Source organism: Chryseobacterium sp. ERMR1:04 (assembly GCF_001297705.1).
GTDB lineage: Bacteria > Bacteroidota > Bacteroidia > Flavobacteriales > Weeksellaceae > Chryseobacterium.
Genome location: NZ_LIRF01000003.1, coordinates 1 through 115,343 on the forward strand (window position 1 = coordinate 1; position 115,343 = coordinate 115,343).

The following is a 115,343-nucleotide window of genomic DNA, read 5'->3' on the forward strand; positions in this document are numbered from 1 at the left end:
AAAATATATTCTAGTTATTTAAACCCCTTCGTGACACCCCTATCACAAGTTTATATCCATTACTTATGTACTGAAACACTTCGTATTTGCATACTGTATGTATTCATCATTAATAAATATATAGTACGAAAAAATTATATTTTCATTAATTTTAAATGTATTCGTGTTTTTATTCATATATTTACAATGTAAACGTTGTAGGTATGTCTAGAAAAGAAGTTTTGACACAAGTAATCGAACATTTATTTGAATTCGATAATCAATATCAAGGTGATAAAGATTATAATATGGCTGACTTTCTGGGGTATTTAAATTCAAGTCAGGATCATCCGCCTCCCAGCGCTAGGGAACTAGCAGGAGGGGAAGAAGAATGGGTTCGAGATAATCAGGATCAGAACACTGAAATAGCAAGAATGCTAGTTTTTAATTATCGGTATGCGGTAATGTATTTTAAAAAAGCATTAAAGGAAAGTAATATCAATACATTAGATGAATTCTCATTTTTAATTGTCTTGATGACCTATCCATTTCTCACCAAAACTGAACTCATCAATAAACTGATTATGGAAAAAACATCTGGTGTTGAAGTGATCAAGCGTTTACTAAAGCAGGAGTTGATTTATGAATTCGATAATCCAAACGACAAACGAAGTATAATGGTCGCAATTACGCCAAAAGGTAAGACAGAATTGTCCGAATTATTACCTAAAATGGGATTGGTGGGCAGTATGGTTGTGGGTAATTTAAAACCAACAGAGATTAGTTCACTATCCTTCCTCTTACATAAACTGGATTATTACCACAATGAAATATTCATAAACTATAAAAGCCTGAGTTTAGAGGATCTTTTCAAAAAATCTGAAATTATAAAAAAAAGTATTTAAGAGCGTTATAAAAATCACTGAGAGAATCTTTAACAAGCGAAAATTTTATGATAAAAAACGAGATTAATCTTAAAAAGAAAGTATTAATATCCGGTGCAAGCATTGCAGGCCCAACCTTAGGGTTTTGGTTGGCAAAGTATGGCTTTGAAGTTACGATTGTTGAGCGTTCTAAAGCCTTGAGATTAGGGGGTCAGAATCTCGATGTAAGAGGAGCTGGTCGTGCTATAGTAAAAATGATGGGTATTGAGAAAGAAATACTAGCTGCCAATACGGGAGAGAAAGGTTTACAATTCGTTAACCGAAATAATGAGGTTGAAGCTGAATTTCCAGTAGAAGGTGGGGACAGTTTTACGAGTGAAGCAGAAATACTCAGAGGAGATTTAGTGAATATCTTATATAATTGCACTAAAAATGATGTAGAATATGTTTTTGGTAAATATATTACCGCCATAAATCAAGGACCTGATAAAATTGAGGTTACATTTAGTGATAACGAAATTGAAGTATTCGACTTATTAATTGCTGCCGATGGAGTTCGGTCTACCACAAGAAAATTAATTTTTGGAGATGAACCAGAAGTGAAATTTATGGGACTTTATAACGCTTGGTATACAATCCCTAAGATGGAAAGAGATACGCAGTGGGCACGATGGTATACAGCACCAGAATCACGAGTGATGGTTCTCCGTCCTGATAATCATGGTACCGTAAGAGCTTCTTTCAGCTTTTTATCGGATGATAAAACTTATTTACAAGGATCTAATAATGAGCAAAAAAAAGTATTGAAAGACAAACTCTCAGGTGCCGGATGGGAAGAGGAACGCTTAATGAAAGAAATAGATGATAATAACGATGTTTATTTCGATGGCATCAGCCAGGTTCATGCTCCACGATGGTTTGATGGCCGGGCAGGTATGATTGGTGATGCTGCGTATTGTCCGACACCTTTAACCGGAATGGGAACTACTTTAGCCATGGTAGGCGCCTATTTATTGGCGGGTGAACTTTCCCGTCATGAGAAACATGAAGATGCATTTTCAGCGTATGAAAAAAGGATGCGCCCATTTGTAGAAAAAATTCAAAAGTTACCTCCCGGAGTTCCTTGGCTTGCTCATCCTAAATCAAAATTTGGCGTTAGCGCAGTGAATACGGTAGCATCAATGATAGCAAGTCGTCCTTTTAAGATGATTGGTAGATTGTTTAGTAGTGGAAAAAAAGAGAGTACTAAAGATGAGATTGAAATTCCTATATTTGAATAGAATTCATAATATATTTCACAAAGATATTGTTTCAAAATTTAGATGATTAAATACATCCATATTCTATGATGATTGAAAATAAAACTCTCCAAGGCGGAAGGCTTTGGAGAGTAGGGAATATCGAGTTTTTTAATTTAAGTATTACTCAGTAGCTTAATCGTAAGCGACTTACTTTTTTTGTTTCAAAGAAAGATTATCCACATATACTGCTTGATGTATTCCGTTCAGTAAAACTTTCAGCCCCAAATTTGAATCTTTTTTTAAAGTAATATCAAATTCTTTTTTACCTCCTGTTATTTTAGAGGATTTAGCGATTGAAACATGCGATTTTGGATCGGATATATTGTTTATTGAGAAAAGTTCTAGTGTAGTTTCTCCACCATTGTCTGAAATATCAAGGGTAAGTGTATATTTTCCAGCCTTAATTTTTGGCGTCACTAAATACATATTTTCTCCGGGACTGCTCATTGAGTAAAATACGATTCTTTTTTCGCTGGCATAAAGCATTGCTTTTCCTTGCTGAGCAGTCCAGCATTTGTTGATCTCTTTCCAGGTATCAAAATTTTCAGTAAGGGTAGATACAGTTTTACACTGTGCATTTGCTGTTAGAAATCCTCCTAAAGCAACTATTCCTGCAAATACGAATTTTCTCATATTTCATTTATATATTATGAGGTAAAAATAGTTAAAAAAGGTTGTATCGGAAAGTCATTAATTAATAATATAGGGTGAAACTGGATGATATTGAGCAGCTTTTTTATGATGCCATTTTGCAATGAATATTTTTATAATTGAGCGTATTGAAACGGACCTCTCATTATTTATATTTTAAACCCTTATCTATCTTAGGACATTTTTGGTTGTTAAGCATGATGATAAAATTTTTAACTGAAGAAATAAAACAAAAAGAAGAGAATAAAATACGGATAGATTCTATTAGAGAAAGAGTTTTTAAAGAAATATTTAGCAAATCTCATAGTTCTGATTTAGCAGCTTATATATCAGATGATTTTGCCTTATTAATGGATGCTGTAAATTCTGATTATCAAAGCAAATGGTTAAATTCTCTTTTGGATCACTATAGTAAAGGGAATATTCCTAAAGGAGATATTGGAGAAAAAGAAGGTGATTTCTTGTCAATAATTAATTCTGCATTTTGATAGTAACGATCTTTAGTAATAATAGTTCTAACAAGATCTATTAGAGCAATAAACATCCTGATTCCACTTGTTTATAACCAAAGATATTCTTTAAGTATCTTATTGGAAATTCTAAAAAAAATTACAGATTCTGCTGGTAATACGATTTCGTTAAACAAGGAAAGCTCAATCGTTACAAGTTATTTTTCTTGCTCATTTTCACTACTTTATAATGTTTACAATAGTTATAGATTAATACAATATTCTAATATATCAGAAGAATATAAAACTTTACTCCTTGTTGATCTCTCAAACAAGAATTTTCTGATGATCCTATAGTTTTTACAAAACTTCAAAAATGTTGCGATTCGTATACAGAATGAAAAAGTTTCTAAAGGTAAGACCTGGAATTTAATAAAAGGTTTGAATTGAACAAGTCTTAGTTTGGATATTACAATTTCTTCTTCTTCAACCTTTATAATTTTGCCTTATCAATAAAAGGAAATTATTATGGTAACAGTATTTACACAGTTTATAGCTAAACATGCCACAGCGGCAGCGGAGTTAGAAAGTATCTTTCAAAAATTAATCCGTGAAACACCTCTTGAAAAAGGAAACCTAGCATACGAAGTACTTGTGGTACAAAGAATTCCTAATTCCTATTACGTTATTGAAAAATGGATGTCCGAAGCCGATCTGCAAAATCATATAACTAGCGTGATAGAAAAGGGGTATGCGGCTGATGCCGAAGTTTTATTAGAAAACGAATTAGTAAATATCATTGGTCAAACATTAAATTAAGCAAAAAAATGAAAACAGTATTAATAACAGGTACCTCATCCGGAATCGGTAGAGCCGCGGTTTTAAAATTTCAAAAAGAAGGATGGAATGTCATTGCCACGATGCGTAGTCCTGAAAAAGAAACAGCATTCAATGTATTGGACAATGTGCTCATAGTAGCCTTGGATGTACAGAAAATTCAAACAATTGAGAATGCGATTCAAACAGGAATTGAAAGATTTGGACAAATAGATGCTATCGTGAATAATGCGGGACATGCTGTATTCGGAGCATTTGAATTGACAAGCGAGGAACAGGTGAGTAAGATTTTTGATATCAATGTATATGGTCCGATGCGCGTGTTAAGAGTGATTTTACCCTATTTTAGGGCTCAAAGATCAGGAGTGATTATCAATATTTCGTCGCAAGGCGGTAGAGTTACCTTTCCGACTTGTAGTATTTACCATGCAACAAAGTTTGCTTTGGAAGGCTTAACTGAAGCTTTGGCCTACGAACTCATTCCGTTTGGTATCCAAACAAAAATTGTAGAACCAGGATCTACGGCAACGGGATTTGTAGGTGCTGCAGAAATCACAACAGGTCAGATTCCAGCATATGAAGAGTTTATTAAAATAGGGTTGGGCAATTGGGCAAAGTATGACACAATGACTTCTCTACCAGAAGAAATTGCTGATGTAATTTTTCTGGCTTCAACTGATAAAAGCGAAAAATTGAGGTACCAAGCGGGTAAAGACACCGAATTGTATGTGGGAAAAATGCAAGAAGGGGATGACCAAGCCTATGTAAGGTATATGCGTGAAAGATTTATTCCGGAATATTTAGCAAAATAATTTAAAATGAATTTAAGAAATAATACAATTCTCATCACTGGCGCCGGTACTGGAATGGGCTTGGCTGCCGCAAAATGGTTTTCGAAGCAAGGTAACAACGTGATTTTGGTGGCTCGTAATGAAGAACGTTTGAAAGCCGCAGCATCAGAATTAGACAATGCCTCGTATATCGTCTGTGATTTATCTCAATTAGATCAAATGGAATCTTTGGTGAAAAAAATTAAAAATGAATATCCAGATTTAAATATGGTCTTTTTAAATGCAGGTATTGCTACCAATTATCAGTTGTTGAATAATGATGAGGCTTATCAAACGAGCATTTCAGAAATGGTAACGAACTATCATTCGGCCGTTTATTTAACCCATCAATTCGAGCCGATTTTGGCTAATAAAAAAGAGGCAGCATTTATCATTACGACTTCTGGTGTTGCATTTGCACCTGATTTATTGCATCCAACGTATAGCGCAACCAAAGCAGCTTTGCATAATTATAGTAAAGGTTTAAGGTTGGCTCTACAGCGTAAAAAATCACCAATTGAGGTGTACGAATTAATGGCTCCTTTGGTAGATTCTCCTTTTTCCCAAGCGGTGCAATCAGACCTAAAGATCTCTCCAGAAGCAGTCATTGAGAACTTGGTAGAAAGCATCAAAAAGAAAGAGTTTGAAATTCGACCAGGCTTAACAGAAGATATTTATAGAACTTATCTTCGTTCACCCGATGAAGCCTTATTAATGGTTAATGCATTTACTGGTGCATAATTTTATGTACATTTAAAGTCTACTTCAAACTGTACGCATAATGAGTACAGTTTGATTTATTTGGATAAAAAATGAAGGATATAGAAAAAATTCCTAAGAATGAGCGCTTCGAAGAATTTGAAAAACAAAAGTTGCAATTACAAAAAAATGTTACGGCACAAAATAGTTTTCGCTTTTTCAGTTCGAGTGATTGTTTAGCGGGCAAAACCATTTTGTATAGAAGAAGAGATTTTTACAAAGTGAGTTTGCTGGAAGGTGAATATATAGTACATTATGGTGATGAAAGTCTAAAGATTTCGGGTGTTTCGCTATCTTTTTTCAGCCCTTTAATTCCCTATACAATTGAGGAAATTCGGGAAGAGGAAAATGCAGGTTATTTTATTTTTACAGATATCTATTATGATACTTTTTTTAAACAAAGCATCAAAAATTTTCCGTTATTCAACCAAAAAGATAAGCCTATTTTTTTATTGAATCAAGAACAGAAAGGAATAGTGAAAAAAATGTTTGCAAAAATCGAACAACAAAATTTTTCGGACTATACTTTAAAAGACGATCTTATTCGAAATTACCTCAACGAATTAATGCATTATGCTAACAGTTTACGTTCTGCATCGGAACGCAGTTATAAATTTTCAGCTAAAGAGCGTCTGTGTACTATTTTCAATGAGCTGCTAGATCGTCAATTTCCGGTAGATATCTCTCATCCACAACAGTTACGAACGGCAAGTGATTTTGCTGATGCGCTACACGTACATGTGAATTATCTCAACCGTGTTTTAAAGGAACTTACGGGGAAATCAACACGTAGTTTGCTTTATGAACGCTTTGTAAAAGAATCTATAATTTTACTGAAACATACAAATTGGAGCATCTCTGAAATAGCTTACAGCCTAGGTTTTAAAGACAGTTCTCATTTTAATCATTTCTTTCGTAACCAAACCAATGATACTCCATCGTTTTATCGAAATGAGTTATAGCAGCATTCTTAATGCAGGTCTGTTTCAAAAAAAGATTTATATTCTTAAATTCAATGATGATGAATACAAATGAATTAATACAATTAGCAAAAGATATAATGAATGCTATTGGAAAAACCGAAGGAGAGAATGATAGGATGCTGCAGAGGTTCTTAGAGAATGTACCAGATCCGAACGCCAGTAATTTATTTTTTTCAGTTGAATATGAAGATCTTGAAGCCGAAGAAATAGTTGAAAAGGCACTCTCTTATCAACCTATTCAGCTATAACCAATTATTAAAGTGAATTTGTGGCTTCGTTTTGCTATAGACCAAATCTAAGAATCATCAGACTTCAATTTCCGTTTTAAATACTACGGTAGCCTCACCTTTTATTTTAATTAGGATAGGAAGGCCATTTTCAATGGTAACACTTACGTTTACCACTCCAAGTCTGCCCATTTTTTCTCCCTGCTTGCCTTTGAATTCGTATATGTTATCTTTAGAATCAATGATTTTATTCTGTATTAAATATCCGCCTAAAGGTCCGTTTGCATTCCCTGTAACCGGATCTTCATTGATTCCGATTACCGGGGCAAACATCCTTCCATAGGTCAATACGTCATTATCGTCCGAATCAAATGTGAAAACAAAATATCCGTTGCAGTTGATCTGTTTACTTAGATGGATCAAACTATTATAATCGGGATTCAGGCTGTTGAGTTTTTCCTTACTTTTTATACCAATCATCACTTTTGAGTGTCCTGTAGAAGCAATTTGTATCGGGCATCTTTCATCAGTATCAGAATGCTCAAGTCCCAAAGCTGCTAATAGTTGTTGCGCTACAATAGGATCAAATGTAGGACTGAGTTCAAATGTACCTTGAGTCATGATGACTTGGTAATCTTCTTTTTCTTTAATGATTTCGAAGGGAAGAATGCCAACCTGAGTTTTATATCTTAAAATACAAGAACCCAAATTATCTTCAATCGCTTTCGCATACATTGCAGAAATTGTAGCATGCCCACAAATCGGGACTTCTGATTGTGGTGTAAAATATCTTATTAAACCGTCAGAATTACTATCGTCGGGAGAAAAAAGGAAAGCCGTTTCAGAATTGTTTAGTTCTTTTGCAATTTGCTGCATTTGTACAGCATTTAATCCATCTGCATTTACGACAACTCCTGCTGGGTTTCCACTAAATTTCTCTTTTGTGAAAGCATCTATTTGATAAATTTTAAAAGTTTTCATAATCTTTTTAATTTTGTTAGGAGCATAGATAGAGCCCGTTTACAAGGAAAGATAAATAAGATTTCAAATATAGCCTATTTTATAGCACGCATCATGCTTTACCGTAATAACAATCAAGGGAATTATTCCAAATAATTTTTATAAGGGAATACTTTGAGGTTTGTCTCGGAGTTAAAGGAGGAAAAGTTGAAAACAGATAGTTTTTCATAAGATTAAAAATAGTATATCTTCCATTGAATATCTGATATACTAACTCTTGTATGCTTAACTCAATGATTTTAATCTTAAATATTAGTATATAAACTTTTACTTTCGTTTCATAAATAAGAGCCTGTTTAAATTTTATTCTAAAAGAATACCTCGAGGCTTGCCTCGGGGTCAAAGCGTAAAAGTTTGAAAAACGGAGGGTTTTTCATAACACTTTGAAAAAGTGTAGATTTGATTTGTGGATGAACATATTTACAAAAGGCACAATAAAAGTTTGCTTTTATATCATTTGGTTTTTCCAATGAAATATAGGAGAGAAGTTTTAACGAAAGAAATAGGAGATAGCCTTAGGCTAATATGCGTTGGCATTTCAGAACGCTATGAGATTCAATTTGTAGAAATTGGTTATGAGTGTGACCATGTTCATTTTTTAGTTCAAAGTGTTCCAAGTATCTCGGTTTCAAAATTAGTAACACTTATAAAAAGTTTGAGCGCGCGAGAATTATTTAAAGCACATCCAGAGATAAAAAGGATTTTATGGGGAGGTAATTTGTGGACAAGCGGTTACTATGCTAATACAGTTGGTCAATATGGAAATAAAGATGTTATTCGAAAATATATTGAAAACCAAGGGAAAGAAGTAGAATATAAAAAAATCCACGGCGAACAACTCAAGCTATGGGATTAACCAATACCTCGAGGCTTGCCTCGGGGTAGTTTATTAAATAATAATTTTTTAGCAGATAATTTGACCATGTTTTCAGAATTTTCCATTAGCAATTCATAATTTCGGCAAAGTCTTCTGTCATTATCAAACCAAGAAAACGTTCTTTCAACAATCCATCTTTAAAGAGTTTTTCTTTATTGTCAGAGCGTAAAACAACCTGAATGATGTAACCAAACTTATCTTTTATTTCTTCAATAACATTTCCTCTATAGCCACCGTCTGCTAAAATCACTTTAACCGAAACCAAAAGATAATGGAGTGTTCTCATCAATAATAAAGCAGCTTTACTATCGTTAAAATTGGCTACACTTACCATTACAGCTAACAAACCCCCATTCTTATCTACTACAACATACCTTTTAATTCCTTTTACCTTTTTATTACCATCAAAACCATTAAGAGAACGATTGTTTCCCCAACGAACGCTCTGACTGTCTATAATACCTAAACTTGCTTCTGCATTTTGTCCTCTCTTAACTTGTACCTCTTCTCTTAAATTCGTCAGAAGTAAATCGAATAATTCTAAATTACTCCATTTAGAGTAATAATAGTAAACCAATTGCCATTTGGGATAATTTGAAGGGAGCATTCGCCACTGACAGCCTGTTTTTACGATATAATAAATAGTATTCCAGATAATACATAAATCATGTTTTCGCTTTCTATCATCAAAATCAAGCGTTTTTTTATAAATTGCCACTGAGTAAGGGTTAAGTCTGTTGGATAAATCATTTTTTTGTTTTGCAGCTCTAGATTGATATTTTTGATCCAATTAACATCCCTTACGCTTTTTTATTTACATTTTTAAACAGGCTCTTAGATTTTTAATTTTGTCTCTAGCTGGATGTTAAATTGATTTATAATAATTTCATAGAGCTATTTAACATAATAAAATTTATTAATTAATCCTACTATGGAGAGTTATATTTATTATATATTTGTAATAAGCGGATTCCGAAAAGCTAAAAGAGTAGGAAGAAAAACAAAATATTAACTATGAAAAATTTAGAAAAATTAAAAGGAAAAAAACTAGGTAATTTAAAAGATGTTATTGGTGGAAAAATTGATATGAACAATGCTATTGGCCCTTGCGGTGGAACAGGTTCATACGACGATCCTCATGTATTAGAAACACTTACATTGATTAAAGGCGGAGGAGGTAAAAATGACGGATGTGACTAGTCATTTTATTTTTAGAAAAAAATTAAAGACTCTTTATATAATAAAGAGTCTTCCTTTATCTATTAATTTGTAAAAAACATGATTTTAATTTTATCAACTCCAAATGATGACGATACAAATATTGTAATGGAGCATTTGGCTATTCTAGAAGAAAAATATATAAGAATAAATGATCTGGACTTATTTAATGGAAATACAAAAATGTATTATGAACTTTCACCAGTACCTAGCCTTTTTGTAGAGAATATTTTTTTTGGAAAGATAAACTTATCAGATATTAAATGTGTATGGTACAGGAAATTTGGCTTCTTCGATAAATTTAAACAAAATTTTGAGAGTGAAATCAACATTGAGATGTTAGATTATTTAAAATCAGAATATACTACTATATTAGATATCTTTTTTGAGTTTCTCAAAGATAAAAAATGGCTTAATCATTATTCAAAAGTAAAAAAATTAAATAAAATAAGTACTCTTATAACTTCCCAAAAAATAGGATTAAGTATTCCCAAAACAGAAATAACAAATAATAAAGATTTATTAGATCTGAACGAATCATATATTACTAAATCAATAAAAGATGGCACAGTTATTAATGTCAAGGAAAAAATATTCTTTTTTTTGACAAAGGAAATTAACCTTCAAACAATGGGTCATTATAAAAATTTCTTTCCAAGTTTATTTCAGGAGAAAGTAAATAAAGAGTACGAGCTTAGAATTTTTCATTTAAACGGGAAAAACTATCCTATGGCTATTTTTTCTCAAAGAGATACACAAACAGGAGTAGATTATAGGCATTATAATTATAGTAGACCAAATAGAATGATTTCCTATTCTTTACCTCAGGAAATTGATGAAAAAATTTGCCACCTTATGAAAAAACTTGAACTTGATACAGGGTCATTGGATATCATAAAAGGTAAAGATGGAAAATATTATTTTTTGGAAGTAAATCCTTCCGGTCAGTTTAGGATGACATCAATGCCATGTAATTATAATCTTCATTATGAGGTTGCATGCTGTTTAAAAAAAATGAATACATGAAAAAAACATTATTAAAAGAAATGGGATATGAAAAAAAGAAAGAGTTACTTCCTATTATTTTCTCCCATACAATGCCAATGGATATTAAAAAAATAAAAAGAGAGCGCCCATTTAGAATGGTTGAAACTTCCATTCATCAGTCAGAAATCTATTGTTTAAGAATATATAAAGATGGAATTAACATATCTACAGAATAATAAAGATAAATATATTCATGTATTTTCATGCTGTATACCTGTTAAAGGACATGAAAGAGGTGCTATATATGATCTTCAGAGAGAAGAAATTGAATTGGTACCTAATACAATGATAGAGTTTTTAGACTATATCAAAAACAAAAAAGTTAGTTCTATCCTGAAAGAATTTGAATCAGATATAATGGCTAAAACATATCTTGATTTTTTAGAAAAGAATGAATTTATCTTTTATTCAAATACAGATTTTTTTCCTGAATTAGCAGCCAAAAGTATAAATGAAGATACATCTACTATACAGTTTATGACCATAATACTGTCAGAGTTTATTAAAAATAATTTAGATATTGTTATAAAAAGAATTAATGAACTGGGAGTAAAAAGATTACATTTTCATATTGATAGCAATAATTGTATGGAAGAAATAAATTATCTTTTGCATTTATTAGAATATTCCAGAGTTACTAATGTTTCATTTTCAATACCTTATCAAAAAATTGATAAAAAATTATACAATAATAATCGGTTAAAAAAATATATCTATTTAGTTCTCCCAAAGAAAAAGTGGAAAAAAATAATGAAGTAACTAATATTTTTATAACTGTAAGCGATGCTAAGATATTCTTGCCAAAATTTAATATCAATACTGTAGAAGTTAATACTGCTGCCTATAATATTGCAAGAAATTATAATTTATCAATATATAAAACAATAATTGTAAATCATGAAGGGAAAATTAAGTATAATATTTCAGAAAGGAATAGTTATGGTAATATCACAGATTCGTATAAAGAAATATCAACTAAGACAATTAAAAGACTATCTATCCTTTGGAATATCAGGAAAGATAGTATAGCTCCATGTAATATCTGTGAGTTTAGATTATGTTGTACAGTAGCCCATATTCCTTTAAAAAAAGAGAATGGGTATGCAGTGAATTGTAATTATGATCCATACAAGGCAGAACTAAATTAAGATGATCAAAAAACTGAAAACACTATTGACTGTTCTTTGTTTAATCTTTATAATGCAAAGTTGTAAAAATTATTATTATTTGAAACATAGGCCTGTAGCTTATAATGAAGATGGAAATAGCATACATGATTTAAAAATTTCTAATGAGAATATCCAATTTATTACTTTTTCAGATTATCAAATCAATAAATTAAATAAAAAATATATTTTCTTTACGACTAAAGATATAAATCGTCTCCTCCAAGAAAATATTAAAAAACCTTTCAGTCAACAATTCTTATTTATGTATACCAATATGAGTATTTATAATAATTTGTTAGGATTTTATTATGAAGACACATCATTGGAGGATGTGATGAAAGACTATAATAAAACGCCAGATGTTAGCTTGGAAAATGGAGTTTTATATATATATAATTTTGAAAAATGGAATATAATAGATATTTATAGAAAATATTATGGTGGAGTAGTGAGATTTATTAATCTGAACAATCCTAATGAAAATGATCCTCAATATAAAAAATTCCACCGTGAGGTTAATAATCTTTTTTTCGACCTTAATAAGAATCTGTGGAAAAAAAATGCAATAGATTTTCAATAATTTTTAAAGACTTAATATGGTTGAAAGTATTGGCAATATTTTAAAATATCTTGAAAAAAAAAAAATTACCTTAGATCGAAATAAATTTTCTTCCCAAGTTAATTCCCATCCAACATTTCCAAGTTTATTATCGATAGTTAGTGCTTTGAATATTAACCAGATCTGTAATTATGTGATAGAAATAGATGATTCCGAAATAGGTGAGCTTCCTATTGATTTTATGGCTTTTATGACAGTTTCAAGCCATAAACAGGAACTTAATTATATTGAGAAGATAAGTGAAGGGTACGTAATTAATGGCAAATACAATATTAGTGAACAAGTGCTACTTTCAAAATGGACTAATATAGTTGTTTTAATTGATGAAACCCAGACTGTACATCCAAAAAAGATAAGTAGCAGAAAATATCATTTATTATTTGTCGCAATTTGCTTCCTATTTTTGTTAATATTTTTGTACAGTTTTATGAATTTATATTTCTTTATTTATCTGGTTTTATCTTTATCTGGTTTTTTTATATCAGTACTTTCATTAAGAAACGTATTTGGAATAGAAAGTTCTATTGTTAGTAAAATGTGTTTTGGTAACTATACAGACTGTTCATTTTCAGATGTCAAAAGTACAAACTTTCTCTCAAATTTTGGAGATTACAGCCTTGTGTACTTTTTTACTAATATAATCTTTATTTTATTTCTCATCAATAGCCAGATTAATGATGTTTTTTTTAATATACAAAGATTATTATTGGTAATTATTCTACCTATAATAGCCTATTCTTTTTTTTATCAGTTGCTCAAAATTAAAAAAGTATGTCCTTTGTGTATAGGAATTATAATTATTCTACTCTTACAAACCTATATTTTGATGATTTGATATGAATTTGAAATCTTTTATTCCTCTAGTTTTATATGCTCTTATCTATTTAATCATCTTTGTTTTATGGTATTATATCAAGATGTTTTTAAAACAGAATGAGCAAAACAGAAATCAGCTTATAAGAAAAAATAGAGTCATCAGAAATCATAATGTTTTTATTAATACCTTGGAGAAGCAAGAAAGATTAGAACTACCAGTATCTATGTTTGTTTTGGGAAATAAAAATTGTGATTTAGAATTAACGATATTTACCAGTCTACACTGTGAAATGTGTGGAGATATATGTGAAATTATTGACAAAATAATTTTTGCATATGAAGATCAAATAAAAATAAATTTTTTTTTTAAAACTCAAATTTCTCGTGAGAAGAACGTTTTTTTGTATTTACTTCATGGTATTTTTTTATTTAAGGGAGAAAAGGAATTTTTAAAAGCGTTGCGCTTTTGGTTTAAAAATAAAAGTTTGACACCATGGAAGATTGATGAATATAATACTGAAGAAAATAAAGACTCCTTTAAATATTTAAATGACTGGTTTTCCCAAAATGGAATTATCTCCACACCCTCAATTTTTATAAATGGATATATTTACCCATACGAATTTGAAAAAGAAGATTTATATTATTATATAGAAGGAATTATAGAGAACAAATAATAAAAAAGGAATACTCAATTATAAAGGTAGGAATTGTGAGATATCATCTTAGTTCTCTTAGAGGTTACTTGGTTCAAGTATTTATATTACAGGTGAAGATGTTAAGATGAATTTTCTTTTCAAGAATCAAGAAAAATAATATTTAGATGCCCATTCTTCGTATTTTCTATTGCGGTCTATGCAGATAATGGATACAAACTACTTTCAAATACTCAGTTTTTCAGAATCTTTGTTATGTAAGGCAAAACCCTACAGCCTGTTTTGAAAAACGGTTTTTGCTAACTATTTTCATCATAAGGTAGGGTTGGTAGAATAAAATCTTACGATATTTTACTTGGCTACCGTTGCTTAATGTTCTACCGTTAAGGTCGCAAAAAGCCCTTTTACTTCAAGCAAAGTCCTAGCTTGTTGAATGCTATGTTTCATTATAAATGGTACATAAATATGCAGGCAATGGATGAAAAACTCATGAGTGTCTATTGTGTACACATTGAGTCTGACAATATTTTTGCATTCATAGCCTGACTCGTTGATTAGTTGCTCTAGATTGGTAATGGTTTATTTTAAGATTCTATTATCATAAAGCAGATTATCGTCTTCATCAAAACTTATAATCAAAACTTTGTATTGTTTGGCGCTGTCGTTATTATAGAATTTAATTCTCGGCGGAACATAATCGCTATCAAATAAATTAGGATTCCAGTATAGGGTTTCTCGAGTGTCATTTTCGATTTTTTTTGAAGCATCATCGTCTAACATTTCAATAGGGAATTCTGAAGGCATATCATAACCTTTTACTATAGAGAGGTTATTTTTTTTCGTGTCTTTTTCAACATTCTTAGATTTCAGATCACCTCTCATGGTATAGATTGCAACCGCATCGCCTATTAATCCTGATGCTTTTATAATTTTCACCATAGCAATATTGCTTATAGGAAGACTTGTAATCATAGAGGGCTCAGCAGGCATTTCATCTAAATATAGCTTAGCTTGTTGACCACGAATATAAGGGACATTCTCCCCTGAATTATTTCTCTGAAAGGTTAAACCGGCAGCTCTTCCTTGTAGCCAATCTAAAATATTAGTTGATAAAGCCGCATTTTGGTTTTCGTTTACAAAATCAAATATCGTAGAATTCATAGAGTTAAACATTCCGCTGGACAGTTGTTTGTTTAATTCTTCTTTTGGATCTTGTTTTTTTCCTACTATTTTTACTTCTTCAATTTGCACATCAATATTTTCAGCTTTTTTGTTGTTTTTCTGACTTGTGATGGCTCTGGAAATAGATGGAGGAAGTTTTCTATTCTCGGTAGCTTTCACCAATTTGTATTTTGTACTGGGGAAATTACCTTTAAATTGTGTGGGATTTACCAAGGGTTCTACTGTGACGAATAAATTATCAGTACTTGATTCTTTACTTTTCTCTGAATTCACAAATAATGAAATTCCCAAAGGTTCATTGAAATTAAGGTTATCTAAATAAACATATCCGTTTTGATCAGTTTTAAATAGATTAATAATGGGTTCCTTTTCCCCTAATTTTAAAGCTAATGTTACACTGGTATCTTTTAGTAAAGCATTGTCTTTAATCGGTTTTACTTTATAAGATAGAAATTTTTGAGAACTGGTTGTAATGGTAGGTTGAGATCCGCTAAGTACAGAATTCCAATCAAATCTTTTCCAATTTTCAGAAATAAGTAATGCGTCTAACGCTTCGGCATTGGCATTTTTAGTAAAATATTGTGCGGGTGCATCTACTTTTGACGTAAAATCTCCTGTTAGCCAAAGACCACTGAGTAGATTTTCTTCTTCCACCGGGTTGCTACCATCATCATCGCTTACCAAAACGGTGTAATTTTTAAAATAGGACTCTGGGGAAAGGTCAATACTGTTGAATGATCTTGGCGTATGCTTTAAATTCTGACTGATAATGTCTGCTTTCTCAATCTTTAAATTATTAGGCTTTATAAAACAAAGTCTTTTAGCAACAAGATTATCCTGTTCATCAAAAATAGCTAATTGTAAAATAGCATTAGCTCCAGTGCTTATTTTTGTAGGAATAAGACTTGAAGCATCATTCGTTAGCTGAGTAATATTGGCTCTGTAAGCAAGATGATTATTGATGGTTCCAACAATCTTATAATTTTGAAGCTGTTGTTTTAAATTAACTCCTTTTAAGCTGTATTTAATACCATCGTTAGAACTGTGAACTTCTAAATTAAGACCACTGCTTGCCACTTGTGGTAAATCTATTGTTTGTTTTTTTCCTGTATTGTCCTGAATAAGGGCTTGATATTTTTTTCCTAAAGCCGGAGTTAAGGTAAAAGAAGCAACATTTTTATCAAACGATGTAAACGTGGTGATCGATACATTTGGATTTTGTGCATCTATAATTTTCCCGGTCCATTTTTCCGGTAAAGAACTATCGCTTGATAATCTTACTGCAAATTTTGTAGGCATCCCATTGATGAAAGTTCCTCCTTCTGGAAAAGCTTTAGCAGACCAATTAGGATTCTTAGCAATCTCTAATGTTTCGGTGGATTTTGGATTATAAATCGGAATCGTTTTAGCGATCTGAAAATCTTCACTAAAATTCGTCATGTAGGGAGTATAAGCTCTTACGAAGTAAACCTGCTCCGGAAGATCTTCTTTCAGTTTAAAATCTCCGCTCCCTTCACCATTGGTTAGAAGGATGGTTTTCCAGTCTATTAATTTTTTATCAGCACTGTACAATTCAACAAATAGAGTGGTAGACAGTGTCGTTCGGTTATAGCCATCAAATACAAAGCTTTTGAACCAGATTTGGTCACCCGCAACATACTGTGATTTGTCGGTAAGTAAATATACTTTTTCTTGGTCGTAATTATTCTCAAGATTGGTAATTGCTTTGTCTAGTTTAGTTTGTGATAATACGGGTTGTACACTTGAAATAAGCAATAAAAAGAATATATTTTTCATAGAGATCTTCGCGCATCCTTAATGCGGTGCTAAATTACTCATTTAAAGATTTCAAAATTGATATTTGCCTTGTAATTTAACAAATTAAAGCGATTTTTTTAAATAATAAGCTTAATTCATAATATTTTACACCCTATATAAGACGTGAAGCATTTCATTAAGAATTAAAATCAGATTTTTTTCGGGTAAGAGAACAGTGTTACATTAATTATATAAAATGAGTGGTAGGAAGATCTTTCGGGCCACCATTATCTACTTTGTTTATAATTTTAAGGAGTTCAGATGCTGCCATAATTCCCATTTTATATCCATCATTAATTTGAAATTGGTAAGATTCGTCAAGATATTTGGGAAGCGTGCCTTCACTTATGGCAATCACTTTTATGTTGCTGTTGTTGAGATTTCTTTTAATCAGGGAACTATGGAGCCCAATTAACGTTTCGTCACTCATCGCAAAAAAGCCATCAAAATTATTTTCACTCAAAAGAATAGTAAGTTTTTCTTTTACGACATCTGCAGATTCACAAAATATGGTTTTGCATTGAATTTCCGGAAACTCCTTCATTTTTTTTAAGAAAGAATTCATTCTTGTTTGGGTGATATCAAGACTCTCATCACCAAAAATCGCCAATATATTCTTACAGCCATCCTTTATTAGGCTTTCTGCACATAATTCTGAGTTTTTTGCATTATCAAAAATCACTGAATCAAAGCTGTGTTGAGGGATTATTTTATCAAAAATAACAACGGGTATTTCCATTTCCTTTACTTTTTGAAAATGTTGAAAGTCTTTTGTTTCCTTTGTGAGAGATACAAGAATACCATCTACCCTGGAATTAATACATATTTGTATGTTTTGTTCTTCCGTTGCAGAAGTGTCGTCAGATGAAAGAATAAAAAAATGATATCCTTCTTTATTAAGTACAGAAGAGATTCCTCTAATAATGGAGGGGATAAAGAACATCGATATTTCCGGAACAATAAGCCCGATAACTTTAGAAGAATTTTTTCTGAAATTAATGGCAAAATCATTGGGGATATAATTAAATGTTTCTGCTGCCTCTCTCACTTTTGACTTCACAGCGCTGCTAATATCTGGATGATCTTTCAATGCTCTTGATACAGTAGATGTACTAATATTAAGCATTCCTGCAAGGTCTTTTAGGGTGGTTCTTTTCATTTCGTTAAAGTGAGATCAATTATTGGGAGAAATTACCAATATTTTCACATATCTATTTTGTTAATATTTGTTAAATTTAAAGCGGTTAATTCTTAATAATATGTTAAATTAAAAATAACTTACTAACCGCAACCGTTTGCGCAACCGTTTGAAATTCATATTGGGTTAACCTTCCCTTTAAAATCATTTATTGATAGGGTAAAAAAATACTTTTAGAACATAATAAACTCGGAATTATGGAATCTAAAATCATGAAGCGACTGCTAATTTTAGGAACGTTAAACACAGCGGCAATTATGTTTTCTCAGAAAACAGTTGCGGACACCACAAATATAAGGGGCAAAGTAATAGATGAAGTTGTCATTACAGGAAACTCTAATGCAAAGGCGTCAATAAAAACAAGTACTTCTATTTCTACCTTGAAACAGGCAGATATTATAAATGCAGCACCAAGAACTACAGCTGAAATTTTTAGAACAATTCCGGGGATCCGTTCCGAGTCTTCCGGAGGGGAAGGGAACTCTAATATTACCGTTAGAGGACTTCCGGTTTCTGCAGGAGGATCAAGATATCTTTTGATTCAGGAAGATGGTCTTCCGGTAATGCAGTTTGGAGATATTGCCTTCGGTACACAAGATCAGTTTATACGATTTGACTCTTTTGTGTCAAGGATAGAAGCCCTGAGAGGAGGTTCCGCATCTGTTTTTGCATCCAATTCACCAGCGGGTATTATCAACTTTATTACAAAAACGGGAGAAAAGGAAGGAGGAAGTATTACGCAGCAGGTTGGCCTTAATTATAAAAATTTTAGAACCGATATAGATTACGGAACACCTTTAGGCAACAATTATTTCGTTGGCGTTGGCGGTTTCTACAGAGGAGGCGACGGCCCGAGAAAAACAGGGTATACATCTAATAACGGAGGTCAATTCAGATTATCTCTATTAAAAAAGTTTGAAAAAGGAAGTATTAGAATATATGGTAAATATCTAGATGACCGTACAGCAGCTTATATGCCTATGCCGGTGGCTGTTTCAGGGTCGGACTCAAATCCTAATTACAGCTCCCTGCCTTCTTATAATATATTAACTGGAGCTTTGCAATCTTCTAATTTTATAAATGACCTGACTGTAGGTGGAAATGGACAGATATTGAAGAGCGATATCAGAGACGGAATGCATTCGGTATCTAAAGCAGTAGGGCTAGAATTTAATTATGATTTAGGTTCAGGCTGGAAACTGGAAGAGAAAGCCAGATATACCGCAAATAGCGGACAGTTTTTAGCGCCATTTCCTGCATTAGTTGGGAGTAAAGCAGATATTTTGGAGTCTATAGCAGGATATGGGAGTGCGTTGTATGCCGGAACAAACACCTTGGTAGATAATAATGCCATGTATATGAAAACCGTACTGTTCAATACAAAAATAAATAATCTGAATAATTTTTTCAGTGACTTAAATATTACCAAAAAATGGGATAAAATAAAGTTGAATACAGGCCTGTATAACAGTACACAAAATATCAACCTTTCATGGAATTGGAATACCTATCTTATGGAAGTTTCAGACCACAATGCAAGATTGGTGGATGTTGTTACCCCAACAGGAACTAAAATCACAGACAACGGTTTACTTCATTATGGTGTTCCGGATTGGGGAGGGGTCAATAGAAATTACGACACAAAATATTCAGTGATTGCGCCTCACGTTCAAGTAGAAATTAATCCGGTTGAAAATCTTACGTTAGATTTAGGAGCAAGATATGATTTCGGAAAAGTATCAGGAAGTTTTGCAGGAACAAAAAATACAATGCGTACAATTGATGTCAACCAAAACGGTAGTATTGAAACACCCGAAAATTCTGTTGCTGTGGTAGATGGTATCGTTCCGGTAGATTATACGTACGGGATTTTTGGGTACTCTTTTGGGGCAAATTATGCCCTCAATTCCCGAAATGCAATTTTTGCGAGAGTAAGCCAAGGGGGAAGTGCTTCTGCAGACAGAATTCTTTTTGCAGGATATGATTATACCAATAATGATGATCCCGCTTTAGACGCTGTAAAAGTAAATAAGGTTAATCAGATAGAAGCGGGGTATAAAATGAGAGGAGCCAATTATTTTCTGAATACCACTTTTTTCTATGCAAAAACCATAGAAGCTAATTATGAAGCAACAACCCAAAGAAGAACAGAAAACAGATACGAATCTTTAGGAGTTGAATTGGATGGATATTACAAAATCAATAAAAACTTTGATATTAAAGCGGGACTAACATATACTCATGCAGAAATTAAGGACGCAATTGATCCAATAATCATTGGAAATATGCCGAGAAGAACACCAAAAGTAATGTATTCTGTAAACCCGAATGTAAATATTGAAAAGTTGAGTCTCGGATTCTTTGTTGTTGGATCTACAAAAGCTTTTACTCAGGATAGCAATAAGTTGATTATGCCGGGATATGCAATCGTTAATCCGTATATTTCTTACAGACTTTTGAAAAATCTAACGTTGAATGTTAATGCTAATAATATCTTCAATGCACTTGCAATAACGGAAGCAGAAGAAGGCTCTTTGGTTGGTACCAATGGAATTATCAGAGCAAGAGCATTGCCAGGAAGAACTTTTGGAGCAAGTGTGAAATTAGACTTCTAAGGTAGTTTCTACACAGTAAATAATAGCATGATTTGGGGTGTAAGATTGATTATTAATATGATTTATCATCGTTCCCTTGATGCTATTCAAAGCTTATTTTACAAGGATGAATTCTTTAAGATAAGTGTCAACTATCAAATTTTTTAAATATATGTTTAAACAAAAAGCTATCGAAACAATATACCGTTCAATTTCGGAACAGGGTATTTTGGCGTCATCAGAGAATCGTGATAATTATGGGAGAGTTTGGTCTAGAGATTCTATAATGACTGGCATTACGGGGATATTCCTGGAAGACCAAATAATAGTAAATGGTCTTGAAAAATCGATCATAACCCTCGCAAATCATCAGGCAGAAAACGGGCAAATTCCTTCAAATGTTTATGACAATAAAGCAAGTTATGGTACACTCGTTGGGCGAACCGATGCTACCATATGGTGGATTATTGGGGCTTGTGAGTACATGAGCTATTCGAAAAATACACCATTAAAAGAGATTTTAAAAGATAAAATATACAAAGCACTTTCATGTTTAAGGACTTGGGAATTTAACCAGAGAGGGCTTCTGTATAGTCCACTGGGAGGAAACTGGGCTGATGAATATGTCACATCAGGGTATGTTCTGTATGATAATGTTCTTCGGTTTTGGGCACTGAAAATTACAGCAGAGGTATATGAAGATAAAGAACTGAAGCTTCTTGCTGAAAAGACAAAAGAATTAATAGAAAATAATTTTAGAAAAAATAGTTCCGATAAGGTAAAATATCATCCTACAGCATTTCAAAAAGCAACAGGAAAGCCTTATTTATGGGCATCTCTTAATGCAAATGGATATGACGAAAGGTTTGATCTTGCAGGAAACTCATTGGCCATTCTTTTAGGTTTTGATCTGGATTTGGAGGCATTTAATACGTTTTTGGAACAGCTGAGTGAAGAATTTGGTCACTGGATGCTTCCTGTTTTTTATCCTGTTATTTTACCTAACGATGCAGACTGGAATTTACTGGAAAACAATTACAGCTACAATTTTAAAAATAAGCCTTATCATTTCCATAATGGGGGCTCATGGCCCATCTATTTGGGTTGGCTGTGCAGGGGATTGAAGAAGAGGGGATATCAGAAAACTTCCCTTAAAATATTGGAACAGTATGAAGATTTATTGGAGAAAAAAGGGGCGAGTTTTAAAGAATATTATTCCACAGATCACTTAATGCCGTCAGGGACAGACCAACTTTGCTTTTCGGCTTCTGGTTATCTGCTGATGACCATTTAACATATAAATATTACAATAAAATAAGAAATTATTTACTTAAAATAAAATAGAGGATGATTGGAGATGTAATCAATTTACGGGAGGAACATTTAAATACAGGAGAAGCCATTTTTAATATCATAAAGCAGAAATTAAAGGATAATAAAAAGTTTGCTATTGGTATTTGTGGAGAAAGCGGAAGTGGGAAATCTGTAACTGCTTTTTCTTTGCAGAAGGTGATGGAAATGCATGGAATACAAAGTAGAGTATTGCAGATGGATGATTATTTTAAACTGCCTCCAAAAAGCAATCATGACAACCGAAAAAAGAGTTTAGAGCATGTAGGAACACATGAAGTTCAGCTGAATTTGATTCATGAAAACGTATTAGAATTTAAAGCGGGAAAATCATTTCTCAGAAAGCCACTTGTTAATTATCAGGAGAACTCCATTTCTGAAGAAATAATAAACGTAGATGAGGTACAGGTATTGATTATTGAAGGGACCTACATCCTTGAGATGGATGATTTTGATATCAGTATTTTTATAGATAAAAATTATAGAGATACTTATGAAAGCAGAATGAATAGAAATCGTGATGAACAGACCGATTTTATAGAAGAAGTTCTGAAAATTGAACATGAAATCATCAGAAATTTTAAGGAAAAGGCAAGTGTAATACTTGACAAAGATTATCAAATTGTAATGCCTTAATTATGACAAAAAAATAATACCCAAGCTTAGTTTTTGGCAAATCTGGAATATGAATGTTGGATTTTTTGGTATTCAATACAGTTTTGGGCTTCAACAGACTGCGGTTAATCCGCTATATTCTTTTTTGGGTGCTCATGCAGATCAGCTTCCTATTCTTAATCTCGCGGGCCCTGTTACCGGATTACTTATTCAACCCTTGATAGGAGCAATAAGTGACAAAACATGGAGCGTAAAATGGGGTCGCAGAAAACCATTCTTTCTATTGGGTGCTATATTTTGCAGTCTGGCATTATTTGTTTTTCCATTTAGTTCTTCAATTTGGATGGCGGTTGGGCTTCTTTGGATTTTGGATGCAGCGAATAATACTGCAATGGAGCCTTACAGAGCTTTTATTGGAGATAAACTACCGGAAAGTCAGCAAACCTATGGCTTTCAGATGCAGAGTCTTTTTGTAGGGGCAGGAATCACGTTGGCCAATTTATCCCTTTTCGTTTTCCAGAAGTATCTTGGGGGAAGTTCAGAATCAGGAGGGATTCCAAAATGGGTGTATTACTCATTCTTTTTAGGTTCTTTTTGTTCTATCGCTTCTGTGGTATGGTCGGTTTATAAAACTCCCGAAATTCCGCCCACTGAGGAAGAGTTTAAGCAATTAAAAGCTGAAAAAGAAGGAGACACTTTTTTAACCCCATTTATAGATATTTTCACGGCTATTATAAAAATGCCGAAAATACTTTGGCAGTTGGCTTTGGTTTATTTATTTCAATGGTATGCTTTATTCTGCTATTGGCAGTTTGTAACCCCTATGATTAAGCAGACGTTGTACAACGTCTCTGAAAATGACGAAGAAAAGGCCAATCATCTTATCGAACTTTCAAAACAAGGATCTGCAGTTGCCAACAGCGATTTGTCTTGGGCAAAAAATATCCTGCATTTGGTAGAAACAGCTGTTGGACAAACAGGGTTGATGAATGGTTTTTATAATTTAATAACAATGATTTCGGCATTGATTCTGATTCCTTTTGCGGTTAAATTTTCATCTAAAAATGTCTATGCTTTTTGTCTTTCGGGAACAGGAATATCATTATTAATCTTACCTTTCATAACCAACGAATATATAATCTTACTTCCTATGGTACTCTTTGGAATAGGATGGGCAGCAATGATGGGATTACCGTATTCAATGGTTTCTCCTTCAATTCCGCCGAATAAAAGAGGCGTATATATGGGCGTAATTAATATGATGATCGTAATTCCGATGTTGATTCAGACGGTTTCCTTTGGCTTCATCTATAAAAAAATATTAGGAAGTGATCCTTCAAATGCTATTCTTTTAGCGGGGGTACTCTTTATTTTATCATCAGTGTCGGTTGCTTTTATAAGGAATGAGAACAAAGTAATCACCATCAATACATAATGTCTGGATGGTGATTACTGATAAAAACACAGAAGAGAAAATGGGGTAATATTTTATTGTTAAAGGATTTATTTGATTTTTGTAAAGATGATATTGTTTACGTTTTGTCCGGATAACGAAAATCGAATGACTTTCCCTTGTTTATTTTTTAAAAAACTCACTTTTCCAAAAAAACCTTCATCTGAATAAAAACTATTCTTCGTAAGTGGATGGAGAAGAATATCATCATTAAAACTATGGTGGGCAACCAATTCATTATTTTTAATAACTAATTCATATTCGGTGTTGAATTCTTCATTTCTATAAATGCCTACAAATTCAGATAGATTCAGTTCATTGGTTTTTGGAGGGCTTACGTTTACCTTTTTACTTGAATAGGTAAAATCTGCGATATGAAAATGACAGCCATTTTTATCAAATGAAAAATAACTGATGGGTAAATTAGGATTAGCAAAAACGCCATCTCCGATAATCGGTAACAGCACCTTGTTTTCTGTTCCAAAAGCTTGATAATAAAGCGAATTATTTTCGGCGATGATGGTGAATAAGGATCCGGGAAACATCTCATAAGTACCTTCAAACGGTTTCAGTTCCTGGGTGGTGTAGGTCGTTTTTTGTGGTAATGGATTTTCTTTTTCGTGTTCTTTTAAAAATAGATCTACAATTTCGTACACCAACTGAAAGGGTTTGAAATCATTATTATTTCCGAGTATAACCACCGAAAATTTATACTTTGGAACAGTCAGAATATAAGAACGATACCCAGCGTCACCGCCTCCGTGAAAAACAAGTTCCAGCCCTTTGTATGTTTTGGATTCTAGGCCTAATCCGTATCGGATGGTTTCACCGGAATTGAGAACAGTAGGCTGTAGCATTTCATCTAAAATTTCTTTATTTTCTGCGGAAGAATATTGCATGGTAATGGCCCATTTGCTTAAATCATTAATCGTTGTACTGATTCCCGAAGAACCGTTGGCCATCATATTAAAGGCATAGTTTTCATACTTTCCATTCTTTAATCGATAAGAATAGGCTTTGTTTTTAATTAGTAATGATGAGGTATTTACCGCTAAACTATTGGTCATCTGCAACGGAGCAAAAATTTTATCTTTTAGGAGTTCCTGAAATGGTTTACCGGATATCCGTTCAATAATTTCGGCGAGCAAGACAAATCCTGTATTATTATATTCATATTTTTCACCAGGTTTAAAGTTGATTTCTTTGATGTGAAGCAACATGTGTACAATCTCTTTGTGCGTCATTTTATCGCCGGGTTCTATACCTTTTAATTGAGCCAATTCATATAAATTCGGCAAGCCATGCGTGTGATTTGCCAATTGCCGAAGTGTTATTTTGTAGGGTAAACCTTTTAATTCCGGCAAATATTTTCTTATATCATCATCTAACGAAAGTTTGCCTTCTTTCTCTAATAATACCGCAAGATAGGCCGTAAACTGTTTGGATACAGAAGCAATATGAAAGGCTGTAGAATCTGTAATTGCGATGCCATATTCCATATTTGAAAGACCGCTGTGACCACTATAAATCGTTTTTCCCTGTTCAATAATCGCTAAAGCAACGCCCGGATTATTCTTTTGGTAATAGTGATGTAATAACGAATCTATTGTGTTGATTTGATTCGTTCTGTCTTGTTTTTGAGCATGAAATAGATGATAAAACAACACAAATCCGAGGATAAAGGTAACTTGAAATAGATGTTTCATTTGATTCAAAATTTAATTTGAAACAAAGTTGAAGTTTTGATTAATCATAAAAGTCCGAGTATCGATAATCGGACTGATTAGGGTTGATTAATGAGTCCGATTAAAAGTCGGACCCTGTTTAAGTGTTTGATTTTCTGTAATCTGATGGGGTGAGCTCAGTTTCTTTTTTAAAGGCTGTATAAAAAGATGATTTAGAATTAAAACCAACCTGATACAGAATTTCCAAGACGGTTAACTGAGGTTGATTTCTCAAAAGCATCTTGGCATCTTCAATTCTATATTCATTGATAAAATCGAAGAAATGTTTTCCTATGGTTTGATTGATCAATACAGACAATTCCTTTTCCGGCATTTCTACTTTGGTAGCCAATTTTTGAAGGGTTAAATCAAAATCCAGATAAGGTTTTTCATTTTCCATATAGGAAGTAAGCGCTAGCGCAGATTCATGGTGTACTACTTTTTTGTCAGCTTTTATTTTTGCTTTTTCATGTGCAGATTCAATAGGTTCCAGTGCGATGGTAACGCCTGTAAAGAGTTGTGGATTATATAACGCTTTTAATACGAACCAGCATATGGTGAAGAGAGCGATAGTGCTAATCACCAAATAGATATTTTGCAGAAGATTTTGATCTTTTCCAACATATAAAAGCCCCAATTTTATCAAGACAAAAAGATGGGCAAAACAAAAGAATAAAGTGATCTGAAACAACCATTTATAAGTTCTATTGTCAGTATTGGAATAGTTTTCTAAATAGACCGTTTTGTATTTTTGTAAACTCAGAAATATGAGGATAATATAAGCGTAATACTGGATTTCTCCCACAATTGTAAAAGATAAAAAACTACGGTCGGAGGGAGCATCTATTTTGAAAATAAGAAAATAGAAAACAAATAGGAGCGTGTGTAAAAGATGTTTTGGTTTAAGCTTAAAATCAGAATAACAGGTAGCCAACACATATAAATAAAAAGCGGGCATTTGCAATAGAGAAGAAGATATTTTCAAGGCTTTGAGTGTAGGATAATCTTCCCATATATTGCTCATAAAAAAACCGGTAAAGTCAAATGCGGTCAGCAATAGAAATAGAGCAAATAGTTGATTGGCGAGTCTTTTATTACTTTTTACCGTAAAAAGAAAAACAGAAAACAGCAACATCAGAAAAACAATCAGTTTTCCTAAGCTGTTAATCAAATCAATATTTTTTTCCAATTCATTATTTTTTATGATCTAACAAATGTAAGGAAAGGATTTTTTTATTAAAGCCAATATTCAGCAATTCATTCATTGTATAGGATATTTAGCTTAAGTAAATTAAGTCTTTCCCATAAAATATTACTCATTACTTTTTATGGATTTGAAAATGAATAATCCTTTTTTAGTAGCTGAAATCATCCACATAAAAACTACATTTGCAAACTAATTATATGCTTTATCAAAGATGGAGTTTGAAATTATCTACACAAAGTCTATCGACAATCTTTTTAAGAAAAGTCCACGAAAAAATGATTTTTACAGTGTTTTACTTTGTTTGAAAGGGAATTTATCTGTGAAAATTGGCTATCATAGTTTTGAACTCTGCCCAAACATGATATCTATTCTGGCTCCGAATATGATCTTTTCAACAGATCAACCTTCAGATGATTTTGAGGTAATACAGTTGTTTTTTCATACATCTTTTTTGCAGAAAATATTCATTAAAGATGAGATCATCAATGAACTGTTAGAACTCAATATTAGCTATCCTCCCGTATTTACATTAGAAGATTCTTTTCATCCCGTGTTAGAAAAATTTAATCAAATTGGTAGGGAATTGGAAACGAAATCTGCTTATCATTTAGATGTTGCCCGATTAATTACCATAGAAATTCTGTACGAGTATAACCGCGCTTGTGAGTATTGTTTACTCGGTTTTCAGAAAAATATGAATCGCAATTATCAATTGACCTATCAGTTCAAAAAATTGGTAGATGAGCACTTCTTAGCATGGAGGTCTATAGGTCATTATGCAGATCATTTGGGAATTACCGCAAAACATTTAACCGAAGTGGTTAAAATAGAAACCGGACATACCGCATTGCAAATTCTGCATGAGCGACTCCTGTTAGAAAGTCAGTATCTATTAAAGCATACTTCAGGCTCTATAAAAGAATGTGCTTATTTATTGGGGTTTGATACCCCTTCTTATTTCACCCGATTTTTTAAAACGCAGATGGGAATTTCTCCTCATACGTATAGAGAACAATAATGTGTTTTCAGATTTACATTGATTTTTGTTTAATGAATCAGGTAACTTGTTATTCTTATAATCCGAAAAAAATGAAATAGATTCCGAAGAATTGAGCTGGTATCTATGCGGTTTCATTTCGAAATTTGTCAATATAAATTCAAATCGAAATGAGCCCAACCCATCAGAAGAAATCTTTTCCAGAAACGGCGACTTGGAAAGCATTATTTACAGGCAGTAACGGGATAAAAGCCATTGCTTTAGCATTGGGGGTTATGCTGCATGCTACCAATATATATTTGGCAACAACCGTGATGCCTTCTATTATAAAAGAAATAGGCGGACTGGAATATTACGCCTGGAATACCACTTTATTTGTGGTGGCATCCATCATAGGATCTGTTATTTCTGCTAACAGGCTTGCCTTATTAGGACCTAGAAAGGCTTACCAATTGGCGATTATCTTATTTTTCTTAGGATCATTGGTCTGTGCTTATGCGCCTAGCATGTATGCATTGCTGATTGGTAGATTTATACAAGGTTTAGGTGGAGGATTGCTCTTTGCTTTATCATACGCCATGGTTCGTATTGTTTTTGATAAAATACTATGGTCAAGAGCGATGGCTTTGATTTCAGGAATGTGGGGGATAGCCGCTTTCTCCGGACCTTTTATCGGAGGTCTCTTTGCAGAAAATAACCAGTGGCGTTGGGCATTTGGGACGCTGTTATTAATATCCATCGCTATATTTATTATAAGCTCTATCATTCTTCCTGCCGATAGAAGTAAAAACAACATACCATTAATACCTTATTTAAAATTGATATTGCTTGTACTGGCTGCCTTATCGGTTTCTGTAGGAAGTATTTTTGAAAATATTTTGGCTAATCTGTTGGGAGTTATTTTTGCTTTGATTCTTTTATATATCTTAATTATAACAGAGACAAAAAGTACGGTGCGTCTTTTACCAACAGGCGCATACAATCTTTCGTCTCCCTTGGGAGCTACGTATGCAGTGATGACATTATTGACGATTGCCACCTCCATAGAAATTTTTGTGCCCTATTTTGCACAGGTCATTAATGGTTTTTCCCCTTTAGAATCGGGTTATCTCACAGTTTTAATTGCTTTAGGGTGGACTTTTTCTTCTCTTCTGTTTTCAGGGGTAAAAGGCAAATCTGTGGCTAAAATCATACGTTTAGGTACTCTATTGATGGTGATTGGCTTAATAGGATTAACTTGGATTACCGGAACCAAAAATCATGCAGCAACATTCTCTTTATTCCTGAATTGCCTGTTTTTATTTTTAATAGGAGTCGGAATCGGAATGGGATGGCCTCATTTATTAACGAGTGTATTTACAAGGGCACCCGCCGGAGAAGAAGAATTGGCATCGGCTTCTGTTACAACTGTACAATTAATGGCAACGGCTTTCGGAGCTTCTATTGCAGGATTGGTTTCTAATATGGGAGGCATCACTGAGCCCGGTGGAGTAATAGGAGCGCAAAATGCATCTTTACTATTGTATGGTATTTTTTCCGTTGCCCCGTTATTAGCAATGGTAATATTATTAAAAAAAACAACTAAATAAATTTAATATAATGATAAAAGGACTTTATGAAACGCATCTTCAGGTGAGTGATTTAGAAAAATCAGTTGAATTTTACACCGAGGTTTTAGGATTAACATTGGCCCATTATGATGAAAACAGACCGATTGCTTTTTTATGGATCGGAGATGATAAGAAAGCCATGTTGGGTCTGTGGGAACAAAAAGAGAATCTGCAAAAACGTCATTTTGCATTTACTTGTGATAAAGAATTTATCCTGAATTCGGCGGAAAGCTTTTTAAATGATCGTCGTTTAAAACCCTATAATTTCTTGAAAAATAAATCTGAAAAACCAATGGTTTTTAGCTGGATGCCGGCGCTTGCTATTTATTTTGATGACAGAGATGGCAATCAATTAGAATTTATTTCTATTTTGGAAGGTGACAGTCAGCCAGAATTAGGGGTCATTAGCTATGAAGAATGGCTTGATCTGAAAAAGTAATTAAAGATGATAAACAGTATCAAATGTAATCAATCGAATTCACGAAACGGTAAAGGTAAAAATCAAGAACTCATCTTATTTGCGCTTTTAAAGGTATCCCTGTAGGCACGCAGACTTAAACCTTTATGTCTTTTGAAAAACTTATTGATGTGGCTTTCATCTGCAAATCCAAATTCATCGGCTATTTCGTGAACTCTTTTATCGCTGAAACGTAGCCGATGTTCTATCAGTCGAATCCGGTAGGAAGAGATATATTGTTGTATTGATTCATTACATTGCTTTCGGAAATAACTGCCTAAATACGTATCAGACAACCCGAATTTATCAGCAATCATGCTTATTTTTAATCGTTCAGGTTGACGTATGTGCTCTTGGATGTAATCAATTATTTGTAATATTCGGGCGTCTGCATTGGGTGAGATAGATTGAGGCTTGATAAGCGATATGTTTCGTGCAGCAATTACAATAATGGCATTAACCAAATGACGCATGAGATCCTCATAGTAGATAGACTTTAGTTCGGCAGTATGCTGTAAATTCTGCATTAAATTGCCCACCATAAGCTTATCGGCTTCATTTATTAAAATGGAACCCGAAAAATGGGAGGCATAATACAACAGACACTCAATATGGTCTATACTTTCCCAACGATAACTTTTTACATAAGACGGAGCAAAACGTACGATCATAAACTCACAGACCTCCTCCAAATCAAATGAATGATAATCATTAGGCGTAATTAAAAATAGATCTCCTGTCTTATAAGGAAGGAGGTTCCCATTAATTCCATGCATTCCTTTTCCGGACAATACATAAACAAATTCAAAGAAATTGAATTGACGATCCCGTAGCGGACAACAATCTACCTTTTCGTAATACACCTCCAATGAATGATGGATATTTTCTCTTGCCATAGCGCAAAGATACCCAAATAGGCTTTAAATGTACCTGTATTTTGGTGGTAATTCAGTCTATTTTTGTTGGATTAATAGTTGAATATATGAAAGCAATAGTATTGAAAACCTTTGGAGGAGTCGAAAATCTCGTTCATCAAGATATTGAAAAACCTGAAATAAACGAAAATCAAGTCCTAATCCAGGTAAGAGCAATCAGTATTAATCCTGTAGATGTTAAAGTTCGCAATAGAAAAGCGCCATTGGCAGAGGATTTGGCTCATTGTAATCCTTTGATTTTAGGTTGGGACATCTCAGGAGAAGTGGTTGAGGTGGGAAATAACGTCACCCGATTTCGTCTGGGAGACGAAGTGTTTGGGATGATCAACTTTGTAGGACACGGCATGGCGTATGCAGAATATGTGGTTGCATCTGCCGAACATCTGGCTCTGAAACCCCAAAACATCAGCCATATTGAAGCGGCTGCAAGTGCGATGGCTGCTTTAACTGCCTGGCAGGCTTTTGACCGTTATGGAAAATTGAGGTCTACGGATAAAGTGCTTATCCATGCAGCATCGGGTGGGGTAGGTCATTTTGCAGTGCAGATTGCCAAGCATGTCGGAGCTTATGTGATTGCCACCTCATCGGCATCCAATCGAGATTTTGTTTTAAAATTGGGAGTAGATGAACATGTTGATTATCAGGATGTTAATTTTGAGCAAGCTCTTAAAAACATTGATTTTGTTTTGGAATCGGTTGGCGGAGAAAATTTCCAAAAATCAGTTCGTGTTCTAAAGCCTTTCGGGACCATTGTTGGTTTGAATTCCGGTCATACGAATGACGATGAGATCAGCGCAAAAGCTAAGCATCTGCATGCCTGCTATTTTATGGCAGTTTATTCCAATTCTTCTGATATACAATATATTGCTTCCCTGTTAGAATCCGGGGTATTAAAACCTCATATTTCCCATGTATTCAGCTTTGATGAAATGGCAAAAGCACATTTGCAAATTGAAACGGGGCGTACGGTAGGAAAAGTTGTGGTAACACTGTAAGAGGTTTAAGGTATGAAAACTACAATGGAAAACATGGATTCAGTTCTTTTGTAAATCATGTTCAAATTCAAAGCTTATGAATTTGAATTAACGATTTTATACAGTCTGTTTTACCTTATTTCTGTGCTGCTCACCCCAGCTGCTTAACTCTGCCAGAACATTTTTTAACGTACGCGTATACGCTGTAGCTTCGTAGATAATAGTAATTGGGGTAGTAGAAAACACTTTACGTTCTATAAAAAAATTAAGCTCTAGATCTTTGAGTTCATTAGATAATACTTTGGGAGAAATACCCGCCATTTCTTTCTGAATTTCATTGAAGCGCTTGGGTGACTGTACCAAACAAAGGATCAGAGCCAGCTTCCATCTTCCGTTGAGAACATACATGGCATCGATAACGTTTTTAAGAGAACCATCACATTCTGCCTTGGTGAGAAGTGTTTTGTTTTCAGTTGTTTCCATGGTAACAAAGATAAACACTTTCCTAAAAGTAAGCGCTATCCTTTGGGTAACTGCTTACTTATGTATACTGAAGGGACATAACTTTGCCTTGTTAAAATTATTAAACAAATTAAATTTTATGAAACGTATCCTTCATTTGAAATCAAGCCTATTGGGCAAAGAATCGTACAGCGTTAAACTAGGTAATGCCATCATTGAAAAAATACAGGAAAAATATCCTAATAATGAATTGGAAGAATTAGATCTGGTAGAAATGAAAATGCCACATCTTACTCCTGAAGTGCTGCATACTTTTTTTATCCCTGCAGAAAAATTGAATGAAAATGAAAAAGAATCTATCTGTCTTTCTGATCAATTGGTTACCCAATTAATGTTATCAGATATCATCGTGATTGGTGCACCGTTGATCAATTTTACAATCCACACCTCATTAAAAGCTTGGATTGATCACATCACCAGACCTGGGATTACTTTTGGGTATGGTGAAAATGGACTTCCCGTAGGAAAAGTGACAGGCAAAAAAGTATATATTGCAATGTCTTCCGGAGGTGTTTATTCAGAAGCTCCAGGGAATACCAATGATTTTGTCGCTCCTTATCTAAAGGCTTTCCTGGGCTTTTTAGGAATGACTGACGTAACAGTAATTCGCGCAGAAGGATTAAAAGTTCCGGGATTAAAAGAATTGGCAATGGAGAAAGCAATTGAAAGTATTAAGATTGATTAGTGCTATTTCGCTAGAATTCGATAAAGTAAGACCTCTCAAGTTGTGAGAGGTTTTTTAGTTTTTCGCCTTTTCTGCTTTGTTGGATTTTTTTTATTAATTAGGGCGATTTTTTATGACTTTAGAAATGAAAAACGACACTTTAAGAGGTCTATTTCTTTTGTCAAAATAATTTAATCTGATTCCTGATAATATAATCAATGCGGTAATTTCTCTCTAAAATATCCATACACCCAAGTTCCCAAAACAGCACTTATCAAAGTGAATATAACAACTAAAGAACCAGTTCCTATTTGAGCGAATAACGGACCTGGACAAGCGCCGGTGAGGGCCCATCCAAACCCAAAAATCAAACCTCCATATATTTGACCTTTGCTGAATTTTTTTGGAGATATTGTGATGGGCTCTCCATTAATGGTTTTTATATTGAATTTTTTAATGAGCCAAACAGAAATAATACCTGTTACCACAGCGCTTCCAATCACGCCATACATATGAAAAGACTGTAAACGGAACATCTCCTGAATTCTGAACCAACTGATAATTTCTGCTTTTACAAATACAATTCCGAATAAAATTCCTACCAAAAGATATTTTAAATAATGATACCACGCGGGCTTAGAATTATTTTCATGAGCGGGGTGTGAGTTCTGAATAGTTGTTTCTGTATTGATCATGAGGGAAATATTAAAGTGAAAGAATAAGAGGTAAAATGAAATTGGCCATTAAAAAACCGCCTATCATAAAGCAAATTGTTGCGACTAAAGAAGACCATTGCAAATTAGAAAGTCCCATAATGGAATGTCCGCTGGTGCAACCTCCTGCATAACGAGTTCCGAAGCCCACTAAAAATCCGCCAACAATCATGATAATGAAACCTTTGATACTGAAAAGGTTTTCAAAATTCATCAACTGAGCAGGAACAAGATGTCTATAATCTGTAATTCCATAACCTGCTAACTCTGCTTTAAGCGTTGGGTTTACGATGATTTCCTGAGTATTCATAAGAAATTGAGCCGCAATCATTCCACCGAAGAATATGCCTAAAACAAAAAATAAATTCCATGATTCTTTTTTCCAGTCATACTTGAAGAAGCTGATGTTGGAGGGAATACATGCGGCACAAATCTGTCTTAATGAGGAGCTTATTCCAAACGATTTATTCCCTAATATAAGTAAGGTGGGCACGGTGAGACCTATGAGAGGGCCAGCAATATACCAGGGCCATGGTTCTTTGATGATATCTAGCATGTAATTAATTTCTTAAAGCAAAGATGGAGATTATTATGAAACGCTACAGCTACTTTTGTTACATAAGAAACTTTCAAGATCAATCGGGGAGGGTGATTTTATTTCTTCCCAACTGTACTTTTCCCATATCTTCGAGTTGTTTTAGCAGTCTTGATACCACAACTCTTGCGGTTCCAAGCTCATTGGCAAGTTGTTCGTGGGTAACGATAATGGTTTTGGATTGTGATAGTTCAGATTTTTTAAGGAGAAGATTCAGTAATCGCTCGTCGACTTTTTTGAAAGCAATAGCATTGATAATATCCAGCAACTCTTCAAATCGTTTATGATAAAGTCTGAAAATATAATCCAGCCATTCGGGATGTTGCTGTATAAAAAGAGAAACTTTGTCTACCGGAAGAAAGAGAATTTCAGAAGTTTCTTCTATTTCAGCTCTCACAATACTTTTCTCATTGTGCATTCCTCCAAGAAAAGACATAATACAGCTTTCACCCGCTTGGATATAATAGAGTAAAATTTCACGGCCGTCTTCCTCTGTCCGAATTACTTTCATCATTCCTTTCATTACAATAGGAATAGACTGAACGGATGCTTTTTCATCTAAAATAATTTCCCCATGTTTGTACTCCTTTATCGTTCCGTATTGGTAAAGTTGTGCTATTAATTTAGGAGAGTTGGCAAATTCTTTAAAGAGGATTGGAGATTCTTTCATTTTTATTATCCATTAATAAAGCTAATGTACATCAATTTTAAATAGGTAAAATAGCAAAGGATGTGTGACAAAAGCCAACTTAGACACAATAATATAGTGAGTTTTTCTCACATTTTGTATGCAATAAATAGCTATATTCTTTCGTTTTGCATGATATTTACCCCTATAAAAATTCAAAAATTACTTTAACTTTGCTATACTTGAATATTATACTCCAACTGATTGATTTTTAGGAATATTATCATATCTTTTAAGTACGGATGTCATAAACACGTAAGTAGTTGGATATAATTAATTTAGCGGATAAATAAACATGAAATATAAATTCTTGAATTTTAAATTGAGGAAAATTGTTCATTACTCTTTAATTATGTGTATTTTATTAATACAGGTAATTATTGCTGTGTTTTTTTATAATGAGTTTGTGAATGAGAAGAAATTGACCTTTATAAAAAATCAATTGAAAGAAAGCAGAGAATTGGAAGGGGTAACCGATAATTCGAAGAAAGATTTCATGGAGGCTCAAAACTATCTTCAGAAATACATGATCAGTCAGGATGATAAAGATCTTAAACTCTATTTTGATGCACTGGGAAAGCTTAAGGGAAATTTCGACAAAATAAGTGAATTTGAAGATAAAACACCAAGGTTAAAAAGTAAATTAGCGCTGCACAAAAAAGATACGTTGCAAATCATAAAGCTAAAAACATTAATAGATTCTGTATACCATTATTCTCTAAATCCGCCAGCGAAAATTAAGGATAAAGAATATACTCCCGAAAAATATAAAAATAATTTTGAAGATCTGGATATACAAACCCAGACCTATTCTGATACGATTAAAAAGAAAGGCTTTGTAGGACGCTTAAGAGATGCCATTTCCGGTAAAGTAGATGTACAAAAACAAAATACGGTTATCACCTTAAAAAATAAAAAAACAGCAGATCTTTCTACCGTAAAATCAGAAATGAATAATACCATAAAGTCTATGGATAAACATTATTCTACTGAAATTAAGAAAATCCAATTATCTGCCGCTCAAAATCAGCAGGATAATAGGGTGTTTTATAGCAATTTCAATAGGTTATTGGTGTACAGCAACGGGCTTATCAATATGTATGAAAGTGCTATTAAAGGTTTTAAATCAGAATTGGAAAAAGAATACAATAAACAAAGCTTGATTAATAATGAGATCAGAACCTATTTGGTCTTGGGATTAATGGTTTTAATGTTCATTGTATCAATTCTAATCATGTATTTCACAAGGGTTGCCTTTATTTACGAACTAAAGCTGAATGCGGCGAATAAAGAGATTAAGAACAATCTTAATTTCAAAAACAGAATCTTAGGAATGCTGAGCCACGAATTAAGATCTCCGCTCAAAATCATTAATATTTTTATTGATAAAATCAACAGAACGACAAAAGACGAGACGATAAAAGAGTATCTTAAATCTATTAAGTTTACCAATAGTACTTTGTTGATACAGTCTAACCAAATCTTAGAATACACAAAAAATCAGGAAGCAGAGACCAAGCTTATACCGAAGGTTTTTACGCTTAAAGAAGAAATTAATTCTATTGTAACGGCCATTACTCCTTATCTGGAAACCAGAAATAATAAGTTTATGGTAACAGACGAAATCCCTGCAGATCTGGTTGTAAATTCAGATAACATAAAGATCAATCAGATTTTTATGAATATTTTGGGGAATGCCAATAAGTTTACAGAAAACGGGCAAATCAATCTTACATTAACCACAAAATTAATTGATAAAAATAGAATTTCCTTAACGGCAATCGTTGCGGATACAGGTGCAGGGATATCAGAAGCTGATCTTGGGAAAATCTTTGAACCGTATTATCAAGGGATGGTATCTAATGAGATTGATAATCTTGGGGCAGGGTTGGGGCTCAACTTATGCAAGGAAATTATAGAACTTTTTAATGGCGAAATTTCAGTCTCAAGTCAGTTGAATAAAGGAACAAAAGTAACATTCAGGATCAATTTAAATAGTAACAATGATGGAATTACCAATGGAAAATAAAGAAATCACCTTCCTTTTAGCAGATGATCATAGTATTGTAAGACACGGAATGGCAATTATGATCGATGAAATTGCTCCCAATGCGATAGTGCATCATACTTCTTCTTTACAAGAGGTGGTAGAGCAGGTGAAGTCTAAAGGAATAGAGATTCTTATCATTGATGCCCATTTTCCGAACGGAAACAGTTTACATATTTTACCAGACATAAAAGCTGCAAACCCAGATGTTAAAATCCTGATCTTCTCTGGCCTTGAAGAACATTTATATGCTCTTAAATTCATTAATGCAGGAGCAAATGGCTATCTGAGTAAGCTAAGTGAAGAGGAAGAAGTAAAACATGCGGTTATCAGCATGATAGAGAAAGGGGAATATATTTCTACCGTTTCTCAGAACTTATTATTACAGTTTGCAAATAATCCGAACTCAATAAATCCTCTTCATCATTTAACGAAAAGGGAATTGCAAATTGCTGAAATGTATGCCGAAGGACTCGGAAATCTGGAAATTGCAAATCAGCTGGATGTCAAACAGAATACCGTTAGTACGATCAAGAAAAATATATTTGATAAATTAAAAATAGAAAACCTTGTTGAGCTTATTGATCTCATTAAGACCCATCATACCTTATAGGATTTTCTAGAACCTAATCTTCATTTTTCCTCCATTTAATAGGCTTCCTGTAGATAAATATCTGCGGGCTAATCGATATATATCTACCTGTTTTATAATCTGATGTTGTTACTTTGTAATAGAAAGTTTGCTGAAAGAATAAAATGAAAGCAATTGAAACTAAAGTTTTTAGCTCTTACTTTTATTTGAATAATTAAAATGAGTAAATTTTTTCAACTATAAAATAATAAAATACGATTATAGTAAAACGCAAGTGGTGAAAATAAAATAGGGGGTGATGACCCTAAACACAGATGATGAAATTTCGATACACAAATGATGAAACTAAAAACACAGATGATGAAAGCCCGTAGATAAATGATCTTTAACCGACTTTTTAAAAGCTATTTATTAAAAAAAACACAAATTTCGATAGGTAAATTAGCAGAGATGAGTTGCGTAGGAGATTGTTTGATACAGAAAAAAGGAGGCAGAGGTCTCCTTTTTTTCTTTGCTGCAATTGATGATTTGAAAATGCTTTATATGGAGTTCAAAAATCCAGGTTAGCAAAATACCATACACTTGAATCTGTATTTAATTTTGTCATAGTTCGCTTCATTAAACCCATCATACCAGATACGATTTTCTAAGCTCCAATCTTCGTTTCTTAGCTGTTAAAGCCCTTTGTCGATAAATATCTACAAGCTTATCGATATATATCGACGGAGTTTGTAGATAATTTTATAAACGGATGTTGTTACTTTGTAGTAGAAAATTTACTGAAAGAATAAAACGAATACGTATTAAAATGTTTTAGCTTTTTAATCCAATAATTCAAAACGGTAGATTTTTTAACTATAAAATAATAAACAATCATTATAGTGAAACGCAAGTGATGAAATAAAAATACACAAGTGATGAGGTTCTAACACAAAGTGATGAAAAAAAATATTGGTTTTGACGCAAGGTATGTAAATGATCTTTAACCGACTTTTTAAAAGCTATTTATTAAAAAAAACACAAATTTCAATAGGTAAATTGGCAGAGATTAGTTTTGTAAAAGATTGTTTGATACAGAAAAAAGGAGGCAGAGGTCTCCTTTTTTTCTTTGCTATAATTGATGACTTTCAGAATGCTTTATATTAAATTCAAAAATAAGGTTAGCAAAATGTCATGCATTTGGATCTGTATTGAATTTTGTCATAGTTTGTCTCACTAAAACACATTTACTGGATAGGATTTTCTAAGCTCCAATCTTCATTTCTTAGCTGTTAAAGCCCTTTGTCGATAAATATCTAGACTCTTATCGATATATATCGACGGGTTTTGTAGATAATTTTATACACGGATGTTGTTACTTTGTAGTAGAAAATTTACTGAAAGAATAAAAAGGGTGAGTATTAAAAATGTTTTAGCTTTTTAATCCAATTATTCGAAGTAGTAAATCTTAATTATAAAATAATAAACGATTGCTATAGTAAAACGCAAGTGATGAAATCAAAATACACAAATGGTGAAACTAAACGCAAATGATGAAATAGGTATATAAATAATCTTTTAATCTTTAACGGACTTCTTGGAAGCTATTTATTAAAAAAACACAAAATTATATATAGACAAGCCAAAAGTAGTCTTTTAGAAGATTGTTTAATACAGAAAAAAGGAGACAATGGTCTCCTTTTTTTCTTTTCCGAAATGTAATGATTTAAGAATATCTGAAGCTTCCCCAGCAAGAAAACCTTAATCTAAAACATAGATTTTATTATTTTTAAGACTAATTCCCAATCGATTTCCCAGCCAATTGATACTGGTTTTTCCTTCATAAATTAATCCGTCCACAAAAACAACATTGGGATCTTTCAGGTGTGCATATTCATTTGAAATTGAATTGATCGTTCCCGAATAATATTTAGTCATTATCTTTTCATTAAACTCACTTTTTCGCTCAGTTAACTTTAATTTTTCCTTATCTATTTTCAATAATGGAATCAGTTTGTCACTCAGCCAAAACGAATTATTTCCTGCACCGGAATCCAACATCACCTGTATTTTGTATTGGTCATTTAATTTTATGTAGGTAAATATGTCTATAGAATGATCTGCGTGGGTAGAGAGCTGAATATCAAAAGATTTTTTATTCTTCAACGGATCAATGGGTACAAGTTCAATTTCTTTTTTATTAAAATCAATGATAAAATCTTTGTCTTTCAACATGGGTAAAGAAATCAAACCGTTAAGTCCGTCCAGCTTCATATCAAAAGTTGAATATGGGGTGTTTTTAAATTTTGTTCCTGCAAAAGTTATTTCCTCACTTTGAAAGAGAGGGACATCAATTCTCTCACCGGTTGCTCTGAAGGCGGTGAAAAAATTGTAGCTTGTTTTCTGTTTTAAATCTTTAGCAAAATCGGTGAAAAATAAATTGATCCCTCCGCCTGTATCAAAGATAAAATTGCCTTCTTTTCCTTCGATAGTGGCCTTTACCACAATATGACCGGATGGTAATAACTGAAAAGGTATTTTTTGAGAAAATAATTGATTGGAAAGTAGAATGATAAAAGCTACAATGGTTCTTTTCATGGATTGTTTTAGGTTAGTGTTTATTATTGTAAATGTTTGAGCTTCCTTAAAGAGTTCTCTCGTGGAAAAACGCTGATAAAACTAAACAAAAAAAATGAGTTTGAATAAAGTAAAAATCCTTTAGAGCTTATCCATACGCTTCGACGAATCAACGAAGTTGATTATCTCCTTTGCTCCCTGAAAACAGACATTAAACAGGCTCTTATAATGATGACTACATTTCTGGGATTAAATCAAACTTAGTTTAGCTTTATATCATTATACAAGTTATCAACTACTTTTTGCAAAATTTTTCCTGCTTCATTAAAACTGGTGTTTGTCAATATGGATATTCCTATATTTTGTTTTGGGTAAATCACAAACCAATTCTGCATTCCGTATATGCCTCCGTGATGTCTATACATTAATTGATGATCATTTTCTATGATGTACCAATGATAACCTTCCCAAAAATCAGAACCTTCTTTATATAATTTTTTATGAGATTCGTTTACAATATGGTTTGATTTGTCAAGTTGCAATTTAATATATTTCACTAAATCCGTAGTCGTAGAATGTAATCCTGAAATTCCACCCCATAAAATTCTATTGAAGTTGGGCATTAACTCATTTTTATCGTTATAGCCTTTTACCAATCTTTTTTTATCATTTTCATTGAGTGTAAACTTCGTTTGATTCATTGTATTGGGTTTCAAAATAAATTCAATGACCAATTCCTCAAAAGATTTTTGGTACACTTTTTCAAGTATATAGGCTATCAACTCTGGAGCAGTGTTTGAATACGAATATGTTTCTCCAGGGATCGTTTCAATTTTGATGAGTTTTAATCCTTCGAAAAAAGCCTTTTTATTTTCGCTTTTCAGAGGCATATTAGGAAATCCACTGGTATGGGTGATGAGGTGTTTGATTCTTATAGGTTCCCCTTTAAATTCTAAATTGTGATAAGGCTCATCAAGATAAATTCTAATATCATCATCTAAATTGAGTTTTTTATCAAGTACAGCTTTAGCGGCTACATAGCCTGTAAAGGTTTTCGTTACGGAAGCTAATTCATAAAGTGTAGAATCATTTGGTTTGTTGCCTTTTCCAATCGTTAATTCTCCAAAATGTTTTATGGTAGATTTTCCATCTTTCAGCACCGCAATGGAAACAGAATGAAATCTTTTGTCCTCTAATAACTGAAGCGCATTTTTTGTAATCGCATTTTCAACATTTTGTGTATTGATTTGCTGAAGACTTTTACATCCAAGTAAGACAAAAAATAAAATAAGGGTTAAATATTTCATTGTAGTAATTTATAATTTAATAGGAAGTGTATTAGTTTAATGTTTTAAGGATCGTATTTTGAAATTTCTCTGCTTCATCTTTATGAATTTGATGTCCTGAGTTTTCAAATAAAAATAGATCTTTCTTTGGGGCTTTCAATTGCTCATAATATCCTTTTGTAATGGATGTTAACGTTTGAATATCGTTTTTACCAACAAAGAAATAAATGGGACAGTCTACTTTCTTTAACGTTTTTGGTAAATCAATTTTCATGACTTCGTTCCATGCAGGTGACCATGTTTTTGACCATTGAAGAAAGCCCTTTTTGAAATCATCACTTGTTACATATTCTTTACCGTCTTTGTAAAAAAGCCACTTTCTTAAATAAAACATGTCATCATCATTGGTAAAAGGAAAATGTACTTTTGATAATTCTTCCGTGGCAACAGAGTTGTCTTTAAAATGAATTTTCAGTGTTTTCAGCAATTCTTTCTCACTCGCTAACTGGCTGATTACAGGATTTACAGCAAAATAAGCATGTAATAATTCGGGGTGATGTCTAACAATATAAAAGCCTAAAGCATTTCCCCAAGAGCTTCCTAATAAATAAAGTTTTTTCTGATTCAGTTTTTTAAGTAGGAAATTAATGACTTCATAGGTGTCCTTTCCCATTAGTTCAACAGAGGGTTGTACGGGTGAAGGATTTAAGGCTAATGTTTTTCCCGCATCTCTTTGATCCCATTGAACTAGGGTAAATTTATTTTTTAAAATGTTGGTGAAAGAATCCGCATTTTTCATCATTGAGCTTCCCGGGCCGCCCGATAAAAAAAGAAGGATCGGTTTATTGGCATCATCGGTTTTAATTTCTATTACCTGCTTTATTCCACCAATTTCGGTGGTTAAAAGAGTGTCAATTTTTACCGGTTGTAATTGTGCTAAACAAAATATTGATAATAATGTTAGGATAAAAAGACTTACTTTTTTCATGATTTCTAAGTTTTAATTTGACTTTAAATAGATTGATACAAATATGCTGTAGAAAGTTTTGAGATAAGTCCATGTAAAAAAAGTCGGACTCATTTTATTGATTAAAATGAGTCCGACTTTCTACAAACCGGAGTTTGAGTATATGCAATTGTTTTATTATCAGTTATTTCGGAAAGCGGTTGGCGTTTGGTTTGTGTATTTTTTAAACGAGGTATGAAAAGAAGATTTTGAATTGAAACCCACTTCATATAAAATTTCCAACACCGTATATTCTTTTTTTGTGGGATCTTTTAGAAGGGTCATTGCTTTTTTAACGCGGTATTCATTCACGAAATCAAAAAAGTGCTGATTGATGTGATGGTTAATTAAAACAGACAAATCACGAACCGGAATTTTCACCTGATCTGCCAATTCCTGAATCGTTAATGAAGGTTCTAAGAAGGGCTCTTTTTCAAGCATGAAATTTTTAAGCTGTTCGATCTGAAAACTTTTTGTTTCGTCAGTTTTATTTTCAGTTTCCAGCGTTTCAGCAAAATCTTTTGTGGGTTGTAAGGTAGAATCAATTCTGCGAAAAAGCTCAGGATAATTTAATGCCTTTAATATAAACCAACAGGCAACCAATAAAAATACGGTTCCCGCAACAATATTCAGCCAGATAAATAGATCTTTATGTTGTGTATATCTTACGATGTTTTTTAAAATAATACATACGTGAATGACTAAAAAAATAATGGTTAGCTGAGACAGCCATTTGTATAGCAGAGTATTGGGGTTAGTATAGTTTTCGGAATAAATTTTCTTGTATTTTTTAAGAATTAGGAATACGCCAATGATATAAAAGAAATACTGCAGTTCCCCAATGAGTTGATACAAAAACATTTCGGGGGAGTTCCACATGTGTTTAAAGAAATATTCTTTAGCAGGGCCTTCTGCCAGGTAAAGTCTTGGAACTAAAATTAAATTGGCAACAATGAAAGGGATAAGATGCAGTAAATGTTTTCTTTTTAAGGCGAAATCAGAATAACAAACGGCATTAACGTACAGATAGAAAAGAGGCATCACTAATAGGTAAGCAGATATTTTGAACGTTTTCAGATTATAACTATCCACAAAAAGATGCATAAAAAGTCCGCTGATATCAATGGCATTAATGATAAGGAACGCGGCAAATAATCTGTTTTCCAGTTTTCTTTCTGTTTTTACCGTTAATAAAAATACAGCAAGCAACAGCGATATAAAAACTGCAATCGCTGCAATAACTTCCAGAAAATTCAATTTGTCCATTAGTTTTTTTGCAAAAATAGGATATAAGTTGTGAAGAAAATAGACTGATAAAGAACAAATTTTTCAAATATCTTATTTTTGATCAATAAATCGTTTTTAGCTACAGCTTCCAGTCTTGACTTTTTGGTCCGTTTGCGTCAAGGCAAAAGGACATGAAAATTTAATTAGAAAACATGTTTCAACTTATTTTTTGATCAAAGGTTCATGAACTTTAAAGGGTATGGAAATTATAGATTAATATTAACCCAAAAAGGCAAAGAGTGAATGTGAAAAGAGTTGGTATTATCGACCTAGGAAGCTGTAGCGTTAAAAAAATGAGTTCTGAGAACGTTAAAAAAATTCTTATGTTTGAAGCGCGAGAATACTATTGAATCGAAGGACGTACGGTAAATTCGCGCAAGTTTTAGAATTTTTAGTGAACAGAAATCATTTTTAGCGAAAGCTTCCAGTCTTGACTTTTTGGTCCGTTTGCGTCAAGGCAAAAGGACATGAAAATTTAATTAAGAAACATCTTCCAACTTATTTTTTAATCAACATTCCGCCAATCTTATTAATCATTTCTTTTGCGTTCGTACTTTCAGGATTCAATTCAAGAGATTTTTGATACATCTTCATCGCCTCTTCTTTTTTTCCGGATTGGAGCAATGCTTCGCCATAACTATCATATATATTCGCGCTTTTCGGAAAAATCAATGTTGCCGAATAGAAGGTCTGCAAGGAAATATCATTTTTTTGAAGTCTTAGAAATTGATAGCCTAATCGGTTAAAATCTCTTTCGTTTGCTTCATAACCACTTGGGTCTTTTAGATATTCTTGAATCAACTGATCTGCTTTTTCTTTATTTCCGCTTTCAAGTAGGCTCCCATAGATCCTCGACAGACTTTGTGCAGGAATTGTATAAGGTTTGTTATCCGTTATTTGTAAAACGGCATTGGATATTGGAAAAACAGGGCTGTTTCCGATGCTGGATAATAATACTAAGGATTCGTTTTTAGTGATGTTATGCAATAAAATACTGGTAAGTCCGGTAATCAAGCCATCATGAAAAACAATTTTCCCGTTACTTTCATCAGTGTACATGGCCCAGCCTAAACCGTAGCTTCCTTCTTTTCCTTCGAATTGATAACTTACTTTTTTTCCATCATTCAAGATGGTTGCTGTAAGAGCTTCCTCTAATTCTTTCTTCCCTAAAATCTGATAAGTAAACAACGCCTTTAGATATTTTTGTAAGTCTAGGGCAGTACTTACGATACCTCCGTTTCCGTAAAAGTTACTTTTTTCAGAAATTACAAAAGGATCTTTTAGGGTAGTGGTATTCACAAGTTGGGTGGAATAGGAGTTAGGATAGGTATATAATTCTACCTGATTGGCTTTCTTGATTTTCCTGTTAAGCGGAACAAATGAATCTTTCATTTTTGCAGGGTCAAAAATATATTGGGCCATATAATTGGCATACGTCATTCCTGACACTTTTTCGATGATCATGGCGGCAAGGCAAAAATTTAGGTTGTTATAGTCCCATTGGCTTCCCGGTACAAATGAAAGCGGAGTTTTAAAACGAATAAAGGTTGGGATAATATCCTGATTAGAAATTATTTTTTCCGGTTGTTCTTTGATGACCGTATCAAATAAATTATAATATTGCGCCAATCCTGAAGTGTTATTCAGTAATTGTTTAATCGTGATATTGGGATAAGGAAAATCCTGAAGATATTTCTGAACCGAATCATCAATATTGAGTTTTCCTTTCTGCTTAAGTTGAAGTATGCCCGTTGCAGTAAACGTTTTGGTTACGGAAGCAATCGGAAATTGAGATTGATTAGTTATTTTTTCTTTCTTTTCAATATTGGCATATCCATACGAATTGGAAAAAACAGTTTTGTCTGATTGGGAAATGAGTACACTTCCATTAAACAGATTATTTTTTGAAAGGGTTGAAAACAAGGTGTTGAATTCCTGTCCCGAAAGAGTCGTGCTGAAGAAAGCAGTCAGTATGATTAAAAAAAATATTCTTCTCATTTTATTTCAATGGTTTAATTAATTTGTCAGTTTAGTAATAGAACAATTCTGAAAAAGGTTTCATTACACTTCAAAAAAATAAACACAAATCTTTAGGATTGGAATGTAGCCTAAACTATTTCTGTATGGCATAATAATCCAGCCAGTTTTTTATTCTTCCCACAAACATTTTAAGATAGTTTTCGGTAAAAAATATATTAGACCAATCAAATCTTTGCGCTTGTACCCCAAGATAAAAAACGAATATAGATGCTCCTGCTTCCGGAATTAATGCAATTTCTTTATCGGATAAACTTCTTACTTTTTGGTAACCGTTTAGAAAACTCTGAACTTTAGTTTCATATTCTTTTTTATCAGATTCAATGAAAAACAGTTGTTTGCAAAAATAAGCTACATCTAAAATGAGCGCTCCATTTCCACAATTATCAAAATCGAAGATCGTAATTTGATCCGTGTTGTTTACACTCAGGTTATCATACCAAATATCAAGATGAACGATACCGTTTTGGTTTTCCGATAAATTACTTTCTTTAAACCTGCTTGATAGGGTATCATTAATTTCTTTGATATATTTCATTTCATCTAAATCTTTGTCGAAATATAAGTTCAGATAACGATAAGCCTGATGTAAAAGAACCTCCGAATTATAATGTATTCTATCAATTTTTTTATCTGCTGTTAGGGTATGAATTTTTGCCATCAATGATCCAATGGCAGAGCAGGTTTCATGAGTCATGAATCGTATTTTTTCACCTTCTGCAAATGAAAAAACTACGGCATAGCGAATTCCTTCGGGCGCATTAATTTCCTGAATAAAGTTTCCGTTTTTATCAGGAATTGGATAGGATACTGAAAGATGACCAGCCTTGAGTAAAAGTAAAAGTTCGAGTTCCTGTTTAATTTCAGTCTTTGTCCTCCAATGATAACAGTACACACGAATCACAAATTTGGCTTCATTATCTGAAATAATATACGTGTGATTAACTCCGGTTCTAAACAACTTACAACTAATATCTTCTTTTAACTGATATTTTTCTTTTATAAACTTACCTAATTCTATTTCTGATAACGTGGAAGTTGTTACGGGAAAAACGGTCATTTTTTATTTGTTTTTTTAATGATTTATTATTTTTGCGGAAATGTAAATTTCTCATTTTTTAAAATGGCAAGGATTGCCTCTGAAATATCAGAAAGCTTTCCATTATTATAGTTATTGCATAATAAAATGATGGTTATTTTACTTTTAAGATCTGAGAATAGGAGCGCTTCAAAATTTCCGGCTCTTCCATCGTGAGAATGTTCTGTTAATTCTTTATTTTCAAACTTGGCATTTCCCAATGCAGATTGACTGTCTGCTACGTTAAAACTTTGACCTAATTTATATAAAGAATTTTTGTTGACTACTTTTTTAGAATGCAGACTGTTTGCCCATTTCAAAAGATCAGCGGCTGTCGTGTAAGTTCCACCTGTTATAGGTAATTCTACAGGATCTTGTACCCATTGATTATTAAATCCTTTGGCAATGTTTTTTTCATTTTCAAAAGGAGTCATTAAGGTTGTATTCATTTTCAAGGGTTGGAATATGAACTTTTGAACATACGTTTTATAAGGCATTCCCGTGATACGCTGAATAATAAATTGTCTCAGGAAAAGATTGTTGTTATTATAATCATATTCAGTACCTGGTTTAAAAGATAGCTTATTAATCAATAATAAGTCGTTAAAAATATCGGTGTCATTTTTAATTTTCTTCCAGTTGACATTAGGAATTCCGCTTGTATATTGTAATAAATCTTTAATGGTAACTTTCTTGGCCCATTGAGGAAGTTCAGGAATGAAAGTGGAAACAGGGTCAGATAATTTTAGTTTTCCCTGCTCTTCTAACTGAAGTAAGGCAACACCGCTAAACTCTTTCGTAATGGACCCTAAATGAAACCGATAGTCATCTGTTAATGGAGTGGTTTTTGTTGCATCTGAAAATCCTAACGAAGCATCATAAATGACATTGTTATTTTGTGAAACAAGCACATTTCCATTAAAGATTCCGTTTTCATGAACGGTTTTCATGAGCTTATCTAAATTATTGATTTGTTCCTGTAGATTGTTTTTTTGATGTTTAGCTTTTTGACTAAAACAAAAAATACTGAAGAATGATAAGCTTACAATTAAAAGTGATTTTCTCATTTTATTACTATGATTTCTAATGAAGTCTTATAAATAATGTGTTTGGGAGTTCATTGGATTAGTTTTTTCAAATATAATGTTTATTTAAATGGATTTAGAACCTTGGTTTCGGATTGGAAAATTAAGAAGCTGTTTAAATTTTAAACCATTAAGGATAATTTTAGTTGTTAAGGAAATTAAGAAAAACTCTATATATTTCCTTAAGCGTGCCGTCTTAAAGCGAAGCTCATACTTAATATTCTAAAAATCTTAAGTACTCTTAATGTTCGAAATCAAGAATGAATACAATAAATTGTTCATAAAATATGAAATTATTAAAATCTAATTAAGCTCTAAAAAACAACGTAATTTATAAAGAGTGATGAAAGTAACCTTTATCGTCTTTGGTCTCATAATTGTTAGAGTTAGAGGACGAATTCTACAAATACTCACTAAATTATAATCCTATGAAAACTAAAACACCAGCTAAGAAAGCGACGGTTAAAAAAGCGGCACCTTCAAAAACTCAAACAAAAACTCAAGCGAAAACTCCGGCTAAGAAAAATGCAGCCAAAGAATTAAAAGATTTGTTTGAAGATTCTTTGAAAGATATTTACTGGGCTGAAAAGGCGTTGGTGAAAGCGCTTCCAAAAATGTATAAAAACGCGACGGATAAAAAGCTACAATCTGCAATTGAACTTCACCTTGCCGAAACCCATGTGCATGTAAAAAGATTAGAAGAATGTTTTGCCTCACTCGGTAAAAAAGCACAGGCTAAAAAATGTGATGCGATGCAAGGATTATTAGACGAAGGGAAAGGCATCATGGAGGAAACAGAACCTGGAGCGGTAAGAGACGCAGGAATCATAGCAGCAGCACAAAAAGTAGAACACTACGAAATTGCTACTTACGGTACACTTGCTGCGTATGCCAAAGTTCTTAAAGAAGAAACGTGTCTTAAAAATCTCTTAGCCACGTTAAATGAAGAGAAAATATGCGATAGATTATTGTCAAAAGTCGCTGATATTACACTCAACAGCAAAGCAATTAAGAAATAGATAGCCTCTTCTTTACAGAGATATTTTTAGATAAAAAAACAAAAAACCTTGTGAGTAATAGTACCAACAAGGTTTTTTATTATAATGTACTTAAGGTTTAAGCGCTTGTATTTTTGCCTTCATTATCACGATCATTTCGTTTGGCGATTTTATCTGCTTTCTTTTCCTTTGCCGTTTTTAGGGGCGCCGTTTTATCAGATTTCTTTTTGACGTCTTTTTCTTTTGACATAATACTATTTTACTTTAGGGTAAAGTTCGCCTTAAAAGAAACGAAAGATTTATACATAGATTGTTATTTGTTGCATAAATCATAGATATTATTTTGAGAAATAAAGAAATCATTAGCCACTTTGTAAAGTGATAGGTGATTAAAGACGTAACTTTGAGTGTATTATACATGATGAATTAAGCGATTTCATTAATAATAAGTTTACTAAATTATTCAATACTTCCATGAAATTATATATAAAATATATGGTAAGCCTTCGATGCAAAATGGTTGTACACGAAGAACTTAATAACCTCGGCATCAAGCATGCGGTGGTTGATCTTGGTATTGTTGAAATATTGAATGATATAACGAAACAACAACGAGAAATTTTAAAGGAAAACCTGTTGAAATATGGTCTCGAATTGCTGGATAATAAAAAAAGCATACTCATTGAGAAAATAAAGAATGTGATTACAGAAATGATTCATTATTCTGACGAATTACCAAAAGAGAATTTTTCTGATTATATAAGTGAAAAACTAGGGTATGATTATACCTATTTGGCCAATACATTTTCTGAAGTAAAAGGTATTACCATACAGCATTTTATCATCGTGAATAAAATTGAAAAGGTGAAGGAACTTCTTCTATATGATGAACTTAATCTTACCGAGATATCCTATAAACTCAATTACAGCAGCGTTGCCCATCTTTCTAACCAATTTAAAAAGATAACAGGGCTTTCTCCTTCTTTTTATAAACAGCTGAAACAAAAGCGTACCAAAAATCTAGAAGATATTTAATTGTGTGAAATGTGTAAGTTTTTTTAATTGATTTACAATATTTTATACTCCAAAGTGTCGATATTTGTATAATTATTATACAAATAGTTCTTATCATGGAAGTAAATCGAAATATAACGAATAATAATTTTAAAATTATAGGAGATCGAACCATCAATTCAAGACTATTGAAAAATAAATTTTCACAGTTAACAGATTTTGACCTCAGGTTTGATGAGGGCAAAGACATTGATTTTCTTGACAGAGTGGGAAACAGATTAAGAAAAAACCGTGAAGAAGTTATGGATATTATCAAAGAATTAAATATTTCATAAACTATTTTCAAATACTCATTAAAACTAAGAGAAAATAGTACATATGTTTTCAACGAGTTTTAATAAGAGGATAGAAGCTTATTAGTCTCTATCCTTTTTTTTGACACATAGGGAAAAATTAAAGCGTTTAACAGCATAATAAATTATCAACATTATTAATAATGAAAACAATACAGCTCTTTCAGTGTAAAGATTCTATCAGTCGTGAAATGCCGTTTTTTGAGGAGGAAAACCAACTTAATTCTTTGAATGATTTAATGACATTCGATTTAATAAATACCGAAAAAGTAACCGAATTTATCGTAGAAATTCCAGATGACTTTGTTTTTGAAAACACCAACAAAGACGAACTATTGCTTATGTGCAAAGAGGCTAAAGAAACGATTGATCATTATTTCAATACCGTTTCAGATGGTTATAGTAAGATAAATGCCGTAACAAGCCACAGCATTTGGGAGTTTGAAAAAGAGAGCAACAATCCTGCTTAATCAGGAGCCAACCTGAAAGAACAATACATTTTCACTTTTAAATTGAGCATCATGCATTTACAACAGAATTTATTAGAATATATCAGCCGATCTTTAATGACAACGAATGAGACTGTTTCCGTCGCAGAAAGTGTAACGTCCGGGCTTTTACAGTTTTCTTTTTCTCAAATGAAAAATGCTTCCCTATTTTATAAAGGAGGATTGACCGCTTATTCCTTGAATGAAAAAGTGAAAATTTTAAATGTTGATAGAAAAGAAGCAGAAGAATGCAATTGCGTATCTCAAAATATTGCAGATACCATGGCAATGAATGTGGCTAAATTATTTAATACCGATTGGTCTATTGCTATCACAGGCTATGTTGCTTCTATTCGTAATTCTACCAATAATATATTTTCTTACTTCTCTATACATTATAAAAATGAAATTATTCTTTCGAAGAAAATAGAATTGCATCACAAAACGCAGGCTATTAATGTACAGTTGTATTATACCGAGTTTGTATTGGGATGCTTTAAAAGTGAAATTAATCAACAGTTAATTTTAAGATAATCACCATGAGAATTTAATGAACAGAGGAGGTAAATACACTATTTATCATGATAGAACAAAGCCATTGATTAACTTTTGTAGGCGTGCATTGGTGAAAAGTGGTTTTGTTTTTTATTTTAAGCTTACCTTTAATTAGATTTTATAGTCAACTTTTTTAAAGTATTTTAAAGAATGAAACCTAAACAGATTCCCGGAGTTCCGGTACAGAAAAAAGGAGGCTTTCATGATACAGAAAGTTATAAACAGTTTGATGATACCGAAAAAACGATTGAGCAATATGCTGTTTTAAAGCAGAGATTTCTATCCGTTAATGAATGGAAGAGTTATTGTGGCGAAAATTTTGCCGATTTCAGACTTCATGATTCCCTAGGAGAATATGTGGAGAGAATTCCGAAAGTGGGAGATTACATAAGAATTGATATTCCGGGGCCGGGAGGTTTTGAAGCAAAAGGGTATGATTGGGTAGAAATAGTAGAGATCAATAATCATCACATTAATAAAGATGAACTGGAAAATTTAATGATCATTTGCAGACCATCATCAATTCCCGGAGATGAAAAAAATCGTCATATCAATCATTTTTATTCTGCGGAAGCCACCTCAACTTTTATGATTTCAAGAACAAAGAATTCTGTCAAAGCAGCCATCTATGGAAGAAATGAAAGTCCTAATTGGAACGCTAATTTTTCAGATAAAATAAGAAATTTCTCCGTAGCCGTGGGTGGAATGATCGGAATTTCAAAAATACAATGGAAGAAACTATCAGATCAATTTTTAGATTTTTAATTTCTATTTAAAGTTAGCATTTCTAGAGCTGATTATCTTTTTAATCAAAAAAAATCTTAAAGAATGTGATTTAGATAAAGATGTGAATGATATACAAAAAATCAAATTTAGAAATTTAAATAGGCTCTTAAAACACAATCAATTTTATCAAAGATAAAATCCTTGCGCCTTAGATTATAGAGCTATAAAAAATTTCTTTGCGCCCTTGCGATTTACCAACAAAAATATTAATTTTCAGACAGCACTTTTCTATTTTTTCTTAAGATCTTTATTGATTTGTTGTTCCGCGTTTTTCGCTTTCTGTTCCTGAGCTTCTTTATCTTTACGTTGCTCTTTTCTTGTTTTTTTATCGGCACGTCGTTCTTCACGAATCAGTTTGTGTGATTTTTTATTATACAAAGCATCGATGATTCCCTGACCCTTTTTACTGAAAACCTTTATTTTAGGATTATCCTGAGTTCCTGTTACCACCACCGGAAAGCCAATCCATCCGCCTGGAGGAAGTCCAACTCTTACTTGAATATCAAGTAATCCGTTAAGACTTGCAGTTCCACTGATCGTAGGTCGGAGAACAGAAACTTTAAACGTAAATTTCTCAATATGAATAAGGTTGTTTTTGATATGAGTTTCGATATCTACGCCTTTCATATCCGGGTTATCGAATGCTTTAGCTCCAATATTATCACCTACAGCCGAAAGCATTTTAAGATTTTTCACTTCTACATCACGAAGATTCACCATACCACCGCCTTCCAGCGAGGCATAAATCGGGCTCATATTTTTATCTAAATCACCTTTCAGTTTATAATCCAGCGATACAATTCCTTTAACATCTTTTGCGGCAGTGGCCATTTGGCGCACCATGTCAATTTCTTTATAGGCTCTTTGAACATTAAAATCCTGAACTTTTAAAGCCATGTCATAATTGGCGGCTAATGGAGATAGGTCTTTATAGCGGGCATCCATATTCATTCGGCTTCCAATAATATCAAAAGCGGTATTTTTAAGATAGATCTGGCCATTAGTGATAGAGGCATTCCCTTTAAGATGGTTAAGAACTAGGCCTTTAAAGTCAACTTTTTTAGCATTGGCATCCAAAGAAACATCCAGATTTTTTGGGACAATAACAACGCCGCTGCTTTTTGGGTTTTCTTCTTTGGCATATTCTAGTTCGATAGATTTATTGGGATTGTCACCACTTTTCAGCGCCATAAATTCATCAACGAGAATGTAATTAGAGTTCATGGTAAACTTTCCGTGGAGCGTACCTTTTCTTTCAAGGAAATAATTAATGGTATTTAAAAGATATCCATTTAACGCAAAATCTGATTTTCCATAGGTGGCATTAAACTTTCTAAACCACATTTTTTCATTTTCAAACTGGAAATTCCCTTCTTTAATATAGAATGATTTTGGAAGGTATTCTGTGGTGGCTTTTATATTTTTTAAAATTAAAGTTCCTTTGTTATCAAGCTTGCTGTATTGGCCAGTTGTTGCATAGCTTTGTCGGCCGTTAAGCGAGAGATCAGCCATGATCAATCCGCTGATATCTAAGCCTTTTTTTGCAAATACTTTGTAAATTCTTCCTACATTTAAAACGCCTTTGGCTTTTATTTTATACAATAGATCTTCCGTATTTTGCAGATCTGCATTCACAGAAACCGGATTTCCTTCAAAATCAAATCGTAAAGGATCCAGCTTCAAGCCAAGGCTCTTAAAAGTACCATCGGTATTGATGACGTTCGCCATCATATTGATATTCTGAATAGGGTTGGGGTAATATTTAGTTTTTACAAAACCATCTTTAAGATTGATGTATCCATTGGTTTTTGGAAACAGTTTTTTATCCATGCTGAACATTCCGTTGGCTTTGATATTGGTATCAATAAGCCCTCGTACTTCAATACCTTTTAATCCTAATGCCTGTTGCATGGTCTGAAGATTTACAGCCCCTTTTATATTGGCATTTACATTCATTTCATTCAGCCCTTTTGTATTGACGTAGGCAAGGAAACTATTATTCGGGCCAAGATCAAAACTTAGTTTTTTTAGATTAATAGCCAATTGGTTGGGGTCCAAAGAGGGAAGGTCAACATTCAGATCCATATTCAGATTGTTCATAGGAACCGGAGCTTTTCCGTTGGAGATAAATCCGTTTTTCACTAAAAGTCTAACTTTTACTCTGGGTTTAAGGTTTTGTGGTTCACTGAATCTTCCTTTTACATTAAAATACAGATCACTGTTACCTTCTATCTTAGTATCTTTTGCCCAATCCAAATATTGTGGAGGCAATACCGAGATCATTTCTCTGATGGTTGTTTTCTCGGAAGCCGCTTTAATATCAAGGTTATATCCATCTTTAAGAATGCTGGCAAAACCGGTAAACTTTAAAGGAAGATCATTGATTCTTAATTCGTTTTTTCTTAATACGAAAGTCAATGCATTGGTATTAATCCTTGTAATAAGATCAGCATGTAATTTCTTTTGCTTGGCGTAATATATTCTGTCTAAGCTAAAATCTACTTTGTCGATATCCAGATTGGTTTCCAGATCAAAAATATCTTCACTTAATCCACCTTTTCCGGTATAATTCAGTCCTTTTGCATCTATTAATATTTTAGCAGCGTGGTCAACATATTTGATATGACTGTTTTTGAATTTAATAAGATCAAGTTTTATAGAAGTGCCCGTTTCGGTACTGTCTTTAGGAGTTGCAGAAGGTTCTGAGATATAGACGTTATAATTGGCTTCTCCTTTCGTATTCACAAAAACATTGGCATACGCATCGGTAACATATATTTCATCGATCTTTACTTCACGGTTAAGAATCAGATTTTTCAAGTTGATTCCTACCGCTACTTCTTTTGCCGTCAGCAAAGTATCCTGCTGAAAAGGTTTAGATCCGTACAAGATAAGATCATCTACAGAAAGGGTAAGAGAAGGGAAGTGTCTGAAAAAGGTAAGGTGTGTTTTTTTATAATCTAGTTTTCCTGCCAGATGTTTATTCGCAAATATTTTCACCTGGTCAGAAATCGTTCCTGGAAATAGAATAGGAATAATAAACATCAAAAATAGAATTGATGCTAAAGAAATTCCCGTCCATTTAAAAAATTTCAAAATTATTTTTTTAAATTTTTCCATAAACTGATAATTTTGATTTTTGTAGTGTTTTTTGTGTATAGCTGATGATAATAAGTTAATGTCTATCTAAAATTACGCCATTTATCATTAAAAGATTAAAAATACTTTCAAGGAGATGGGGTTGGTTTGGGCGTAAAAATAGCAAATTTTAGAGAAAATTCTAAGAATAATAAAGATAAGTCATCACCTTTCAAAGACTTAGTCTGTTTTTATGCTTTGTCACGATTTTGAACATTTTAAATGACCTTTTTGATAGTGATGTGTTTTTCATTGTCGTAATTTTATACTCGTAATGATAAAAAGAAAAAATAGAATCTTACTCCTTCCTATCGTGTTCTTATTAACGATAGTATTAGTAGGATTGAACCTTTTCAAAAGTAAAAATCAGTCACCTTCTAGTGTTACTAAATCAACTACATCCCTACAGAAAGCGGATGTTCAAAATCAGGTTGATATTTACAATTTATCAGATATTCCGGACGAGCTTATTATAGAAGATGTAAATAAGACCCAATTTGCTGTTGAGGTACTCATAGAAAAATGGATTGCTGATTTATTTAACATTCAACATTTTTCGTCTTCACCAATTATTGCTCACAATTTTTCGTTTATTACTTTACCCAGGTATATTCTTTACCATTCTTTGCAGATATCTGGTTGCTAATTTTAATTTAATTCACTTTTTTAAGTTTATAATTTGTCCGTATTCGATTACTGGACAATGATTTATATTTCCTATATTTATTTTTCAGATACTTTTATTTGCTTTTTTTAACAAGGCAAAAATAAACTATATGTTCAATTTTAAATAAAAATATTTATGCATTTAACCCCCAGAGAAACAGAAAAACTGATGCTGCACATGGCAGGAGAACTTGCCCTCAAAAGAAAGGCGAGAGGTGTTAAGTTAAATTATCCCGAGTCGGTTGCTTTGATCAGTCATTTTCTAATGGAAGGCGCCCGAGATGGAAAAAGAGTCGCTGATCTGATGCAGGAAGGCGCTCAGATTCTTACGATTGATGATGTGATGCCGGGAGTGGCAGATATGATCCACGATGTTCAGATTGAAGCTACTTTTCCGGATGGAACCAAATTAGTAACCGTACACAACCCAATTCGTTAAACCTACTTATTATGATACCAGGAGAAATTTTTGTAAAAGAAGGCATTATTATTTGTAATGAAGGCCGTGCAACAGTGACTATAAAAGTGATTAATACAGGAGACCGTCCTATTCAGGTGGGATCTCACTTTCATTTCTTTGAAGTGAATAAAGCCATGAGCTTCGATCGTGAGAAAGCTTTCGGAAAGAGATTGAACATTGTGGCGAGCACAGCGGTACGTTTTGAACCGGGAGAAGAGAAAGAAGTAGAACTTGTGGAAATAGGAGGAAATAAAAAAGCAGTGGGCTTCAATAATCTTGTAGATGGGTCTGTAGATTCAGATACTCAAAAAGAAGAAAGTGTAGCCAAAGCCAATCAATTAAATTATAAAAATCTGTAATATGAGTTTAAACGTAGACAGAAAACAATACGCGAATATATTAGGCCCAACGACAGGAGACCGAATCCGACTGGGTGATACAGAAATGATCATTGAGATCGAAAAAGATTTTACCCACTATGGGGATGAAGCTGTTTTCGGAGGAGGTAAAACGGTACGTGACGGGATGGGACAAAACGGGACCGCCAAAAGAGATGAAGGAGTCTTAGATCTTTGTATTACAGGCGCAACGATTATTGACCACTGGGGAATTGTAAAAGCAGATATCGGAATTAAAGACGGTAAGATTGTTGGTATTGGTAAAGCAGGAAACCCTGATACAATGGATGGAGTAACTCCCAATATGATTATTGGTGCTTCTACAGAAGTTCATGGCGCAAAAGGACATATTGTAACGGCTGGAGGAATTGATACACACATTCATTACATCTGTCCGCAACAGATTGAAACGTCTCTTTATAGCGGTATTACGACGATGATCGGAGGGGGAACCGGACCTAATGACGGGACGAATGCAACCACCGTTACTCCAGGGAAATTCAACCTTCAAAAAATGTTGGAAGCTGCGGAAGAATACCCTATGAATTTAGGATTTTTTGGTAAAGGAAACTGTTCTACCGAAGGACCAATTGAAGAGCAGGTAGAAGCAGGAGCGTTGGGTGTGAAGATTCATGAAGATTGGGGCGCTACGCCTGCAGTAATTGATGCTTCGTTAAAAGTGGCTGATAAATATGATGTTCAGGTGGCGATCCACACAGATACGTTGAATGAAAGTGGCTTTTTGGAAGATACAATGAGAGCGATTAATGGAAGGGTAATTCATACATTCCACACAGAAGGTGCAGGCGGTGGGCATGCTCCGGATATTATTAAAGCTGCCATGTATCCGAATGTACTTCCGGCTTCTACAAATCCTACACGTCCTTATACCATTAATACGATAGATGAACACTTAGATATGTTGATGGTATGTCACCATTTAAGTAAAAACATTCCTGAAGATGTAGCATTTGCAGATTCACGTATCCGTCCGGAAACGATTGCAGCAGAAGATATTCTACATGATATAGGCGTGTTCAGTATTATGAGTTCAGATTCTCAGGCGATGGGAAGACCGGGCGAAGTCATCATCAGAACATGGCAGACGGCTAGTAAAATGAAAGAACAGCGCGGTCACTTAGAAGAAGATGAAAATACAGAGCATGATAATTTCCGTGCAAAACGATATATCGCAAAGTATACTATTAATCCTGCTATTGCGCATGGAATTTCAGAATATGTAGGCTCAATTGAAGCTGGGAAAATGGCTGATCTAGTAATCTGGAAACCTGCATTATTTGGAGCAAAACCTGAAATGATTGTTAAAGGAGGTTTTGTAATTGCCAGCAAAATGGGAGATCCGAATGCGTCTATTCCAACGCCACAACCTGTTATCTATAGAAATATGTTTGGTGCTCATGGCCGTGCGAAATACGGAACGTGTGCTACGTTTGTTTCTCAGATCTCTATTGATAATGGAGCGATTGCAAGTTATAAACTAGAGAAGATGATTCTTCCGGTAAAAAATTGCAGAAATATTTCTAAAAAAGATCTTATTCATAATGATAAAACACCTGTAATTGAGGTGAATCCTGAAAACTACAAAGTAACAGTAGATGGGGTGCATATCACTTGTGAACCGGCGGAGAAACTTCCGTTAACTCAATTGTATTTTTTATTCTAATAATTGATCAGGGCTCTGTGAAAAATCGGAGCCTTTATAAAATTAGCATAGAATAAATCATAGTATAACTTTAAAAAACACTTAGATGAAAAAAAATTATAAAGACATTTTTATGCTCGTAATAGTAGGAGTTAGCCTGTTTTCAGGTTCATTACATGCACAGTTTTTAGGAGGGTCAAGAGTAAAAGATGATGAAAGTGGGCCTAAAGGACGATTTTTATTATACGGTTCTTTCAATTATTCTAAAACGAATACACCTTCTAGCAGTAGCAGTTCATTAGGAACTAATGGTAATGCAGGAATTCCTATTGGGTTAGGGTATTTTATAAATAATAATGATTTAATAGGAATCAACTATGCATTTGCAAGAAATGCAATAGATGAACAAACCACATATAAACAAAATGAAACCGGAATTTGGTATAGCCCGTCTGTTAATCTGGGTAAGCACTTTGTTTTAGCAGGCCAGATAGAAGCGCATTATGTATGGGGGCAAAAATTATCTAGTGTCTCTGCCAATGAAGATCATTTTAATGGGTATCGCTTACGGGCATATCCTTTAATTATTGTGCTGTTAGGAGGAGGATGGGCATTGTCATTTAAGTTTGCAGAACTATCTATGTTGCAAACTAAACTTAGAAATGAAGGCTGGACGAAAAATTATGTAGGAGGTATGGGAGGTGCTACTTTTGGAGGCGGAGTTTCTAAAAGTTTTGATTTCAGAAAAAAAAATAAAAATAATGATCATTAATGAAACGTTAGGTAATATTTTAGACAAGGCTGATATTGAAAAATCAATAGATTATCTTGATCTTGAATGGTATGAATCTACTAAAAGGATTCAGCGTAAAAAGACACGTCAGGGAGAAGATATTGCGATTAAATTTCTTAGAGAAGGGCAACGCCTCAGAGAAGGAGATATTCTTTTCGAAAATGAAGAGAAACTGATTGTTGTTAATATTTTAGAAACGGAGGCGATTGTTATTTCTCCGGCTTCAATGTTGGAAATGGGCACGGTGTGTTATGAAATAGGGAATAAGCATATTCCTCTTTTTATACAGGAAGATAAAGTGCTGTTGCCTTTTGAAACACCAATGTACAGGTGGTTGGAAGTAAGTGGCTATAAACCCGAAAAACAGTTTGTAAAGCTGTTGAATCTTCTTAAATCAAACGTAGAACCTCACGGACATGGCAGTTTAGGTTCATCAATTTTTACTAAAATTTTAAAAATGGCAGCTCCAAAAGATGAATAACATGAAATTTTTAGCCAGCTTATTACATATTTCAGATCCTACCTTACCGATCGGAGGTTACACTCATTCTAACGGGTTGGAAACATATGTGCAGAAAAGGATCGTAAACAATAGAGCGACCGCAAAGGAATTTGTTGAAAATATGCTCAAATATAACCTGAAATACAATGATGGTGCTTTTGTAAAACTGGCGTATGAAGCAACAGAATCTAAAGATTTGAAAGCCATCTTAAAGTTGGATGAAGAATGTAATGCGTTGAAATGTCCGAAAGAAATTCGTCAGGCAAGTCAGAAATTAGGATTGCGTTTAATCAAAATTTTCAAAAGAAATGAAAATTTCGAGTTTATGGAAGCGTACGAAAAGGCCATTAAAAACCGTGAAGCAAGCTCTCATTATGGCGTTGTCTTCGGAATCTACACGTGCTTGTTGGGTATTCCTTTATACGAAGCACTTTTCGGATTCTATTATACTTCCTTGGCGGGAATGATTACCAATGCAGTAAAGTTGGTTCCATTGGGGCAGCTTGACGGGCAGGATATTTTGTTCGAATTATATCCCATCATGGAAAGGACAGCGCAGGAAACCATAGACCTTGACAGAGATTTGGTAGGGCTTTGTAATACCTCTTTTGATATTCGTTGCATGCAGCATGAAAGACTGTATTCCAGACTGTATATGTCTTAATCAAAGGCTGGATAATTAAAAAATATAGAATCATCCGTAATATCATATCATTAAAAAACTTGGTGAGCTTGGCTGAGTGAAATGCCCTTGCGAACTTAAAAATATTCATAACTAAAATCAAAAAAATCCTTGCGGACTTTGTGATAAAAATAAAAAACAGAAGTAATTTAAAATGGAAAATAGAAAGTATATAAAAGTAGGAGTGGCAGGACCTGTAGGTTCAGGAAAAACTGCTTTATTAGAAAGATTAAGCAGAAAATTATACGGTACCTATGATCTTGGCGTAATCACCAATGATATTTATACCAAAGAAGATGCTGAGTTTATGGCGAAAAACAGCCTTCTTCCCCATGATCGTATTATCGGAGTAGAAACAGGAGGTTGCCCACACACCGCGATTCGTGAAGATGCAAGTATGAATTTGGAAGCGGTGGATGAATTGGCAGAACGTTTTCCGGAGATCGAACTTATTTTTATCGAAAGTGGAGGAGATAACCTGTCGGCAACTTTCAGTCCGGATCTTGCGGATGTTACTATTTTCATTATTGATGTGGCAGAAGGGGAGAAAATTCCTAGAAAAGGAGGTCCTGGAATTACGAGATCAGATTTATTAATCATTAATAAAATAGATTTGGCTCCGCATGTAGGTGCCAGCCTTGAGGTAATGGAAAATGATGCCAGAAGAATGAGAAACGGAACTCCTTTCGTATTTACAAACCTTAAAACGGATGAAGGACTGGATAAAGTGATCGGTTGGGTAAAGAAATATGCTTTATTGGAAGAATGTGAAGAACCGAATCTTGTAAGATAAATGGATAGTCGCTTACATATCATCGCCGGCTATAAAGAAGGGAAATCCTATGTGAAAGATCTTTATGTATCACCGCCTTTTCGGGTGGTTTCTGTAGGACAACGGAAAAAAGATCATAAACTTTATCAGATTGTGATGAGTTCTTCGCCCGGAATTCTGGATGGTGACCGCTATCAGCTGGATATTGCCTTAGAAAAAGGAGCTGCATTACAGCTTCAGTCACAGTCTTATCAGAGATTATTCAACATGAAAGATCGCGCGGTTCAGCAGCTGAATATTTCCATGCAAGACAATACCTCTTTTGCTTACGTTCCGCATCCTGTGGTTCCGCATGAAGACTCTAATTTTAAGAGCAAAGCGGAGATTAATATCGGAGAAAACAGCCAGATCATCATCAGTGAAATTATTACCTGTGGGCGAAAGCATTACGGTGAACTTTTTAAACTGAAAAGCTTTCAGAATCTAACGGAGATTTACCATAAAGATAAGCTGGTTGTTAAGGATAATATTCTTATTCAGCCGGATCTTATTCCTATTAAAAGCATCGGTAATCTGGAAGAATATACCCATCAGGGAACGTTAATTTTCTACACCACCAAAAAGCATGTAGATAAAAATGCGCTCATTGAAACCATCTATGCCCACATCGAACTACAAAGTGAAATGGAAATTGGTATTTCAGCCATGGAAGATAACGGATTTATCATAAGAACTTTGGGGCACGGCGGGGAAGTAATGTATAATTTTTTCCTCACCGTTCAGGAGATTCTTTGGGAGTTAGAATAAATAAAATAAAAAAATGAATACGACTATTTGGGCATTAATGCTGAGTGCCATCTCTATAAGTTTTATCCATACCGCAACGGGACCGGATCATTATCTGCCATTCATTGTATTGTCAAAATCAAAAAAATGGAGCAGGAGCAGAACGATTTTTTTGACTATCGCGTGTGGTTTTGGCCATGTTTTAAGTTCTTTGGTGATTGGTGCTATCGGCGTTTTTCTGGGCTGGCAGCTTAATCAGTTTGCGTGGTTTCAGGATATAAGAGGGAATATTTCAGGATGGGCATTGTTGATATTTGGAGTTGCCTATCTTATCTATGGCTTAGTGCAGGCAGCAAGAAATAAACCTCACAAGCATTTTGATGTCATGGGCGAGGATGTTTACGTGTATGAGCACAATCATAATGAAATGGTTATGCCACAAAGCAGAATAAAAGTAACGCCTTTCGTCCTTTTTATGATCTTTGTAATGGGACCGAGTGAACCGCTTACACCCCTTCTTTTTTACTCAGGATTAAACCGTTCTATAACAGAAATTCTGGCATTGGTAGTGCCGTTTACCATTACTACGGTAGCCACCATGCTTGGAATGGTTTTATTGGGAAGATATGGGTATTCAACCTTATTCAACACAGAAAAACTAGAGCGTTATATGGGAGTGATAAGTGGAGCGGTAGTAACCGTTTGTGGTATCGGAATGGTCTTTTTAGGATGGTAATTTTAATGTCAATGGTGAATTTTGCGTTGCAGGTCAATAATGAATTTTACCACAACTAAAAAAATTAATGAGCGAAGTAAATTGATGATTCACAATTGATAATTTAATAGTAAACAAATTAAAATGATGAACAAATTTTTTGAAAAAGTACCTTTTGTTGATACGGTATTAAAAGGAATTGGGCAGATCATGCTTCAGGAAAACAGATGGACAGGGCTTTTATTCCTTATTGGGATTTTTATAGGAAGCTGGGAAAGTGGAATTGCTGTTTTGGCGTCTACCAGTATAGGAACGCTTACAGCAATGAAGTTGAAGTTTGATAAATCTGAAATAAATGCAGGATTGTATGGCTTTAGTGCAGCTTTGGTAGGAGTGGCGTTGTCATTTATTTTTCAGTGTACCATAATGATCTGGATTTTGGTTGTTGTTGGCGGAGCATTGGCAGCAATCATTCAGCATTTTTTTATCAGTAAAAAAATCCCTGTATTCACTTTTCCTTTTATTATTGTCATCTGGATCAGTGTTTTCATGTTGCATCATTTTACCGAAATCCCACCATCTGAGCTCATCAATGCAAAGGCCGAAAATCTGGATTATGATGATATAATAACGCCCATCAATGCTTTTGGAGAAGTAATTTTTCAGGGAGGAATGTTGTCTGCAGCTATTTTCTTTATAGCAGTTTTCATCAGCTCACCGGCAGCCGCTTTATATGGGTTTATGGGTTCTGTAATAGGAGCTTATCTTTCTCATATGAACGGAGAGCCTATTGAGCAAATCCACATGGGACTGTTTGGTTTTAATGCCGTGTTGTCTGCTATTGTCTTCTCCGGCTTCAAAAGAATAGACGGTTTATGGGTGTTATTGGCGGTATTGATTACCGTTGGAATCGATGTTTTTTTAATCGATAATAACATTCTCACCAAAGTGGGTGGAGTCCTTACGTTTCCTTTTGTGGCAGGAACATGGATCACCTTATTGATTCAAAAATTAATCATCCCTAAACAACAAAACTAAAATATTTAACAGTAAAAAATCAATAAAAAGAATATCTAATGAAGAGAACTCAAGTATTGGTTGCTTTTCTCGCCTTAATGATTAACGGACTTGCGTTGGCACAGGAAAAAGGCACAGAAAAACAATTATTTATTAAAGATGCAGACGACAAATTTCCGATTAGTGAGGCTTTGATAAAGTATAATCATGGGAGTGAACATGCCCATTCAGGATCCGACGGATCTTTTAAATTTTCGGTTCAGTCTTTACCGGATACATTGGTGATCAATCGTGCCGGATATGATGAGGTGAAATGGATCATTACAAGTGAAGAAGATAAAAATAAAGTTATTTTCCTACAGCATAAACCGTTTCAGATCTCTGAGGTGGAAATTAATCACAGTTCGTTTTTATCGGCAATCACCAAAGTAGATTTAAATAAATTTCCGGTAAATTCTGCTCAGGATTTATTGAGAAAAGTCCCAGGATTATTTATTGCCCAACACGCAGGAGGAGGAAAAGCAGAACAGCTTTTTTTAAGAGGTTTTGATGCCGATCACGGAACTGATGTGAGTGTAAATGTAGACGGAATGCCCGTGAATGTTGTTTCTCATGCGCACGGACAAGGATATTCGGATCTGCATTTTATCATTCCGGAAACTGTTAATAATATCGATTTTGGAAAAGGAGCATATTATATGGATCGCGGAGATTTTGATACCGCGGGGTATGTAGATTTTCAGACCTATGATAAGTTGAAAAACAGCATGGTGAAGCTGGAAGGAGGTTCTTTCAATTCAAAAAGGATATTGGGAATGTTTAATATCATCAATGATCCGAACAAAAGAAAGAATGCTTACGTTGCCGCAGAATACAATTATACAGATGGTCCGTTTGATGTAAAACAAAATTTCAACAGAGTAAATGTATTCGGAAAATATAATGAGTGGATTACGGATAAAGACTATTTTAATATTCAGTTTTCTACGTTTAATTCTTCATGGAATGCTTCAGGACAGATCCCTGAACGTGCCGTAAATGAAGGGATTATTGGCAGATGGGGAAGTATAGATCCTACAGAAGGAGGAAGCACGTCACGTACGAATCTTCAGATGAATTATAAGCGTATTATTTCTCCATCCGAACAGATTGATGCCATGCTTTGGTATTCTAAATACAATTTCAATCTGTATTCTGATTTTACATTTTACCTTAAAGATAAAGACCATGGCGACGAAATTGAGCAGAAAGACGGCAGAAATATATACGGTGCAGAAATAAAATATACCAAAAGTTTTTCTCTGCCCAACAGTTCATTAAATTGGATCTCAGGAATAGGATTCCGAAATGATGATATTAATACATTACAGCTGAACCACGTATACCACAGAGATTTGTTGTTGGATAAAATGGCAGATGTAAATGGAACAGAAACCAATCTTCATGCCTATTCAGGATTGATTTGGAAAACGGGAAAATGGACCATTAATCCAGCATTCAGAGTAGATCATTTCATTTTTAATATGCATAATTTATTGGATCCTGAGCAGTTGCCTTCCGGACAATCCTCTGAAGGAACAAGGTTAAGCCCTAAACTTAATTTTTCTTATGCAGCTAATGATAAGATGATGTGGTTCCTAAAAACAGGAATGGGATTCCATTCGAATGATATGAGAGTGGTCGTTCAGGAGAAAAACGCGAAGACTTTGCCGTATTCTTTAGGTGGAGATCTTGGAGTAAGGTTACATCCTTTTAAATCGTTAATTATAACCCCAACCATTTGGTATCTTTATTTGCAACAGGAGTTTGTATACGTGGGAGATGATGCGGTAGTAGAACCGTCAGGAAAATCAAGACGGTATGGTGCAGATTTGGGAATTCGTTTCCAACCCTTGGAAAATCTGTATCTGAATGCAGATATCAACTATGCGCATGCCCGATTTATTGAAGAAAAGAAAGGCGAAGATTATGTTCCTCTGGCTCCGGTAATAACGAGTACGGGATCTGTAAACTGGGATTTCCTGAACGGATTTTCTTTGGGATTACAATACCGTTATTTGGGTGACCGACCAGCGGTTGAAGATAATACGCTTCGTACAAAATCTTATTTTGTGAATGATGTGATTCTTTCTTACAACAGAGCAAAATGGGGGGCAAATCTACAAATCAATAATTTATTCAACGTAAAATGGAACGAAGCGCAGTTTGCTACAGAAACACAACTGAAAAATGAAGCCGAGCCTATAACAGATATTACCTACACTCCCGGAATTCCTCTGGGAATAAAAATGGGGGTATTTTATAAGTTTTAAGGGAATTTTAGGCGCTGTAAACAGTGTTTATTTTCAGTACTAAATTTGTGTATATTTATTAATCATAACTCAAAATATGGAAGTACTTTCCAATTTTCAATATAAAAAGCTTTTTCTCCCGAATATTACAGAGAAAATTCTTTCTAATAACGCAGATATACAGCTTTACAGGCTTGAGGATTACCTTAAAGGGATTCTCATGCCTGTAATTCCTTACCGAACGACGTTTAATTTTATCATCTTTATTACCAAAGGACATATTAAACAGTACTTGGAGAATCAGGAGTTTCAAGCGGAAAAAGGAGGGGTTATTTTTATCAAGCAAGGGACGATTACCGCAACTATCGAATTATCTGATGATGTTGAAGGTTTTTTCTTAGCCTATGAAAACAATATTTTATCTGAACAGGAGTTGCCTAAGCATAAAACCAGTATTTTCTTTTTGCCTCCTTTGCTGAATTTAGATACCCTTACGTATGGAACAATTACCCAACTTTTAACCATTATGGAACAGGAATTATGGCTTAATGGCTTAAATTTAAATGAAGTAATTATTACGATGCTTCATCTTATTTTGGTTAAAATAGTAAGTACAGATTCCAACAGTCATCATAGATCGTCTACGCGTCCGATGGAATTATCGCTTCAGTTTCGGGATATTTTATTTAAATACCATGTGGTTGAAAAAAGAGTGGCTTTCTATGCGGCTAAACTATCTGTTACCGAAAATTATCTTACCAAATGCATTAAGAATGTAACCCAAAAAGCGCCCAAACAATGGATCAACGAGATGGATATCAATTACAGCAAAGCGTTATTGCATTCAAGTAAAGACATCGCCGAGATTGCGTATGAACTTAATTTTCATACTGCTTCCCATTTCACCCAACTTTTTAAAAAAATCACCGGAATTACTCCTAAAGAATATAGAGTACAGTTTTTGAAAGATAAAATGGTTGCCTCTTAAGTATTTTAAAATACACGGAATAATGAGTTAGATTAAAGATGAAAAATTCAGGTATCTTCTTTGACGAAAGGAGTTTACCTTATTACCCTTGATGAAAAAGAAAAAGAAACATTCAGATCCAAATTTATCAAGAAGTAATAGAATCATTACTATATGTTGTTGTGAATAATCCTCAGGTCTTCCTGGGGATTATTTTATTTTAAAACTTTAAGGTGTCATAAACATTTTATAAATTTACAATCAACAATGCTAACAGATATCATCACCAACAACCTGACCGTTATTTTTTGCGGAATTAATCCCGGATTAAAATCATCAGAAGACGGGCATCACTTTTCGGGAAGAAGCAACCGTTTCTGGAAAGTTTTGCATGAAGCAGGTTTTACTCCTCATCAGATTGAAGCTGTAAATGATCGGAGTCTTTTAGATTTTGGATATGGCTTAACTACAGCTGTCGAAAGGCCAACATCCCGCGCCGATGAGCTTTCAAAAGAAGAATTTACTCAAGCTTTTGAAAGTTTTTCATTAAAAATGACCAAGTTTCAGCCAAAATATATTGCTTTTCTAGGTAAAGCGGCCTACAAGGTATTCTCTGGAAAAAAACAGATGGAGTGGGGCTTGCAACCTGAAGATTTTTGCGGTGCTAACGTTTGGGTTCTCCCCAATACAAGCGGCTTGAATCGTGGTTTTTCCCTTGATGATCTTGTGATTGCTTATGGCAAGTTTTACCTTGAAATTCAGGATAATACATTTACATGATATTTATAAATGAATATTTTTTTATATAAAATTAAAGTTAAATTTCGATAAATAGTTGCGCAAATAGGGATTCGTTGTTACCTTAGTGTCAATATTTAAACACTTTTATGATGAAAAAACTATTTACTATTGTTGTATTGCTATGGGGTATGACAACAATACATTCTCAATGGAACCCTAATACTGCACAAAATTTACTTGTTACCGATCCGGGAGAAAGCGGGTTTGCATTCTCAGAAAGAATGAGCGATGGAAAAACCTACATAGCTTTCTGGAAAGAGGTGGGTGCTCCTACCAATTTCGAATTATGGCTACAGATCTTAGATCAGAATGGCAACAAGCAATTGGGAAATAACGGGATTCTCATTAGCAATCAAATCCCAATGGGAACTTACATTGCTTCGGAAAGAACAGCAGTAGATTCTTCAGACAATCTGTATATTGGACTGAGCGGGACAGAGAATAACAGTGCCTATATTTTTAAAATTACCCCACAAGGAACTTCAGTATGGCCTAATGGAATTAATATAGGACAAGGTTATACTCCTGAAATTCTTCCTTTATCTAATGGAGATATTATAGCCAGCTATCAGCCATTAAATCAAGAGTATGCAAAAGTTCAGAGATTCAGTGCCGGCGGACAACCGGTGTGGGCATCTCCGATAGAAATTATGACTGATGATCTTACAAAAAATACGGCTCCGGCTGATCTTTTTGAATTGCCAAACAATGAATTTGAGATTATTTTCCATCAAGTAGATACAGGAATATACAGCCATCTCTTTGCTCAAAAACTGAATTTTGATGGAACAATTCTTTGGAATACGCCCAAACAAATATTAACGAAGGGAACCAATATTGTGAATCGATATAGCGGAGTTGTTGATGGAAACGCGGTGTATTACGGGCTTAGCGTTTCGGAGAATTTTAGATTTGACGCCTATTTACAGAGAATAAATTCAGATGGCAGTTTACCATGGGGAGCTGATGGAGTTGATTTTGATGTAAATGAAACGAATTATGAGATGGGACTGAAAGTGTCTCATACACCCAACTCTCCATATATCTGGGCAATCTCACAGTATAGCAATCCTTCGCAAACTCAAAATGGCGAATATGTTCAAAAATTTGATAAGCAGACAGGAGCCAGACTATTGACAGATAATGCAAAACAGGTATTTCCAATAGATAGCACAAACATGTATCATATTGGGGATTTGCATTTAATCAATGATAACCCGTTTTTTGTAGTTCAGAAAAAAAATGACTTTAATGACGAGTCTTTAAATGCGGTTTTGTTAGATAATAATGGAGATTTTGCGTGGCAACAGCAATACATCCCTATGGCAACATATCCAGCAGAAAAATCTTTTGTATCCTCTTTAAAACCAATCAACGGACAAAATGTAATTGTTTTTCATGAAGAGAAATCTACAGATGCAAATCCTGTAGTATATGCTCAAAGTCTTGTTTTACCTACCCTTGGTACAGATGAGGTGCATGCGAATCATTCATCGGTGAGTATATATCCAAATCCTGTTGCAGATATTATTCATGTGAAAGGGGTGAAAGATCAAAAGTTCAATATTTACAATACCGTAAGCCAATCTGTAAAAAGAGGAGAGATTAAGCAGGGTAAAATAAATGTACAGGATCTTTCAAAAGGGATTTATATTTTGAAGATCGGTGATCAGAAGGAGGGGTATAAATTTATTAAAGAATAGTCCATCGAAATATTCAATAAATAAATCTAATCAAAGTATAAATTTTATCAGTTTTTAAAAATCATATTGAATCCTTCAAGTCTTAGATTTGAAGGTTTTTTGGGTAATAGAGAATCAGTTTAAAATACAAAATCTAAATTCGCATTAAGTTTTATAACAATTTTTTAGATTCCAAATAGGCGGTCAATTCTTTTTTTAATTGATTGATATAGGCCTCTTTTCCGCTTTCAATTTTCGGAGATATGTTTAAAGTATCTTCGGTACTGTCGAAATGAGATCCCCAAAGTGCCAGTTCAATAACAACAGGAATCAGGCTTATTCCTTTTTCGGTAAGGCAATATCCTGTACGGGCTTTTCCTGCCAATGGATATTTTATGATGAAGCCGTATTTCTCCAGCATTTTTAGTCTGTCGGTTAATATATTCGTGGCGATACCTTCATCAGATTGTTGAAAATCTCCGAAAGTAGTATACCCTTTTAAGATCATATCTCTTACAATAAGCAAGGTCCATTTGTCACCAAAAAAATCCAGTGAAAAGCTTACAGGGCAGGTTGAGCGTTGTGATATATCTTTCATTTAAGAAATCAATTAAAAATTACTTGCAAAATGAAAGTAATTGTATTTATATTTGCACTTGCAATTTGCAACTACAAAATTATGCTTTTGGAAGCATTCATGCAAATGGTATCTCATATAGAATTAAATGATTAACAATTAAATGGTAAAAACATGGCAAAAGTATTTTTAATAACAGGCGCGTCAAGAGGATTTGGAAAGATCTGGGCAGAAACATTTTTAAAAAGAGGTGATAAAGTAATTGCAACCGCAAGAAATACAGATGATCTTAAAGATTTGGTAGATCAGTATGGTGAAAATGTATTTCCGTTGCAGCTGGACGTAACAGATCGTGAAGCTTGCTTTACAACAGTAGAGAAGGGGAATGTACATTTTGGAAGAATTGATGTCTTGATCAATAACGCAGGGTACGGACTTTTTGGAGCAGTAGAAGAAACTACAGAAGAACAGGCAAGAGGCCAGATGGAAACCAATTTCTTTGGAACATTATGGATGACACAGGCAGTTCTTCCTATTATGAGAGCTCAGAAATCGGGTCATATTATTCAGGTTTCAAGTTATTTAGGCTTAATTACATTGCCGGTCTTAGGATTGTATAATGCCTCTAAATTCGCTGTAGAAGGATTTAGTGAAACATTGGCAACAGAGGTGGCCGGATTTGGAATTAAAGTATCTTTAGTGGAACCGAATGGATTTACCACCGATTGGTCAGGAGCTTCAGCAGCTCAAACTGAAGCCATTGATGTGTATAATCCAATTAAAGAAGCGTTCAAGGCAAGTGCAACACCCGATATTTTCGGAGATCCTGAAGCAACTGCAGCAGCAATTGTAAAATTGGTAGATGCTGAAAATCCTCCATTGAGATTATTACTCGGTAAAATTGCGTATTCAGGAATTAAAAAAGTATATGAAGAACGTTTGGCTGGCTTTGAAGAATGGAAAGATGTTTCCGCAGCTGCTCATGGAAAATAAGCGAAATTAATTTTATTTGATAGGTAATATAAATCCCTTTAGATCTTAGATTTAAAGGGATTTATAGATTGTTTGTCTTTATTGTTAAAATGACAGCAAATAACAAAATCTACTTTATTATTTGGATAAAAATAGAATATTTCTTTAAAATAAATCTCAACATGGAGAATTTTACTATATTTGGAAACTAACAAATTAAAATTTTATCCATGAAAAATTTAAAAAAAAATTTCTAGAGAGCAATTAAGACAAGTACAAGGAGGATTTGTAATTCCTGTATGTCCAGCTAAATATCGTTTAGTATGTACTTCAGTAGAGCAATGTGATGAAGGCCAACCTAATTGTTCTTGCTCTTGTATTCTTAGAACAGGAGGGGGTGCATAATAAAATAAATCCTACTAAAAAAGTTTTTATATATCCTGAGAACTTACATTAAAATTTGTCTCTTATTATATATAACTAATTGATAAAAATAAAGAAGAACTATCTTTACATAGCTTCTTTTAATATAAAACCTCTTTAAGTCCTAGATTTAAAGAGGTTTTAATTTATTCGTCTTTATGCGAGAATCATAATTAACAAAAAATCAGATGTGAATTGTGTAGTCATTAGGAGTTATTATTCAATTTAAAAATTCAGTAATAATTTATTTTTAAAAAATTCACTACTATTTGAGTTTTTTATTTTATTTTTATATCCGAAAAGAGTAATCTTTTAATTGTACCGTCTATCCAGAGTTTATTGAGGTGAATCGTATTCACTTTTTACTATTTGTTATTGAGAAATAAATGAACAATGTTTCGTTTTTCAATTGAATAGGATCGAAGACTCTCTTTCGTGTAATCCATCGTATAATTTAATAAGCCCATCACGGTCTGTTAAACTTTTTCAGGATAACGGAAGAATAATCACTCTTTATACAACCCATATCTCTTTAGATTTCTGAAGAGATCAATAGAATTCAATAAGTTAAGTTTATTAGTTAGTGCAGTCTTTGAATCGATGATTTAAAGACTGTTTTTTTTAGAATTCAATTAAAATTAATATATCATCATGAAAAAACTTTTTAAGTATGCCTTTTTTGTATCAGTCACTTTACTATCAGCTTCTTGTAGCTCAGATAGAGAAGAGATTATTGAACAAACCACGGGAATCACAACGGTATTCTATAAGGATGCTAACGAATTTGCACTAACCTATGATACCGCAGGAACGGTAAGTCAGGCAATTAGAAATCAAGCATTTGATTTATACAAACAAGGTAAATGGAGTGATCTTGAATTGCTTTTCAAAAGCAATAATCTGAATGGCGGATGGCCTCCTGCCAACGGTGGATACAATATCGTGGATGAAGTTCCTCTTACTACCGGACAAAAATTTGACAGATACAGTGGCGCTATCGGAAGCTATAATGGAACCGGAATTCCTAATTTAGGAGGAAGTTTTACAAGCCCGATCGTAAACGGATATGTCTATACTTTTAGCCAGAGAGCTTTAAATCAAACAGAAGACAAGTATGATTTTTACTATGAAATAGATGTTTTGAATAATTTATTATCTTTCAAATCTCAAACGGCTGATGTAATTCCTTGGTTCGGGCAAGTTGGAGGAGGGAAACAAACGATGTGGAAGATCTCTATTGATCCTGCAACAGGATTTCAGAAAACATGGAATAAGTTAGCACAGGAAGGATATATAAAAGTGACCATCAAAAAGAGTCCAAGCGGAAAATACAATAACTTAGCAGGAACAGTTATTCAGTAAAAATAAATTCAGATGTATTCAATATCAAAAAAAATAAACATTCTTGAGCAGGCGCTTGTGGTAAAGAATCATTTTATCAATGATGAAATTATTCCTTCTGCGGTAACAAAATTCACGTGTTGTAAATGCAGTTCTGAAAATACAATCGAGATAAAACCCTACGAATCGGGATTTCCGATCCTTCAAATTTACAATGAAGAAAAAGTTTTATCTAAGAATGAATTATTAAAAAATAAAATGGTTACTGAAACATCAAATAGAATGTTCCATTTTGGAGAGTTGACATTCCATGATTTGCCCACTCTTTATTTTGGAACAGATTGCACATCTTGCCATTCAAAGTACATCTGTATATTTAATTATGGAGAAAAACAACCGGGCCTAACTTTATTAGAAATTTCAGGGGTTTGGAAGTATGAAGAAGTGGAGTAATGAATTAAAATTTTGATTTTAATAATACCATTTGCATAAATAGTCGGGCTTAAATCTATGATTTAAACCCGACTATTTTAGTTTAAAATTACGGGTAACCATAAAAAAGGTGAAATTATTAGTAGTATTATTGCAGTGCTAATCGTTAAAAACTAATTTATAATTAAACCATGGAAATTATATTAATCATTATTCTGATTTGCTTTATGGTCTTTGCTTTTGTAAGATCAGGGAAAATAAAGAAAGAAGGAGATAAAAAAGATGCAAAAATTGCTAGTTTGAATGGAGAAATCAGTCACTTGAAAATTGAGATATCCAATCACCAAACTGATAAGCGATCATTAAATGACAAAATTCAAAGATTAAGAACAGAATTCTCTAATCTTCAAATTGATAAACGATCTGTTGAGAATAAAAATATTCAGCTTAAAAATAATAATGATGCTTTAAGTAAATATCAGGATATCATCAATATTCAGGTAGAATGCGATTATCTTTTAAAGAAAGCTGAAAAGGAGAGTGTAAAATTAAGAGAAAAAGCACAGTTGGAGTTAGATAATGCTCAACAACAGTCAAAAGAATCCCGCAGAATTGGCAGAGAATATACAGAAAAAAGGACGAGAGAAGTTGAATTATTGTACGAAAATGCAGTAAGAGAATCTCAGAGAATTATTGAAAATGCAGAAAATAAAGCTGAATCTATAGGAGGTGATGCTTATCGTAGTTTGAGGGAAGCGGACCAGATTGCAGACCGAATCAAAGCCATGAAGAATGTAATTAAAGGTTATGGTAATGAGTATATCATTCCAACCTATACTTTATTGGATGAGTTAGCAGACGATTTCAATCATAAAGAAGCGGGAGAAAATCTTAAAAAACTTCGCTTGAATAACAAATTGATGATCACAAACAGACAGGCCGGACTTTGTGAATATGTTGATGAGTACAGACGAAACATTGCTATAGATTTTGTAATTGATGCCTATAACGGAAAGGTAGAAAGCATTCTGTCTACTGTGAAAAAAGACAACTATGGTATTCTTAAACAGAAAATTGAGGATGCTTTTCAGCTAGTTAATTTTAACGGTGAAGCATTCAGAAAAGCAAGGATTTATACTGTTTATCATCAAGCACGACTTGAAGAGTTAAAGTGGGCAGTAGTAGCACAGGAATTGAGATCACAAGAGCAAGAGGAACAAAGGCAAATCCGTGAGCAGATAAGAGAAGAGGAAAAAGCCCGTAAAGAATTTGAGAAAGCAATAAAAGATGCTGAAAAAGAAGAACAAACGTTAAAAAGACTGATAGAGAAAGCTGAATCTCAAGTTTCCCGAGCAAATGAAGAAGAAAAAATGCTTTTCCAACAAAAACTGGAGGAATTACAAAATAAGTTGGAGCAAGCTGAAGAAAAAAATCAGAGAGCAATTTCTATGGCACAACAAACAAGATCGGGGAATGTGTATGTTATTTCAAATATAGGATCATTTGGTGAAGATGTTTATAAAATAGGAATGACAAGACGTTTGGAACCGTTGGATAGAGTAAAAGAATTGGGTGATGCAAGCGTTCCTTTTGAGTTTGATGTGCATGCAATGATGTATTCTGACGATGCACCTACGTTAGAAAAGCAGCTTCATAGGAAATTTATGAAAAGTCAGCTTAATAAAATTAATCCCAGAAAAGAATTCTTTAAATTAGGAATTAATGATATTAAAAATTATGTTGACACTATTGGAATTACTTGTAAATGGACCCTTGCTGCAGAAGCAAAACAATACAGAGAAACTTTGAAACTGGAAGAAGAAATGAAAACTAACAAACAGCTTGAAGCAGAATGGGAGCAGTATCAGGAAGTAGTTGATCCTGTAAGTTATGAAGAAGCTTTGGTTGAAGACTAATATTCAATAAAAAAATCCACAACTCCTAGAGTTGTGGATTTTGTGTAATAATATACTATAACTAAGATTCGGTCTTTAATAGGCCATAGTTCATTAAATTCGGTTCTTTTCCGAACAAACACGAAAATATGTTTTGGAACTCATGGATGTATTTGCATTTTATAGAATTTCCGTAGATTTTTAAACCTTCTACGATCTTTCTAGAACTCAAATCAATATCATACTTGATAAAAGTTTCGGGTCTTTCATATCTGATGCGTTGCTCAGAAGTATATGTTTTTAAAAAACCCAATTTTTCAAGCCATTCTTCAGTGATATCAATAGGTTTAATAGAATCCGCTGGAACTGAAACACTGCGAATGTCATTTTCTATTTTTACAAAATAATCTTTTTCATCATCTTGGAAGATCTCCGTAATCGTAAATATCTGATTTCGGTATTCCACTAAATTTTTAATTTTAAGATCTACAACGTTCATAATATTTTGTTTAAGGTTAAACTCTACTATAAGTGAGTAATTGGTAATGTTAGAGTTGCAAATATTATGCCTCGCACGGTAAATAAATTTAAAGTTTTGTTAATTAAGTATTAATATTTTTCTTAAATAATTGATTTATTGTTGATAACAGTAATGAGTGTGTGTTTTATGAAGTATAAAACGTGGTACAAGTGTGGTATGTAAATGTTTTATCGGGTAGATGTTTTGGTGATGGTAAGGGAAAAAGCGAGACCAATAGCAAGAACGAGGAAAATAATGAAAAAACTCCATGAGGTAGCATGTAGAATATAGCCTGTACCACTTCCTAAGATGCTGGAACCAAAATAATAAAAGAGCCAATACATAGAGGTGGCAGAAGATTTTCCTTCTTTGGCATGTAAAGCCGTCATTTGGCTGGCCATTGTATGCGCAGCGAAAAAGGAAAGCGTAAGCAATCCGAGCCCGAAAATAACAATATAAATATGAGAAGACAGGAGAAGACAAATTCCGGCAATCATAAAAACAATAGAACCTTTTAAAATATATTTTTGATCCATTCTCTTTGAGAGTCTGCTTGTAATCATGGTTCCGAAAACGCCGAAAGTATACATCAGAAATATAAAGGCAATCAGAAAATGATTTAATGAAAAAGGAGCCGATTCTAAACGGAACGTAAGATAATTATAAACACTTACGAAGCTTCCCATGAGCAGTGAAGCAATACCAAATAAACGAAGCATATAAGGATCAGTTAAGAACTTTTTCATTTGCTTCATTTTCAGGGAATAATCTGTTTTTAGAGGATGAAAAAATTTTGAATCTGGGAAAAACCTCCAAAAGAGTAACCCTAATACCAGGCTTTCTATCCCGATGATGAGTACTGCATTTCTCCAACCCAATTCTCCGGCAATAATGGTTGCTGAGATTCTTCCGCTCATCCCGCCAATCGTATTTCCGCTGAGATACATGCTGATGGCTAAAGCGACTACCGAAAGCTCAACTTCCTCCGTAAGATAGGCGAGCGCAACGGCTGACACGCCTGAAATAACAAACCCTTTAATTACTCCAATGGCGATTAATAAAGATAGACTTTGAATCCAACAGGAAATAATAGTCAATACCGCAGAGGAAAGCAGTGAAAATATCATCAGTTTCTTTCTGGAATAGCTGTCTGCTTTGAAAGCGAAAAAAAACAACCCAATGGCCATTCCTATGGTGGAAGAAGAAACGAGTAATGAACTGTCGCCAACCGTAGTATGAAACTGCTCTGCCACCATGGGAAGCAAAGGCTGAAAAAGATAAAGCTGGGCAAAGACAGAAAGCCCTGAAAGAAAAATACAGAATTTTATATATCGGAAACGGGTACTTTTTTTATCTGCTTTTTCAGGAATATTCATTATTTATTATCAAGTCTGTTTAAACTAATTTTAAATTTAACCACAAAAGAGGCAAAAGCTGTTTTTACAATTGTTAATAGATGACTACAAGTTCTCAAAAGAATAAAAATCAAAGATTTTTAAAGGCTAATGTTTTCTTCTTTTCAGTTTAATAATAAGCTTTATATTATATCATCTGATCTTTTGTACCTTTTGTGGTTAAATAAAAATTTTATCATTAAAACTCTTCTGGAATACCTCCTTTTGCTGAGTTTTTATACTCAATAAAGTTCCTGATTTTTTTTTAATTGGTAAAACGCTTTATTTCGATAATATTCATCGTTTAAACCGATTTAGAATCATGACTTTATTCTGAAGTTTTAATGGACTGAATCGTTTGAAGATATTCAGAGGGGGTAATTTTTTCAATGTGTTTAAAAACACGATTGAAAGTAGATTGATTAGAAAATCCTGCTTCGGTATAAATATACATAAGGGTTACTTTTTCAAGATCGTTTTCAGCCAACAGATTTTTAACACAATTGATTCGGTGAATATTAAGGTAATTATTAAAATTCGGAAAACCGTGCTGCCGTATGGCTTTTGAAATATAAGTACTGTTGACTTCCAGCTCTGTAGAGAGTTTTGAGATGTTGAAATTAACATCTTTATAGGCTTGTTTCTCTTTCATGATCTGTTCTATTTTCTCAAACAGTTCGTCTGCAGACGCTGAATCTTTTTCTATAGACACCGTTATTCTCGGCTCTGATTGCTGTTTTTCCTCAATTTCATGATAGATTTCTTCTCTTCTTATTTTGTCTTTAAAATAGATGATAAGCGAGATTACGGCAACATTGGAGATCACGAGAAAAGTGTCCGTCATTTTTACATCCTCTCTGCTGTGTTCCTGAAAATTAAAATCGAAATTTTTAGAAATAAGATACCCTACAATGATCGTAAGAAGGATAAATACACTGTAAAGAATAACATATTTTCTTGAAAAAAATACATAGGCAGCCAAAGGAATAGGCATAAGCCATACAAAACTTGCCACAGAGTTATTCCAAAAAGCAAGCATAATATAAAAGTTGTAAAACGACGCGAGAATCATGTAGGAATGAATCAGGATATTGATGTTATAGTTCTTACGAATAATGAAATAAGAATACACCATAAAAAACAAGCCACCATACAGATACCAGGCAATCGCTTTATCCGGAATAAGAAATGTGAAAATGAGCGCATAAATAGAAAGAATAACAGACATTAAAATGACATAATAATGAATGAGATCTCTTTTATGTTTCTCTATTTTTTGAAGTTTTATTGAATCTGTAATGATCATGTGTTGTTTAAAATATTATTTCACCGCCAGCAATTACTTTTATACCAATCAAATTTAGAAATTCATTGATGTAAAGTGTTGAATTATAATTTGATATTAATGATAAGCTGTTTTTGGGTTTTCATTGATGTGTTTAAAAATTGATTTAATGGAGCGGATAACTTTGCATTAAATCCTAATCGAAAAATTTTATTAACACAAAGATAAAAAAGACTTAATAAAATAATGTAATAGATCTGAAATTGTAATCATTATAAATAAAAACAGAATAAAAAAAACATGAGTAAAATTAAATTATCGGTGTGCAGTTTGGTGTTGAGTTTTTTTTCAGTAGGAGCGTATTCGCAAGTAGGCATCAATACAGCTTCTCCTAAAGCAACCTTGGATGTAGTGGGAAAACCAGATATAACAACCTCAGCAGACGGCGTAATAGCTCCCCGAATGACCGGAGATCAGTTGAAAGCAAAGGATTTGGTATATCTTACCGCGCAGACCGGAGCTTTAGTCTATGTTACTCAGGCAGTAAGCTTGCCTTCTGTAAAAACAGCAAAAGTTGATAAAGCCGGATATTACATGTACAACGGAGAAACCTGGAAATTTGCTTTTGGAGGCGCCAATGATGATATTGTGATTGGGGAATTGGTATATTATCACGGAAGCATTCCGGCAAGCACCTCGGGAGCCAATATTTTAGCGAGCACCTATCTTAATGATATTCCGGTGCTGGGAGGTATGGTAAGGCTTGATGCTCAGTTTGATGGCAATTCTTCAGGAAACGGAGCGGTCACTACTTTCAATCCGCGTCTTTATAACGTCAGTAATTCAGATATTAAAATTTGGGTTTCGGAAATGTCTACACATACAGGAGATTCAGATAATGGAAATATCAAATTGTCACCAGGCGCGTACAGACAGTTTGATGATGGGGTCTATTTATCACAAACTCATAATGAAACCGTAACTTTTGACATCACCATGCAAGAACCGGAACCGAGGTGGTATAGAGTATATTATGCATTCAGAGTGGATAATAAATCTACGACTGGAAGCAGCAATGCAACAACCTCAGACTCAAATACAGGAGATAATACAAGAGAACTCTTTTTATCGGTACAAAGACTGTATTAATAGGTGATCGGGTTCATGAAATCTAGAGAGTAAGAAGGTTCTACGCTTCCTGTGATATCTTACTCAATCGTTAATAATAGATAAAAGCCTTTCCAAATATTCATTTTCTTTGAAAACCTTATTGTAAGACTGTCTTACATAGGCAGGGGAGAGCTGGTAATTTTCTGGTTTTGAGTGAAGGTCTTCATTTTCAATATATTGATTAAGGTGAAGCGTATAATCTTTAATGTATTTACTAATCACCTTTCTCTTTATTTTACATATCGTATTGTTCTTTATTTTTTGTAAAGAGTTTAAAATAAATGATTTGTCTCCGTGGAAATTGATGACGTTGGCTGCAAACGAAAGATTATGCGTATCCTGCAATACAGAATGTTGTTCATTTTCAAAAATCATAATCGGTAAAAGTTTTTTAATAAGTAAGAAATTTTTTAAAACACAGGGACTGCAATATCAGATGATCATCAGACGGGTATTGAAAATTGCTTTTCAATGATCAGCATACGTTTTTTTCGTAATGAAATAAAGCTTGATGATTTCATGATATTAATATTTATTTAATGCTAAAAAATAAAGGATGAATTTACTTTTTGTATAAAATATTTCACTTCAAAAACCTAACCAAAATATCTTCCTTTTCTCAAATGTATCGAATTATTGTAATAAAAACCCTTATTAATGTAGTATTTCTTTTAAAACCTAGTTATTATTGATGTTTTGTGGTACCTGATAGATTATTTTTGATAAAACGGTTTATCCTTAATCATATATGGAGTCTAATTGTAAGAAACAAAAAAATAGCACTTATATTTCTAGGCTAATGCACAATGATTTTAACCAAAATATTATACTTTCTGCTATAATTAAAGACACACACGTTGTGATTGACTTCATCGAATCTTCGATTTCTGTAAGAATCTCAGCAAAGATTTACAAAATAATTTCTACAAAATGAACGTAGATTCCACGCCGCTCTGAAAGACAGATAGAATGGATATGGTAAACGAATAATCTTCGCTGAGTGAAAATAGAAGGTTTGACGTAATCAAACGCCCTTGCGAACTTAAAAATCAACGGAATTAGGGTTGAAAAACTTTGCGGTCTTCGCGTTAAAAAAAGAATATCAAAACCAGAAAACCGTAACCTATTGTTCAATTAAATCTTACAAAAAAAAACACTTAATAGATTGCTAGTGATGATGTTGATAAGAAAGATGATTTCATTATTGGTATCCATTTTGATACGTAGAGCTAAACACACACAAATGAAAAAAGAAAATTTCTCCCATTTATTGGGTAAAACACGTAATGAAATCAAGAAAGAAATGGGGGATAGGTTTAATTATTTTAATAATAGAACCTGGACCTATGAAGTAGGAACAGCTTGGTTGAGAAGAAAAATAGTGTTGTCGCTTATTTTTGAAGACGAAAATGTTGCAGAAATAAAATTAGACAAAATTTTTGGCAGGTGCTAAGGTTTCTAAATTTGTAAAATAGTATCTTTCGGGGTAATTCATCGTTTAAACCGATTGACAAAAATGGAACTCAGACAAATTCGATATTTCCTTAAAGCCAAAGAACTTCTTAATTTTACAGAAGCTGCTGGTCATTTATACATAAGTCAAAGTACGCTTTCACAGCAAATCAAACAGCTTGAAGATGAATTGGGTATTCCTTTATTTAATAGGATAGGAAAGCGCATTGTGCTCACAGAAGCCGGTGCGGTTTTTTCAGAATATGCAGAAAAAAGCCTCCTTAAATCACAGGAAGGCTTTTTGGCTTTACGGGATTTGAAAGAATTAAAAAAAGGGGAGCTTACAATAGGAGTGACATACGGAATGCGTTCTACTTTAATAGAAGCGCTCATTCGGTTTTCTAAACAATATCCGGGAGTGAGGGTAAATATCGTTTTCGGAACTACTTCTGAGCTGATTGAAAAGCTGAGCCATCTGGAAATTGATTTTGCACTGACTTTTGCTACAGGAGCCCAGCAAAAGATTTTTAATTACATCCCTCTCTTTACTTCTCCAATGACATTGGTAGCTTCAAAAAAATCTGATTTTAAGGATAAAGAAAGCATTACGTTAAAAGAAATCACAGAATTACCCTTAGCGTTGCCTACAAAAGGGTATAGCACCACTAAATTTGTTACTGAAGCTTTTGAAAGCAATAATTTATCGCCTCAAATTCTCATAGAAATAAATGATATTCCCACTTTGCTTGAGCTTACCAAAAGTGGAAATTGGTTTACCATTTTAGCACAAACAACAGTCACCGAAAAAGATGATTTGCTTACCATCCCGATCAAAGGGAAGAATATGATCCGCACCGCGATGTTGATTTCTTTAAAAGATGCGTATGAAAAAAAAGCAATGACTGTTTTTTATTCCTATTTAAATGTAAAATAGAACCATCACACCGAAATTATCTTATTTCTTACTATTTTTTTTGTTTCTATAACTCTACTTATTCATGGTACAAAAGTTTTCATGTAAATGTTAAAATTTTCATAAATGATTTTGTCTATAATAATTAATGTTTTTATCATTATAATAAGTGGTTAGCGTACTATAAATAGGAATCATGATAGTGGAGTTATTTTTAGTTAATTATTGTATTTTCGCTAAATTTAAGTCATTATAAATAAATAATTAACTAATTTTAATAATAATTTGACGCTTTTTTGTTGATTTTATAATTTATATGTTGTAGATTCACACAATAAATACTAATAATCAATTAGAAATATGAAAAAATTATATTATCTATTGTAATGGCTATTTCGGCTTTTGCAATAAATGCTAACGCGCAAGTTGGGATTCAAACATCCAATCCGCAAGGCGTTTTTAATATAGATGCTGCCAGAGATAACCCGGCAACAGGAGTTCCTACAGGAGCTCAACAAGCCAATGATATTGCGGTAACAGCTACAGGAAGCATGGGAGTTGGGACGACTGCCCCTGCTGCGAAAGTTGATATTGTGGGAACTACTTTTGGGATTAAAAATTCCTCAGCAAGTGGAAGTTGGGATAATTTATGGTTTAATGTTACTCCAAGTATCCCATCTATCAATGCTTCCGGAGCGGAATCGGGATTGCAATTTAATGTAGGATCAAATTCTGTAGGTACCTATGGTGATGGTCAAACGTTAACAACAGTGGCTACCATGCTATCTACCGGAAATATGGGAGTGGGAACTACAAACCCACTTACAAAGTTTCATGTAGAAGGAGCAGAAGTTAGGCTTACTAATGCTGCTTCCAGATGGGGACTTGACCCTGAAGGAACATCACCTACTTCCCAATTCAGTATTATTGACCGTACCAATAGTGTTCGTCGTTTAGTATTGCTTGAAAACGGAAATGCCTTTATGGGGGGAGCACTTGGTACTAATGGAGGAAATGCAACCATAAGCAGTGTTGGAGGAAGTGTAGGAATTGGTAATAATGGATCTCCAACCAATACGTTGGACGTAAACGGTACAACAAGAGTGAGAACAATGACTCAGGTTGCCGGATCTAATGCAGTAACACCTGTATATTCTGATGCTAATGGTGTGTTGTCAAAGGCTTCTGTTTCATTGACTTATGGTTCTGTTATTTCAAATACGGTTTCAGTAGCAAGTGGTGCTACCAATACATTTATTACGGCCGGTATGGTTGATAATGCTATATATAAAGCAGTTGTTACATCGGGTGATGCTTGCGGCTATGCTATTGTAGCAGAATATTATGTTTTTAATATTGCTGCTAATAGTAATTTTTCCATTAGAGGAATAAGTGGGCTTATAAGCAATAGCACTAATAATACTAAGGGACCTACTTTTAATGAAATCGACAAGAATACAACAGCTACGTCATGGACTGGTAAACCTACTTGTGCAGACACAGGAAATTCAACGGCTTTAAATTTCACCTTGATAATGCCTTCTGGTAGTCAAATAAATGTTAAAAATGATGGTAATATTACCAGATCATATACAATAGTTCTTACAAGGCTTACTTAAAAATAAAATTTTATTATTACCCCTCATAATAATGAACTTCAAAAATTGACAATTTTAATATTCTTGTCATCAATTATAAACACACCTATTAAAAAAATAGAATTACTTATTATCCCTCATAATAAGTAAGGACAATATTTTTACTCTTAGATTCTAAACACACAAATCAAGCCGGATCGTCGATATCCGGCTTTTTCATGAAAAATATAAAACAAAAAACCTCCCAAAAAATGAGAGGTTAAATAAAAATTGACTGTATATTGAATTTAATTCAATCGTTATTTGTGGTTTTCAAGCCATTGTAGGCGTCGCTCATCGGGAAGGTGTTTCACTTTGAAATTTTCAAAAGTGGCATTGAAGCCATTTCCGTCCGGGCAAGCAGCCATTAAACCAACCATAACAGGAACATTATCCTGTAAATGTGCATTGCGCATCATGATATAGTTTTTATCATCAAATGAATAAAAGATTTCTACTGCATCAAGCCTTCTTACCGCTTTTATCCATACAGAAGGAGGGGTTTTGTCTAAAGTGATTACGCTCCAGTCACTTGTTGTATGGGTAACAACCGTGCTTAGGTTATATTTACCATCCACAAATTCAACACCTGCTTTGATATAGTGATCTTTATCTATTCTCAACATCAGTCCCATTTGGTCAAATCTCGCTTTGTAGTTTCCTGTGATTTTTACTTTCGCTTCAAATTCTCCACCATAAGTCGTATAATAAAAAGGAGCGTCGTCTACAGTGAAGCCATAGTGTGAAATTCTCCAGTAATCACTTTGTGGCGTGACAACCATTGATAAAGTATTGTTTTTAATTTCCCATTTTTCAGGTTCATTGAACCAGGTCATCTTTTCTAAAGTCTGCGCAAAACTCTTCTGAACCAGCAGTAGCACGCAAAAACTTAAAATTATTCTCTTCATGATCTTTCTTTGTCAGTGTAACTGGATGTAAATTTTTAACTTAGCAAAAGTAAAAGTTTACCGTCTTATCATCAATGATTATAAATAACCATTTATGGAAATTTTAGATACACTTAATAAAACACTGTTGAATAAAAATGGGAGTGATTGTCTGTTGGATATTGCTGTTTATATACAGCAGGCTTCAATGTATGCTCAGATTGAAAACATCGTTTCGGTGTTGAGTGATATGCAGGGCAATAAAAGTTATGTCTTTACTTCCAAATCGGCATTAGAGCTAGGATTAAATTTCAAGGAAAATCCTACGGTGATAGATTCAATTTGGGAAGAAGAGATTTTGAAGAAAATACATCCTGACGATAAACTGAAAAAATACATCCATGAGTTGCGTTTTTTTAAACTAATGGACTCTTTTACACCTGAAGAACGCATCAATCACAATGTGGTATCCAGAATTCGGATGAAGGATAAAAATGATGAGTACAGGTTTGTGCAGCATCGTATGTTTTACACCTATTCACCCTACAATAACAAGCTGAGATTTGCACTGTGCTTATACAGCATTGCGCTGGATCAATCGGTCCTTTTACCATCAGATTTTTTAATTATAGATTCTTCCAAAGGAGAAGTGGTGGTGGAAGACAAATTAAACTATAAAAATATCTTATCTCAAAGAGAATTGGAGGTGCTGAAATTTGTAGGCGAAGGTTTTACAAGTAAAGAAATTGCTGATTTTCTTTTCATCAGTGTGAACACCGTAAGCCGTCACCGTCAGAATATTTTAGAGAAATTAAATGTGAAGAATTCTATAAAAGCATTTAATGGTGGTTTTTCTGGATTATGATGATTAATTTAATGTGAATTTTGTAATACGTTGATTTATTTTTGTTAAATAATTATATATTGTTAAAAATAACAGAATATTTCATGAGAAAGTGAGATGATTACGGAGGTAGTCGTCTTTTTTTATCCTGTTTTGTTGAATTATTTTTACATTTTCTATTAATTTAAAGTGAAATACACCCTCTTTTCAGGGGTTAAAATTGATGTTAAAACGTTGTGGTAGAAGTGAAATGCACTGATTTTCAAATTGTATGATTAAAATATTGTATGCATAGCAAAATTTAATAGGAAATTAAAAGTCTTCAAGGTGAAATAATCCTATATTTGTTATTTAAACAGCTAACGAAATTAAGGATGAAAATTAACTTTACAACAGCCACTTTTAGGGATTTTGAAAATATCCCAGATTACAACATCTCTCAAAGAGCAGAAATCTTTTACGAATTTCTAGAGTACATGAAATCGAACGGGCACATGAACTACAGATTGAAAAATACAACAGGAACCAATTCTCTGGTTCATGTAAATATTGCCAATAAAGATAGGGAATATGTCAGTTTTGTTTCTAGTGATTATTTAGGGTTTACACAGCATCCCAAAGTAAAGCAGGCAGCGATTGAAGGGATAGAAAAATACGGAACCGGAACCGGGGCTACACCGCTTATTGGTGGGTATTTTGACTATCATAATGACCTTGAGAAAAAAATATCTTCTTTTTTTGGAAGAAATGAAGAAGAAGCTGTCGTTTTTACGACCGGATATACCGCTAATAGTGCTACATTGCAATGTCTGATGCAGAAAGAGGATATTGCTATTTTAGACATGGCCGTACATGCAAGTGTGCATGAAGGATGTGCTTTCACCAATAAAAAAACGTTCCCTCACAACAATTTAGAGGCTTTGGAACACATTTTGAAGACTTCTGAAAACCTTTATCGCACAAAACTCGTAGTTATAGATGGAGTATATTCACAGGACGGAGATGCTTCTCATGTAAAAGAGATTTATGCATTGGTAAAAAAGTATAACGCTTTCCTGATGGTGGATGACGTACATGGAGTAGGGATTCTTGGAGAAACAGGAAGAGGAACTTTAGAAGAAGCGAATTTATTAGACAAAGTAGATATTATTACCGGAACTTTTAGCAAGACCTTTGGTAATTTAGGAGGGTATGTTATTGCAGATAAAAAAATAGCTGCAATTTTAAGATTCCAATCTCGCCAACAAATTTTTTCTGCAACGGCACCGCCTTCTTCAGCAGGAATTCTTAAGGCGATTGATTTAATTGATGAAGAACCTATCTGGAGACAGAAACTTTGGGAGAATATCAATTACTTTAAAAAAGGATTGGATGATTTGGGACTGGATACAGGAATTACACGTTCTGCTATCGTTCCCGTAAAAATTGGAGACCCTTTTGTAACAGGAGACGTTGGAAGACTACTCATTGAACAGGGAATTTATACAAACCCTATTTTATACCCTGCTGTTGCCAGAAAAGATGCCCGCATCAGAATGAGTGTAATGGCAAGACATGAAAAAGAACATCTTGATAAAACGCTGAATGCGTTTGAAGATATCAACAAAAAATTGCATATTGCAAAAAAATAAAATAATACGAGTATTATGCCCAGAAAAGTAGTGCAAGGCCCTATCAGGGACAAAGAAAAAACTAAACAAAAATTACTTGCCGCAGTTGGTAAAATTTTAAGAGTAAAAGGTTACTCAGGTTTAAAAGTAAGTAAGATTGCAGCTGTTGCTGGCTTCGACAAAAAACTTATTTATGAATATTTTGGAAGTACTGATAAATTAATTGACGAATATATCAAGTCTCAGGATTATTGGACGAAGTTTAATCAGACGGAGGAAGTAGATCTTTCCGACGGTGGTAAAGAGCTTTCTAAAACTGCAGTACTTAACCAGTTTGAAAACCTGAAGAAGAACAAAGAACTTCAAAAGATTATTCTTTGGGAACTTTCAGAAAGTAAACCTATTCTTAGAAAATTAGTAGAACAGCGTGAAGAAGTAGGAGATGTGTTGTTTCAACATATTACCGATCCTCATTTTGGTGAGAATGCTACTAGATACCGAGCAATTATGGCTTTAATTATTTCTGGAGCTTACTACTTAAATCTTTATACAGGGTACAATGCCAACAAGTTTTGCGGTATTGATATGAAAACTGATGAAGGAAGAGCAGAGATCGAAAAAGCAATTGTTGAATTGATCGATTTTGCATACGAGGAAAAAAAATAACTTATTAAAAATTTTCCATTTGTTAAAAACTAAGGTTGAGCAGAAATTTTGAAAATTTAAATTTTCAGATTAGAACTATATTTCTTATTTTTGACCAATGGAAAATTTTATCGTATCTGCAAGAAAATATCGTCCTCAAGAGTTTGACACTGTTGTTGGGCAATCTCATATTACAGATACGCTAGAACATGCTATTGAAGAAAATCAGTTGGCCCAGGCTTTACTGTTTTGTGGACCTCGAGGCGTTGGTAAGACTACATGTGCCAGAATTTTGGCAAGAAAGATCAACGAAAAAGATGGTTCCGTTTCAGAAGATGGTTTTGCGTATAATATCTATGAATTGGATGCTGCATCCAATAACTCGGTTGATGATATCAGAGAGTTGATAGATCAGGTACGTTTTGCACCTCAGGTTGGTAAATACAAAGTATATATCATAGATGAGGTACATATGTTATCTTCTGCTGCCTTCAATGCTTTTCTTAAGACGCTGGAAGAACCTCCTGCGCATGCAATTTTTATTCTGGCAACTACAGAAAAGCATAAAATAATTCCGACCATTTTATCGCGTTGTCAGATCTATGATTTCAAAAGAATTGTGATTGAAGATATTCAGTCGCATCTAAAGAATATTGCTCATAAAGAGAATATTCAATATGAAGACGATGCTTTATATCTTATCGCTCAGAAGGCTGATGGTGCTTTGAGGGATGCCCTTTCTATATTCGACAGACTTTCTACATTTTCTCAAAAAAATATTACACTGGCAAAAGCTGCCGAAGTGCTTAATATTTTAGATTATGATCAATATCTTACAATTGTAGATTTTGCCAAAGAAAATAAAATTCCTGAAGCTCTTTTTGCTTTTAACGAAATTGTAAAAAAAGGTTTTGATGCCCATATCTTTATTGCAGGACTAGGAAGCCACTTTAGAGATCTCATGATGGCTCAGAATACTTCCACAATCGATTTGATTGAAGTAGGGGAAAAAACAAAAGCCAAATTTGTTGAACAGGCCCGGAAATGGAACGCCCAACAATTAATAGATGCTATTGAGATTTGTAATCATGCGGATATTAATTATAAAAATTCTAAAAATCCAAGACTTACAGTAGAAATTGCTTTAATGCAATTGGCTTCTTTAACGGCTAATATAGACGTTACAAAAAAAAAAAGTTCTTAATACTGGCGCCATTCCTTCATGAAAAAATTGAAGTAGTAATTCCGCAACAATCACAAGAAAAGAAAGAAGAAACAGTTGTAAAACCACCTGTTGTAGATAACTCTGAGGAAGTGGTTGTTAAAAAAACTTCCAAACCATTATCAAGACAAAGTACCTCTTCCGGCTTCAGCATCAATTCTTTTATGAACAAAGAAGAGAAGGTAGAAAAAAAGGAAGATGAAAATCTTGCGATAAAAACGGACGATCTCCCAAAAAATCATTTTACCGAAACCGATTTACAAATGGAATGGAATTTGCTACTAAAACAAATGCAATCCAAGAATACATTTGTTTTTAATGCTATTAAGGCTTTTAAATTAGTTAAGATAGATGAACATAATATTCAGGTTTCCTATCCTTCAGATTCTGCAAAAGTAGAATTTGATAAGATAAGCGGAGAATTTTTTAATCATTTCAAAAGAAAAGTACATAATTATTCTATTGAAATTGAATACAAAAGAGACTTCGAAAGCCTTAAGGTTGAGGTTGTTACCAAGAAAAGTATATTTGAAAAGTTCATTGAGAAAAATCCTTTGTTGAAAGATCTTGATGATTTAATGAAGTTTGATTTGTCATAATTTTATATATTTGCAAAGTCAATTTGTTTAAAATAACTTTTTAACAAGTACAAATTATTATTATTTAATAGCTAGAATAGAAGATTCACACCATAAAAGTGGAACAAATTATATTACATAAACCTAACTCTAAAAACCTTTTTGGTTTTGCAACTGCTGATTTTTTTAGCAGTTATTTTGGTTTATCGTTTAGCTATCTTAGAAATTTTAGAGAGTATTATCGATTTTATTGGTATAGCTAACTAAATTTCTTTCTCAAAAAATAATACAAGGAATAATTTGATTTTCTATCATCATTCCTTCTCCCACTAAATTTTTTTAACGGCATTTTTTTGAAAGAAATTATAAAGAAAACTTTATAAGGAATTTCCTGTTTGTATATAATATCAAAATAATTAAAAATAAAATAAATTAACAAGATGAATTTAAGAGATTTAAAAAACGATTGGATCAATGAGTTTTCACAACCAATGATTATCGCAGGACCATGTAGTGCGGAAAGTGAAGCGCAAATGTTGGAAACAGCAAAGAGGATTAAAGAAACAAATGCGCAGGTTCCTATTTTCCGTGCAGGAATTTGGAAGCCGCGTACAAAACCAAACGGATTTGAAGGAGTAGGAGTAATTGGTCTTAACTGGCTAAAGAAAGTAAAGGAAGAATACGGGTTTAAAACGGCTACAGAAGTGGCAAATGCACACCACGTTTTTGCAGCATTGGAAGCAGATGTGGATATTCTTTGGATTGGGGCACGTTCTACAGTAAACCCATTTACGGTTCAGGAAATTGCAATGGCGCTAAGAGGAACAGAAAAAACCGTATTGGTTAAAAACCCGGTAAATCCAGATTTAGCATTGTGGATCGGAGCATTAGAAAGATTGTTAGGACAAGGTATTGAGAACCTTGGAGCGATACACAGAGGTTTTTCTACCTACCAAAAAACAAAATACAGAAACAACCCGAACTGGCAGATTGCATTAGATTTCAAGAGTCAGTTCCCGAATATTCCGATGTTGATTGACCCTTCTCACATCTGTGGAAACAGAACAGGATTGGCAGATATCACACAGGAAGCAATGAACGTTGGTTACCAAGGTGCTATCATTGAGTCTCACTGTAATCCTGATGAAGCTTGGAGTGATGCATCACAGCAAATTACGCCTGAAGTATTAGCTGAATTAATCGGAAATCTAAAAGTTAGAAATTCTGGATTGGCAGGATTTGACGGTGAAATGGGAAGACACAGAACATTGATTTCTGATCTGGATTTCCAATTGATCGAACTTCTTTCTCAAAGAATGAAAATTTCTGAAAAAATCGGGAAGTTGAAGAAAGAAAACGATATCGCTATTTTCCAGCCGGAACGTTGGAAAGTAATTACAGAATACGCTACACAAAAAGCAAAAGAAACAGGAATGTCTCAGGACTTTATTGAGAAAGTTTTCAAAGCAATTCATGAAGAATCTATTGAAGTGCAGAACAGCATTATGATAGACAGACAATAATTAGATTTGGGGCTTAGGAGTCAGGGTTTACGGTTGAGTTTAATTTTATCAAATTTTTCTAACATCTGGAGCCTTAAATCCTAAGCCCTAATTCCTAATTCCTTATATTTGCACCATCTTAATATATGAAAGGGAAAATCATTAAATCTACAGGAAGTTGGTATCAGGTTTTAGAAATGGAAACCGGTACAATTTTCGAGGCCAGAATTCGAGGCAAATTCAAATTAATCAAAACGAGATTAACCAATCCGCTTGCTGTAGGAGATTTTGTGGAATTTCAACTGGAACAGGATGATGTCGCTTGGATCACTAAAATTGAACCGAGAAGAAATTATCTGATCAGAAAATCAGTGAACCTTTCAAAAGAAGCACACATTATTGCCTCTAATATTGATGTAGCGTGCTTTATTTTTACCCTGAAGCATCCTGAAACATCCCTTGGATTCTTAGATCGATTTTTGTCGTGCTGTGAAGCATACAATATCGAACCTTTGATTTTGTTCAATAAAATTGATGTTTTAAATGAGGATGAAATAGAACTGGTAAAAGATATTGAGTTTCTTTATCAGGAAATAGGATACAATTCATTAGAAATTTCATCGTATTCTCAACTGAATCTAGATGATCTTCAATTGCTTTTAAAAGACAAGACTTCCGTATTCTTCGGGCATTCCGGATGTGGAAAATCTACGCTGGTAAATGCATTACAGCCAGGTTTGAATATCAGAACATCTGAAATATCAGACACTCATCTTAAAGGAAAGCATACCACGACTTTTGCACAAATGCATTTCTGGAACTTTGGAGGAAATGTGATTGATACTCCAGGAGTTCGTGAATTTGCAATGATTGATATTGAAAAAGAAGAGGTGCAACATTATTTCCCTGAAATATTTAGAAAGAGAAAAGAATGTAAATTTCACAACTGCATGCACATTAATGAACCAAAATGTGCTGTTCTTGCAGCATTGGAAACTGGAGAAATTCAACATTCAAGATATTCTACCTATATCAAATTAATGGACGAGGCGGATGAATTAGCCCAAAAATAATTCTTTAATGAACTCAGGAAAAAATATTCCTATCCATAATCTAACATTTGAAAAATTTCAAGTGATGAAGCTGGAGAATGGTCATCCTGAAAATTTTCATGACATTCATCGGCATAATTTTTTCGAAATTATCTGGTTTCAGGAAACTCATGAAAACAGTCGGTTAGAATTAGATTTCAAAGAATATTCCATCAAGAATAATCATATTTGCATTATTGCGCCAGGGCAGGTTTTCAATATGAAACTGCGTGGCGAGAAAGGTTTTGTTTTTGCCATAAGTAGAGAGATTTTTCAGGAAGTTTCTGAAATAGAAGTGATCCTTGAAAGTGGAACGCACCCTTTTATCTTAGATTCCGAAAGTTATACAACCTGTCAGGTTATTGCTGAATTAATCCGCGAGGAATATCAACTCCCGGATCAATCTTATAAAAGCCTACTTAAGAGCTTTTTGTATCATTATTACCGAGCAGCTTACGACTTCGGATAATATTATAAAAGCCTACTTAAGAGCTTTTTGTATCATTATTACCGAGCAGCTTACGACTTCGGATAATATGGGTAATGACAATGTAAGAATTCAACAGCTCGTTGCGCTTATTGAAGAACATTACACGACGCAAAAAGATACCACATTTTATGCTGAAAGATTAAGCGTAAGCAATCATCACCTTAATGATATCGTTCGTATTTTAAGAGGAACAACTGTAAAAAAGATGATTGGTCTGCGTCTTTTGCTTGAGGCTAAAAGAGAATTAAGCTTTGGAGCTTTAACAGTAAAAGAAGTGGCCTTTAAATTAGGGTTTAATGATGCTTCTTATTTTTCCCGTTTCTTTAAAAAACATACAGGATATAACCCTGAACAGTTTAAAAATTCTAACATTTAAGACTTAAAATTAATCCTCAGTTTGTGCTTTACTTCCCTCAGTTCTTGTATGGGAAGCTATTCTTTTTTAAAGGAATTTTGCCAGCTGTAAAGCCTTCATGGAGTTGGTTAATGATTTATAAAAATTCTTTATGAGAAACTTAAGTATTATTGTTTTTATTCTCGCCCTTTTAAACACGCTCGAATCGTTGAGCATCGATCTGTATTTGCCTGCCTTTCCGATGATGGCACAAATTTTCCAGACCGATATTGGGCATATTCAAATTTCCATTTCTATATTTTTCGCAGGTTTTGCAATAGGACAGTTGTTATGGGGACCTTTATCTGATAAAAAAGGAAGAAAACCGGTATTGTATATTGGTTTGGGTCTTTTTATTATAGGGGCGTTAGCGATTTATTTCACCACGAATATATTTGTATTGTGGGCTATGCGTTTTTTACAGGCTTTTGGTGGAAGTGCCGGAATTGTAATCGGAAGGGCTATTGTTATCGATCTTTATGACAAAGAAAAAGCGGTGACTATTTTCTCTAAACAATCCCAAATAAGCGGAATTGCTCCCATTGTAGCTCCTTTGCTGGGAAGTGTGTTCCTAAGGTTTTGGGGATGGAATAGTGCCTTTAGTTTTTTAAGTATTTTAGGCGCTTTAACGCTAATTCTGGTCATTAAATATATTCCGGAAACCAATTCAAGAATTACCTCTCCTGATACTGCAGCAGATGAAGCAAAATTAAAAGACCAGCTAAAAGTAATAATTTCCAATAAAGATTTTATTGCCAATACAGTGATTGGAAGTAGTGCTTTTGCTTCTTTGATTATTTATATTTCAAATGCTCCGTTATTATTTATGGAGATCCATGGTTTTTCTAGTGAAGTTTTCAGTTTTATATTTGCGTTTAATTCATTGGCCTTAATATTTGCAGCTTTCATAACTCCAAAATTAATACGGAGAATAAAAGATACAAAAATATTATTGGCAGCCACGGTGCTTTTGTTTTCTACGAATGTGTTGCATTTCTTTATTTCTGCTTATAATCTGCCAGTAAGTTTAGAAATCGCCATGTTGTTTTCATCTTTAATCGCAATAGGACTTTTATTTCCCATTACAACAGGTCATGCTTTGTCACCTTTTAAGGAAGGGCGAGGTACGGCAGCAGCATTAATGGGGTTTACACAATTAATGGTTACGTTCATAATGTCTGCATTGGTGGGGTTTTTAGAGTCAAAATCAATTATGCCAATGATTATTACACGAATCTTACTTGGACTAATAGCAATGGGCTTGGCGTATAAAATTTATGATCGAAAGAAACTTATGGCATAAAACCTGACAATTGGTTATGATTTGTGACAGAATGTGCCATAACTGTCATTAAAAGCGGGATGAAGGGAGAATATTCTGTTGCTTTTTCTTGAAAATAAAATTAAAAAGATTTTGATTTTTGTTTCATTGCTTTAAAAAGAAGCTGAATGATAAAGATTTTTGAATCGATCGTTTTCTTTGTAATAAATATGATAAGTCTTATCTGAATTTAGAGGAAATAAAAAACCCAGCCGAAGCTGGGTAAAAACTAATAACCATGAAAACTCAAATTAAACATGAGAATCGGAATAGAATAAACAATTACTGTGCCAACTTTTATTTCCGTTTCTTAATAAAAGTTATTTTTATGTTAAAAAAAAATTAAAATTAAAATCAAAAATATTTTTTGTAGTTTTGCGGCATTAAAAAAATATACATTTATGTCTAACATTACATTCACTATGATTAAGCCTGATGCTGTTGCAGACGGACATATCGGTGCTATATTAGGTAAAATTTCTGAAGGAGGTTTTAAGATCAAAGCGTTGAAATTAACTCAACTTACTGTTGCTGACGCAAAAAAATTCTATGAAGTACACGCAGAAAGACCTTTCTACGGAGAATTAGTAGAATTCATGAGTTCAGGACCAATCGTTGCTGCTGTTTTAGAAAAAGACAACGCAGTTGATGATTTCAGAACTTTAATCGGAGCTACTAATCCAGCTGAAGCTGCAGAAGGTACCATCAGAAAGATGTTTGCTAGAAGCATCGGAGAGAATGCGGTTCACGGTTCAGATTCTAACGAGAACGCTCTTATCGAAGCTCAATTCCATTTTTCTGGAAGAGAGATTTTCTAAGTAAGAATTTTCTTTTACAATAAAAAAATCCAGAAGTAATTCTGGATTTTTTGTTTTTTTTTATGCCATGTTGTCCTGTTTTTTGGCAGATTTATACGCTGTTTTCAATAATACCTACTTTTTTCCAGATACAATTCTATAGTTTTTTCTATCAGTATCACAATGGTAATCATGTCCTTATCAAATCTTTCTTTGGGAATATCAATGTAAATAATTCCGAGCCGGTCGCTCCCACATCATTTACTGTAAATTTTATGATGATCATAGAAGCTTCTTTAATGATTCACAATCTGGTAATCCCATTTTTTATTTCTATTAATACAATAAGCCTAAAGTTAAGGTAAATGGTGTGTTTCTTTTTTGAAAGTACGCTACAGGCTCTTGGTTTTGGGCTAAGATTGATTTTAGACAATACTTATTGGCAATCATAAAATAACCATTGAAAATAGAATAAAATCGTATTCTGTGGTGGCAATTATGAATGCTTAAAGAAAATAATAAATGTTTGATATATTGATTATGAATTTGAAGGATCGTTTTGTTAAATGTAAAAATGGAATAATAATTGTAATTTCCCAATGAAATTTAAAGTATGAAAATTCCATCATTATTAATGGCAAGTTTATTTGCAGTAGGAGCGTCTGCACAGACTACAAAGCCAACGCCAAAAAAGGCGAAGAAACCAGTAAGTAAAATAAAAAAAGATACGGTGCCAAAGCCTATTGTGAAAAAAGATACCATTGTAAAATATTCTGGACACGGCTGTCCTGCATGTGGAATGGGATAATTAATGAGAAAGGCACTTTTAGGATTATCAATGATGGCAGAACCAGATTTTGTTACTGCCATTTTACCTCTTTTGGAGAATAGTGAAATTGAGGTGTTAGAATGGTCATTTGATACTTTCTATGGGGTAGAAGAGCCGCAATGGCTCAGTAATCTCCTCAATTTTTATGCTGAAAATAATCGGCTTATTGGTCACGGAGTGTATTACTCGCTGTTAAATGCAGTATGGACTGATCGTCACCACGAATGGCTGGAAAATCTAAAAACGGAAACTCAAAAACGTAGGTATACTCATATTACGGAACATTTTGGGTTTATGAATACTGAGAATTTCCATCAGGGAATTCCTCTTCCTTTACCATTGAATGCTGTCACATTACAGACGGGAAAAGACAGGTTACAACGTCTTCAAAATGTATTAGATGTTCCTGTAGGAATAGAGAATCTTGCTTTTTCATTTTCAAAACAAGATGTAGAAGAGCAAGGTGAGTTTTTGAGCAGGTTAATTGAAGATGTTGATGGATTCCTAATTTTAGATCTGCATAATATATATTGTCAGGCTCATAATTTTGAGATTGATATGAAGGAGCTTATTCGTTTATATCCTCTTGATCAAGTAAAAGAAATTCATTTGTCCGGAGGAAGCTGGCAGGAAAGTATTTACAGCAAAGATAAATATGTGAGAAGGGATACCCATGACGACTGTATTCCTGAAGACATCTTTCAGATTCTTCCTTATGTTTTGAAGCAATGTAAGAATCTTGAATATGTTATCATTGAAAGGCTTGGAAATACAATTGGGGCGGAAAAAGATAAAGCTTCTTTTATCAAAGATTTTAGAAGAGCAAAAAAAATCATTGATGCGATAAAGCTTCCTTTGCTTACGAACCATTGGATTAAAAAAGAAAAGAAGATTGTTGAACCTTTTGAAGATCATCTTCTTTTTGAGGATCAGAAAAAACTAACCAAACTTCTTTGCGAATCAAATACGCCGGAAGATATTATGACTGAAAAACTTCATTATTTCAAGTCAGAAGATTGGAATAAAGAGATGATTAATACTGCTAAAAATATCATTAAAAAATGGAATTCTTATTGATCAATTGAATCTGTTGATGTTGCTATTTTACGATTGAAAAAATGAAGCCAGAGGAAGATCGATTTTGAAAATTGTTTATTTTTTGAATATCACCGATTTTAGGAAATGTAATTTGTTTGTTTTTAATGATTTACAATTTATGGTGTGGTAGGTAATAGTGAAAATATTTTTCGCTAAAAACTTTCAATAAGTAAAAATACGTAATGAAAATTCAGTGTTTTTACGGATTTTTTATTTGAAAATATTGTTGATCTTTACATCAGCATTAGAACATAAGGATTTAAACACTAAGGCTTAAAAAACGAAACTAATAACCATCATAAGCTCAGATTATGAGAAAGAAGAAAGGCAGCCCCCCAAGAGCTGCCTTTTTCTATTTTTAGCGATTAAAAGACTTAGATTTTTAAAAGCTCAATGGTTCTTTCAGGATTTTCTGTTGAGAAAACTGCATTTCCGGCCACTAAAACATCGGCTCCAGCGTCGAAAAGTTTAGAAGCATTGTCTAAATTTACGCCTCCGTCTATTTGAATAAGAGCGGTGGAGTTGTTACTTAAGATCATATCTTTCGTTTCAGCGATCTTCTTGTAAGTGTTTTCAATGAATTTCTGTCCTCCAAATCCTGGATTTACACTCATTAATAATACAAGATCTACATCAGCAATGATATCTTCCAGCATCAAAACAGGTGTTGATGGGTTTAAAACAATCCCTGCTTTTGCTCCCAAACTTTGGATATGGTGAATCGTTCTGTGAAGATGAGTACATGCTTCATAATGAATAGAAACAAGATCAGCACCGTGGTTGATGAATTCTTCCACATACTTTTCAGGCTCTACAATCATTAAATGTACGTCTACAAATTTCTTAGCATACTGCTGAATTGTTTTCATCACAGGAAAACCAAATGAAATGTTGGGTACAAATCTGCCGTCCATTACATCCACGTGCAACCAGTCGGCTTGAGAATTGTTTAGCATTTCAATGTCTCTTTGCAGATTCCCAAAGTCTGCAGATAAAAGGGAAGGAGCAATAAGCTTTGTTTTCATTTTTACTTTTTATACTTTTATTTAGATTTTAGATTCAAAACACTCAATATCAGATTTAAAAAATTACCTAATAATTTAATCTGATATTGAGTGTCTGGTATCTAATGTCTTATCCTAATGATATTTCAACTTCATTTCAGGCTTTATTTCCAGAATCGTTTCGTAGATCAACTTAATCACATTGGCTACGTCTTCTTTGGATACCATTTCTACCGTTGTATGCATATAGCGTAACGGTAAAGAAATTAATGCGCTAGGAACTCCACCATTAGAGTGTGCGAAAGCATCTGTATCAGTACCTGTAGCTCTGCTTGCTGCTGCTCTCTGGAAAGGAATCTTATTGGTTTTTGCAGTGTCAATAATCAACTCTCTGATTACATGATGTACGCTTGGAGCAAAGAAAACAACAGGCCCGTCACCACACTTCTGGTCGCCTTCTTTTTTCTTTTCGATCATTGGAGTCGTTGTATCGTGGGTAACATCGGTTACGATAGCAATATTGGGTTTTATGGTATCTGCGATCATATCAGCTCCATATAAACCTACTTCTTCCTGAACAGAATTGGTGATGTACAACCCAAAAGGAATCGTTTTTTTGTTTTCTTTTAAAAGTCTTGCCACTTCAGCGATCATAAAACCTCCGATTCTGTTGTCTAACGCTCTGCAGACAAAGTAGCGGTCATTCATTTCGAAGAACTCGTCAGGGTAAGTAATCATGCATCCAACGTAAACTCCCATTTCTTCAACTTCTTTTTTGGTGACCGCACCGCAGTCGATAAAAATGTTGTCAATTTTAGGAATGGGTTCGTTCTGATTGGCTCCTCTTGTGTGAATTGCCGGCCATCCGAAAACTCCTTTTACGATTCCGTTTTCTCCGTGAATATGTACCACTTTTGAAGGCGCAATGGTCTGATCTGAGCCTCCATTTCGGATTACATAGATCAATCCGTCATCGGTGATGTAATTTACGTACCAAGAGATTTCATCAGCATGTGCTTCAATTACTACTTTAAATTCGGCATCGGGATTGATTATCCCATAGCACGTTCCGTAATGATCTACTTCAATTTTATCAACATAAGGTTTAATATAGTCCATCCAGACTTCTTGACCTTTGTGTTCATAACCGGTTGGTGATGAAGTGTTTAAGTATTTTTCTAAAAATTTCAAAGATTTCTTCTCAAATTTCATAAAAAGGAATGATTTTTGCGTTTAATTTTCGTTATAATACTTGTAAAAATAATGAATTTTAGTAAGATTGTTTGTCTTTTTCTTTTCTTTTTTGGCGTCTTTGTTTTCGGACAAAAGGATTCCGTGATTGCAAAGCCTTTGAGTCAGTATCCACAAGAGCTATTAAAAGTAGATGAATTTGGAAACAAATACTATTACGATGAAAGCCAAAAAGCCAGGATCTATGAGATCAACGGTGAAACGGTAGTAGCGATGGATGAGTTGGTATTAGTGAACAAACCTAAATTCAATAATCAGCTAGATAAAAATTATTACTATTTTCTTAATAAAAAATTATACAGAGTCTATCCTTTATTTGTAACCGCACTTCAGCAGTACAGAGATATTCAAAAGGAAATGACAGATTTGGATAGTAAAGCAAAAAGAAAGTATGTAAGAGACAGACAGAATATGCTGGCTGATCAATATGAAAAGCAACTGCGAGATCTTACCACCACGGAAGGTCAGGTTTTTGCAAAATTAATGAACAGAGCAACGGACCAAAGTGTATTTGAAATTATTAAGGAGCTTAGAGGAGGGTTTAACGCATTTTGGTGGAATCTAAAAGGTAAAATGGCAGATATCGATTTGAAAGACCGATACAATCCGCATAAAAACAGAACAGACGAATTTTTAGAATCTCTTTTACAATCCAATTGGAATTCCGGCTACCTTCAGCCGTATCCCGGAGCAAGCACATTTAAAGTGACCAAATAAATAAAATACCTGTAAGCAATTACAGGTATTTTTCTTTTAGTTTATCGAATACTATTTTATCTATTGGTAACGAAAACGGATTATCCGGTCTGTCGATGGAAATCCATTCTGTTTTTTCGATGCATGGATCCATGATAAGAAAATCTTCTTCGTTGGTGATATGTACTATATAATATATGGTAAGCAGTTGTTCGTTCTTTCTGAAGCGCGAAACCAGAAAATTTTCCTGCGTATAAAAATGCTCTACGATTTCTACTTTCACATTGAGTTCTTCATCAAACTCGCGGTGTAAGCAGTCAATAATGCCTTCTCCGTATTCTAAGCCACCTCCTGGAAACTTCATTAAAGATTCACCCACGTATTCTTCAAATAATGTAAGAACTTTTTTGTCTTTCACGGCACATGCGTACACTCTAACGTTGATCTTATCTATCATATTTAAAATTTGTAAAGCTAAATTAAGGAAAATTGATTAAAAATAGGGGTGAAGTTGGAAGATAGATACTGGAAGTTTATTCCTATATATAAGGATGTAAATCTTTCAGCTTCTATCTTCCAGCCTACTATATTAGAGCTTCACTGCATTGATCATTTCTCTTTTCCCCGGAGGACCTTGTTTTTTTTCAACCTTAAAATTAAGCTCCTGTAAAATTCGTCTTACGCTTCCTTTAGAAGAGTAAGTTGTTAATAAACCGTTAACACTCATTTTATTGGAAACCATTTCAAATAATGGCATCTCCCAAAGATCGGGTTGAACTCTTGCTCCAAAACAGTCGTAATAAACAAGGTTGATTTTCGGTAACTCTATGTCTTTCAGATCAAAGAAGTCGCATTGTATCTTTTGTAGCGTAAACCCTTTAACAATTTCAACCGATTTCCCCCAGTCTGCCTGATGAATTTTTTGATAAATTTCTTTTAATTCTGGGTTGTCAAAATGCTCAAAGTAGGCTAAATCTTCAATTTCTGATTCATTTATGGGATACTTTTCGAGGGAAAAATAATTGATGATATGATTTTTGTCAGTTTTTAAATATTCATTAATTGTAACCAAAACATTCAAACCTGTTCCAAAACCGAGTTCTAGAATATTAATTTCGTAATCATTTACTAAATTTAATCCATTTTTAATAAACACGTGTTCTGCTTCTTGCAGAGCTCCGTGATGAGAATGGTAGTTTTCATTTAAATCGTTGATAAACAAAGTTTTACTACCGTCGTTCGTGGTTTTAATTTCTCGTTTCAAGCTTTTTTTTGTCAAATTTAATGTAAAATTTTTATATTTAGAAAATTATGTTAAATTTGTAGAACATCATAAAAAATTTTAGAAATGATAATTCAAAAAACTGAAAACTCAAGAATTTCTACATTCGACCCAAATAATTTTTCATTCGGTGATACTTTCATTGATCATATGATCATTTGTGAGTATGAAGATGGGAAATGGGGTGACGTAAAATTAGTTCCTTATGGTCCATTATTATTTACGCCTGCTATGATGGGGGTAAATTACGGGCAAGCTTGTTTTGAAGGCATGAAAGCCTACAAAGATAAGGACGGACAGGTTTTCCTTTTCAGGCCTGAAAAGAATTTTGAGCGTATCAATAAATCAGCTACACGTCTTGCAATGCCGGAAGTAACTGAAGAAATATTTTTAGATAGCTTAAAAGCATTAGTGGATCTAGACAGAGGGTGGATCCCTTCTGGAGAAGGAACATCATTATACCTAAGACCATTGATCTTCGCTACAGAAGAGGTTCTTAAAGCTAGAGTTTCTAATAAATATATGTTTGCTATCGTAGCAACACCTGCAAAAAGTTACTATACAGAACCTGTTTCTGTAAAAATTTCAGACCATTATTCAAGAGCGGCAAGCGGTGGTGTTGGTTCTGCAAAAGCAGCAGGAAACTATGCAGCATCTTTTTACCCGACTCAGTTAGCAATGGAAGAAGGATACGAGCAAATTATCTGGACAGATGATGCTACGCACGAATATTTTGAAGAAAGTGGAACAATGAATGTATTCGTTAGAATTAATAATACTATTTACACGCCGCCAACTTCTGAGAAGATTTTAGATGGGGTAACAAGAGATAGCTTTATTCAGTTGGCTAAGAAAAGAGGGATTGAAGTAAAGGTTGAACCAATTGCTGTAAAGACTGTTGTAGAAGCGCAAAAGAACGGAACTCTGAAGGAAGTTTGGGGAGTTGGAACTGCGGTAGTAACTACTGTTTTCCAGGCGTTAGGATACAACGGAGATAAGCTACAGTTGCCTTCACTTTCTGATGATGAAAGCTATGCAGCTACCCTTAAAAATGATTTGGTAAGCATTCAGACAAACAATGCAGAAGATACTTTCGGATGGAGAGTATTGGTTGAGAAAAATGTTCTTGAAACAGTTTAATTCAACTTCCATATAATATACTAAAGCCAAGATTTTCTTGGCTTTTTTTGTTTTCTGTTTGTTTTGATTTTTAGAGTTTTAAGAATGGTGATGTGAAAAATAGTTTAAGCTTTGAACTTGTATTATTTGTGAATGGTGAAGGCGCAAGGTATTTTAAAATATTTAATGAAGGCTTCGACTCCGCTCCGCCTGACAACGCTAATACTATTCACAACATTATCCACTGTCAGGCGGAGCGGAGTCGAAGCGTCTATTATTAACGATGTTTAGATTCTTCCAGATGATAATAAGGTATCAACCTTAAAATTAATTTTTAAACGCAAAGTTTTACGATAAACACGTTTTGTTTTTAGGAAGCAAAGAGTTGCGACAAAGTCGCTGATTAAACTAGCTTCATAAAGATCAATACAATTGATTCAATTCTTTGCTTCCTTACATAGAATTATAAATAAATCTTTGCGTTAAAAAACTTTTTACTCTTTGTTTATCCTTGCGATATAATATAAAACTATTCATTCCTTCTTTAAAACTTTAATGATTTAAAACGAAGAAAAAATAAAAAAGTTTTATTTAATATCTTCTTCAAGTTTTTGTAATGATTCCTGAAATGCGTATTTTCGCAAAAGTTTATGAAAAAAATACTCTTCATATCGGTAATAAGCCTGCTGAGCTGTCATAGTAATACACAGTCTCATCCTCCTGTGGGTGGAGTTTTAAGTAAAAAAGATCTGGATGTCTCCAAAGACAGAATGAAGAATCTTAATTCAATAGAAAGAAACCAGATTCAGCAATGGATCGGAATGCAATCTGTGAAATTTTATCCTACACAGCTTAATTACTGGGTAACGGCCGAAGGTTTTGATAAGAGGGAAGCAAGAGAAGATAATTCCCTTATTTCTTACTCTTATGATCTGTATGATTTTGATGATACCAAGATTTATGACGAACCTGTTGCAAGAAGAGATGCCAAATTTGGACACTTTGATGAATTAAAAGCGGTAGAAAATGCGTTGCGTTTTATACATGATGGAGAAGAAGTTACCCTTTTGGTGCCGTCTGCACTGGCCTATGGAACCTTTGGAGACGAGAAAAAAATAGATAACGATATCCCATTGATCATAAAATTAAAAGCATTATAAATGAAATTGTTTAACAAGAATATAATTCTGGCAGCGGCTAGTATCTCGCTGATGAGTTGTACACCAATTTATAAAAAAATGAACGTAGACAAAGAAACTTACGAAGGGCTTAAAGACGGACTTTATGCTAATCTTCAAACAACTAAAGGAAACCTTATTGTAAAGTTTGAAGACAAAAAATCGCCTGTAACTGTGGCTAACTTTGTTGGTCTTGCAGAAGGAAAGATCGATAACAAATCTAAAGCTAAAGGAGTTCCTTTTTATGACGGAACTATTTTCCACAGAGTGATTAAAGATTTCATGATCCAAGGAGGTGATCCTAAAGGAACAGGAGCTGGAGATCCGGGATATAAATTCGAGGACGAAAGAAACGATCTTCACCACACAGGAAAAGGTATTTTATCAATGGCGAATTCTGGACCTAATACCAACGGTTCTCAGTTCTTCATCACTGAAGTAGCTACGCCTTGGTTAGACGGAAAACACACGATCTTCGGAGCAGTAGTAAAAGGTAACGATGTTATTGATGCCATTGCTAATGTAGATAAAGGAGCTCAGGATAAGCCTAGAACTGATATTGTACTTGAAAAAGTGTCAATTTTCAGTAAAGGAGACGAGTACAAGCACTACGATGCAGCAAAAACTTTCACTGAAGGTAAGGCTAAGATCGCTGAAAACAATAAAGCGTATGTTGCTAAAGAAGAGGCTGACAAAAAGAAGAAAGAAGAAGAATTCAAAGCGAATCAGTTGAAAATGGTTGAGGATTTACAGGCAGGAATGCAAAAAACTGAATCAGGATTATACTACAAAATCACGAAGACGACAGATGGAAAAGCTCCAAAATCGGGTGATAATATTTCTGTACACTACGCAGGGAAATTGGTAGATGGAACTGAGTTTGATTCTTCATTCAAAAGAAATGAGCCGATCGAAATTCCAATCGGAATGGGAAGAGTGATCAAAGGATGGGACGAAGGTATCCTATTATTGAAAGAAGGGGAAACTGCTACTTTATTAATCCCACCAACATTGGGTTACGGAGAAAGAGGTGCAGGAGGAGTGATTCCACCAAATGCATGGTTAGTATTCGATGTTGAGCTTGTGAAAGTTCCATAATTGAAGCTTTATGATATTGAAAGCCGTCCTCCGTAAGGGCGGTTTTTTTTGTTTTATATAAGTAAGTGTTTGAAAATTAAGTAGAAGTACGGATTCCCGTAAAAATCCAATTTAATATATTAGCTATTTTTGTAAATAATAGTAATAATTTTTAAATTTATGGCAAATACGGTTGATAATTCATTTATAGAATTTAATAGAGAAATAGTTAATTTAAATTCAAATATTACAGAGACGGCTAACAATAGTAGAGATTGGCTAGTTACTCAGCTTAGTAGTCTTGATATGAAAGATGGTCTTGATTTTCCCTATGAGTATATAGGAATGCATGTTAAATATGGATCTTTTGCAAGAAAAACAAAGATTAGGGAGTTAGATGATATTGACTTACTATTTTGTTTAAAAGCTGACGGTGCTTACTATACAAAAATTGGAGATACTTATGTTATTTCAAGTGTTAATTCAGGACAACGTCTACAGAATTTATCTGATAATGGTACTTTAAATTCTAGAAAAATTGTAAATAAGTTTGTAAATTCACTATATGAATTAAGACATTACAAATCTGCTGAAATTCATAGAAAAGGTGAAGCTGCGACTTTAAAGCTAGATTCGTATGTATGGGTTTATGATATAGTCCCAGCATTTTATACTGATACTGCATTATATTTAATTCCAGATGGTAATGGAAACTGGAAAGCTACAGACCCTCGGATTGATCAAAAGCTACTTACTGAAACCAATCAAAGCTATGAAAGTAAAGTATTGCAATTAATACGCACTTTGAAGTATTGGAATAGACATAATTCTACTTATACATTGGGTTCGTATTTGTTTGAACAAATAGTTATTAATTTTGTTAAATCTAAATATGAACTTAGTACGTATATGGATTTTAATATAAGAGATTTTTTTAATTATCTAAGCATAAATATCTATAATTCGGTGTATGACCCAAAGGGAATTCAAGGTGACATAAACAATTTAATTTTAAGTGAAAAAGATTCTGTTTCACTTAAAGCAGATTGGGCTTACAATAAGGCTAAAGATGCAGTATTTGCTGAAACTAATGAGAAGAATCAGGAGAAATCAATCAATAAATGGAGAGAAATCTTCGGAAATAATTTTCCTCAATATGGATAATACAGGATATAAAATTTTACAAAATCAAAACAAAGCTAATAATATTGATAAATTATTGGCTCAAAGGACTTTATATTCAATAGGTAAAGGCTATCAAGGATTACTATTATTTATTACAATTCCAATTCCTATTTTTATTTCATTTCTCATTAATTTTTACCCCAAAATAGACGATAAGAATTTGATATTTGTTTTTCTTACAATCATATTGATTGTACTAGAAAAAGTTTTTGAAACTATTATAAATAGAAATAAAAAAATTGCAGCTTCTATTCAAGAAAAATTTGACCTTGACGTTTTAAATATTAAAGAGAATGAAACATTGAATCTAGCATACATTGATTTAGATATAATCCGTGAATTTTCAAAAAAAGCTAGAAAAGATAATCAGAAAGTTCAAAAAGTAACGAATTGGTATTCTGATAAGATTGTTTCTTTAGCTACAAATGTTTCAATACTTTTCTGTCAAAGGATGAATATTTGTTATGATTTTTCAATTAGACGAAAGTATAATATTTATTTAGGAGGGTTATCTTTGTTTACTTTTATTATTTTACTTTTTATCTCACTATATATGGGGATAACATTAAAATCATTTATTTTACAAGTACTACTTCCTTGTTTACCAATATTTAATTATTCATATAAAGAGATAAATGCTAATATTGAATCTATTGACAATTTACAGAAGTTAAAGGAAATAATAGAACATGAATTAAGTATATCCAATAACTCCAGTGTAATTAATGAGCATAAATTGAGAAATATTCAAGATAGAATATTTAATAACCGTATTTTGAGTCCATTAATTCCAGATTTTATTTACAAGTTATTTTGGTCAAAACTTGAAGATCAAATGAATTATTCTGTCGAAAATAAAATTAATGAACTTAATTAAAATTTAAAATATTAAGTTGTCGTAGTTTTTACGATTGTAATTTCCCTACTTTAGCCCAAAATAAGATTAATGCAAAAGATTTTTCAACTCGTTTTCCTATTCTGTGTAGTCCTCATTTCAGCGCAAGGCAAAAGATTCTTTGAAGATGGAGAGGTTCAATTAAAAAATCCGGTTGAGAAAATCAATGTAAACTATATGGCAGATCTTCCTTTGGTAAAGGTTCATATCAATGGAAAGATGTATAATTTCCTGTTTGATTCCGGGGCACCGACTGTGATTTCTACAGCGATTTATAATGAACTGAATCTTGAGAAAAAGCATTCAAGCAAAGTAAAAGATTCACAGAAAAATAAGCACGAACAAATCTTCACGCAGCTGCCTGAAATGACGGTAGACAATGTGGTTTTCAAAAATATAGGAGCGATTGTGATGGATTTTAATGGAGAATTGGGTTGTTTTAAAATTGATGGTATTTTAGGAGCGAACCAAATGGCAAAACTGTTTTGGAGAATCAATTACTCAGAAAATTCCATTGAAACCACCAACGATTTGGCAAATTTTGATTTGAAAAGTTATGAAACGGTGATTCCGTTTGAGACCAAAGCGCAGAAAACGCCAACCGTAATTGCGAAAATTTTAGATAAAAAAATAGAACTTACTTTCGATACAGGATTCACAGGAAAACTGAAAATCGCAGACAGCTATTATAATCCTAAAAAAGTAAAAGAAGTAGTAGAAACCTTCGGAACGAATTCTGTCGGCGCATTTGGGGCCGGAAAATCGGTCCCTGGGTATATTTTCAGGACAGATGAATTGGTGATAGGAGATAAAGCCTTTCCAAAAGAAATGGTGATGACCGGAAGCACAAGCCTGATCGGAAATGATTTCTTCAAGGACTTTATTTTCATCATGGACTGGAAAAATAATAAGATCTACATGAAGCATATCAAAAAAAGCCCACCAAAATTTGAATCTTTTGGCTTTGGATATCGTTTCATCGATGCAAAACCTGTGGTGGTATTTGTGTTTAAAGACAGTGGTTTGCCTATTCAGATTGGTGATGCTATTGTAAGCATTAATAATGTAGATCTTGATCATCTGAATGAAGAATCTGCTTGCCATTATATGATCAATAGAGTAGAGAAGGACTACAGAACCATTGGAGTAAAGGTAAAAAGAGAAGGCAAGATCCTTGATTTTAAACTCGATAAGAAAGAGTATTTGAAATCACTATAAAATATATTAGACTTAATCATATTATGCCTCTTTCAATTTGAAAGAGGTTTTTGTTTGGTGATACTGTTTCAGATTTGAGACCATTCAACGCTGCCCAAAACAATGCAGATAAATTATTCTCCTGCGTCAAACACTTAGAGCTTGTTTAAATTTCTAAATTTGATTTTTTGTATCACAATCAAATCTTTATCTAAATCATATTCTTTAAGGATTTTTTTGATTTAAAAGACAATGTACTGATGACCTATTTTTCTAACGCAAAGCTTTAGCTTCATTATGTATGTTTTCAGGGAGCAAAGGATAGAATCAACGAAGTTGATTCGTCGAAGAGTATGGATAAGCATACCGCTTCATCAGCGACGAAGTCGCATGACTTTGCTCACTTAGAATAAAGCAAAATTATTCATCAACTTTACGTTAATCTTTTTAATCAAAAAATAATTTCAAACATCATCTATTGAGTATTGTTGATGAAAATAAATAACTGATAATTAGATATATAATAATTCTTGAGTAAAATCTAAATAGGCTCTTAGTATTAGCAATGTCATCCTGAGCATAAACTGAAGGTTTACGAAGGATCTGTAATAAAATGCTCAAATGTAACCTATTACGCTGGCTTACGGTGTTTAGATTCCTGCGGAATGACAAAGTGCACGTTTGTTTCTATATCTTAACGTAAACAAACCAAAAAGTAGTCAATAGGTATTTGTTACATTAAAAATCAGATTGCTCAGCCTCAAGTTTACAAATAAGAGGTATTGATCGGTGTAATCAGCTTCATCAGTGAGAGATCAATTAAACCGTTCCGAGTTTGATCCATTAATTTCTTTGATTTAATTTTTTCGATTAAAAATATTCAATGATTTAACATAAAGTATGTTAAAATATTCTTAATTTCATGGAAGCTAATCACAAAAATAGTACACAATGAAAAGTAAATTTAACACCTTGTTTCTACTGCTTTTTTTGGCAGTATGCTCTTTACAAACAATGAAAGCTCAAACGGCGTCATGCCCAAGTTGGGGACCTTACCTTGAAGGTTTTGATATGGCCAATTCCGGTGAACTCTGGTATTCGGAAGCGATGGCGGATAATACCTGTAAAAAAGTAAATACGTATTATTCTACCCTCAATTTCTCTTTAGGTCCGAGAGGCGGATATGCTGGAATTCAGTACAAAGCCAACGAAATTTATAACAATATTTTCTCGATGTGGGATCTTCAGGATTCTCATGTTCCGCAATGTACGACAGAGTATGTTGCTCCTAATACCTATGTGGATGGTTTTGGAGGTGAGGGGACAGGTCTGCATACCGATAATCCGATGTCATGGACGCCCGGAACCTGGTATGCGACGGTGGTAAGAAGATGGTCAACCGGTGATGGGAAAACCAGAATCGGATTTTTTATGTACAACTATGGCACTCAAAAATGGAAACATTATGTAACAATTGTTACTCCTGAAAACGATGCCCAATTTACGGGAACAAAACTTGGTGGTTTTGTAGAAAACTGGAATTCGGCGGCGAGTAAAGCTACCCGTTGCGGATATTTCAGGAACTTCTGGAGTATGAATACGCAGGGAAACTGGTCGAAGCCCGCAAGATATACCGCAGCAGCAGGAACAGGTTCTTGGGGGCAGAAACAGCATTTAATAATACAGCGATCAAAGTAACGTCTTGCGGAACCACTCCGGCTCCTGTAGGGAGCTCTGTAACTTTTAACAATATTATTCAAGATGGAACAAAGCCAAGTACCGCTTTACCAATTACGGTGACTACGGTAACGCCTTCTTACAATGCGGGTACCAATTCTATGAATGTGTCTTGGGCGAGTTCGGAAACTACAAGTCCACAGCTTTCTTACAAGGTTTCTCTGTACACGGAAGCAAGTTGGGAAAATGGATATACACCTGTTGCGGTGGTGACAGGAATTCGTCCCGATCAAAGAAATGTTTCAGTACCGCTTCCCGCTAATTCTCAACCCGGAAAATATTATGTAAGTGTGGTGCTGGAAGATATCTTTAAACAAAGTTCTAATTTTGGATATAATTCTTTAGCGGTGAGTAATATCGTACAGCCTGTAACGGTTGATCCTACTGCTTTTTATAGAATTAAATGTGTAGGAAGCGGACAATATATTAGTCCGGCCAATTACAGCACGGCAGTCAATACAAAAATGGTTCAGCAGCCGTTGAACAGCAATTTGGCGCAACAGTGGAAATTAGAGAAAACAGGAAATAACTATATGATCATTAACCGTGCATCCGGCTTGGCGATTGATGTTCCTGCTTCTAATATTACAAATGGAACCAGCCTGGTTCAGTATTCAAAACATGGTGGCAATAACCAACAATGGGTATTGAGACCTTATACCTCAAACACAATTGTTATTGGAACTGCACTGTCGAATATGAAAGCGATGGATAATCCGGCTAATTCACAAACTGCAGGAACGAATATCAATATTTGGGATCAGGATATGAATGGAGCTGCAGGCGTGAACCATCAATGGGTGCTTGAAGCTGTTTCGGGAAATGTTATGAAATCAACGACTAATATTTTAACAGAAAATAATCAATTATCTACGGTATATCCTAATCCTGTAAAGCAGGGAGAAATGGTGTATATCAATCTTCCGGAGCAGGATTCTTATGAATTAAAGATCGTCAATATAGAAGGATTAACAGTGAATTCTCAAAACGTAAGAGGAGGAAAGGCATCAGTATCTACTTCAGGTTTAAGAAGTGGAGTTTATTTTTATAATGCTAAAAGTACGACCCAAACTATTTCAGGGAAGTTTACGGTGCAATAAGGCTTCTTTTACTTAAAAAAGTATAAACCCGTCTTGTTTTACAGGACGGGTTTGTATATTCTTATATAAGTATGGCAAGCAAAATCAATGAGATCAATCAGTAATTTGATTCATATTTGCTTTTATCATTTGCGTGCTGCCCCATTCTTTTAAATAGGTAATGAAAGGGATAAGATCTTTGGCGATCTCGCTTAAGGAATATTCTACTTTCGGAGGGATTTCGCGGTAGGCTTTTCGCTCAACCAAATGATCATCTTCAAGCTCTCTTAGGGTTTGGGTAAGCATTTTAGGAGTAATATCGGCAAGCGCTCTTCGGAGCTCTCCGTACCGCATGATTTCTTTATTGTAGAGAGATAATATAATTCTGCCTTTATATTTTCCACCGATTCTTTTGAAGGCATAATCTATGGGACAAATGGGCTCGTCTGAATGTTTTTTCATTTTTATACAAAATTTTCATGCTGATAATCAGTATTGCTATAGTTTTAGTGCCTAGCGTACAAAAAAGTACATACTTGACTGTCAGATGGTAATGCGATACTTTTGTGACACAATAATTAAAAATTCAAAGTTATGAAATCAATACGTATAAAAGATTCTTACGGATTTGAAAATATAAGTTTAGAGGAGGAAAGTATTCCTGTCATTAAAAATAACGAAGTGTTGGTAAAAGTAGAAGCGATTTCCCTAAATCAATTGGATTTAATGATTGCAAAAGGTTTTTTTGAAAGACCATTACCACATACTTTAGGTTCTGATGTTGCAGGCCATGTTGTTGAAGTTGGCAAGGATGTGAGTGACCTGAAAATTGGAGATAAGGTTTCCACCCATTTCATACACGCTTGGCAGTCTGGCAACCTTAATCCGGATATTTTAAAAACTCGTTTAGGAATGGATAGAGCAGGTGTTTTTTCAGAATATATTGCATTGCCTGCAAGCGCTTTTGTTAAAATACCTTCCCATCTTACGTACAAGGAAGGAGCAACACTTCCTATTGCAGCGCTAACAGCTTGGGAGGCGTTGGTGAATGCAGGGAAATTAGAAGCGGGTCAAACGGTATTGCTACAGGGAACAGGAGGAGTTTCTATTTTTGCGTTACAGTTTGCTAAAGCAATGGGCGCCAGAGTTATCATTACCTCAGGTAGCGATCATAAACTTGAACGTGCCCAATTGTTGGGTGCTGATGAAACAATTAATTATAATACAGATCCAAACTGGCAAAATAAGGTGTTGGCTCTCACTGGAGGAGAAGGAGTTGATATCGCTCTTGAAATGTCTTGGGCAGAAGTAGGTAAAACTTTTGAAGCGATGAAATTAGGCGGAAAAGTTGTTGTCGTAGGCTTGCTTGGCGGACCGAGAGCTGATTTTTCTGTGTTTGATATTTTGCATAAAAGTCTCTATGTTATTGGGGTTCAGGTTGGTTCAAAGAAAAGTTTTGAAGCAATGAATGAATTTATGGAAATACATACGATCAGACCTGTCATAGACCGTGAGTATTCATTAGATCAAACAACTGAAGCATTTGAATATATGGAGAAAGGAAGCCATTTTGGGAAAGTTGTTGTTGCTTTTTAATATTTCAAAATATTCTTTATAATTGCTGTCTAATTTTTATCTTTGATTTATTCATTCAATGACTCAGAAAAATTTACAAACAAATATTGAGCTATCCCTTGCTAATTTATTAAAATTGGCGGAAATATCTTGTTGGAATAAAATATCTAATAATTATTTATTTATATTTTCTGAGATTAAAGATTCTGATTTTCAATACCATAAGAAAGGTGGTGGAAATACTAATAAACGAAGTGGTCTTCTAGATTTAAACTTGGTCACTGAAATGTTAGAAAAAGAATATGCTGATCTTTATGATATTAATTTTTATATTTTTAAAGCGAAAAAGTTTCATACAATTATTGAAATTCAATATTATAGGAAATCTAGCTTAGATAAAGAATTTTTCGATACAATTAAAGATAATCAGCCGATGTTTCATTCGAAAATAGCAATGCCTATGTATGCTAAGGATGGAAAAAAGTTTGACGTTAATTGGAAGTCGGGTGGAATTTTTCACTCATGGAAAATGTTCATATATAATTTTAAGTATAGAAAAAGAATAAAAATGTATAGTAAAGAACATTATTAAAATAAATAAATCCCAACTTTTTAGTTGGGATTTTATGTATATATTCTATTTAAATTAATGAATTAAATAAAAGTTTTAATTAACTGTTAAACAGAAAGATTGTTTTCAAATTTAATTTTATTAATTAAAGGATTCGCATACATCGCTAAAAAATATTCCTTCGAAATGGCATCAGATAAATCGAGGCGCATATCAAGTCTTCTCATAAATAATTGCTTCTCTTTTTCTGTGTACTGATCAGCATAGGTATTCGTATCGTGAAGCAAATCGTAGGCGATATATTTGGTAGGCCAAAGTTTATAGTTCTGGATGATGGAATCATCAATGATTTGAGCAATAGCCTGCAACTGTTTGTTTTTATTGTCGAATTTCGTGGCAATATCATCCAATTCGGTATCCAATACTTTACCGGCATTGATATGAATTCGTTTCTTCTGTCCCAAGACTCCGCTCAGCATCGTGGTAAAATCCTCATCCTTGTCTTTAATATATTCCTCATCTCTGTGCTTTGCCAGAAGTTGAGGGACTTTTAACATATCCGTAGGGTCATATTCATACGAAATAGATATCGGAACGATCTTCAATGTTTTAAAGTAATCAATCAGAGACAGATCTCCTGCCGACATGGCCAGCATTTTTAAAACGCCCTGCTGCGTAGCATCATTTCCATCTTTGGTACGGCCTTCACGCTGAGCAATCCATACAGAACGCTTTTCGTGGTGTAAAAGCTGATCTATATACTCAGACATGATTTGAGAGCTCTTTAGCTGCTCACGAAGAGGCAATCCTCTTTGCACTAAAAAGTTACGGTTCAGTTTTGCCAATACGTGCAAAAATGATTTCTGAACAAGATTATCACCAATCGCAGAAGAAGTCATAATATGACCTTTCTCTAGTAAGACAAGATTAAGAAGTGAAGTGTCCAGAACAATATCTCTATGGTTCGAAACAAACAGATAAGGAGTATTTTTATCCAATTGATCAAATCCAGAAGTCGTTAAACCTTCAGAACTCTTTTCAAGAATCTTACGAACGGTATAGGATATAAAATGGGCCTGAAAATCACTTATAGAATGGGTATTTTTAAACTTGCTCAGCCAAACCTGTCTATCAATATCAGGAAAGGTAAAGCTCATTAGGGCTTTCATCATAGGATCACGAGCTATTCCACGTAATGCGTCATTGACTTCATTATCGTAAAAAGGCCTGATTTCATCGAACTTCGACATGTAATTATTTAAAATTAAAACTATTTGCAAAAGAACAAAAATTTATTGAAGGCACCTGAAAGTTTTTGTTAATATGACTGTTAAAAGTAAATTATTTATGGTTCATGAAAGTTTGTAGAAAAATATTAATAGAGGGTAGGCCTTTCTATCATTGATGTTGTAGCAATAAATAACCTAAAAAAAGCAATTATAGAATACCGTAAAAATACGGGGGTATGCATTGTAAGAAAATCATTACATTTGGCAGATAATTTTAACGAAACAAAAGCGTAAGCTATCATTTGAGTTAGAGAAAACCGCGAACTTTCTATAACAGCTCTATAATGATAGACTTGCGCCCGTGCTTATATTGGCGTGGGCTGTAAGTCATATCTGAGCTGTTAGGTTCTTCGCGGTACCTCTCTAACAGATTGATTACAGTACTACGCCTTTTGCATTTATTCTATGAAATGCAATTTGGTAATATAATGCGACATGTTCTGTCGCTGTGCTGTGGTAGCTTTGCTTTATAACAATAATAGATTAATATAAAACAGCAACCTATGAAAAAACCAGCTTTATCCGAATAAAAAATTCCGTATAATCACGATTCAAAATATGGGGTTTTCACCCATTATAAAAATTAGAATAAAAAAAATATTTTAGCAACTTTAATAAAATGACACAAGTATGAAAAAACTCTACATGAGTGTACTTTCTATGTGCACAATGGCCAGCCTGTATTCGCAGGAAGTTATCTGGCAAAAGGACATTAAATCCAATACTCAGGATTTTCTAAGCCAGGTTACCACAACCATCGATGGACAGTA

At 33.7% G+C, this 115,343-nt stretch carries 115 protein-coding genes (1 of these 115 running past the window's edge); 82 read left to right on the forward strand and 33 right to left on the reverse strand.

Going from position 1 to position 115,343, the window contains the following annotated elements:
* Positions 1-203: 203 nt before the first annotated feature.
* Positions 204-884, forward strand: a complete 681-nt coding sequence (locus AMQ68_RS00055; protein WP_054508603.1) for a MarR family winged helix-turn-helix transcriptional regulator — start codon at positions 204-206, stop codon at positions 882-884.
* 47 nt (positions 885-931) lie between these two features.
* Positions 932-2,143 (forward strand): FAD-dependent monooxygenase, encoded by a 1,212-nt coding sequence (locus AMQ68_RS00060; RefSeq protein WP_054508604.1) that lies wholly within the window; start codon positions 932-934, stop codon positions 2,141-2,143.
* 168 nt (positions 2,144-2,311) lie between these two features.
* Here the strand turns inward: AMQ68_RS00060 and AMQ68_RS00065 are convergent, their stop codons facing one another.
* Positions 2,312-2,797, reverse strand: coding sequence for a hypothetical protein (locus tag AMQ68_RS00065; RefSeq protein WP_054508605.1), 486 nt, complete (start codon positions 2,795-2,797; stop codon positions 2,312-2,314).
* Positions 2,798-3,012: 215 nt separating this feature from the next.
* On the opposite strand from AMQ68_RS00065, the gene AMQ68_RS00070 reads away from it, so the two are divergent.
* The 6 genes from AMQ68_RS00070 (at position 3,013) to AMQ68_RS00095 (ending at position 6,921) form a co-directional block, all read left to right on the forward strand.
* Positions 3,013-3,303, forward strand: coding sequence for a hypothetical protein (locus AMQ68_RS00070; protein WP_123905564.1), 291 nt, complete (start codon positions 3,013-3,015; stop codon positions 3,301-3,303).
* Between the two features lie 489 nt (positions 3,304-3,792).
* Positions 3,793-4,083: a putative quinol monooxygenase gene (locus AMQ68_RS00075; RefSeq protein ID WP_054508607.1), complete on the forward strand. Its 291-nt coding sequence runs from the start codon at positions 3,793-3,795 to the stop codon at positions 4,081-4,083.
* A gap of 8 nt (positions 4,084-4,091) precedes the next feature.
* On the forward strand, positions 4,092-4,913 hold the full coding sequence (locus tag AMQ68_RS00080) for an SDR family oxidoreductase (protein ID WP_054508608.1): 822 nt from the start codon (positions 4,092-4,094) through the stop codon (positions 4,911-4,913).
* A 6-nt stretch (positions 4,914-4,919) separates the two neighbouring features.
* On the forward strand, positions 4,920-5,672 hold the full coding sequence (locus tag AMQ68_RS00085; protein WP_054508609.1) for an SDR family oxidoreductase: 753 nt from the start codon (positions 4,920-4,922) through the stop codon (positions 5,670-5,672).
* A gap of 71 nt (positions 5,673-5,743) precedes the next feature.
* Positions 5,744-6,652: an AraC family transcriptional regulator gene (locus AMQ68_RS00090; protein ID WP_054508610.1), complete on the forward strand. Its 909-nt coding sequence runs from the start codon at positions 5,744-5,746 to the stop codon at positions 6,650-6,652.
* A 59-nt stretch (positions 6,653-6,711) separates the two neighbouring features.
* Positions 6,712-6,921, forward strand: a complete 210-nt coding sequence (locus tag AMQ68_RS00095; RefSeq protein WP_054509958.1) for a bacteriocin immunity protein — start codon at positions 6,712-6,714, stop codon at positions 6,919-6,921.
* Between the two features lie 57 nt (positions 6,922-6,978).
* Here AMQ68_RS00095 and AMQ68_RS00100 read toward each other — a convergent pair whose 3' ends face one another.
* A complete protein-coding gene (locus AMQ68_RS00100; RefSeq protein ID WP_054508611.1) occupies positions 6,979-7,881 on the reverse strand; it encodes a PhzF family isomerase in 903 nt (300 codons plus the stop codon).
* A 445-nt stretch (positions 7,882-8,326) separates the two neighbouring features.
* Here AMQ68_RS00100 and tnpA point away from each other — a divergent pair, with 445 nt between their 5' ends.
* The gene (gene tnpA / locus AMQ68_RS00105) at positions 8,327-8,776 is read left to right on the forward strand and encodes an IS200/IS605 family transposase (protein WP_054508612.1); all 450 of its coding nucleotides are present in this window, start codon (positions 8,327-8,329) and stop codon (positions 8,774-8,776) included.
* An 85-nt stretch (positions 8,777-8,861) separates the two neighbouring features.
* Here the strand turns inward: tnpA and AMQ68_RS00110 are convergent, their stop codons facing one another.
* Positions 8,862-9,515: an IS5 family transposase gene (locus AMQ68_RS00110; protein WP_241775010.1), complete on the reverse strand. Its 654-nt coding sequence runs from the start codon at positions 9,513-9,515 to the stop codon at positions 8,862-8,864.
* A gap of 296 nt (positions 9,516-9,811) precedes the next feature.
* On the opposite strand from AMQ68_RS00110, the gene AMQ68_RS00115 reads away from it, so the two are divergent.
* The 8 genes from AMQ68_RS00115 to AMQ68_RS00150 all read left to right on the forward strand — a co-directional run bounded on the left by AMQ68_RS00115 (position 9,812) and on the right by AMQ68_RS00150 (position 14,343).
* Complete coding sequence (locus tag AMQ68_RS00115) at positions 9,812-9,997, forward strand: hypothetical protein (protein ID WP_054508613.1); 186 nt, start codon at positions 9,812-9,814, stop codon at positions 9,995-9,997.
* Between the two features lie 78 nt (positions 9,998-10,075).
* Entirely contained in the window at positions 10,076-11,041 is a 966-nt protein-coding gene (gene gwsG / locus AMQ68_RS00120) for a grasp-with-spasm system ATP-grasp peptide maturase (protein ID WP_054508614.1), read from the forward strand.
* Positions 11,038-11,238: a hypothetical protein gene (locus AMQ68_RS00125; protein ID WP_123905565.1), complete on the forward strand. Its 201-nt coding sequence runs from the start codon at positions 11,038-11,040 to the stop codon at positions 11,236-11,238. The genes gwsG and AMQ68_RS00125 overlap by 4 nt, the downstream gene beginning before the upstream one ends.
* Positions 11,213-11,821, forward strand: coding sequence for a hypothetical protein (locus AMQ68_RS00130; RefSeq protein ID WP_054508616.1), 609 nt, complete (start codon positions 11,213-11,215; stop codon positions 11,819-11,821). Before AMQ68_RS00125 ends, AMQ68_RS00130 begins: the two co-directional genes overlap by 26 nt.
* A complete protein-coding gene (locus AMQ68_RS00135) occupies positions 11,800-12,210 on the forward strand; it encodes a hypothetical protein (RefSeq protein WP_054508617.1) in 411 nt (136 codons plus the stop codon). Before AMQ68_RS00130 ends, AMQ68_RS00135 begins: the two co-directional genes overlap by 22 nt.
* A gap of 1 nt (position 12,211) precedes the next feature.
* On the forward strand, positions 12,212-12,811 hold the full coding sequence (locus tag AMQ68_RS00140; protein WP_123905566.1) for a hypothetical protein: 600 nt from the start codon (positions 12,212-12,214) through the stop codon (positions 12,809-12,811).
* A gap of 16 nt (positions 12,812-12,827) precedes the next feature.
* Entirely contained in the window at positions 12,828-13,685 is an 858-nt protein-coding gene (locus AMQ68_RS00145; RefSeq protein WP_054508619.1) for a hypothetical protein, read from the forward strand.
* Position 13,686: 1 nt separating this feature from the next.
* A complete protein-coding gene (locus AMQ68_RS00150; RefSeq protein ID WP_054508620.1) occupies positions 13,687-14,343 on the forward strand; it encodes a hypothetical protein in 657 nt (218 codons plus the stop codon).
* A 558-nt stretch (positions 14,344-14,901) separates the two neighbouring features.
* On the opposite strand, the gene AMQ68_RS00155 is transcribed toward AMQ68_RS00150, so the two are convergent.
* Positions 14,902-17,301 (reverse strand): hypothetical protein, encoded by a 2,400-nt coding sequence (locus tag AMQ68_RS00155; RefSeq protein WP_054508621.1) that lies wholly within the window; start codon positions 17,299-17,301, stop codon positions 14,902-14,904.
* Between the two features lie 208 nt (positions 17,302-17,509).
* Entirely contained in the window at positions 17,510-18,481 is a 972-nt protein-coding gene (locus AMQ68_RS00160; protein ID WP_054508622.1) for a LacI family DNA-binding transcriptional regulator, read from the reverse strand.
* A 236-nt stretch (positions 18,482-18,717) separates the two neighbouring features.
* On the opposite strand from AMQ68_RS00160, the gene AMQ68_RS00165 reads away from it, so the two are divergent.
* From AMQ68_RS00165 to AMQ68_RS00180, 4 genes are all read left to right on the forward strand, one after another.
* Positions 18,718-21,135: a TonB-dependent receptor gene (locus tag AMQ68_RS00165; protein ID WP_054508623.1), complete on the forward strand. Its 2,418-nt coding sequence runs from the start codon at positions 18,718-18,720 to the stop codon at positions 21,133-21,135.
* A gap of 151 nt (positions 21,136-21,286) precedes the next feature.
* On the forward strand, positions 21,287-22,408 hold the full coding sequence (locus tag AMQ68_RS00170; protein ID WP_054508624.1) for a glycoside hydrolase 100 family protein: 1,122 nt from the start codon (positions 21,287-21,289) through the stop codon (positions 22,406-22,408).
* 53 nt (positions 22,409-22,461) lie between these two features.
* On the forward strand, positions 22,462-23,100 hold the full coding sequence (locus tag AMQ68_RS00175; RefSeq protein ID WP_054508625.1) for a uridine kinase: 639 nt from the start codon (positions 22,462-22,464) through the stop codon (positions 23,098-23,100).
* Positions 23,101-23,149: 49 nt separating this feature from the next.
* Positions 23,150-24,514, forward strand: coding sequence for an MFS transporter (locus AMQ68_RS00180; protein ID WP_054508626.1), 1,365 nt, complete (start codon positions 23,150-23,152; stop codon positions 24,512-24,514).
* Between the two features lie 68 nt (positions 24,515-24,582).
* On the opposite strand, the gene AMQ68_RS00185 is transcribed toward AMQ68_RS00180, so the two are convergent.
* Positions 24,583-26,238 carry a serine hydrolase gene (locus AMQ68_RS00185; RefSeq protein ID WP_054508627.1) on the reverse strand — a complete coding sequence of 552 codons (1,656 nt, stop codon included), beginning with the start codon at positions 26,236-26,238 and terminating at the stop codon, positions 24,583-24,585.
* Between the two features lie 118 nt (positions 26,239-26,356).
* On the reverse strand, positions 26,357-27,445 hold the full coding sequence (locus AMQ68_RS00190; protein WP_054508628.1) for an AraC family transcriptional regulator: 1,089 nt from the start codon (positions 27,443-27,445) through the stop codon (positions 26,357-26,359).
* A gap of 229 nt (positions 27,446-27,674) precedes the next feature.
* Between AMQ68_RS00190 and AMQ68_RS00195 the strand changes: the two genes are divergently transcribed.
* The 3 genes from AMQ68_RS00195 to AMQ68_RS00205 all read left to right on the forward strand — a co-directional run bounded on the left by AMQ68_RS00195 (position 27,675) and on the right by AMQ68_RS00205 (position 30,509).
* Complete coding sequence (locus AMQ68_RS00195; RefSeq protein ID WP_054508629.1) at positions 27,675-28,481, forward strand: helix-turn-helix domain-containing protein; 807 nt, start codon at positions 27,675-27,677, stop codon at positions 28,479-28,481.
* 149 nt (positions 28,482-28,630) lie between these two features.
* Complete coding sequence (locus AMQ68_RS00200) at positions 28,631-30,049, forward strand: MFS transporter (RefSeq protein ID WP_185113385.1); 1,419 nt, start codon at positions 28,631-28,633, stop codon at positions 30,047-30,049.
* Positions 30,050-30,059: 10 nt separating this feature from the next.
* Positions 30,060-30,509, forward strand: a complete 450-nt coding sequence (locus AMQ68_RS00205) for a VOC family protein (RefSeq protein WP_054508631.1) — start codon at positions 30,060-30,062, stop codon at positions 30,507-30,509.
* Between the two features lie 62 nt (positions 30,510-30,571).
* Here the strand turns inward: AMQ68_RS00205 and AMQ68_RS00210 are convergent, their stop codons facing one another.
* Positions 30,572-31,390 carry an AraC family transcriptional regulator gene (locus AMQ68_RS00210; protein ID WP_241775073.1) on the reverse strand — a complete coding sequence of 273 codons (819 nt, stop codon included), beginning with the start codon at positions 31,388-31,390 and terminating at the stop codon, positions 30,572-30,574.
* A gap of 119 nt (positions 31,391-31,509) precedes the next feature.
* Between AMQ68_RS00210 and AMQ68_RS00215 the strand changes: the two genes are divergently transcribed.
* A complete protein-coding gene (locus AMQ68_RS00215) occupies positions 31,510-32,457 on the forward strand; it encodes an NADP-dependent oxidoreductase (RefSeq protein WP_054508632.1) in 948 nt (315 codons plus the stop codon).
* 96 nt (positions 32,458-32,553) lie between these two features.
* Here the strand turns inward: AMQ68_RS00215 and AMQ68_RS00220 are convergent, their stop codons facing one another.
* On the reverse strand, positions 32,554-32,919 hold the full coding sequence (locus AMQ68_RS00220) for a helix-turn-helix domain-containing protein (protein WP_054508633.1): 366 nt from the start codon (positions 32,917-32,919) through the stop codon (positions 32,554-32,556).
* Positions 32,920-33,037: 118 nt separating this feature from the next.
* On the opposite strand from AMQ68_RS00220, the gene AMQ68_RS00225 reads away from it, so the two are divergent.
* Positions 33,038-33,643: an FMN-dependent NADH-azoreductase gene (locus AMQ68_RS00225; RefSeq protein WP_054509960.1), complete on the forward strand. Its 606-nt coding sequence runs from the start codon at positions 33,038-33,040 to the stop codon at positions 33,641-33,643.
* Positions 33,644-33,837: 194 nt separating this feature from the next.
* Here the strand turns inward: AMQ68_RS00225 and AMQ68_RS00230 are convergent, their stop codons facing one another.
* From AMQ68_RS00230 to AMQ68_RS00240, 3 genes are all read right to left on the reverse strand, one after another.
* Positions 33,838-34,317 (reverse strand): YeeE/YedE family protein, encoded by a 480-nt coding sequence (locus AMQ68_RS00230; protein ID WP_054508634.1) that lies wholly within the window; start codon positions 34,315-34,317, stop codon positions 33,838-33,840.
* A 10-nt stretch (positions 34,318-34,327) separates the two neighbouring features.
* Positions 34,328-34,891, reverse strand: coding sequence for a YeeE/YedE family protein (locus tag AMQ68_RS00235; RefSeq protein WP_054508635.1), 564 nt, complete (start codon positions 34,889-34,891; stop codon positions 34,328-34,330).
* Positions 34,892-34,970: 79 nt separating this feature from the next.
* Positions 34,971-35,600, reverse strand: a complete 630-nt coding sequence (locus AMQ68_RS00240) for a Crp/Fnr family transcriptional regulator (RefSeq protein ID WP_054508636.1) — start codon at positions 35,598-35,600, stop codon at positions 34,971-34,973.
* A gap of 370 nt (positions 35,601-35,970) precedes the next feature.
* Between AMQ68_RS00240 and AMQ68_RS00245 the strand changes: the two genes are divergently transcribed.
* A complete protein-coding gene (locus tag AMQ68_RS00245) occupies positions 35,971-37,647 on the forward strand; it encodes a HAMP domain-containing sensor histidine kinase (RefSeq protein ID WP_241775011.1) in 1,677 nt (558 codons plus the stop codon).
* A complete protein-coding gene (locus AMQ68_RS00250; protein ID WP_241775012.1) occupies positions 37,622-38,278 on the forward strand; it encodes a response regulator transcription factor in 657 nt (218 codons plus the stop codon). The genes AMQ68_RS00245 and AMQ68_RS00250 overlap by 26 nt, the downstream gene beginning before the upstream one ends.
* Positions 38,279-39,997: 1,719 nt before the next feature.
* Here the strand turns inward: AMQ68_RS00250 and AMQ68_RS00260 are convergent.
* From AMQ68_RS00260 to AMQ68_RS00290, 7 genes are all read right to left on the reverse strand, one after another.
* Positions 39,998-40,834: a retropepsin-like aspartic protease gene (locus tag AMQ68_RS00260; protein ID WP_054508640.1), complete on the reverse strand. Its 837-nt coding sequence runs from the start codon at positions 40,832-40,834 to the stop codon at positions 39,998-40,000.
* 239 nt (positions 40,835-41,073) lie between these two features.
* Positions 41,074-42,120, reverse strand: a complete 1,047-nt coding sequence (locus AMQ68_RS00265) for a serine hydrolase (protein ID WP_054508641.1) — start codon at positions 42,118-42,120, stop codon at positions 41,074-41,076.
* Between the two features lie 31 nt (positions 42,121-42,151).
* The gene (locus tag AMQ68_RS00270; protein ID WP_054508642.1) at positions 42,152-43,087 is read right to left on the reverse strand and encodes an alpha/beta fold hydrolase; all 936 of its coding nucleotides are present in this window, start codon (positions 43,085-43,087) and stop codon (positions 42,152-42,154) included.
* Positions 43,088-43,246: 159 nt separating this feature from the next.
* Positions 43,247-44,371: an AraC family transcriptional regulator gene (locus AMQ68_RS00275; RefSeq protein ID WP_054508643.1), complete on the reverse strand. Its 1,125-nt coding sequence runs from the start codon at positions 44,369-44,371 to the stop codon at positions 43,247-43,249.
* Between the two features lie 519 nt (positions 44,372-44,890).
* On the reverse strand, positions 44,891-46,390 hold the full coding sequence (locus AMQ68_RS00280; protein ID WP_054508644.1) for a serine hydrolase: 1,500 nt from the start codon (positions 46,388-46,390) through the stop codon (positions 44,891-44,893).
* Positions 46,391-46,505: 115 nt separating this feature from the next.
* Positions 46,506-47,489: a phosphotransferase gene (locus tag AMQ68_RS00285; protein ID WP_054508645.1), complete on the reverse strand. Its 984-nt coding sequence runs from the start codon at positions 47,487-47,489 to the stop codon at positions 46,506-46,508.
* A 26-nt stretch (positions 47,490-47,515) separates the two neighbouring features.
* Positions 47,516-48,574 (reverse strand): serine hydrolase, encoded by a 1,059-nt coding sequence (locus tag AMQ68_RS00290; protein ID WP_054508646.1) that lies wholly within the window; start codon positions 48,572-48,574, stop codon positions 47,516-47,518.
* Between the two features lie 446 nt (positions 48,575-49,020).
* On the opposite strand from AMQ68_RS00290, the gene AMQ68_RS00295 reads away from it, so the two are divergent.
* On the forward strand, positions 49,021-49,611 hold the full coding sequence (locus tag AMQ68_RS00295) for a ferritin-like domain-containing protein (RefSeq protein WP_054509961.1): 591 nt from the start codon (positions 49,021-49,023) through the stop codon (positions 49,609-49,611).
* Positions 49,612-49,708: 97 nt separating this feature from the next.
* On the opposite strand, the gene AMQ68_RS25775 is transcribed toward AMQ68_RS00295, so the two are convergent.
* The gene (locus AMQ68_RS25775; protein WP_262483886.1) at positions 49,709-49,840 is read right to left on the reverse strand and encodes a hypothetical protein; all 132 of its coding nucleotides are present in this window, start codon (positions 49,838-49,840) and stop codon (positions 49,709-49,711) included.
* Between the two features lie 224 nt (positions 49,841-50,064).
* Here AMQ68_RS25775 and AMQ68_RS00300 point away from each other — a divergent pair, with 224 nt between their 5' ends.
* From AMQ68_RS00300 to AMQ68_RS00320, 5 genes are all read left to right on the forward strand, one after another.
* Positions 50,065-50,625: an AraC family transcriptional regulator gene (locus AMQ68_RS00300; RefSeq protein ID WP_198408872.1), complete on the forward strand. Its 561-nt coding sequence runs from the start codon at positions 50,065-50,067 to the stop codon at positions 50,623-50,625.
* 95 nt (positions 50,626-50,720) lie between these two features.
* Positions 50,721-50,939: a hypothetical protein gene (locus tag AMQ68_RS00305; protein ID WP_054508647.1), complete on the forward strand. Its 219-nt coding sequence runs from the start codon at positions 50,721-50,723 to the stop codon at positions 50,937-50,939.
* Between the two features lie 161 nt (positions 50,940-51,100).
* A complete protein-coding gene (locus AMQ68_RS00310; RefSeq protein ID WP_071254629.1) occupies positions 51,101-51,427 on the forward strand; it encodes a hypothetical protein in 327 nt (108 codons plus the stop codon).
* A gap of 51 nt (positions 51,428-51,478) precedes the next feature.
* Positions 51,479-51,979 (forward strand): CinA family protein, encoded by a 501-nt coding sequence (locus AMQ68_RS00315; RefSeq protein ID WP_054508648.1) that lies wholly within the window; start codon positions 51,479-51,481, stop codon positions 51,977-51,979.
* A gap of 171 nt (positions 51,980-52,150) precedes the next feature.
* Positions 52,151-52,765 carry a hypothetical protein gene (locus AMQ68_RS00320; protein ID WP_054508649.1) on the forward strand — a complete coding sequence of 205 codons (615 nt, stop codon included), beginning with the start codon at positions 52,151-52,153 and terminating at the stop codon, positions 52,763-52,765.
* A 249-nt stretch (positions 52,766-53,014) separates the two neighbouring features.
* On the opposite strand, the gene AMQ68_RS00325 is transcribed toward AMQ68_RS00320, so the two are convergent.
* Positions 53,015-55,906 (reverse strand): AsmA-like C-terminal region-containing protein, encoded by a 2,892-nt coding sequence (locus tag AMQ68_RS00325; RefSeq protein ID WP_054508650.1) that lies wholly within the window; start codon positions 55,904-55,906, stop codon positions 53,015-53,017.
* 292 nt (positions 55,907-56,198) lie between these two features.
* Between AMQ68_RS00325 and AMQ68_RS00330 the strand changes: the two genes are divergently transcribed.
* The 15 genes from AMQ68_RS00330 (at position 56,199) to AMQ68_RS00400 (ending at position 70,140) form a co-directional block, all read left to right on the forward strand.
* Positions 56,199-56,570, forward strand: a complete 372-nt coding sequence (locus AMQ68_RS00330) for a hypothetical protein (RefSeq protein ID WP_054508651.1) — start codon at positions 56,199-56,201, stop codon at positions 56,568-56,570.
* A 156-nt stretch (positions 56,571-56,726) separates the two neighbouring features.
* A complete protein-coding gene (gene ureA / locus AMQ68_RS00335) occupies positions 56,727-57,029 on the forward strand; it encodes an urease subunit gamma (protein ID WP_054508652.1) in 303 nt (100 codons plus the stop codon).
* An 11-nt stretch (positions 57,030-57,040) separates the two neighbouring features.
* On the forward strand, positions 57,041-57,409 hold the full coding sequence (gene ureB / locus AMQ68_RS00340) for an urease subunit beta (RefSeq protein ID WP_054508653.1): 369 nt from the start codon (positions 57,041-57,043) through the stop codon (positions 57,407-57,409).
* A 1-nt stretch (position 57,410) separates the two neighbouring features.
* A complete protein-coding gene (ureC, locus tag AMQ68_RS00345) occupies positions 57,411-59,132 on the forward strand; it encodes an urease subunit alpha (RefSeq protein ID WP_054508654.1) in 1,722 nt (573 codons plus the stop codon).
* Between the two features lie 85 nt (positions 59,133-59,217).
* Positions 59,218-59,883 carry a hypothetical protein gene (locus tag AMQ68_RS00350; protein ID WP_054508655.1) on the forward strand — a complete coding sequence of 222 codons (666 nt, stop codon included), beginning with the start codon at positions 59,218-59,220 and terminating at the stop codon, positions 59,881-59,883.
* A complete protein-coding gene (gene ureE, locus AMQ68_RS00355; RefSeq protein ID WP_054509963.1) occupies positions 59,873-60,385 on the forward strand; it encodes an urease accessory protein UreE in 513 nt (170 codons plus the stop codon). Before AMQ68_RS00350 ends, ureE begins: the two co-directional genes overlap by 11 nt.
* A complete protein-coding gene (locus AMQ68_RS00360; protein WP_082383937.1) occupies positions 60,378-61,070 on the forward strand; it encodes an urease accessory protein UreF in 693 nt (230 codons plus the stop codon). The genes ureE and AMQ68_RS00360 overlap by 8 nt, the downstream gene beginning before the upstream one ends.
* A gap of 172 nt (positions 61,071-61,242) precedes the next feature.
* Positions 61,243-61,881, forward strand: a complete 639-nt coding sequence (gene ureG / locus AMQ68_RS00365) for an urease accessory protein UreG (RefSeq protein ID WP_054508656.1) — start codon at positions 61,243-61,245, stop codon at positions 61,879-61,881.
* Complete coding sequence (locus tag AMQ68_RS00370; RefSeq protein ID WP_054508657.1) at positions 61,882-62,667, forward strand: urease accessory protein UreD; 786 nt, start codon at positions 61,882-61,884, stop codon at positions 62,665-62,667. It abuts the gene before it with no gap.
* A 13-nt stretch (positions 62,668-62,680) separates the two neighbouring features.
* On the forward strand, positions 62,681-63,382 hold the full coding sequence (locus AMQ68_RS00375) for a hypothetical protein (protein ID WP_054508658.1): 702 nt from the start codon (positions 62,681-62,683) through the stop codon (positions 63,380-63,382).
* A gap of 123 nt (positions 63,383-63,505) precedes the next feature.
* Positions 63,506-64,399 carry an urea transporter gene (locus tag AMQ68_RS00380; protein ID WP_241775013.1) on the forward strand — a complete coding sequence of 298 codons (894 nt, stop codon included), beginning with the start codon at positions 63,506-63,508 and terminating at the stop codon, positions 64,397-64,399.
* A 38-nt stretch (positions 64,400-64,437) separates the two neighbouring features.
* A complete protein-coding gene (locus AMQ68_RS00385; protein ID WP_054508660.1) occupies positions 64,438-66,690 on the forward strand; it encodes a TonB-dependent receptor plug domain-containing protein in 2,253 nt (750 codons plus the stop codon).
* A gap of 76 nt (positions 66,691-66,766) precedes the next feature.
* Entirely contained in the window at positions 66,767-67,657 is an 891-nt protein-coding gene (locus tag AMQ68_RS00390; RefSeq protein WP_054508661.1) for an AraC family transcriptional regulator, read from the forward strand.
* Positions 67,658-67,903: 246 nt separating this feature from the next.
* Positions 67,904-68,416 carry a G/U mismatch-specific DNA glycosylase gene (gene mug, locus AMQ68_RS00395; protein WP_054508662.1) on the forward strand — a complete coding sequence of 171 codons (513 nt, stop codon included), beginning with the start codon at positions 67,904-67,906 and terminating at the stop codon, positions 68,414-68,416.
* Positions 68,417-68,526: 110 nt separating this feature from the next.
* Positions 68,527-70,140 carry a T9SS type A sorting domain-containing protein gene (locus tag AMQ68_RS00400; RefSeq protein WP_160317952.1) on the forward strand — a complete coding sequence of 538 codons (1,614 nt, stop codon included), beginning with the start codon at positions 68,527-68,529 and terminating at the stop codon, positions 70,138-70,140.
* Between the two features lie 151 nt (positions 70,141-70,291).
* On the opposite strand, the gene AMQ68_RS00405 is transcribed toward AMQ68_RS00400, so the two are convergent.
* Positions 70,292-70,717: a helix-turn-helix domain-containing protein gene (locus tag AMQ68_RS00405; RefSeq protein ID WP_054508664.1), complete on the reverse strand. Its 426-nt coding sequence runs from the start codon at positions 70,715-70,717 to the stop codon at positions 70,292-70,294.
* A 153-nt stretch (positions 70,718-70,870) separates the two neighbouring features.
* On the opposite strand from AMQ68_RS00405, the gene AMQ68_RS00410 reads away from it, so the two are divergent.
* From AMQ68_RS00410 to AMQ68_RS00425, 4 genes are all read left to right on the forward strand, one after another.
* Positions 70,871-71,689, forward strand: a complete 819-nt coding sequence (locus AMQ68_RS00410) for an SDR family oxidoreductase (protein WP_054508665.1) — start codon at positions 70,871-70,873, stop codon at positions 71,687-71,689.
* Between the two features lie 1,053 nt (positions 71,690-72,742).
* Positions 72,743-73,453: a glycohydrolase toxin TNT-related protein gene (locus tag AMQ68_RS00415; protein WP_054508666.1), complete on the forward strand. Its 711-nt coding sequence runs from the start codon at positions 72,743-72,745 to the stop codon at positions 73,451-73,453.
* A gap of 12 nt (positions 73,454-73,465) precedes the next feature.
* On the forward strand, positions 73,466-73,885 hold the full coding sequence (locus AMQ68_RS00420; RefSeq protein WP_054508667.1) for a hypothetical protein: 420 nt from the start codon (positions 73,466-73,468) through the stop codon (positions 73,883-73,885).
* 170 nt (positions 73,886-74,055) lie between these two features.
* Positions 74,056-75,780 (forward strand): DUF4041 domain-containing protein, encoded by a 1,725-nt coding sequence (locus AMQ68_RS00425; RefSeq protein WP_071254632.1) that lies wholly within the window; start codon positions 74,056-74,058, stop codon positions 75,778-75,780.
* 61 nt (positions 75,781-75,841) lie between these two features.
* Here AMQ68_RS00425 and AMQ68_RS00430 read toward each other — a convergent pair whose 3' ends face one another.
* The 3 genes from AMQ68_RS00430 to AMQ68_RS00440 form a co-directional block, all read right to left on the reverse strand.
* Complete coding sequence (locus tag AMQ68_RS00430; protein ID WP_054508669.1) at positions 75,842-76,258, reverse strand: hypothetical protein; 417 nt, start codon at positions 76,256-76,258, stop codon at positions 75,842-75,844.
* Between the two features lie 209 nt (positions 76,259-76,467).
* A complete protein-coding gene (locus AMQ68_RS00435) occupies positions 76,468-77,655 on the reverse strand; it encodes an MFS transporter (RefSeq protein ID WP_054508670.1) in 1,188 nt (395 codons plus the stop codon).
* Positions 77,656-78,001: 346 nt separating this feature from the next.
* The gene (locus tag AMQ68_RS00440; protein WP_054508671.1) at positions 78,002-78,979 is read right to left on the reverse strand and encodes an AraC family transcriptional regulator; all 978 of its coding nucleotides are present in this window, start codon (positions 78,977-78,979) and stop codon (positions 78,002-78,004) included.
* Positions 78,980-79,258: 279 nt separating this feature from the next.
* On the opposite strand from AMQ68_RS00440, the gene AMQ68_RS00445 reads away from it, so the two are divergent.
* The gene (locus tag AMQ68_RS00445; protein WP_054508672.1) at positions 79,259-80,107 is read left to right on the forward strand and encodes a hypothetical protein; all 849 of its coding nucleotides are present in this window, start codon (positions 79,259-79,261) and stop codon (positions 80,105-80,107) included.
* 63 nt (positions 80,108-80,170) lie between these two features.
* On the opposite strand, the gene AMQ68_RS00450 is transcribed toward AMQ68_RS00445, so the two are convergent.
* Complete coding sequence (locus AMQ68_RS00450) at positions 80,171-80,503, reverse strand: hypothetical protein (protein ID WP_054508673.1); 333 nt, start codon at positions 80,501-80,503, stop codon at positions 80,171-80,173.
* Positions 80,504-81,371: 868 nt separating this feature from the next.
* Here AMQ68_RS00450 and AMQ68_RS00455 point away from each other — a divergent pair.
* The 3 genes from AMQ68_RS00455 (at position 81,372) to AMQ68_RS00465 (ending at position 84,112) form a co-directional block, all read left to right on the forward strand.
* The gene (locus AMQ68_RS00455) at positions 81,372-81,581 is read left to right on the forward strand and encodes a hypothetical protein (RefSeq protein ID WP_054508674.1); all 210 of its coding nucleotides are present in this window, start codon (positions 81,372-81,374) and stop codon (positions 81,579-81,581) included.
* Positions 81,582-81,644: 63 nt separating this feature from the next.
* Positions 81,645-82,514 carry a LysR substrate-binding domain-containing protein gene (locus AMQ68_RS00460; RefSeq protein ID WP_054508675.1) on the forward strand — a complete coding sequence of 290 codons (870 nt, stop codon included), beginning with the start codon at positions 81,645-81,647 and terminating at the stop codon, positions 82,512-82,514.
* Between the two features lie 365 nt (positions 82,515-82,879).
* Positions 82,880-84,112 (forward strand): hypothetical protein, encoded by a 1,233-nt coding sequence (locus tag AMQ68_RS00465; protein WP_054508676.1) that lies wholly within the window; start codon positions 82,880-82,882, stop codon positions 84,110-84,112.
* Between the two features lie 278 nt (positions 84,113-84,390).
* Here AMQ68_RS00465 and AMQ68_RS00470 read toward each other — a convergent pair whose 3' ends face one another.
* Positions 84,391-85,038: a DUF1349 domain-containing protein gene (locus AMQ68_RS00470; protein WP_054508677.1), complete on the reverse strand. Its 648-nt coding sequence runs from the start codon at positions 85,036-85,038 to the stop codon at positions 84,391-84,393.
* A 94-nt stretch (positions 85,039-85,132) separates the two neighbouring features.
* Between AMQ68_RS00470 and AMQ68_RS00475 the strand changes: the two genes are divergently transcribed.
* The 13 genes from AMQ68_RS00475 (at position 85,133) to AMQ68_RS00535 (ending at position 97,417) form a co-directional block, all read left to right on the forward strand.
* Positions 85,133-85,882 (forward strand): response regulator transcription factor, encoded by a 750-nt coding sequence (locus AMQ68_RS00475; protein WP_054508678.1) that lies wholly within the window; start codon positions 85,133-85,135, stop codon positions 85,880-85,882.
* A gap of 353 nt (positions 85,883-86,235) precedes the next feature.
* Positions 86,236-87,492 carry an aminotransferase class I/II-fold pyridoxal phosphate-dependent enzyme gene (locus AMQ68_RS00480; RefSeq protein ID WP_054508679.1) on the forward strand — a complete coding sequence of 419 codons (1,257 nt, stop codon included), beginning with the start codon at positions 86,236-86,238 and terminating at the stop codon, positions 87,490-87,492.
* A gap of 15 nt (positions 87,493-87,507) precedes the next feature.
* On the forward strand, positions 87,508-88,137 hold the full coding sequence (locus tag AMQ68_RS00485; protein WP_054508680.1) for a TetR/AcrR family transcriptional regulator: 630 nt from the start codon (positions 87,508-87,510) through the stop codon (positions 88,135-88,137).
* A gap of 97 nt (positions 88,138-88,234) precedes the next feature.
* Complete coding sequence (gene dnaX / locus AMQ68_RS00490) at positions 88,235-89,320, forward strand: DNA polymerase III subunit gamma/tau (RefSeq protein ID WP_054508681.1); 1,086 nt, start codon at positions 88,235-88,237, stop codon at positions 89,318-89,320.
* A gap of 110 nt (positions 89,321-89,430) precedes the next feature.
* Positions 89,431-89,937 (forward strand): hypothetical protein, encoded by a 507-nt coding sequence (locus tag AMQ68_RS00495; RefSeq protein ID WP_241775014.1) that lies wholly within the window; start codon positions 89,431-89,433, stop codon positions 89,935-89,937.
* Positions 89,938-90,356: 419 nt separating this feature from the next.
* Positions 90,357-91,439: a chorismate mutase gene (locus tag AMQ68_RS00500; protein ID WP_054508682.1), complete on the forward strand. Its 1,083-nt coding sequence runs from the start codon at positions 90,357-90,359 to the stop codon at positions 91,437-91,439.
* Between the two features lie 125 nt (positions 91,440-91,564).
* Positions 91,565-92,491 carry a ribosome small subunit-dependent GTPase A gene (gene rsgA, locus AMQ68_RS00505; protein WP_054508683.1) on the forward strand — a complete coding sequence of 309 codons (927 nt, stop codon included), beginning with the start codon at positions 91,565-91,567 and terminating at the stop codon, positions 92,489-92,491.
* A 7-nt stretch (positions 92,492-92,498) separates the two neighbouring features.
* Complete coding sequence (locus AMQ68_RS00510; RefSeq protein WP_054508684.1) at positions 92,499-92,978, forward strand: hypothetical protein; 480 nt, start codon at positions 92,499-92,501, stop codon at positions 92,976-92,978.
* A gap of 67 nt (positions 92,979-93,045) precedes the next feature.
* Positions 93,046-93,375, forward strand: coding sequence for a helix-turn-helix domain-containing protein (locus AMQ68_RS00515; RefSeq protein WP_054508685.1), 330 nt, complete (start codon positions 93,046-93,048; stop codon positions 93,373-93,375).
* Between the two features lie 130 nt (positions 93,376-93,505).
* Positions 93,506-94,696: a multidrug effflux MFS transporter gene (locus AMQ68_RS00520; RefSeq protein ID WP_071254635.1), complete on the forward strand. Its 1,191-nt coding sequence runs from the start codon at positions 93,506-93,508 to the stop codon at positions 94,694-94,696.
* Between the two features lie 419 nt (positions 94,697-95,115).
* Positions 95,116-95,532: a nucleoside-diphosphate kinase gene (locus AMQ68_RS00525; protein WP_054508687.1), complete on the forward strand. Its 417-nt coding sequence runs from the start codon at positions 95,116-95,118 to the stop codon at positions 95,530-95,532.
* A gap of 592 nt (positions 95,533-96,124) precedes the next feature.
* The gene (locus tag AMQ68_RS00530; protein WP_054508688.1) at positions 96,125-96,319 is read left to right on the forward strand and encodes a hypothetical protein; all 195 of its coding nucleotides are present in this window, start codon (positions 96,125-96,127) and stop codon (positions 96,317-96,319) included.
* A gap of 3 nt (positions 96,320-96,322) precedes the next feature.
* The gene (locus AMQ68_RS00535; RefSeq protein ID WP_054508689.1) at positions 96,323-97,417 is read left to right on the forward strand and encodes a DUF692 family multinuclear iron-containing protein; all 1,095 of its coding nucleotides are present in this window, start codon (positions 96,323-96,325) and stop codon (positions 97,415-97,417) included.
* Between the two features lie 395 nt (positions 97,418-97,812).
* Here the strand turns inward: AMQ68_RS00535 and rpe are convergent, their stop codons facing one another.
* Both rpe and AMQ68_RS00545 read right to left on the reverse strand, forming a co-directional pair.
* Positions 97,813-98,463, reverse strand: a complete 651-nt coding sequence (gene rpe, locus AMQ68_RS00540) for a ribulose-phosphate 3-epimerase (protein ID WP_054508690.1) — start codon at positions 98,461-98,463, stop codon at positions 97,813-97,815.
* A gap of 114 nt (positions 98,464-98,577) precedes the next feature.
* Positions 98,578-99,654, reverse strand: coding sequence for a M28 family peptidase (locus AMQ68_RS00545; protein WP_054508691.1), 1,077 nt, complete (start codon positions 99,652-99,654; stop codon positions 98,578-98,580).
* Positions 99,655-99,705: 51 nt separating this feature from the next.
* Between AMQ68_RS00545 and AMQ68_RS00550 the strand changes: the two genes are divergently transcribed.
* Positions 99,706-100,410 carry a DUF4294 domain-containing protein gene (locus AMQ68_RS00550; protein WP_054508692.1) on the forward strand — a complete coding sequence of 235 codons (705 nt, stop codon included), beginning with the start codon at positions 99,706-99,708 and terminating at the stop codon, positions 100,408-100,410.
* 19 nt (positions 100,411-100,429) lie between these two features.
* Here the strand turns inward: AMQ68_RS00550 and AMQ68_RS00555 are convergent, their stop codons facing one another.
* Positions 100,430-100,846: an NUDIX domain-containing protein gene (locus AMQ68_RS00555; RefSeq protein ID WP_054508693.1), complete on the reverse strand. Its 417-nt coding sequence runs from the start codon at positions 100,844-100,846 to the stop codon at positions 100,430-100,432.
* A gap of 132 nt (positions 100,847-100,978) precedes the next feature.
* Entirely contained in the window at positions 100,979-101,653 is a 675-nt protein-coding gene (mnmD, locus tag AMQ68_RS00560) for a tRNA (5-methylaminomethyl-2-thiouridine)(34)-methyltransferase MnmD (RefSeq protein WP_054509966.1), read from the reverse strand.
* Between the two features lie 84 nt (positions 101,654-101,737).
* Between mnmD and AMQ68_RS00565 the strand changes: the two genes are divergently transcribed.
* The 8 genes from AMQ68_RS00565 to AMQ68_RS00600 all read left to right on the forward strand — a co-directional run bounded on the left by AMQ68_RS00565 (position 101,738) and on the right by AMQ68_RS00600 (position 111,159).
* Positions 101,738-102,811: a branched-chain amino acid aminotransferase gene (locus tag AMQ68_RS00565; protein ID WP_054508694.1), complete on the forward strand. Its 1,074-nt coding sequence runs from the start codon at positions 101,738-101,740 to the stop codon at positions 102,809-102,811.
* A 629-nt stretch (positions 102,812-103,440) separates the two neighbouring features.
* Entirely contained in the window at positions 103,441-103,950 is a 510-nt protein-coding gene (locus tag AMQ68_RS00570; RefSeq protein ID WP_054508695.1) for a hypothetical protein, read from the forward strand.
* 78 nt (positions 103,951-104,028) lie between these two features.
* Positions 104,029-105,066, forward strand: a complete 1,038-nt coding sequence (locus tag AMQ68_RS00575; RefSeq protein WP_241775074.1) for a peptidylprolyl isomerase — start codon at positions 104,029-104,031, stop codon at positions 105,064-105,066.
* A 159-nt stretch (positions 105,067-105,225) separates the two neighbouring features.
* Positions 105,226-106,209 (forward strand): hypothetical protein, encoded by a 984-nt coding sequence (locus tag AMQ68_RS00580; protein WP_054508697.1) that lies wholly within the window; start codon positions 105,226-105,228, stop codon positions 106,207-106,209.
* Entirely contained in the window at positions 106,202-107,107 is a 906-nt protein-coding gene (locus AMQ68_RS00585) for an S-4TM family putative pore-forming effector (protein ID WP_054508698.1), read from the forward strand. Before AMQ68_RS00580 ends, AMQ68_RS00585 begins: the two co-directional genes overlap by 8 nt.
* Positions 107,108-107,176: 69 nt before the next feature.
* Positions 107,177-108,343: a retropepsin-like aspartic protease gene (locus AMQ68_RS00590; RefSeq protein WP_054508699.1), complete on the forward strand. Its 1,167-nt coding sequence runs from the start codon at positions 107,177-107,179 to the stop codon at positions 108,341-108,343.
* Between the two features lie 930 nt (positions 108,344-109,273).
* The gene (locus AMQ68_RS00595; protein ID WP_082383939.1) at positions 109,274-110,020 is read left to right on the forward strand and encodes a DUF3472 domain-containing protein; all 747 of its coding nucleotides are present in this window, start codon (positions 109,274-109,276) and stop codon (positions 110,018-110,020) included.
* Entirely contained in the window at positions 109,978-111,159 is a 1,182-nt protein-coding gene (locus tag AMQ68_RS00600) for an RICIN domain-containing protein (protein ID WP_054508701.1), read from the forward strand. The genes AMQ68_RS00595 and AMQ68_RS00600 overlap by 43 nt, the downstream gene beginning before the upstream one ends.
* Positions 111,160-111,252: 93 nt before the next feature.
* Here the strand turns inward: AMQ68_RS00600 and AMQ68_RS00605 are convergent, their stop codons facing one another.
* Positions 111,253-111,600: a helix-turn-helix domain-containing protein gene (locus AMQ68_RS00605; protein WP_054508702.1), complete on the reverse strand. Its 348-nt coding sequence runs from the start codon at positions 111,598-111,600 to the stop codon at positions 111,253-111,255.
* A gap of 132 nt (positions 111,601-111,732) precedes the next feature.
* On the opposite strand from AMQ68_RS00605, the gene AMQ68_RS00610 reads away from it, so the two are divergent.
* Both AMQ68_RS00610 and AMQ68_RS00615 read left to right on the forward strand, forming a co-directional pair.
* Positions 111,733-112,734 (forward strand): NAD(P)-dependent alcohol dehydrogenase, encoded by a 1,002-nt coding sequence (locus AMQ68_RS00610; protein WP_054508703.1) that lies wholly within the window; start codon positions 111,733-111,735, stop codon positions 112,732-112,734.
* Positions 112,735-112,792: 58 nt separating this feature from the next.
* The gene (locus AMQ68_RS00615) at positions 112,793-113,305 is read left to right on the forward strand and encodes a hypothetical protein (protein WP_054508704.1); all 513 of its coding nucleotides are present in this window, start codon (positions 112,793-112,795) and stop codon (positions 113,303-113,305) included.
* 86 nt (positions 113,306-113,391) lie between these two features.
* Here AMQ68_RS00615 and AMQ68_RS00620 read toward each other — a convergent pair whose 3' ends face one another.
* Positions 113,392-114,534: a 1-acyl-sn-glycerol-3-phosphate acyltransferase gene (locus AMQ68_RS00620; RefSeq protein ID WP_054508705.1), complete on the reverse strand. Its 1,143-nt coding sequence runs from the start codon at positions 114,532-114,534 to the stop codon at positions 113,392-113,394.
* Between the two features lie 669 nt (positions 114,535-115,203).
* Between AMQ68_RS00620 and AMQ68_RS00625 the strand changes: the two genes are divergently transcribed.
* Positions 115,204-115,343, forward strand: the beginning of a protein-coding gene (locus AMQ68_RS00625; protein WP_054508706.1) for a T9SS type A sorting domain-containing protein. The gene runs 1,486 nt beyond the window's last position; only the first 140 of its 1,626 coding nucleotides appear in the window; it begins with the start codon at positions 115,204-115,206; the stop codon falls past the right edge of the window.

Bases quoted from the DNA above. Each gene is read 5' to 3' on its own strand.
- AMQ68_RS00055 (WP_054508603.1), top strand. From the start codon at position 204: ATGTCTAGAAAAGAAGTTTTGACACAAGTAATCGAACATTTATTTGAA.
- AMQ68_RS00060 (WP_054508604.1), top strand. From the start codon at position 932: ATGATAAAAAACGAGATTAATCTTAAAAAGAAAGTATTAATATCCGGT.
- AMQ68_RS00065 (WP_054508605.1), bottom strand. From the start codon at position 2,797: ATGAGAAAATTCGTATTTGCAGGAATAGTTGCTTTAGGAGGATTTCTA.
- AMQ68_RS00070 (WP_123905564.1), top strand. From the start codon at position 3,013: ATGATGATAAAATTTTTAACTGAAGAAATAAAACAAAAAGAAGAGAAT.
- AMQ68_RS00075 (WP_054508607.1), top strand. From the start codon at position 3,793: ATGGTAACAGTATTTACACAGTTTATAGCTAAACATGCCACAGCGGCA.
- AMQ68_RS00080 (WP_054508608.1), top strand. From the start codon at position 4,092: ATGAAAACAGTATTAATAACAGGTACCTCATCCGGAATCGGTAGAGCC.
- AMQ68_RS00085 (WP_054508609.1), top strand. From the start codon at position 4,920: ATGAATTTAAGAAATAATACAATTCTCATCACTGGCGCCGGTACTGGA.
- AMQ68_RS00090 (WP_054508610.1), top strand. From the start codon at position 5,744: ATGAAGGATATAGAAAAAATTCCTAAGAATGAGCGCTTCGAAGAATTT.
- AMQ68_RS00095 (WP_054509958.1), top strand. From the start codon at position 6,712: ATGAATACAAATGAATTAATACAATTAGCAAAAGATATAATGAATGCT.
- AMQ68_RS00100 (WP_054508611.1), bottom strand. From the start codon at position 7,881: ATGAAAACTTTTAAAATTTATCAAATAGATGCTTTCACAAAAGAGAAA.
- AMQ68_RS00115 (WP_054508613.1), top strand. From the start codon at position 9,812: ATGAAAAATTTAGAAAAATTAAAAGGAAAAAAACTAGGTAATTTAAAA.
- gwsG (WP_054508614.1), top strand. From the start codon at position 10,076: ATGATTTTAATTTTATCAACTCCAAATGATGACGATACAAATATTGTA.
- AMQ68_RS00125 (WP_123905565.1), top strand. From the start codon at position 11,038: ATGAAAAAAACATTATTAAAAGAAATGGGATATGAAAAAAAGAAAGAG.
- AMQ68_RS00130 (WP_054508616.1), top strand. From the start codon at position 11,213: ATGGAATTAACATATCTACAGAATAATAAAGATAAATATATTCATGTA.
- AMQ68_RS00140 (WP_123905566.1), top strand. From the start codon at position 12,212: ATGATCAAAAAACTGAAAACACTATTGACTGTTCTTTGTTTAATCTTT.
- AMQ68_RS00145 (WP_054508619.1), top strand. From the start codon at position 12,828: ATGGTTGAAAGTATTGGCAATATTTTAAAATATCTTGAAAAAAAAAAA.
- AMQ68_RS00150 (WP_054508620.1), top strand. From the start codon at position 13,687: ATGAATTTGAAATCTTTTATTCCTCTAGTTTTATATGCTCTTATCTAT.
- AMQ68_RS00155 (WP_054508621.1), bottom strand. From the start codon at position 17,301: ATGAAAAATATATTCTTTTTATTGCTTATTTCAAGTGTACAACCCGTA.
- AMQ68_RS00160 (WP_054508622.1), bottom strand. From the start codon at position 18,481: ATGAAAAGAACCACCCTAAAAGACCTTGCAGGAATGCTTAATATTAGT.
- AMQ68_RS00165 (WP_054508623.1), top strand. From the start codon at position 18,718: ATGGAATCTAAAATCATGAAGCGACTGCTAATTTTAGGAACGTTAAAC.
- AMQ68_RS00170 (WP_054508624.1), top strand. From the start codon at position 21,287: ATGTTTAAACAAAAAGCTATCGAAACAATATACCGTTCAATTTCGGAA.
- AMQ68_RS00175 (WP_054508625.1), top strand. From the start codon at position 22,462: ATGATTGGAGATGTAATCAATTTACGGGAGGAACATTTAAATACAGGA.
- AMQ68_RS00180 (WP_054508626.1), top strand. From the start codon at position 23,150: ATGAATGTTGGATTTTTTGGTATTCAATACAGTTTTGGGCTTCAACAG.
- AMQ68_RS00185 (WP_054508627.1), bottom strand. From the start codon at position 26,238: ATGAAACATCTATTTCAAGTTACCTTTATCCTCGGATTTGTGTTGTTT.
- AMQ68_RS00195 (WP_054508629.1), top strand. From the start codon at position 27,675: ATGGAGTTTGAAATTATCTACACAAAGTCTATCGACAATCTTTTTAAG.
- AMQ68_RS00200 (WP_185113385.1), top strand. From the start codon at position 28,631: ATGAGCCCAACCCATCAGAAGAAATCTTTTCCAGAAACGGCGACTTGG.
- AMQ68_RS00205 (WP_054508631.1), top strand. From the start codon at position 30,060: ATGATAAAAGGACTTTATGAAACGCATCTTCAGGTGAGTGATTTAGAA.
- AMQ68_RS00215 (WP_054508632.1), top strand. From the start codon at position 31,510: ATGAAAGCAATAGTATTGAAAACCTTTGGAGGAGTCGAAAATCTCGTT.
- AMQ68_RS00220 (WP_054508633.1), bottom strand. From the start codon at position 32,919: ATGGAAACAACTGAAAACAAAACACTTCTCACCAAGGCAGAATGTGAT.
- AMQ68_RS00225 (WP_054509960.1), top strand. From the start codon at position 33,038: ATGAAACGTATCCTTCATTTGAAATCAAGCCTATTGGGCAAAGAATCG.
- AMQ68_RS00230 (WP_054508634.1), bottom strand. From the start codon at position 34,317: ATGATCAATACAGAAACAACTATTCAGAACTCACACCCCGCTCATGAA.
- AMQ68_RS00235 (WP_054508635.1), bottom strand. From the start codon at position 34,891: ATGCTAGATATCATCAAAGAACCATGGCCCTGGTATATTGCTGGCCCT.
- AMQ68_RS00240 (WP_054508636.1), bottom strand. From the start codon at position 35,600: ATGAAAGAATCTCCAATCCTCTTTAAAGAATTTGCCAACTCTCCTAAA.
- AMQ68_RS00245 (WP_241775011.1), top strand. From the start codon at position 35,971: ATGTGTATTTTATTAATACAGGTAATTATTGCTGTGTTTTTTTATAAT.
- AMQ68_RS00250 (WP_241775012.1), top strand. From the start codon at position 37,622: ATGATGGAATTACCAATGGAAAATAAAGAAATCACCTTCCTTTTAGCA.
- AMQ68_RS00260 (WP_054508640.1), bottom strand. From the start codon at position 40,834: ATGAAAAGAACCATTGTAGCTTTTATCATTCTACTTTCCAATCAATTA.
- AMQ68_RS00265 (WP_054508641.1), bottom strand. From the start codon at position 42,120: ATGAAATATTTAACCCTTATTTTATTTTTTGTCTTACTTGGATGTAAA.
- AMQ68_RS00270 (WP_054508642.1), bottom strand. From the start codon at position 43,087: ATGAAAAAAGTAAGTCTTTTTATCCTAACATTATTATCAATATTTTGT.
- AMQ68_RS00275 (WP_054508643.1), bottom strand. From the start codon at position 44,371: ATGGACAAATTGAATTTTCTGGAAGTTATTGCAGCGATTGCAGTTTTT.
- AMQ68_RS00280 (WP_054508644.1), bottom strand. From the start codon at position 46,390: ATGAGAAGAATATTTTTTTTAATCATACTGACTGCTTTCTTCAGCACG.
- AMQ68_RS00285 (WP_054508645.1), bottom strand. From the start codon at position 47,489: ATGACCGTTTTTCCCGTAACAACTTCCACGTTATCAGAAATAGAATTA.
- AMQ68_RS00290 (WP_054508646.1), bottom strand. From the start codon at position 48,574: ATGAGAAAATCACTTTTAATTGTAAGCTTATCATTCTTCAGTATTTTT.
- AMQ68_RS00295 (WP_054509961.1), top strand. From the start codon at position 49,021: ATGAAAACTAAAACACCAGCTAAGAAAGCGACGGTTAAAAAAGCGGCA.
- AMQ68_RS25775 (WP_262483886.1), bottom strand. From the start codon at position 49,840: ATGTCAAAAGAAAAAGACGTCAAAAAGAAATCTGATAAAACGGCGCCC.
- AMQ68_RS00300 (WP_198408872.1), top strand. From the start codon at position 50,065: ATGAAATTATATATAAAATATATGGTAAGCCTTCGATGCAAAATGGTT.
- AMQ68_RS00305 (WP_054508647.1), top strand. From the start codon at position 50,721: ATGGAAGTAAATCGAAATATAACGAATAATAATTTTAAAATTATAGGA.
- AMQ68_RS00310 (WP_071254629.1), top strand. From the start codon at position 51,101: ATGAAAACAATACAGCTCTTTCAGTGTAAAGATTCTATCAGTCGTGAA.
- AMQ68_RS00315 (WP_054508648.1), top strand. From the start codon at position 51,479: ATGCATTTACAACAGAATTTATTAGAATATATCAGCCGATCTTTAATG.
- AMQ68_RS00320 (WP_054508649.1), top strand. From the start codon at position 52,151: ATGAAACCTAAACAGATTCCCGGAGTTCCGGTACAGAAAAAAGGAGGC.
- AMQ68_RS00325 (WP_054508650.1), bottom strand. From the start codon at position 55,906: ATGGAAAAATTTAAAAAAATAATTTTGAAATTTTTTAAATGGACGGGA.
- AMQ68_RS00330 (WP_054508651.1), top strand. From the start codon at position 56,199: ATGATAAAAAGAAAAAATAGAATCTTACTCCTTCCTATCGTGTTCTTA.
- ureA (WP_054508652.1), top strand. From the start codon at position 56,727: ATGCATTTAACCCCCAGAGAAACAGAAAAACTGATGCTGCACATGGCA.
- ureB (WP_054508653.1), top strand. From the start codon at position 57,041: ATGATACCAGGAGAAATTTTTGTAAAAGAAGGCATTATTATTTGTAAT.
- ureC (WP_054508654.1), top strand. From the start codon at position 57,411: ATGAGTTTAAACGTAGACAGAAAACAATACGCGAATATATTAGGCCCA.
- AMQ68_RS00350 (WP_054508655.1), top strand. From the start codon at position 59,218: ATGAAAAAAAATTATAAAGACATTTTTATGCTCGTAATAGTAGGAGTT.
- ureE (WP_054509963.1), top strand. From the start codon at position 59,873: ATGATCATTAATGAAACGTTAGGTAATATTTTAGACAAGGCTGATATT.
- AMQ68_RS00360 (WP_082383937.1), top strand. From the start codon at position 60,378: ATGAATAACATGAAATTTTTAGCCAGCTTATTACATATTTCAGATCCT.
- ureG (WP_054508656.1), top strand. From the start codon at position 61,243: ATGGAAAATAGAAAGTATATAAAAGTAGGAGTGGCAGGACCTGTAGGT.
- AMQ68_RS00370 (WP_054508657.1), top strand. From the start codon at position 61,882: ATGGATAGTCGCTTACATATCATCGCCGGCTATAAAGAAGGGAAATCC.
- AMQ68_RS00375 (WP_054508658.1), top strand. From the start codon at position 62,681: ATGAATACGACTATTTGGGCATTAATGCTGAGTGCCATCTCTATAAGT.
- AMQ68_RS00380 (WP_241775013.1), top strand. From the start codon at position 63,506: ATGATGAACAAATTTTTTGAAAAAGTACCTTTTGTTGATACGGTATTA.
- AMQ68_RS00385 (WP_054508660.1), top strand. From the start codon at position 64,438: ATGAAGAGAACTCAAGTATTGGTTGCTTTTCTCGCCTTAATGATTAAC.
- AMQ68_RS00390 (WP_054508661.1), top strand. From the start codon at position 66,767: ATGGAAGTACTTTCCAATTTTCAATATAAAAAGCTTTTTCTCCCGAAT.
- mug (WP_054508662.1), top strand. From the start codon at position 67,904: ATGCTAACAGATATCATCACCAACAACCTGACCGTTATTTTTTGCGGA.
- AMQ68_RS00400 (WP_160317952.1), top strand. From the start codon at position 68,527: ATGAAAAAACTATTTACTATTGTTGTATTGCTATGGGGTATGACAACA.
- AMQ68_RS00405 (WP_054508664.1), bottom strand. From the start codon at position 70,717: ATGAAAGATATATCACAACGCTCAACCTGCCCTGTAAGCTTTTCACTG.
- AMQ68_RS00410 (WP_054508665.1), top strand. From the start codon at position 70,871: ATGGCAAAAGTATTTTTAATAACAGGCGCGTCAAGAGGATTTGGAAAG.
- AMQ68_RS00415 (WP_054508666.1), top strand. From the start codon at position 72,743: ATGAAAAAACTTTTTAAGTATGCCTTTTTTGTATCAGTCACTTTACTA.
- AMQ68_RS00420 (WP_054508667.1), top strand. From the start codon at position 73,466: ATGTATTCAATATCAAAAAAAATAAACATTCTTGAGCAGGCGCTTGTG.
- AMQ68_RS00425 (WP_071254632.1), top strand. From the start codon at position 74,056: ATGGAAATTATATTAATCATTATTCTGATTTGCTTTATGGTCTTTGCT.
- AMQ68_RS00430 (WP_054508669.1), bottom strand. From the start codon at position 76,258: ATGAACGTTGTAGATCTTAAAATTAAAAATTTAGTGGAATACCGAAAT.
- AMQ68_RS00435 (WP_054508670.1), bottom strand. From the start codon at position 77,655: ATGAATATTCCTGAAAAAGCAGATAAAAAAAGTACCCGTTTCCGATAT.
- AMQ68_RS00440 (WP_054508671.1), bottom strand. From the start codon at position 78,979: ATGATCATTACAGATTCAATAAAACTTCAAAAAATAGAGAAACATAAA.
- AMQ68_RS00445 (WP_054508672.1), top strand. From the start codon at position 79,259: ATGAGTAAAATTAAATTATCGGTGTGCAGTTTGGTGTTGAGTTTTTTT.
- AMQ68_RS00450 (WP_054508673.1), bottom strand. From the start codon at position 80,503: ATGATTTTTGAAAATGAACAACATTCTGTATTGCAGGATACGCATAAT.
- AMQ68_RS00455 (WP_054508674.1), top strand. From the start codon at position 81,372: ATGAAAAAAGAAAATTTCTCCCATTTATTGGGTAAAACACGTAATGAA.
- AMQ68_RS00460 (WP_054508675.1), top strand. From the start codon at position 81,645: ATGGAACTCAGACAAATTCGATATTTCCTTAAAGCCAAAGAACTTCTT.
- AMQ68_RS00465 (WP_054508676.1), top strand. From the start codon at position 82,880: ATGGCTATTTCGGCTTTTGCAATAAATGCTAACGCGCAAGTTGGGATT.
- AMQ68_RS00470 (WP_054508677.1), bottom strand. From the start codon at position 85,038: ATGAAGAGAATAATTTTAAGTTTTTGCGTGCTACTGCTGGTTCAGAAG.
- AMQ68_RS00475 (WP_054508678.1), top strand. From the start codon at position 85,133: ATGGAAATTTTAGATACACTTAATAAAACACTGTTGAATAAAAATGGG.
- AMQ68_RS00480 (WP_054508679.1), top strand. From the start codon at position 86,236: ATGAAAATTAACTTTACAACAGCCACTTTTAGGGATTTTGAAAATATC.
- AMQ68_RS00485 (WP_054508680.1), top strand. From the start codon at position 87,508: ATGCCCAGAAAAGTAGTGCAAGGCCCTATCAGGGACAAAGAAAAAACT.
- dnaX (WP_054508681.1), top strand. From the start codon at position 88,235: ATGGAAAATTTTATCGTATCTGCAAGAAAATATCGTCCTCAAGAGTTT.
- AMQ68_RS00500 (WP_054508682.1), top strand. From the start codon at position 90,357: ATGAATTTAAGAGATTTAAAAAACGATTGGATCAATGAGTTTTCACAA.
- rsgA (WP_054508683.1), top strand. From the start codon at position 91,565: ATGAAAGGGAAAATCATTAAATCTACAGGAAGTTGGTATCAGGTTTTA.
- AMQ68_RS00510 (WP_054508684.1), top strand. From the start codon at position 92,499: ATGAACTCAGGAAAAAATATTCCTATCCATAATCTAACATTTGAAAAA.
- AMQ68_RS00515 (WP_054508685.1), top strand. From the start codon at position 93,046: ATGGGTAATGACAATGTAAGAATTCAACAGCTCGTTGCGCTTATTGAA.
- AMQ68_RS00520 (WP_071254635.1), top strand. From the start codon at position 93,506: ATGAGAAACTTAAGTATTATTGTTTTTATTCTCGCCCTTTTAAACACG.
- AMQ68_RS00525 (WP_054508687.1), top strand. From the start codon at position 95,116: ATGTCTAACATTACATTCACTATGATTAAGCCTGATGCTGTTGCAGAC.
- AMQ68_RS00530 (WP_054508688.1), top strand. From the start codon at position 96,125: ATGAAAATTCCATCATTATTAATGGCAAGTTTATTTGCAGTAGGAGCG.
- AMQ68_RS00535 (WP_054508689.1), top strand. From the start codon at position 96,323: ATGAGAAAGGCACTTTTAGGATTATCAATGATGGCAGAACCAGATTTT.
- rpe (WP_054508690.1), bottom strand. From the start codon at position 98,463: ATGAAAACAAAGCTTATTGCTCCTTCCCTTTTATCTGCAGACTTTGGG.
- AMQ68_RS00545 (WP_054508691.1), bottom strand. From the start codon at position 99,654: ATGAAATTTGAGAAGAAATCTTTGAAATTTTTAGAAAAATACTTAAAC.
- AMQ68_RS00550 (WP_054508692.1), top strand. From the start codon at position 99,706: ATGAATTTTAGTAAGATTGTTTGTCTTTTTCTTTTCTTTTTTGGCGTC.
- AMQ68_RS00555 (WP_054508693.1), bottom strand. From the start codon at position 100,846: ATGATAGATAAGATCAACGTTAGAGTGTACGCATGTGCCGTGAAAGAC.
- AMQ68_RS00565 (WP_054508694.1), top strand. From the start codon at position 101,738: ATGATAATTCAAAAAACTGAAAACTCAAGAATTTCTACATTCGACCCA.
- AMQ68_RS00570 (WP_054508695.1), top strand. From the start codon at position 103,441: ATGAAAAAAATACTCTTCATATCGGTAATAAGCCTGCTGAGCTGTCAT.
- AMQ68_RS00575 (WP_241775074.1), top strand. From the start codon at position 104,029: ATGAACGTAGACAAAGAAACTTACGAAGGGCTTAAAGACGGACTTTAT.
- AMQ68_RS00580 (WP_054508697.1), top strand. From the start codon at position 105,226: ATGGCAAATACGGTTGATAATTCATTTATAGAATTTAATAGAGAAATA.
- AMQ68_RS00585 (WP_054508698.1), top strand. From the start codon at position 106,202: ATGGATAATACAGGATATAAAATTTTACAAAATCAAAACAAAGCTAAT.
- AMQ68_RS00590 (WP_054508699.1), top strand. From the start codon at position 107,177: ATGCAAAAGATTTTTCAACTCGTTTTCCTATTCTGTGTAGTCCTCATT.
- AMQ68_RS00595 (WP_082383939.1), top strand. From the start codon at position 109,274: ATGAAAAGTAAATTTAACACCTTGTTTCTACTGCTTTTTTTGGCAGTA.
- AMQ68_RS00605 (WP_054508702.1), bottom strand. From the start codon at position 111,600: ATGAAAAAACATTCAGACGAGCCCATTTGTCCCATAGATTATGCCTTC.
- AMQ68_RS00610 (WP_054508703.1), top strand. From the start codon at position 111,733: ATGAAATCAATACGTATAAAAGATTCTTACGGATTTGAAAATATAAGT.
- AMQ68_RS00615 (WP_054508704.1), top strand. From the start codon at position 112,793: ATGACTCAGAAAAATTTACAAACAAATATTGAGCTATCCCTTGCTAAT.
- AMQ68_RS00620 (WP_054508705.1), bottom strand. From the start codon at position 114,534: ATGTCGAAGTTCGATGAAATCAGGCCTTTTTACGATAATGAAGTCAAT.